Raw genomic sequence first — 115343 nt, 5'->3', positions numbered from 1 at the left:
CCGGCCCGGCACTTCTCCGGACGCGTCTTCGCCCGGGACCGGAGCCTCTGGGGGTCCTGGGTCGTCACCGGTCGGCGCCGACGGGTCTTCTGCTCCGGCGACTCCGGCTTCTTCGACGGGTACGCCACCATCGGCGCCGAGTACGGCCCGTTCGACGTCACGCTGATCCAGATCGGGGCGTACTCCGCCGCCTGGCCGAACGTGCACATGGTGCCGGAGGAGGCGGTCGCCGCACACCTGGACCTGCGGGGCGGACTGCTCATCCCGGTGCACTGGGCGACCTTCAACCTCGCCCCGCACGGCTGGGCCGATCCGGTCGACCGGCTGTGCCGGGAGGCGGCGGTCCGCGACGTCCGGCTGGCCGTACCCCGGCCCGGCGAGCGGGTGGTGGTGGACCGCCCGCCAGCGGTCGACGGATGGTGGCGATCGCTCGGCTGACTGTGCGGCTGGCCGGGTCGGCCCGAAGGTGACCGGCTGGTGGTCGGCGTTGCGGAGGGATCAGCGGGAGAGGGACGGTTCGGCGCCCTCGCCGGGCGCCACCTGGGCCGGTCCACCACCGACCGCCGCGTACACCGCCGGGCGCAGGGCGCGGAGCACGAGCCCCCAGCCGAGCCCGAACAGGGCGGTGACCGCGACGAGGCCGGGCAGCAGCCAGGCCAGGTAGCTCGGGTCGTCCGGCGCCACCAGGCTGTCGACGTCGACCACGAGCACGACCAGGACGCCGAGGAGCAGCACCGTCGCCATCCCCGGGGCGACACGCCGCTGCCAGAGGTTCACCCCTGGCTCCGGCCGGCCCCGGAAGAAGCCGACAACCGCCGCCGAGGTGAGCAGCATCAGCAGCACCAGCCCGACCGCCGCGACGCCGCTGAGCCAGGTGAAGAGGTGGAACACGGGATCCCGGTCGGCCAGGACAAAGCCGAGCACCACGCCGAGGGCCAGCACCGACTGGGTCAGCGAGCCGGCGACCGGGGCGCCGGTGCGGATCCCGGTCCGGCGCAGGTACGCCGGCAGCAGCCGTTCCCGGCCGAGCCCGAAGAGGTGCCGGGCGACTCCGTTGTGGAAGAAGAGCAGGGCGGCGAGAGCCGAGGCGGCGAAGAGGACGTACCCGAGATCCGCGACCGTGCGGTGGGCGTACTCGGCGAGGACGTCGAAGACCGCCCTCGGGCCGGCGGTCGCCGTGGCGGCCGGGGTCTGCGCCGGGCCGGTGACCACGGTCAGCCCCCAGGCCGACAGGGCATAGCAGCCTCCGGTGAAGGCGAGTGCGAGGTAACCGGCCCAGGCCACGGTACGTCGGGGGTCGTACACCTCGTCGCTGTAGAGCGGGCCGGACTCGATCCCGGTGAACGAGACGACGGCCAGGACCAGCACCCCGCCGAACCCGGCCGCGAACAGGTTGTCCGGGTCCAGGCCGGCCTGGGTGACGCTGCCCTCCGCCGGGCTGCCGAACGCGACCAGGTCGAAGACGAGGATCATCAGGCATTCCAGGACGAGCAGGGTCGCCAGCAGCACGGCGTTGAGGTCCACCCGCCGGACGCCGAGCGTGCCGACCACCGCCAGCGCGACGAGCGACCAGACCCACCACGGCTGGTCCACCCCGAGCCGGGCCGCCGAGAAGTCGGCGACGACCGCGCCGAACAACCCGTACAGGCTGATCTGGACGGCGTTGTACGCGAGCAGCGCGACAAACGAACCGGCGACCCCACCGGCCCGGCCCAGCCCGTTGGCGACGTACGTGTGGAAGGCCCCGGGACTGCCCACGAACCGGCTCATCGCCGCGTAGCCGACCATGAAGACGCCGAGCACGACGGCGAGCAGCGGATAGGCCAGCGCGGCGCCGACGTTGCCGCTGACCGCGTACATGGTGGTGACGGCACCGCCGAGCACGGTCAGTGGTGCCGAGGCGGCCACCGTGAAGAGGGCGAGCTGCGCGGCGCTTAGGCGGCCCTGACGCAGGCCTGACCCGGAAGCGGAACTGGAGGACATATGTCGACGTCTCTCGGTGCGGGGAAGCCGGTTCCGGCGCGGAACCGGTCCCGAACGGAAAACCGGAGGGTTATGGCACAAACATCCGAGAGCGTAGGGGTGATCACGGCCTGCGACAAGGGATCGACACACCCCGGTATTGGATGACGGAGGGCTGGCACGGGTTGAACGGAAAGTGCCCATGGCGTACCGTCTCGCATCGACATTGGACGCTGACCGATCCGGCAAGCCCCGCCGGCCGGCCAAGGATGACAAATGACCAGACACTCCGGCCAACCCGGCGAACGGCTGGCCGACGAACTCTTTCTCATCGCGCACGACGACTACAGCGGGAAGGCGCTTGCCTCAGCGGTGATGGTGAATTCCGCGCTGGCCGGCGCCCTCGTCGCCGAACTCCTGTTCGACGCGCGGATCACCCTCCTCCGTTCCCAGGTGTACGTCGCCGACGACCGGGCCTGGCAGGAGCCGGTGACCGACCGGGTCCTCGGGGAGATGGTGCGCCGTGGCGACGGGCATCCGGTGCGGTCGTGGCTGGAGTTCCTCGCCTCCCGGGCCCGCGACCACGTCGGCGACCGACTCGTGAGCGCGGGCGCGGTCCGCCGTAGCACCAGCCGGAGTCTCAACCTGCGGACCACGGTGCGCTGGCCCGGCCTGGACCCGAACCGGGTGGCCCGCCCCCGGGTACGGCTCGTCGCCGTGCTGGAACGTTCCGAGCAGCCGTTGGACGTACGGACCGCGACGCTGGCCGGGCTGGTCCAGGCCGCCGGGCTGATCCGGGCGCTGATCCCGACCAACCGGACCGTGGTGGCCAACCGGATCGCCGCCGCCCGTCGCCTGCTCCCGCCCGAACTCGGTGACCTGCTCGACGCGGTCGACTCCACCGTCGCGGCCGGCACCGTCTCCCTCCGTCGCTGACCACCGGTGTCCACGGTCACCGGACCCCTTTCCGCCTACGGCCCCACCTTCCCGGGCGTACGGCGACGCGTGCGGCACAATGCACGACGGAACGACCAGTGGGGAAAAGGCGGATCAGGATCGTGACAATCTCTGTACAGCCGCGCTCGGTGGACCAGCGGATCGCCGAGGAACTCGGCGTCCAGGAGCGGCAGGTGCGGGCCGCCGTCGAGCTGCTCGACGGCGGGTCGACGGTGCCGTTCATCGCCCGGTACCGCAAGGAGGTGACCGGCTCGCTGGACGACGCCCAGCTGCGCGCGCTCGAGGAGCGGCTGCGCTACCTGCGGGAGCTGGACGAGCGGCGGGCCGCGGTGCTGGAGTCGATCCGCGGCCAGGGCAAGCTGGACGAGGCGCTCGAGGCGCAGATCATGGCGGCCGACTCGAAGGCCCGGCTGGAGGACATCTACCTGCCGTACAAGCCGAAGCGGCGGACCAAGGCCCAGATCGCCCGGGAAGCGGGGCTGGAGCCGCTGGCCGAGACGCTGCTCGCCGACCCGGACCAGGATCCGCGCACGGTGGCGGCCGGCTTCGTGAACCCGGACGCCGGGGTGGCCGACCCGACGGCGGCGCTGGACGGGGCCCGGGCCATCCTGGTCGAGCGGTTCGCCGAGGACGCCGACCTGATCGGCTCGCTGCGTGAGCAGATGTGGTCGCGGGGCCGGCTGGTCGCCAGGGTACGCGACGGGCAGCAGGAGGCGGGTGCCAAGTTCGCCGACTACTTCGACTTCGCCGAGCCGTACCCGAAGCTGCCGTCGCACCGGATCCTGGCGATGTTCCGGGGTGAGAAGGAGGGCGTGCTCGAGCTGACCCTGGACCCGGAGGAGGCGCCGGCGCCGGACGACGTACCGGTCGGGCCGAGCCGCTACGAGCGGGAGATCGCCGCCCGGTTCGGGGTGGTCGACCAGGGCCGGCCGGGCGACCGGTGGTTGTCCGACACGGTGCGCTGGGCGTGGCGTACCCGGATCCTCATCCACCTCGGCGCGGACCTGCGGGTCCGGCTCTGGCAGGCGGCGGAGGACGAGGCGGTCCGGGTCTTCGCGGCGAACCTGCGGGATCTGCTGCTCGCCGCGCCGGCCGGGACCCGGCCCACCATGGGATTGGACCCTGGCCTGCGGACCGGGGTGAAGGTCGCGGTGGTCGACGACACCGGCAAGGTGCTGGCGACCGACACCATCTACCCGCACGAGCCGCGCCGGCAGTGGGACGCCTCGGTCGAGACGCTGGCCAAACTGGCCCGCGCGCACGGCGTCGAGCTGGTCGCGATCGGCAACGGCACGGCGAGCCGGGAGACCGACAAGCTCGCCGCCGACCTGATCCGCCGGCACCCGGACCTGAACCTGACGAAGGTGATGGTCTCCGAGGCCGGCGCCTCGGTCTACTCCGCCTCCGAGTACGCCTCCCAGGAGCTGCCGGGGATGGACGTCTCGCTGCGCGGCGCGGTCTCGATCGCCCGCCGGCTGCAGGACCCGCTCGCCGAACTGGTGAAGATCGACCCCCGGTCGATCGGGGTCGGGCAGTACCAGCACGACCTCTCCGAGGTGAAGCTCTCCCGCTCGCTGGACGCGGTGGTGGAGGACTGTGTGAACGGGGTCGGGGTGGACGTCAACACCGCCTCCGCGCCACTGCTGACCCGGGTCTCCGGGATCGGCGCCGGGCTGGCCGAGAACATCGTGCTGCACCGGGACGCCAACGGCCCGTTCCGCAGCCGGCAGGCGCTCAAGCAGGTCCCCCGGCTCGGTCCGAAGGCGTTCGAGCAGTGCGCCGGCTTCCTGCGGATCCCGAACGGCGACGATCCGCTGGACGCCTCAAGCGTGCACCCGGAGGCGTACCCGGTGGTCCGCCGGATCCTCGCGTCGACCGGGAGTGAGCTCGGCACGCTGATCGGGAAGACGGCGATGCTGCGCAAGCTCAAGCCCGCCGACTACGTCGACGACACGTTCGGACTGCCGACCGTCACCGACATCCTCAAGGAACTGGAAAAGCCGGGTCGGGACCCGCGTCCGGCGTTCCGGACCGCGACCTTCGCCGACGGGGTGGAGAAGATCAGCGACCTGACGCCGGGCATGCTGCTGGAGGGTGTCGTCACCAACGTGGCGGCGTTCGGCGCGTTTGTCGACGTCGGGGTGCACCAGGACGGTCTGGTGCACGTCTCGGCGATGTCCCGGACCTTCGTCAAGGACCCGCGCGACGTGGTGAAGCCCGGGGACGTGGTCCGGGTGAAGGTGCTGGACGTGGACGTACCCCGGAAGCGGATCTCGCTCACCCTGCGCCTGGAGGACGAGGCCGAGGCCGGCCAGCGTCCGTCCGGTGGCGCCGGCACCGACCGGGGCAACCAGGACCGGGGTACGCCGCGCGGCGGCGGCCAGCCCCGCCAGGGCCAGGGTCAGTCGCGTCAGGGCCAGGGCCAGTCCCGCCAGGGTCAGGGTCAGGGCCGGGGCGGTCAGCAGTCCCGGGGCGGTCGCGGCGGCCAGGGTGGCTCCGGCGGTGCGGCCAACAGCGCGATGGCCGACGCCCTGCGCCGGGCCGGCCTCGCCTGACCGAGGTTTCTTCGCACGTCGGCCGTGACACACGGCATGACGTGGACGCTCCGAGCGTTCGACACCACGTGTGACGGCCCCGCCGGACCCCGGGTCCGGCGGGGCCTCGCTGTCGCATACGTCCTTGTCCTGCGGGGTCGGGCACAGGGTGTAGGCCGGACTATTCCGTTGCGTCCACAGATCACCGCCGATATCTTGCCGCCGTGGAGATCGTTACTCGCGCCGATCGGCCCGAGCTGCACGAGATGGCGGCCGTCGTGTTCCAGGAACGCTGGCCGGAGTTCGTTTTCCACAACGACGTGCCGAAGAGGTACCTGGGCCGGGCCGAGGAGTACTTCGCGCGGTACGACATCATGGTGCTCGAGGAGGGCACGGTCGTCGCCGGCGGTTGGGGAGTGCCGATGGCCTGGGACGGCAACGTCGACGACCTGCCATCCGGCTATGACGACGCGTTGATCCGTGCGGTGGACGGCCGGGAAACCGGCGTCGAGCCCACGAGCCTGAGTTTCATGGCCGTCGCCGTGAACGCCGCACACGACCGGCGGGGCTTGGCCGGGGTCGTGCTTGAGGAGTTGGCACGACGGGCGCGCCACGACGGGCTCAGGCAGCTGGTCGCACCGCTCCGACCGACGTGGAAGCACCGCTACCCGACGGTGCCGATGGCCGAGTACGCCGGATGGACCCGCCCGGACGGGCTCTCGATCGATCCGTGGATCCGCACCCACCAGCGGATGGGAGCCCGGGTCCTCGGTCCAGCTCCGAGATCGATGGCGATCGAGGGAACCGTCGCCGAATGGGAGAGCTGGACGGACATGGTCTTTCCCGTCACCCGGGAATACGTGGTCCCCGGTGCGCTCAACCTCGTGCTCATCGACCGGGAACGGGATCGCGGCGTATACGTCGAGGAGAACCTGTGGGTTCAGCACAGCCGAGTACGGCGTCACACACCCTACGGGTCCGCCCACGCAGGCACCGTCGACAGCCGTTGAACGCGCGCTCCTTCCGCTCCACGCCGGGATCTTCTTGAATTGATGGGCGAGTATGGGCGGTGCGAGACCCGGACGAGCGGTGGAGTCGACGCTGCTGCCCCGCCCGGACGTGCGCCGGCAGTCAGCGCGAACCGGGTCGCCGGTCTCCTGCCGGGAAGCGAGAAAGGACGTCGGACCTCACATGAGACGGTTGCCCGTCCGGTCAGTGACGGTGGTCCTGGTAAGCACCGCCGCGGGCATCACCATCAATGTGGCAAGCAACAGCATGACCGGATGGTTGTCGAGCCCGTGGCTGCTCTGGCCACTGCTGGCCGCCGTCTGCGCGCTGTCCATCGGCCTTGACGTCATCCATGGCCGCCGCGCCCAGGGCGACCGGGAACCCGGCTCGCCGTACCCGACAGATCGGGTCGCGGCGCACGCCAGTCCGGCTCCGCCGCCCCGACGGTCCGACACCGTGCTGGTCGACTCGTCGGTCGACGATCACCTGCAGGTTGCCGGCGTGTGGACGCACTGCGCGGCACTCGACTTCAAGTTCGTCAACCGCGGCACGGTCTCGTCCGTCCTACACCACTTCGATGTCGAGGTGATCTCGTTCGAGCCCGACTCCACACCCGTCCTGGCCTTCTCCCACGAACGCAGCGGACCTCGTGGGCTCGGGGTCACCGTCAGCAACGTCGGCTGGGGAGCGGCGCGGGACTGTGAGGTCAGGATCACCGACCCCGTCCTGGCGCGCCTCCTTCCGTCGGAAGGCCTTGCCGCCGTCGCGGACATCGACTCCGGCGAACGCCGTGAAGTCCTGACCGTTCCGCTCGACCGGATCGATCAGGAAGAGTTCGACGAACTCACCACCAGGCGTGGTTCCCTGCGCGAGCGGGTGGTGACGGCCATGGAAGCACGTCAGCCGGCGGTCACGGACCTGGACGACTTCGGGATGCTGCTCTCCCATCACGAGAGGTGGCACGTTCAGGAGTACTTTTCCGATCTATCTCGCGGACCCGATGATGCCCGGCAGAGGTGGCACATCAGGTTCATGTCACAGATCGAAACGAGGCAACTACCGGTACGCCTCACGCTCGATGTCGCCTACCGCACCGCAACCGAGGCTCGGGTACGCCGGGAGGCGGTGGCCCTGACGCCCCTGGACCGTCCCGCCGAGGGCGAACTCTGGATCGTCGTGGACCGCTTCAGGTACGACCCCCACCAGGTCATGTTTGCTCCACTGACGCCGAGCGAAGCGGTGGTCGCCGTGCTCGATCCGGAAACGGAAACCCGCCGTGGCTACCCGATCTCGCGCACCATCCCTCCCGGCGAACCAGATCGTTTCCACGTCGTCATCACGGCCAGGCGATCCGGCACCTACACGGTCCGCGTCCGTTTCCACACCGACGCCGACCCCGTCGTCTCCCCGCCGCTCTCCGTGTACCTTCGACGCGACCGCAACCAGGGGCTACCCGAAGAACGGCTCGACGGCGCCTCGTTCGCCGTCGACGACGACCGCCTCGTCCGGTCCGCAGACAGGCTCGTGCTACGGCCACCGAAACGGCATTGACGGCCGGAAGCGCCGCACGCGATGGCGGCCCTCGGCAACTCGCCTCTGCCCGCGTGACTCCGGCGCGCCCGAACGGACGCGCTACCGGGTCGAAATGCTCTGCCAGTCGAGTTGGCGACACCCGGATCTCGACCTGTGCCCGGGCCGGGTCGGCCGGACCGTCGGGGCGTCGCCGGCACAGGGACGAGTTGCCGCCGCAGAGTGCTGATCGCCGCCGCAGAACGTTGAAGGGGCCTGCCAACAAGGGCGGGGCTTGCCAACAAAGACAAAGGCAGGAAGAACACTCTCCCTGCCACTACCAACATATATCGCACCGGGGGGCTTGCGGCAAGGCCCGGGTCGTGGCGCAGAATCGTCGGCCGAGGCCGCGACCTGCGGAAACGGGAACCGCCCAGCGCGGGAGCACGGCTACCGACGGAAATGGTGTCGTTATGAGCGAGCAGTATGTGGTGGATATCCGGCAGGTCGACGAGACGCAGATCGCGCTTGTCGGCGGCAAGGGCGCACACCTGGGCGGGCTGTCAGATGTCGACGGCGTCCAGGTGCCGGCCGGCTTCTGCGTCACGACGGACGCCTTCCGGCGGATCATGGCGGAGGCACCGTCCGTCGACGCCCAGCTCGACCGGTTGTCGCGCCTGGACCCGGACGACCGGAAGGCGATCGGCACGCTCAGTGCAGAGATCCGCCGGACCATAGAGGAGATCACCCTCCCCGACGAGCTGGCTGCGGCGATCACCGGCGCGCTCACCCGGTCCGGCGAGCGGGCCGCCTACGCCGTCCGATCCAGCGCGACGGCCGAGGACCTGCCGACGGCCTCCTTCGCCGGGCAGCAGGACACGTACCTCAACGTGGTGGGGACGGCGGCGATCCTCCACCACGTCAGCCGCTGCTGGGCGTCGCTGTTCACCGAGCGGGCGGTGACCTACCGCCAGCGGAACCGCATCGACCACCGTACGGTGTGGATGGCCGTGGTCGTACAGCGGATGGTCCTCCCGCAGGTGGCCGGCGTCCTGTTCACCGCCGACCCCGTCACGGGCAACCGGAAGGTGGCCACCGTGGAGGCCAGCTTCGGCCTCGGCGAGGCCCTGGTCTCCGGCCTGGTGAGTCCGGACGTCTACACGGTGCGCCACGGCGAGATCGTCGGCAGGACGATCGCCGCCAAACAGCGTGCCGTGCAGCCCCGACCGGACGGCGGTACGCGGGAGGTGGCGATCGACCCGGGGCGGCAGGAGCAGCCGACGCTGACGGATGTCCAGGTCGTCCGGCTCGTGCGGCTCGGCCGGCGGATCGAGGCGCACTTCGGCCGGCCGCAGGACATCGAATGGTGCCTGGTCGACGACGACTTCCAGATCGTGCAGAGCCGGCCGATCACCACGCTGTTCCCCATTCCCGCAACCGGTGACCAGGAGAACCACGTGTACGTCTCGGTCGGCCACCAGCAGATGATGACCGACCCGATGAAGCCCCTGGGGATCTCCGTGTGGCAGCTGACGGCGATGGCACCGATGCACGAGGCCGGCGGGAGGCTGTTCGTCGACGCCACCCGGGCCCTGGCCTCGCCCACGAGCCGCGCCAGCCTCCTGGACCTCGCGGGAAGATCCGATCCGTTGGTCAGGGACGCGCTGGAGACCGTGCTCGACCGCGATTTCGTCCCGTCGCTTCCGAACGCAGGTCCCGGCGGCCCGCCGGCCGGCGGCCCGCCGGCGCCGATCGACACGGATCCGGCCCTCGTCACCGACCTGATCGCGCGCAGCCAGGCGTCCATCGCCGCACTGCGCCGAGACATCGCGGCGTTGACCGGACCGGCGCTGTTCGACTTCCTGCTGGAGGCATTCGCCGAGCACAAACGGATCCTCGGTGATCCGCTGAGCATGCGGGTGATCATGGCAGGGATGGAGGCCACCTGGTGGCTCAACGACAACCTGCGGGAGTGGCTCGGCGAGAAGAACGCGGCCGACACGCTCACGCTCTCCGTCCCCGACAACATCACCTCGGAGATGGGCCTGGCGCTGCTCGACGTCGCCGACGTGATCCGCCCCCACCCCGAGGTGGTGACGTTCCTGCAGGGCGTCGAGGACGAGGGCTTCCTGGACGAGCTGCCGAAACTCGCCGGTGGGACCGAGGCACGAGACGCCATCGAGGGCTACCTGGACCGGTACGGCATGCGCTGCGTCGGCGAGATAGACATCACGAGGCCACGCTGGAGCGAACGCCCCAGCACACTCGTGCCGCTGATCCTCGACAACGTCCGGAACTTCGCACCGGGTGCCGCCGCGCGGCGCTTCGCACAGGGGCGGCAGAAGGCACACGAGAAGGAACAGGAGGTGCTCGCCCGCCTACGGGTGCTGCCGGACGGCACGCGGAAGGCCGACGAGACCAAACGGATGATCGACCGGGTCCGGACCTTCGTCGGCTACCGGGAGTACCCGAAGTACGGCATCGTCAGCCGCTACCTCGTCTACAAGCAGGCCCTGCTGGCGGAGGCCGGGCGCCTCGTACGGGCCGGCGTGCTCACCGACCCGGAAGACATCTTCTATCTCACGTTCGAGGAACTGCACGCCGCAGTACGCACGCACCAGGTGGACGACCAGCTCATCCGGCGACGTGAGGAGGCGTTCCGGTCGTACCACGCGCTCACCCCACCCCGGGTGCTCACGTCGGACGGCGAGGCGTTCGTCGGGGCGTACCGGCGGGACGACGTGCCGGCCGGAGCCCTGGTCGGGCTGCCGGTCTCCGCCGGGACGGTCGAGGGGAGGGCCCGGGTCATTCTCGACCTGGCGGCGGCCGATGTCGAGGCGGGCGACATCCTGGTCACCGCGCACACCGATCCGAGCTGGTCACCCCTGTTCGTCGCGGTCACGGCCCTGGTGACGGAGGTGGGAGGCCTGATGACCCACGGCGCGGTGATCGCCCGGGAGTACGGGCTGCCGGCCGTCGTCGGCGTGGTGGATGCCACCCGGCTGATCCGGGACGGGCAGCGGATCCGGGTGCACGGAGCCGACGGGTACGTCGAGATCCTGTCCTGACCGACCACCCGGCGCAGCACCGTGCGCGACGTCCGGCCGGAGTGGCGCTTCCGATCGGGCCCACCGGCCGGAATGTCGACTTCTGATATCTCTCTGAAACAGCACCGGCAAGCTGTGGTTTTCGGTGCGGCGACTCGGATGACGGCGGAGTCGGGTGTCGGCCGCCCGGCTGACGAGCTTGGGGAGGCCTTGATGACACGCTCGCCCTTCGGCGTCGCCCGACTGGCGCTCGGGTTGATCACCGCACTGACGCTCGTGCTGGTCGGCAGCCAGCCGGCCACGGCGGCGGGTCACCGCCCGCCGGTGCCCAGCTGGCAGCTGACAAACATTGGACAGCGGATCTGCATCCCGGCCGACCAGTCCTGGTGGACGTACTTCTGGATCACCGTCGACGGAACGTGGTCGAGGCCGCTCGAGGTCGGGGCACGGAACCTGCCGGCCGGCACCACCACGAGCCTGCCGCACGCACCGATCCCACCCGGATCGAGCGACGGTCACACCGCGATCAACCTGATCGCGATGACCCTGCCCCCGCTGCCGTTCGGGGTGTACCAGCCGGTACTGACGGCATCCGACGGGGTGTCGACGCAGCGTGTGCCGGTCACGATCACGGTGCAGGAGAGCTGGGGCTGCCGCTGAGTTCCGGCGGTACACCGGCCGTGCGCCGAGAGCTGGTGCGGATGTCGTCGTGCCCGCGACGGCCTCCGCACCAGCTTTGCCGCGAACCACACCGTGTGGTCGGTGCCGACAATCCGTACCAGGGCCCCGACGGCTGAGCGTCGGCTGAGTGCGGCTCAGCACGTCCACAGCGGACTCCGCCGAGAAATAGGGTGACAGCACGGCCGCCACCACGGGGAGTCGACATGCCGGAACGCCCTGCGCGGTATCAGCCATCGGCGGGGGCCACCCGAGACCGGCGGGCCGGGTGGTGGGCGGTGGCCTGCCTGCTGTTCGTCGCCGGTGAGGCGACCCTGCGTCTGCACTGGATCGTGGGCGGTCGGTGGGGGTACACCGCGTGCGACCGGACCGACCTGGGCGATCCTGCGGGTGGTTGCGGCGCGGACCAGGTGGACGTGCTGCCGTTCTGGTCGGGTTGGGGAGCCCTGGGCGCCGCCGCGCTCCTCGCGATGGTGACCGTGTGCGCAGTGCGGTTTCCCGGTCGCTGGACGGCCGCCGGTGGCTGGGCGGCCGCGGGTCTGCTCCTGCTCGTCGCCTTCCCGCTGCATCTGCTCTTCGAACTCCCGGCAGCACTCGCCGGACGTCCCTCGGACTGGCGTGACCTCGGCGCCCGGCTGGCGCTGGTGGCCGGCGGTGTCCTTTTCTGCGGACTCGCCAACGGGAGCGGCCCACAGCGCGGACCGCTGACTGCCGGCTACCGGCCGGTGCCGCGGTGGACCCGCCGCTGGGCGTACGTCGCCGTGTCGTTGCCGATCGCCGGCTGGGCCGTACCACACGGGCTCTGGGCGCTCGGCGTTCCGTTCGGCATCTCCGACCGCGAACTGGACGGCATCCACCGGGGCCTCTCGACGCCGACCGGCGTGGCGATCACCGTCGTTCCGCCGCTTGCCGGACTGCTCGTCCTCGGCCTGGTGCAGCAGTGGGGGCAGCAGTTCCCGCGTTGGGTGCCGGGACTACGCGGTCGCCCGGTTCCCCGGCTGCTGGCTGTGGTCCCCGACGGCCTCTCCCCCGCCGACCCACCCGACCGGACCTCATCCCGGAACGCTTCAAGTGAGGGACGACGCATCCCGCCGGGTGCGGCCCCGACCGTGCCAGCCCCACCCGGGCGGTTGCGCGCCGCCTGGTCAGCTGCCCACGCTCCGGTAGCCGGCGTCCCCCGCTGGGCGCGAATCGCCGCCTACGTCATCCCGTTCACGGTGCTGCCCTCCGCCGTCTGGCGGGTCGCGGTGATCATCTTCGACGTACCTCTCGATGGCGGTCAAGCGAACGCCGGCCAGGGCGACGTTCCGTCGTGGCTGCCCATGGAGGTGTACGTGGTCGTCCTGTCGCTCTTCTCCGAACTGCTGGCGTTCACCGCGATCGGGCTGATCGCCCGGTGGGGGGAGGTGTTCCCCCGCTGGATCCCCGGTTTACGGGGACGGAGAGTGCCGGCACTGGCCGCCGTCGTCCCCGCCGCCCTCGGCGCCGCCACGCTGACGGTCCTGTGGACCGGCAGCATCCTGGCGGTGGCTGCCGGGCGTACCGTCCAGGGCGAGAAACTTCCCGCAGGACACCTTCTGACGACGTACGACTGGCACTTCGCCGCGCTCATCACCAGCTACGCCCCGCTGCTGTTGTGGGGGCCGCTGCTGGGGGTGGTCACTGTCGCGTACTGGCAGCGCCGGCGCCGCGCCGTCACCACGCTCCGGTGACCGGCGCCGCCGGCGGCGCGGACGGGGTGGTCAAACCCGGATCGTCGGCGTGACGACTGTCGTCGGCGGCAAAGCGGGGCCGCGGAGCGGCGAAGGATCACGGACGGGGGGCCGCCGGGTCCGACGCCTCCGAGGCCTCCGGCCGGCGGGGGGCGGTCCTCGGGGACAGCACGGCCGGCATCCGGCGGGCCGGGAGGGTGGGACGACGTGCCGTCACCCGATGCCACCAGAGCCGCTGGACCAGCAGGGTGAGCACCCCGGCCAGCACGATCGCGCAGACGTTGATCAGCAGTTGGACGGCCGAGCCGACCGCCTCCTCGAACACGCCGTAGGCGAGCGCCACCGCGGCGTTCGCCGCCGCCGGCACGGTGGTGACCGAGATCAGCACGCCGACCAGCGAGCCGGACTTGTTGGAGGTGACCGCGAGCATGCCGGCCACCCCGGCAAGGAACCCGACCACCCAGGAGAGGGCGTCCGGGCGCCAGATGAAGTCGGTGATCGGGCGTTCGGCGAGCAGCATCGATTCGTTGACGAGGTCGGCGGCGGTCAGCACCCAGGTGGCGAGCACGGTCACCACCACCGCGACCAGGAAACCGACCCCCAGCGCCAGCAGCGACCGGCGGATCACCGACGGCCGCCAGCGCAGCAGCGCCACACTGAGCGCGGCGAGCGGGCCGAACTCCGGGCCGACCACCATCGCCCCGATGATCAGAATCGGCTGGTCGAGCAGCACCGCGATGCCGGCGATGATGGTCGCCAGGGTGATCAGCAGCAGGTACGTCGCGGAGAGCTGCGTCTCCTCGCCGGTCTTCTGGGCGACCTCCTCCCAGACGACGGCGTCGGTGCCGAGCCCGGGTGCCGCGTCGACGGCCCGGTCGGCGGCGGCGGAGAGGGTCACGTCGACGCCGTCGCCGACGACCGCGCCGGACCGGTGCACGCCGAGCGCCTGGAGCGCGTCGAGGACCTCGTCGGCCCCTTCCCGGGCGACATCGCAGAGGACGACGTCTCCGGGCGGCGTCCGGGCGGCGTCCGGCAGCACGATGACGTGTGTCACCGCCGCTTCGCGGGAGAGCAGGTCGAGTACGTCGGCCGACCGGTCGGTCGGCACGATGATCCGCAGGTGCAGCACGCCGTCACCCTTCGCCCGGGCCGGCCCGGCTGGGCCGTCAGGCGACGACTCTAGCCAGCTCCGTCGGGGCCGTCAGGCCACGACCCTCGCCAGCTCCGTCGGGGCCGTCAGGCCACGACCCTCGCCAGCTCCGTCGGCTCAGGGCGGAGTCAGGGCAGGCTCGGCTCCGGGGCCACCTCGGCACCCGGCTCCGTCGCCAGCTCAACCTGGGCGCTCACCTCCGCGCAGGCCCGCCGGACCGCGACGGTCTCCCGGATCCGCCGACGTACGGCCCGACGCCGACTCTCCTGGTCACCGGATCCGCCGGACATCCCGGCCATGAGCAACACTTCGAGTGCCATGGCGGCAACATTAGCCAGCGATTGTGCGGAACCGGTGAAGATTCCGTCCCCGGCCGATGTGGTCTTTGTCCGACAGCTTCTCCATGCAATTTTCATCACTTCTTCACCGCCGGACCGCTCTCATCGACACCAGCGGCAAGCAGGCAGAATGGGGAAACATGAGCGCGCGGATACTGGTCGCCGAGGACGACCCGAAACAGGCCAACCTGGTTCGGGTCTATCTCGAGCGGGAGGGCCACAGTGTGCTGGTGGTCGGCGACGGCCGGACAGCCCTGGAGCAGTGCCGGACCCGCCGGCCGGACCTCGCGATCCTCGACGTGATGATGCCGGTGATGGACGGGCTCGACGTCTGCCGGATCCTCCGGACCGAGTCCAACCTGCCGATCCTGCTGCTGACCGCGCGGACGACCGAGGACGACGTCCTCCTCGGTCTCGACATCGGCGCCGACGACTACCTCACCAAGCCGTACAGTCCGCGGGAGCTGACCGCCCGGGTACGGGCCCTGCTGCGTCGGTCGGGCGTCCTGAGCGCCGGCAACCAGGCGGTGCTGCGGGTCGGGGACCTCGAGGTCGACCCGGGCCGGTTCGAGGTACGGATCGGCGGACGCCTGATCACGCTCACCGCCAAGGAGTTCGGGATCCTGGAGGTGCTGGCCGGTGAGCCGGGCCGGGCGTTCACCCGGGCCCAGATCATCGACCGGGCCTTCGGGTTCGACCACTACGTGCTGGAGCGGACGGTCGACGCGCACGTGATGAACCTGCGCCGCAAGATCGAGGAGGATCCGGCCGAGCCCCGGTACGTCCAGACCGTCTTCGGACGCGGTTACCGGCTGGCCGAACCGCCCACCGGGCAGCAGGCCGACGGCGGTGACCCGCCCGCCGACACCGGATCGCGTCCGGCAGCCACCACGGTCACCCGGGCGGACTCCCCGGCGTGAGTTTCCGGTTCCGGGTACTCGGCCTGGTGATGCTCGTCGCGGTCAGCGCGACCGCCGTCACCGCCTGGCTGATCCTGCGCGGTGCCACCCAGCAGATCAACGAGCCGGACAGTGCCGCCTCGGCCCAGCTCGACGAGATCGCCTACCAGCTCTCCGACTACGGACTCCGCCACGGCACCTGGGAGGGTGTCAGCAACCTGGTGGTGGGGTTGGGCCGGCAGACCGGGCAGCGGATCCACCTGATCACGGAGAACGGCGAGGTGATCGTCGACACCGACCACGAGGCGAACCCGACCCGACAGGTACGCGCGATCGGTGCGGTCAACGCCCCGATCAACCCCCGACCGTCCCTGGACCTGACCGGGGTCGACCAGGGCGCGGCGGCGATCACGCTCAAGAGGATCCAGACCTACCGGGCGGACGTACGGCTCGCCGCCTGCCTGACCCGTAGAGGCGTCGACGTGGTCCTGACCCCCGCCTCGTACGGGGTCCCCGGTGTTCAGGCCGATACCGCCACCGCCGGCTCCAGTCCGATCGTCGACTCCTGCAGCGGCTACCCCCGCGAGCCGGCAGCCGCGCTCGAGGAGGACCGGCGCCGGGTCGGCGAGTGTGTGGTCGCCGTCGACACCGAGCCGGACCACGACTGCCTGGCCCAGGTCTTCGCGGACCGGATCGACGAGGTGGCACCGAAGCGGGCCCAGGTGTACGTCGGGGTCGGCGGGCGGTCGCTGGTGATCGGTCCGCTGCTCGCCGCCGCGGCCGGGGTGGCCGCCGTGACGATCATCGTGACCGCACTGCTCAGCCACCGGGTGCTCCGGCCGATCGGTACACTGACCGCCGCCTCCCAGCGGCTCGGCCGGGGCGACCTGACGAGTCGGGTGCCGGTCGACGGCAACGACGAACTGGCCACCCTGGCCCGCTCGTTCAACCGGATGGCCGACTCGCTGCAACGCGGCGAGGAGCGGCAACGCCGGTTGGTCGCGGACGTCGCGCACGAACTGCGTACGCCACTGGCAAACCTGCGCGGTTATCTCGAGGCGCTCTCCGACGGGGTGATCGACCCGGATCCCGAGCTGTTCGCCTCGCTGCACGAGGAGGCGGTCCTGCAGCAGCGGATCGTCGACGACCTGCAGGACCTGGCCCTGGCGGAGGCCGGCAGCCTGGCGTACCACCGGACCGTCGTGGACCTGGCGGAACTGTTGGAGACCTGCCGCACCGCGCACCGGGCCGGCGCCGACGCGGCCGGGGTCACCCTGACCGTGTCAGCCGGGCCGCTGCCGCCGGTGTACGTCGACCCGGACCGGATGCGGCAGGTGCTGGGCAACCTGGTCACGAACGCGCTGCGGGCCACCGGCCGGGGCGGGACCATCACCCTCGGCGCCGAACACTCCGGCGACTCGGCGGTGCTCCGGGTCGCCGACACCGGTTCGGGGATCGCGCCGGAGGCCCTTCCGCACGTCTTCGACCGGTTCTGGCGTGCGGACTCGGCCCGGGGGCGGAAGACCGGAGGCAGCGGCCTCGGTCTGGCCATCGTCCGCCAGATCGTCACCGACCACGGTGGGGTGATCCGGGTCGCCAGCGAACTGGGCGTCGGAACGACGTTCACCATCACGCTGCCGGTCGCGCCGGCCGTCCGTCGACACTGAGCCCGGGAGGCGAGCGCCGGTCGCGCCGGCGCCCGATACGTTACGTGCCGTCCGGTTGTGCGTTTAATGATCGGCGGACCCGTCCGGCACCGGCACGACCCCTTTCCGGGACGGGCCACCGCACCGGTCCGGTCTGCCGCCGCCGACCACGACGCACGACAGAGGAAGTCGCATGGTGGAGCAGTCGCCCCGGAAGTACCCGGAGCCCACGCCCGGACGACGGCGCCTGCACGAGATCGATTTGCTGCGGTTCGTCGCCGCGCTCGCCGTGGTGCTGCTGCACTACTCGTTCGCGCACGCCAGCAACGAGTCCGAGGTGGATTTCGCCCCCGAACTCGGCGCGGTGACCCGGTACGGCTACCTCGGCGTCGACCTCTTCTTCATGATCAGCGGCCTGGTCGTCTTCATGAGCCTCTGGGGACGACGTCCCAGCGCCTTCCTCATCTCGCGGATCTCCCGGCTCTATCCGGCCTACTGGGTGGCGGTCACGCTCACCGCGCTGACCGTCGTCGTACTCGGGGCCCGGGGCCGCAACGACGTCACCCTGCCGCAGTATCTGGTGAACCTGACGATGTTCCCGGCCACGATCAACGTCGAGTACGTCGAGGGCGTCTACTGGACGCTGTGGTCGGAGTGGCGGTTCTACGCCCTGCTCTTCGTCTTCGCGCTGTTCGGCCTGACGGTCCGGCGTACCCGGCTCCTCCTGTGGGGGTGGCTCACCGCCACGGTCCTGCTCGAACTGCTGCCGGTTCCGGCGGAGGCGGTCGTCGCCCTCGTCGTACAGCCGCTGTACAGCCACTACTTCATCGCCGGGATGGTGCTCCACCTCGTTCACCGGTCCGGGTGGACCCGCGAACTCGCCGTACTGTTCGGGCTCTGTCACCTGAACGCCAGCTACCAGGCCGTCCAGCTCGCACAACTGCGCAACCGGACCGAGGCGACCGGGCTCGACCCGGTGGTGGTCGTCCTGGTGGTCACGGCGATCTTCCTGGTGATGGCCCTGGTCGCGAGCGGGGCGCTGGCCCGGTGGAGCGGCCCGGCGCTGCTGCCGTTCGGTGAGATGACGTACCCGCTCTACCTCGTCCACGCCACCGTCGGCTACGCCCTGTTCAACCTCTTCACCCCCGGGGTGAACCGGTGGGTGCTGCTGGTTGGCGTCGTCGTCGGCATGTGCGCGCTCTCCTGGCTGATCAGCCGGACCGTCGAGGCCCGCCTCCAGCCGCTGCTGCGGACCGGGCTGACCCGCGCCTGGGCCGCGACACGTGGCCGTACCCGTGTCGTCCACCGCCGAACATCGACCGCCGGCCCCGCCCTGGTCCGGTCCACCCGCTCCCCGGTGGCCACGGCGACACACCCCGAACCGGGTCCCAAGCGTCACGACGATCCGCACCCGCGCCACCCGACGCGGTACTGAGCGGTCCGGAAGCCGGCCGCGAACCGTCAATCATCCCGCCCGCCGGGGCAGCCCCGACCGAGGGCCGCACCCGAAGCCGGGGCCCCAAAGTACCGGGATGCCGTCAGCGCCGGATGCCGGCCCAGTCGTGGTGCCGCCGCACGGTGGAGAGGATGAAGTCGACGACCCGACGTGAGGTGTCCGGCACCTGGTAGTCCACCGGACACGGCACCCCGGCCACCGCCACCTGCTCGACCGCGACCGCGACCGCCTCCCGTACGCCGTCGGGCTCCAACCCGGTCATGAGGATGCCGCCGGCGTCGAGCGCCTCCGGACGCTCGATCGACTCCCGCAGGGTGACCGCCGGGAAGCCGAGGATCGCGGCCTCCTCACTGATCGTCCCGCTGTCCGACAGGGTGCATCGCGCCTGCGACTGCAGACGTACGTAGTCGAAGAGGCCGAACGGCTCGTGGAAGGCGATCCCCTCCAGGGTGCCGGCGTCGACCGCGAACGCCTCCAGCCGTTTGCGGGTACGCGGATGCGTCGACACCAGCACCGGCAGCCGCCAGACGTCCCGGACCGTACGCAGGCAGTCGAGCAGCCGACCGAGCCGGGCCGGGTCGTCGACGTTCTCCTCCCGGTGGGCGCTGACCACGAAGTACCCGCCCGGCTCCAGTTCGAGCTGCCGCAGGATCGTCGAGGCGTTGATGTCCGGCCGGTAGTGGTCCAGCACCTCCCGCATCGGCGAGCCGGTGTGCAGGATCCGGCGCGGGTGCAGGCCCTCGGCGAGCAGGTTGCGCCGGGCGTGTTCGGTGTAGACGAGGTTGAAGTCGGCGACGTGGTCGACCAACCGCCGGTTGGTCTCCTCCGGCACGTTCAGGTCGAAGCACCGGTTGCCCGCCTCCATGTGGTAGACCGGCACCCGCATCCGGCGGGCCATCAGCGCGGCGATGCAGCTGTTGGTGTCGCCGAGCACCAGCAGTGCGTCCGGGCGCAGCTCGGTGATCGCCTGTTCGACGCCGGTCAGGACACCGCCGAGCACCCGGCCCAGCGACGAGGTGTCGACCCGCAGGTAGCGGTCGGGTTCCCGGAGCCGTAGTTCGGTGAAGAAGACGTCGGAGAGGGCCCGGTCCCAGTTCTGTCCGGTGTGTACGAGCAGGTGTTCCACCGTACGGTCCAACCGGTCCAGCACCCGGGACAACCGGATGATCTCCGGCCGGGTGCCGACCACCGTCATCACCCGGGTCATTCCGCCTCCTCGCTCCGCTCGGTGCCGTCATGACCGACCCCGCGCCCACCACTGACCTCGCTCCGCTCGGTCACCAGTTCCCTCCACTGCGCGTCGGTACGGCGGACTTGGTCAGCATGTCCTCGATCTGGTCGGCGCCGACCCGCAGCGACATCCGGTCCTGGTAGACCTCCTGGGCCCGCCGTCCGAGCTCGGCGCGGGTCGCCGGGGAGAGGACCGCCGCCTCGGCGAACCGGGCGGCGAGCGCCGCCGGGTCCTCCGGTGGGCAGGTCAGCCCGACCCGGGTCGACTCCACCAGCCGGGCCGCGTCGCCGCCGGCCGAGACGATGACCGGTCGGCCGCAGGCGAGCGCGGCCTGGAGTTTGGAGGGCACGGTGCCGCGCAGGCCGGGCAGGTCCCGCAGGCAGACCAGCTGGTAGTCGGCGGCGGCGTAGAGTTCGGCCATCTGCTCGGGCGCCCGCCGACCGAGGAACCGGACGTTGTCGGCGCCGAGTTGGGTGGCGAGCCGGCGGGCGTGCTCCTCCTCCGTACCGGAGCCGACCAGCACCAGGTCGATCCGGTCGCCGACGGCGGCGGCAGCCCGGACGGCGGTCTCGATCCGCTGGAACGGCCCGATGTTGCCGGCGAACATCACGGTGCAGCGGCCCCGGTGTCCGAGGGCGGCCCGGGCGGTCTCCAGCACCGGCGCCGGCCGGAACAGCCGTTCGTCGGTCCAGTTGAGCACCACCCGGACCCGGTCCGGGTCGGCGCCCCGGGCCACCACCAGTTCTGCCATCGACGGGGCGATGACGGCGATCGCGGCGGCGCCCCGGTAGAGGCCGCGCATGGTGGCGGCGAGGGTACGGTCGACGACCCGACCGACCCGACCGGTCGGGCTCATGTCCGAGGCGGTCACCGACTCCGGCCACATGTCCTGGACGTGCAGCACGATCGGGGTACGCCGGAGCAGTCGGGTCAGCGCCGCGGCGGCGAACGCGGTGGCGGGCGGGTGGTAGACGTAGACCGCGTCGACGTCGGCGAGGTGGCGCACCGAGGCGAGCGAGCTGGTGGCGGCGAAGGAGAGGAAGTTGGCGACCCGGCCGACCGCCGACGAGTCGTGGCTCGGATAGACCGGCACCCGGCGTACGGTCAGTCCACCGTCGCCGCTGGTGTCGTTCCAGCGCTGCCGGTGGCCGGGATAGATCCGCCCGCCGGGATAGTTCGGGAAGGTGGTCAGCACCCGTACCTCGTGTCCCCGGGCGGCGAGTTCCCGGGCGAGTTCGCCGGAGACGAACGCGGGCTCCGGCGGGTACCACTGGGTGACGAACCCGATCCTCATCCGCCGACCACCGCCGAGGCGGTGGGCCGCGACCCGGCCGGCAGGTTCGCCGTCTCCGGTTCCGCTGTGCTGATGCCGCCGACCCGCTCCGGGTAGGTGTCCGGTCGGGCCGGGTCGAAGAGTTCGTTGGCCCAGAAGAGGGTGAGCAGTTCGCCGTCGCCGATGTTGGTGATCCGGTGCGCCCACATCGTCGGCATGTCGACCAGCACCGGCTCGTCGCCACTGACCGTGAACCGGACCACCTCGGCGTCGCCGACCCGCCGGAGTGCGATCTCGGCCCGACCCCGCAGCACCACGAACCGTTCGACCTTCGCCAGGTGGAAGTGTTCGCCCCGGGTGACTCCCGGCCGGCTGGTGGAGACGAAGGTCTGCCCGCCACCGCCGTACGACCGGACCGTCTCGACCAGTTCCCCCCGGTGGTCGGCGTGCCGGGTCAACGGCACCGGGTAGTGCCCGGGAAAACAGTGCGACCGGTAGGTGTTGAACAGTCGTACGTCGTGTCGGCCCAGCAGTGGCGGCAGTTCACCGGACCGGTACGCGGACGCGGCGGCGCCGAGCCGTTCGGCGAGGGCGCGTACCCCGATCCGCAGGGCGGGCATGGTCGGATCCCAGGCACCGCCCTCGGGTACGCCGAGCAGCCGGGCGGCGGCGTCGAGGGCGTGCACCAGTTCCAGGTCGCGATCCTGGTGGATCTCCGGCAGTTGGCCGTCGGCGAGCAGCCGGCAGAAGGTGGCGACCACCGAGTTGTAGAACGGCCGCCCGTGCTCGCCGTACAGGTTGGGGAGCAGGACGTCCTCGAAGCGCCCGGTGACGGCGGAGGCCAGGGTGGCGGCGGCGGCCGCCTTGGAGTCGCCGTACGGGGTGCCGTTGCCGGCCTGGACCGAGTTGGCGAAGCCGACGGTCGGCGGTGGTGCCGCGCATCGGCGCAGGCCCCGGGCGAGCGCGGCGGCGACCTCGACGTTGCCGGCCGCCACGTCGGCCGGGTCGCCCCGGTTGACGCCGGCCAGGTGCAGCAGGCGGTCGCTGCCGTGGAGCGCGGCGGCGACGGCCGCCGGGTCGGCCAGGTCGGCCCGGGTCAGCCGGATCGGCTCGGGCCAGCCGAGCGCGCGGACCAGCACCCGGACGTGCCAGCCGAGGAAACCCCCGGCCCCGGTGAGCGCGACCTTCACGGCGTCAGCGCCAGCTCTCGGGCGGCCAGCTCGGCCCGGATCTCCGGCAGCGTCCGCAGTAGCTCCATGATCTCCGGTACGTCGAGCCGGGGCGCGTTGGCGGAGTTGAAGTCCTCGCCGAGCGGGATCGTCGGGTCGCCCTCGGTGACGTAGCTGGCGTAGTTCAGGTCGCGCGCGTCGATCGGAACCCGGAAGAAGTCACCGAAGTCGTCCGCCTTGGCGAGTTCCTCCCGGCTGGCCAGGGTCTCGTCGAGCTTCTCCCCGTGCCGTATGCCGATCAGGTCGAGTTTGCCGGGCACGTCGAAGAGCTGGCAGAGGGCCAGGGCCAGGTCGCCGATGGTGCAGGCGGCAGCCTTGCGGATGAAGATGTCGCCGGGTCGGGCGTGTGCGAAGGCGTGCTCCACCAGTTCGACCGACTCGGTCAGCGACATCAGGAACCGGGTCATCCCCGGGTTGGTCACGGTCGGCGCGCGACCGGCCTTGATCTGTTCGACGAAGAGCGGGATCACCGAGCCGCGCGAGTAGAGGACGTTGCCGTAGCGGACGCCGGAGACGACGGTGCGGCCGGACCGGTTGTGTCGGGCGTGCGCCTGGGCGACCTTCTCCATCAGCGCCTTGGTCAGCCCCATCGCGTTGACCGGCTGGACCGCCTTGTCGGTGCTGAGCACCACGACCGAGGCGACCCCGTTGCGCTCGGCGGCCTCGATGACGTTGGCGCTGCCCAGCACGTTGGTCCGGACCGCCTCCAGCGGGAAGAACTCGCAGGACGGCACCTGCTTGAGCGCGGCGGCGTGGAAGACGAAGTCGACGTCCCGGGTGGCCCGCAGCACGCTGTCGTAGTCCCGGACGTCACCGACGTGGTAGCGGACCCGGTCGTCGCCGAGCTGGTGCCGCATCAGGTCCTGTTTGGCCTCGTCGCGGCTGAGTACCCGTACCTCGCCGACGTTGCGGGCGAGCAGCCGACGCACCATGGTCTGTCCGAAGGACCCGGTACCGCCGGTGATCAGCACCCGGCGTCCGGCAGGCAGGATGGGCACGGGCGCTCCTGTTCGTTGGCTGGTGGACGACAGGTTCACCGGTGGACGACGGACAGACGGCGGGAACCACCGACCGCGCCCGATCCCGGCGCGGACCGACCGTGTCTTCGCACAGGTCGGCCGCGTTCTGTCTGGTGTGACATCAGCGTCAACGACAACAGGCCCGTCAGGTCACGCCTTGACCTGCTATGTGCGGCATAACTCTCTGTTCCGCTAGAAGAGTTGAAAAATCCACCAAAGCGCGACGGGGTCTGATAGAACACTCCACGTCAGGAACCGGTCACGCCTTGGAGGCACTCACGTGGACGCTGCCCCGCGTACGGCGAGCCCGCCCGTCCGCCGCTCCCCCGGGGACGTACCCGAGGCGGAGCCCGTCCGGTGAGCCGGATCCTGCTCTCGCCCCCGGACATCGGGCCGCTCGAGGAGTCGTACCTGATCCGGGCCCTGCGTTCGGGATGGGTCGCGCCGGCCGGCCCGGAACTCGACGCTTTCGAGGCCGAGATGGCGGCCCGGGTCGGCACCGCCGAGGCGGTCGCGGTGAGTTCCGGCACCGCCGCCCTGCACCTGGCGCTGCTCGCCCTCGGTGTCGGCCCCGGCCAGACGGTCCTGGTCCCCACCCTGACCTTCGTGGCCACCGCCAACGCGGTCGTCTACACCGGCGCGGAGCCGGTCTTCGTCGACTGCGACCCGGCCACCGGCAATGTCGACGTCGACCTCGTCGAGGAACTCCTGACCGAACTGCGCCGGGAGGGGCGTGCCGTCGGGGCGGTTGTCCCGGTGGACATGTTCGGCGCCTGCGTCGACTACCAGCGGCTGCTGCCGGTCTGCGCGGCGGCCGGCGTTCCGGTCGTCGAGGACGCCGCCGAGGCGCTCGGCGCGGCCCACCGGGGCCGGGCGGCGGGCTCGTTCGGCCGGGTCGGGGTCCTCTCCTTCAACGGCAACAAGATCATGACCACCTCGGGTGGCGGCATGCTGGTCACCGACGACACCGCGTTGGCCGCCCGCTGCCGCTACCTCTCCACCCAGGCCCGGCAGCCGGTCGCACACTACGAACACACCGACGTCGGCTACAACTACCGGCTCAGCAACCTGCTCGCCGCCCTCGGCCGGGCCCAGCTGCGCCGGCTGGACGGGATGATCGACCGTCGCCGCCGGCTCCGCGAACGGTACGCGAAACTCTTCGCCGCCACCCCCGGCGTGCACCTGCTCGCCGACGGCGACCCGGGCGCGAACTGCTGGCTCACCACCATCGTCGTCGACCCCGGACAGGCCGGCTGGCAGGCCGCTGAACTGGCCCGGCACCTCGCCGAGCAGGAGATCGAGACCCGGCCGGTGTGGAAGCCGATGCACCTGCAGCCGGTCTTCGCCGACGCCCGGTCCCGGCTCACCGGCGCCGCGCAGCGACTCTTCGCGGACGGGCTCAACCTGCCCAGCGGCTCCGGGCTGACCGAGGCGCAGACCACCCGGGTGATGAGCGCGGTCGCGCAGTTCCTGGAGAGCCGACGGTGACGGTCGGCCTCGCCGTCCGGGACGGCGGCCCGGAAACCACCGCGCTCGACCTGCCGTACCCGGACGTGTACTTCACCCCCGGGTACGGCGCGGCCGCCGCGGTACCGGAGCGCGGCGAGTGGCGACTCGCGCACCGCGACGGCGACATCCTGGTCCCGTACGTCGTCCGTCGACTCGACGACGGCACCTCGGACGCGGTCAGCCCGTACGGCTACTCCGGTCTGCACGTCCGGGCCGGCCGGCACGGCACGGACCTGGCCCGGTTCTGGGCCGACGCGGTCGACGCCTGGCGGGACCAGGGCCTGGTCACCCTCTTCCTGCGGTTCTCCCCACTCGACCTGACCTCGGTGCAACGCACCCACGAACTGCCCGGAGTCCGGCTGACCCGGCTCGCCGACACCATCACCGTGCCGGTGGACCGGGGTCCGGCGGCGGTCTGGGCGGCGATGGAGGGCCGGTCCCGGACCGCCGTGCGCAAGGCCCGCAACACCGGGCAGACCGTGACCCTGCGGCCCGCGACCGCCGCGGACGTCGCGCCCGGGTCGCCCTTCCGGCAGCGGTACGCGGAGACGATGGCCCGGGTCGGCGGCGCCCCCGGCTACCTCTTCCCCGACGAGTACTACCGGCGGCTGGTCGACGGGGTCGGCCCGGACCTGCACCTGGTGCAGGTCAACGACGCGGCCGGCACGGTGGTGGCCAGCGCCCTGCTGTTCCGGCACCGGCAACGGGTGCACTACCACCTCGCCGGGTCGGACCCGCGCGGCGCCCGGGACGGAGCCAACAACCTGCTGCTGTGGACGGTGCTGGAGTGGGCGGCGGAAACCGGCTGCCTGCTGGTGCACCTCGGGGGCGGGGTACGCCCCGACGACAACCTCTTCCAGTTCAAGCGCTCGTTCGGCGGCACCCGTACGCCCTTCTGGGTCGGTGCCGTCGTGGTGGATCCGGACCGCTACGCCGCCCTGACGGCCGAACGGGCCCGGGAACTCCACCGCGCTGTCGAGGACCTCGAGTCGTCGGGATTCTTCCCGGCGTACCGGATCGGAGGGGACCGCCCGTGACCGCCGTACGTGTCAAACGGCTGCTGGACGTGGTGCTGGCGAGCCTGCTGCTGCTGGTCCTCGGCCCACTGATGGGGGTCGTCGCACTGGCCATCCTGGTCACGTCCGGTCGGCCGGTGCTGTTCCAGCAGCTCCGTCCCGGCCGGTACGGTGTGCCGTTCGCGTTGACCAAGTTCCGCACCATGCGGGACCCACTGCCGGGTGAGGAGATCTGGACCACCGACGAGGTCCGCTCCACCCGGATCGGCCGGTTCCTCCGCCGGACCAGTCTCGACGAGCTGCCGGAGCTGGTGCACGTGCTGACCGGACGGATGAGCCTGGTCGGCCCCCGGCCGCTGCTGATGGAGTACCTGCCCCGGTACACCAGCCACCACGCCCGGCGGCACGAGGTACGTCCGGGTATCACCGGCCTCGCCCAGACCAGCGGCCGGCGCTCGCTCACCCTCGGCCAGCGCCTCGACCTCGACGTCCGGTACGTCGACAGCTGGTCGCTCTGGCTCGACGCCCGGATCCTGGTCCGTACCCTGGTCGAACCGTTCCGGCGCGGTGAGATCCGGGGCCAGAGCCTGCACGAGGTCGACGACGTCCAGCTGCTCACCCCGGTCCTGGAGCGGGTCGAGTGAGCACTGTGGACAACCTGACGGACGGGCCGGTCGGTGCTCCGGACAGCGCGGCCCGGACCGGAACGGCACGCGGTCGGCTCCGCTCCGGCTCCGGTCAGGCCGGTGGCCGCACCGGTCGGGGCGGCCTCGCTGCGGACCGCTGGGAGGTCGGGTCGGCGTTCCCGCTCGGGCTGCCGACCGGCGGCGGCTGGGCCGGGCCGGCGGAGGAGTTCCGACTCTACGGCTCGGGTCGGCAGGCGCTCGTCGCACTGCTGGAGGTCGGCCGCCGCGAGCACGGCTGGACCGCCGTCCACCTGCCGGAGTACTACTGCCCCGAGGTCGCCGACGACGTCGCGGCGGTGCTTCCGGTCCACCGCTACGACGCCGGGCCGGCCGGGGTCGGAAATCCACCCCGGGTCGGCGTCGACGAGGTGCTGGTCCTGGTCTCGTACTTCGGCACCCCGCCGGTCCGGCCGCCCACCCCGACCCCGGCAGCCGGTCCGACGGTGGTCGTCGACGCGACCCACGACCCGCTGGCACCCTGGCTGCCACACCTCGGCGCGGACTACGCCTTCGCCTCGCTGCGCAAGACCCTGCCGCTACCCGACGGTGGGATGCTCTGGTCCACCGTCGGCGCTCCGTTGCCGCCGCCTCCGGCACCGTCGGACGGGCAACGGCTGGCCGCCGGCACGATCCTGTCGGCGATGTGCCTCAAGACCGCGTACCTGGGCGGCGCCGGGCTGGCCAAGGAGCCGTACCTGGCCGGCTACGCCGACGGGGAACGACGGCTGCGGTCGGCCGGGGTGAGCGCCGTCTCGGACCTTTCCGCCCAGCTGCTCCACGCGCTGCCGGTCGACGAGCTACGGGTACGCCGGATCACCAACGCCGCGGTACTGGCCGACCGGCTGGCCACGCTGCCCGGGCTCACCGCGCGGGCGTACCCGTTCGGGGTGGTCCTGGAGTGCGACTCGCACCGGCGTCGGGAGGAGCTGCGCCGGGCGCTGATCGCCCGGGCCGTTTATCCGGCGGTGCTCTGGACGCTGCGTCCCGGCGAGTCCGGCACCCGGCACCTGGACTACTCCGCACGCATGCTCATGCTGCACACCGACGCCCGGTGGACCGAGCGGGACATGGCGCGGGTCGGCACGCTGGTACGTCAGGTCGTCCGGCAGGAAGCCCCGCCGGCCCGCACGACCACGGCCCCGCCGGCCCGCACCACGACGGCTCTGTTGGCGACGCCACCCGCGACACCAATCGGGACGGCCGCCCCGGTGGCCGGCACCGTGGCGGTGCCGCCGCTCCCCCGTCCGACCTCCGGGCGCCTCCGCCACCGGTCGGACGGCAACAACCTGCCACCGAAGGGTGCGCCATGCTGACCGGGCGACTCGTCGGCCTACGACCGATGCGGGCCGACGACCTGGATTTCCTGGCCGAGCTGGCCAACACCACAGCGGTCCGTACCCACGTGGTGGGGTGGGACTGGCCCGTCGCCCCCGACGCGCAACGGGAGTGGTTCCCACACGCGCTGCGGGACCCGCGCAACCGTCGGCTGACCGTGACCGAGGCGTCGACGGACCGGCCGGTCGGCCTGACCGGCCTCTGGGACGTCGACTGGCACAACCGGTCGGCCCTCACCGCCGTCAAGCTGATGCCCGGACTGGCGCCGAAGGGAGCGGGCAGCGACTCGATAAAGCTGGTCATGGCGTGGTCGTTCCACGAGGTGGGCCTGCGCCGGCTGCACAGCACCATCCTCGACTTCAACGCCGCCAGCCTCGGCGCGTACGTCCGCAAGTGCGGTTGGCGGGTCGAGGGCCGGGACCGGGAGGCCGTGTTCCGGCACGGCGCCTGGCACGACCTGGTCCGGGTCGCGGTCCTCGCCCCGGAGTTCGACGCGCTGCCCGACGCCGCCGAGTACGTCGAACGGGTCTGCGGCCCCCGCCCGACCGCGCAGCCGGCGGACCGTTCGGCGTCGGACCGCCCGGTGGCGGGCCTGCCCAGCCAGCCGGACACACCACGTCCACTGCGCCCCACCCGACTGTCGAGCGTGCCCACCCCGGCGTCCAACGGTCGACGGGAGGCCGGCCGATGACCGCCGCCGTGCACGTCGTCGCGGTGAACTACTTCGGTGCCACCGCGCTGGACGGCTACCTCCGCTCGCTGCTGGCCCAGGACTGCACCAACTGGCGGATGACGGTGGTGGACAACAGCGACGACACCCACGAGCTGACAAAACTCCACGAGGTGACCCGGGACCACCCGCGGGTGTCGGTCCGGGCCGCCCCCGGCAACCTCGGCTACTTCGGCGGCGCCCGCTGGCTGCTCGACCAGACTCCGGAGACCGCCATCTGGACGGTCGTCTCCAACGTGGACGTGCGACTGGCGGATCCGACGTTCCTCACCCGGCTGCTGACGCTGGACGGTCGTACCCCGGTGGTGGCACCGTCGGTGGTCGGCGTTCCCGCCGGCCGGGAGCAGAATCCCCACCTGACCACCCGGCCCACGGTCCGCCAGATGCGGCGGTTGCGCACCAAGCTGGCCCACCCGCTCACCGCGCAGGCCTCCCTGCTCGCCGACCGGGTACGGACCCGGGTCCGCCCCCGGAGGTCGCCCGGTACGTCGGACCGGGCGAGCCACGCCCGGCTCATCTACGCCCCGCACGGTTCGTTCATCGCCCTGCACCAGCGGTACTTCACGGCCGGTGGAAGCCTGCGCCACCGCCCCTTCCTCTTCGGTGAGGAGATCACGGTGGCCGAGCACTGCCACCGCCTAGGCCTGCCGGTGCTCTTCGAACCTGCCCTCCGGGTCACCCACGTCGAACACCAGGCGACCGGGCTGCTCCGCAGCTGGCGGGTGCTGCGGGCGCAGGTCGAGGCGGCCCGCTACTGCCACGACATCATCGCGGCGGCCGACCGGACCGGCGCCGCCGAGGGACCAGACATGGATTGGACCAGAGATGAAACAACTGCTCCGTGACGCCCGTACCGCCGCCCTGGTCCGCACCCACCAGGGGCGCGGGCCGGCGAGCGGGATCCCGCTGCCGCCCCGGCCGTTCCGGATGGGCGGCAAGCACTTCCAGGACGACCGCGACTTCGTCGCCGGCGCGCTCGCGGACACCGACCGGCTCGTCACCCTCGCCGGGCTGGACAACCGGTCGACGCTGCTCGACTGGGGTTGCGGCGCCGGACGGCTGGCCATCGGCATCGCCGAACGACTCGGTCGGATCGACCGGTACCACGGTGTCGACGTACAGCGCCATCTCATCGAGTGGGCCGGTCGGCACATCGGCCGCCGTCCCGGCTACGACTTCACCTTCGTCAACACCCGTAACGAGCGGTACAACGCCGCAGGGACCAGTGACACCCGGCTGCCGGCGGCCGACGACAGCTACGACGTGATCTACGCGTACTCGGTCTACTCGCACATGCGGACCGCCGACGTGCGGGCGTACCTCGGGGAGTTCCGGCGGACGCTGCGGCCGGACGGGCTCGCCTTCTTCACCGCGTTCGTGGAGAAGGACGTCGACCGGGAGGCGGTCGACCCGGCCGGGTACGGCCCGCTCTCCTGGTCGGGGCAACTGCACTGTGTCCGCTACGACCTGGAGTTCTTCGACTCCCTGCTCGACGAGGCCGGGCTCGCGGTCCGGGACTTCACGCACGGCACCGAGACCGACGGCCAGTCGATGTACCTGGTGGGACGGAGCGCTTGACACATCTCGCCCGTTCCGGACGGCGAACCGGCCGGAACCGCGAGGCACGTCGTGGGCCGGCCCGGACCCCGACCCTGGTACGTCGGGCCGTACTGTCGCTGACCCGGGAACGTTCCCTGGAACTGGCGATCCTGCTCGGCCCCGCCCTGCTGATCGTCACCAGCGTCCTCATCGCCCGCTGTGTCGGCCCGACCGGCCGGGGCCACCTCGTCATCCTGACCACCTGGGCGCAGGTGATGGGCTGGACGGGCGGGCTCTCCATCGACAAGGCGCTGCTGGCCCGCCGCGCCGGGGCCGGCCGCGCCACACTCTCCGACGGGGCCGCCGGCGGGCTGCCGTCCGACAGAGTCCCCGGCGGGCTGCCGTCCGACAGAGTCCCCGGCGAACCCACGGGCGGCGGTCGGCTCGTACTGGTCGGGCTCGGCACCATGCTCTCCGCCGGCGGGGTCGCCGCGGTGCTGTCGATCGCGGTCGCACACTCGCTGCTCGACGGCTGGTTGTTCCTGGTCGGAATGCCGGTCGCGGTACTCGGTACGGTCACCTTCGACGTCCGGGCCACTCTCCTGCTGCTCGCCGGACGCTGGCAGCGGTACGCGGTGCTCCGGCTCACCCAGCCCGTCGTCTACCTCTGCGGTGTGGCCGTGGTCGTTCTGCTCGCCACCTGGCGGCCGGCCCTCGCCGTCCCCGGTTTCATCGTGGCGTTCTGCGCGAGCCTGTGGCTGCCGACCCTCCTCGTCGGTGGGCTCCTCCGGCGCGGCCGCTCCGCCGTTCCCCGTCCCCGGCGGACCGCCGCGGATCGGAGCCGACCGTGGCCACTGTTCCGCTTCGCCCTGACGTACCACGTGGGCAGTGTTCTCTACCTGCTCGGCAGCCGCGTCGACCTGCTGCTGATGCCGATCTACTTCACCGCCGGCGAGATCGGCAGCTATGCCGTGGCGGCGTCGGCCGGACAACTCGTCGGTCTGCTCGGCTCGGCAAACCTGCTGCGCGGTCTCACCGGCCGGCGCCCGGCCGCCGCCGGACCCGACCGGGCCGGGCTCGCGCTCGCCCTGACCATCACCGCCGGGGTGGCGCTCAGCGTCGGCTGGCTGCTCCCACTGGCGTACGGCGGCGCGTTCGTCGGCGCCGTGCCGTTGGCCCGGATCCTCTGTCTGCGCGGTTTCCTGGTCTACCTCACCCAGGGCCTGATCGGCCGGCTGACCGCTTCGGGGCTGGCCTGGGCCAACGCCACCGTCAACCTGACCGGGGTACTGGTCTTCCTCGCCCTGTTCCCCTTCGCCACCACGTTGACCGGTTACGTACTCGCCGCCGTCACCTCCTCGGCTGCCGCGTGGTTGTACGCATGGTGGCTCAGCCGCCGGCACCGACGGCCCACGGCTGCTCCGGCCGTACCTGACGGATCCGCCGGCACCGGCCCGTACGTGTCCGCACCGGCCCGCGACGACGCACCCGCCACAAGCCACCGGACGGACCGCCCGCCGTGGCGACCCGGACCGGCGTGATCGGTGGGCCGGGCCGCCCCGGCCGGTGCCGTGATCTCACCCGGACCGACCCGCGCAGCAGAGGTGGAGAACCGACGATGGTGGAGGCACGACACGCCCACAGCGGACCTGCCCCGTTCCCGACGCTGCCGGCGCCCCTGCCGGCCGTCGGGAGTCGGGTCGGCTCCCGACGCCGGTTCGGCGGGAACCGCCTCGCATACGGGGTGGCGGCACTGGCCACCGTGGGGGTGTTCGGGCCGTACACCTCGCAGGCCGGGATCCGTACCGAGCAGATCGTGGTCTACTCGCTGCTGCTGGCCGGTCTGCTCTCCGGCCGCCGCCTACGGGTGACCGCGGTCGGTGCCCTGCTGGTGGCGCTCCTGGTCGTCGAGTTGCTGATCGCCGTCGTCGGCGGTTCCGCCCCGACCCGGGTCCTCACCAGCGTCGAGTCGGGCAGCGTCCTGGCCGGGCTGGACAATCTCCTGTTGCCGCTCGCCGCGCTGGCCCTGGCGCTGATGTTGGCGAGTTCGGGCGCTGACCTCCGGCGCCTGCTCCGGACCGTGTGCACGGTGCTGATCGTCGCGATGTGCCTCAACACGATCCTGTGCGGCATCTCCCTGCAGTACAACATCACCCCGCTGCTCGAGGTCTTCTGGGAGAACAACACGGCCGGGGAGAGCGTCGCGGCGCGGGCGGCCCAGATGGGCCGGCTCACCGGCATCTTCAACCAACCGGCCGAGGGTGGTGCGCTGTACTCGCTCGCCCTGCTCGCGGCGATCTACCGCTACCGGGACAGCAGGTTCGCCTTCGTGGTGACCACGACGCTGCTGACGATCGGCGGTATCCTCAGCGTTTCGAAGATCTTCCTGATGATCGGACTGCCGATCGCACTCTGGCAACTGGTCCGGTCGTTCGGCATCGTCGGCGCCCGGCTGTGGGCGCTCCCGTCGGCCCTGGTGCTGGTCATGGTCGCCGGCCAGTACGGCCTGCTGCCGCCCTGGATCGGCATCGACTACCTCACCCGACTGTTGCGGCCGACCGGGGGCGGATCCGACCTGGTGGGTTTCTACACCGCGGGCCGGCTCGGGGAGGCACCGACCCTGCGCTACGTGTGGGAGATCGTGCTCGACGCGTCACCGTGGTTCGGGCTCGGCGCGGGCGGGGTCGCGGCAGCCTACGACAATGGTTGGGTGGAGGCGCTGGCGATCGCCGGCCTCGTCGGGGTGCTCATCTACACCGCGGTACTCGGTTGTCTGGTCGCCGCCTGGCTCACCCGGCGGTCGGCACTGGACCGCCCCACCTCCCGCCTCGCCAGCGGTCTGATCATCGTCCTGCTCGGCGCGTCCCTCGGGCTGCCGGTCCTGACCGCGAACCGGGTGGCCACCATCGCCTGGCTCCTGATCGGCCTGCTGCTACTCACCCCCACCACCCTGCAACCCCCGACCGGCCGGGGACGCGGCGGTTCGGGGCGCACCGGCCCGACCCGGCGGGGCGGGTGAGGGTGCGGGCGCGTGGTCAGGCACGTGCTTCAGTCACGGGCGCGGACGGACTCAGTCACGGGCGGGCTCACCCACGGGTGGTAGGCGGGTTCAGTCGCGGGTGGGCGCGGAGTCGGCCTCGGCCGGGGCGGTCGGCGCCGGGATCCCGGCCGTGGGAAGCCGTAGCAGCCACCGGAAGTAGTCGTTCCGGTCGAACGCCGCCGGGTCGGCCGTGACCGGCTGGTCCAAACCGTCGAGCGCGGCGACCAGACTGTCCGGCTCCTCCGGTCGGTACGGCAGCAGCGCACCGCCGGCCACCTCACGGCTCTGCTCGCTCGCCGGCGACAACACCGGTACGCCGTACGCCCGGGCCTCGGCGAGCGGATAACCGAACGCCTCCAGGATGGACGGGTAGAACACGCCGGTCGCCGTACGCCACAGTCGACCCAGTTCGTGGTGCGCGACGATGCCGATCGGATCGAGCATCGGATGCCCGGCCAACGGGGCGGGCAGGTCGGCCGGACGCGCGGTCACCGTCACCCGGAGCCGACGCCCCGCCCGGTCCAGCGCCGCGAGCAGCGCGGCGAGCTGCGGGGTCAGGTTCTTGTACGGCCCCGGCACGACGGGGACCAGGATGAACGGATCGGCGCCGGGGATCCGGGGGCCGACCGGGGTCACCGGATGGGGGCGGACCACGATCCGATCCCGCACCCCCGGCACGTACCGGACCACCCGGTCCCCCATCGCGGCACACGGGACGACGACCAGATCCGCCCGGGACAGCAGCCGCCGGACGACCGGAATCTGCACCCGGAACGCCCGTGGCATCCGGGACAGCAGGTGCGCCTCGGCGGGGTACAGGAAGTGCAGCGCGTTGCGCAGCAGCACCGTCCGGCTCGCACCGGCGACCGCGAACGAGACGTTGTTCGGCGCCACGACCAGCGTCGCCCGCCCGGCCAGTCGCTCCCGGCGGACCAACCAGCCGGGGGTGAGCTGCTGTCGCTGACCGATGACGCGTACGGATGACCCGTCGGAGTACGGCGTCGACGTGGCGGAGTCGAGGAAGGTGTCCAGTTCGGCCCGCCAGCGGGCCGCCCCGCCGGTGGCACCACCGGCGGAGTCGACGACCACCGGGCCGGGTCCGGTCACGACGTTTCCGGTCAGTGTCACAGCCTGTCTCGCATCCGGTCGGGGCGCCCACTTCCGGTCAGGGCACCCGCTTCAACGAGGAGATAGCCGCAAACGTCACGGGCGCGGCTATCCCGCACCAAAAATGTGAAACCAACCCCTTACCCCTCTGGAAGCGGATAGATGTGGGTTACCCGCCGGATAGCACCCCGCCATCGCGGCCAGGACCGCAGCCCCGACACCAGAGCAGGAGCCGCCATGCCGCTCAGCGCAGCCGCACCCGTCGACAACTCCGACAGTCAGTCCGGCCCTCGGTGGAAGGAGCCCGGACTGGGCAACGTGACGCTGCTGGCGAGCGACTCGGCTGCCTGGACGATCGGATTCGGGGCGGGCGCGTGGACCAGGTACGAGTTCGACCTCACGGTCGGCCAACTGGTCCAGGTGCTCGCCGTGGCGCTGATCGCCGCCGTCCTGCACGAGTCGGTCGCCGCGATGGGTCGCCGGGTCCTGGGTCGGCACCCGGTGGGCAGCCTGTCGGAGCTACGGGCGCTCGCCGCGACGGTGGCGATCAGCGCCGTGGTCGTGTTCCTGGCCGTGCTCGCCCAGGCGGAGCGGCCGGTGCCGGCGAGCACCCCACTGGTCGGCTCGGCCGTCGCCCTGCTGCTGATGCTCGCCGCGCGGGCGGCGTACCGGAACCAGATCGACCGGGCGTTACGGCCCCGGACCGACTCCGCCACCCCGGTGCTGCTCTTCGGACTCGGCTCGGCCGGCCAGGGCCTGCTCCGCGCCATGGTCAGCGACCCGCAGAGCCGCTACCTCCCGGTCGGGCTGCTCGACGACGATCCCGACAAGCGGCAGTTGCGGATCGACGGGGTCCGGATGCTCGGCGGTCGGGACGACATCGCCGCCGCGGTGACCCGGACCGGCGCCACGACCGTCATCTTCTCCGTCGCCAACGCGGACGCGGAACTGATCCGCACCGTCCGGGACGCCAGCCTGGCCGCCGGCGCCGAGTTCAAGGTGCTGCCCCCGGTACGCGAACTCGTCGACCACCGGATCAGCGTCGCCGACGTACGGGACGCGGAGATCGACGACCTGCTCGGTCGCCGGCAGGTCGTCTCCGCCCTGGTCACCGCCGACTCCGCACTGACCGGCCGACGGGTCCTGGTCACCGGTGCCGGTGGCTCCATCGGCTCCGAACTCTGCCGGCAGATCCTGCGTGCGGACCCTGGCGAACTGATGATGCTCGACCGCGACGAGTCCGCCCTGCACAGCCTGCAACTCTCGCTGAGCGGGCGGGCGCTGCTCGACGGACCGGAACTGATCCTGGCCGATCTCCGCGACGCGGAGGGCATCGCCCGGACCATTCGCAACCGCCGACCGGACATCATTTTCCACGCCGCTGCACTGAAACACCTCACCCTTCTGCAGCGCCATCCGGGAGAGGCGATCAAGACGAACGTGTGGGGAACACTGTCGGTTCTGAACGCGGCTCGCGACGTCGCCAGGTTCGTGAACATCTCTACCGACAAGGCGGCCAACCCGATCAGCGTCCTGGGCTATTCGAAACGGATCACCGAACGACTGACCGCACACACCGCCGCCAACTCCCCCGGCACCTTCCTCAGCGTACGGTTCGGCAACGTGCTGAGCAGCCGGGGATCGGTGGTGACCGCGTTCCGCGCACAGATCGACGCCGGCCTGCCGATCACCGTCACCCACCCGGACGTCACCCGCTACCTGATGAGCGTGCAGGAGGCGGTGCACCTGGTGCTGCAGGCGGCGGCGATCGGCGGGGACGGCGAGGCGCTGGTGCTCGACATGGGCGAGCCGGTACGCATCGACGACCTGGCCCGACAACTCGCGGCCCAGGCGCCCGGACCGGCCCGGATCGTCTACACCGGGCTGCGCCCGGGCGAGAAGTTGCACGAGGATCTGCTGGGTACGGGCGAGATCGACGTACGCCCGCTGCACCCGTTGATCTCCCACGTGTCGGTGCCGGCGCTGAACCCGTCCGAGGTCACCACGCTGGACCCGTACGACGAGCCGGAGAAGGTCACAGAACGACTCGCCTGGCTCTGCGGTCAGCCCGACCAGGGACCGCTGCCCGCGCCGTTGGTGCCGAACAGCCGCAGCGCCCGCCCGTCGTCATCCCAGCCGACCTGACCCGCCGGCCGTCTCTGCTGCGGGTCGGGGAAAACGGCTGGTCCGGGCCGGAAGAACGGCTGGCGGGTCGGGAAGCGGACAGCCGGCTGGCGAGTCGCGGAATGCCGTAGCAGGATCCCGGAGGAATTGTCGTCCGGGCATTGTCCGTCAAGCATCATCTGCCATTGATGAAACCCGACGGTGGCGCTCGACCCAACCGAATCATCACCCCGGAGCCGCGCTCCACGATCACCGTACGACAGTCGGCAAAATGTGAGCGGGATCCGCGAACAAACGTCGACCGGTACGTCACGGAATCTGCGACGGCCCACAACCCGTTCCCGATCTGGATCCCTGGAGAGGACACGTGACCGAAAAGCTCGGCCTGGTCGGCTTCGGATACTGGGGCACCAACCTCGCCCGGAACCTCGACAAGCTCGCACAGTCCCGCTGGCACTACCTCGTGGACTCCAGCCCGGAGCGACGACACACGGCGGCCGAACGCTACCCGCAGGTGACCGCCACCGACGACCTGGACCTGGTGCTCGACGACCCCGAGGTCGTCGCCCTGGTGATCGCCACCCCGGCGCCCAGCCACGCACCGCTGGCCCGCCGGGCCCTGGCCGCCGGCAAGCACGTCTTCGTGGAAAAACCGTTGGCGATGTCGCTCGCCGACGCGGTCGCCCTGGCCGAGGCGGCCGAGCGGGCCAACCTGGTGCTGATGGTCGGACACACCTTCGAGTACGTACCGGCGGTCGAACGGATGCGCGAGTACATCCGGTCCGGTGAGATCGGGGACGTCCTCTACCTGCACTCGCAGCGGCTCAACCTGGGACGGATCCAGAGTGACCTGCACACGTTCTGGTCGATCGGCCCGCACGACGTGTCGATCGCCAACCACCTGCTCGGCACCGACCCCCGGTGGGTCGCCGCCCAGGGTGGCCGCTACCTGCACGACGGCGTCGAGGACGTCATGTTCGTCACCGTCGGCTACCCCGGGGACATCGTCGCACACATGCACGTCAGCTGGCTCGACCCGGCGAAGACCCGGCGGACCACGGTCGTCGGCACCCGTCGGATGCTCGTCTACGACGACCTGAACCCGACCGCCCGGCTCACGATCTTCGACAAGGGCGCCGACCCGGTCGACCCGGACGGCACCGGCGTGCGGCACTACCGGCTCCGCGACGAGGCGGTGCACGTACCGGTGCTCGCCACGGCGGAGCCGCTCGCGCTGGAACTCGCGCACTTCCTCGACTGTGTCCGTACCGGCGCCCGGCCGAGGACCGACGGCTGGAACGGGGCCCGGGTGGTCGCCGTACTGGAGGCTGCCGACGCCTCGCTGCGGGCCGGCGGGGCGACGGTGACCGTACCCCGGATCGAGGTGCCGTCGGACGCCCGGCCCCGCCCCGGCGGCCCGTACCCCGACCTGGCCCCCGCCGCGTCCTGACCCGCCCGGTGACCCGCCCGCCCGTTCCCGAACAGGAGCCTGCCATGCCCCGAATCCCCCTGGTCGACCTCGCCGCCTCGTACGCCCGGCACCGGGACGCGATCGACGCCGCCGTCCGGGCCGTCGTCGAGGACACCCGGTTCATCCTGGGCCGGGAGGTCGGTGAGTTCGAGTCGGCGTTCGCCGCGTTCTGCGGCACCCGGCACGCCGTCGGCGTCTCCTCCGGCACCGCCGCGATCCATCTGAGCCTCGCCGCGCTCGGCATCGGCCCCGGCGACGAGGTGGCGGTGCCGGCGCACACCTTCGTCGCCACCGCCGAACCGGTGACCTGGCTCGGGGCCCGGCCGCGTTTCGTCGAGGTCGACGCCGAGACCGGGGGCATGGACCCGGACGCGCTCAAGTCGGTCATCGACCGCGTCCGGGCCGTCGTACCGGTGCACCTGTACGGCCTGCCGGTCGACCTCAGCGCGATCGGGGCGCTCGCCACCGCGGCCGGGGTGCCGCTGGTCGAGGACGCCGCCCAGGCCCACGGCGCCGAGTTCGTCCACGACGACGGAACGGTGGTACGCGCCGGGGCCTACGGCCGGATCGGCTGCTTCTCCTTCTATCCGGGCAAGAACCTCGGGGCGTTCGGTGACGCCGGCGCGATCACCACCTCGGACCCGGCGCTCGCCGACAAGATCCGCCGCCTCTCCGACCACGGCCGCACCACGAAGTACGAACACCTGGTCGTCGGGTACGCGGCCCGGCTCGACACCCTGCAGGCGGCGGTCCTCGGGGTCAAACTGGCCACGCTGCGGGCGAACAACCAACGGCGGCGGGAACTGGCAGCGGTGTACCGGTCCCGGCTGGACGGGGTCGGTGACCTGGTCCTGCCGGCCGAACCTCCGAACCGGCGCGGCGTTCACCACCTGTTCGTGGTCCGGACCGCGCACCGGGACACGCTGCTGAGCCACCTCCACGCGGCCGGCATCGGTGCCGGCGTGCACTACCCGGTCCCGCTGCACCTGCAGCCCGCGTACGCCTCGCTCGGATACCGCCCCGGTGACCTGCCGGTGACCGAGGCGTGGGCCCGGGAATGCCTCTCCCTGCCGCTCTACCCCGAACTCACCGACGAACAGCTCGACACGGTGGTCGCTGAGGTTCGCACCTACTTCGACCGGATGTGAGGAGCGCCCGGCCGGCATCTCCGTGGCGGCGGCCTGTCGACAGTGGATTATGGCCGATCGGGCCACTGTCGAGGCATCAGCGAAGTGTCGCGGCTCAGCTACAATGAGCGGCGCTGATGTTCCACAACACCTGCGGGGAGGGGTTGGGATGAGCCCGGTCGATCCAGGGGGCACGGCGGCTGCGATGGGCGCGGTTATCGGCGCCCAGATGGGCGCCGCCGCCGGTGTCGCGGCCGCGGCACTGTTCCAGCAGATCAGCGTCAACATCGACGGCCTGGCCAAGGCCGCCAAGGTGATGCGCGAGGAGCTGCAGGAGGGCTACCGCACCCAGCTACCTCCGGTCTACGAGGCGGCGTCGACCGGTTCGACGATCGGTCTCGGCATCCCCGGCCCTGACTGGGAGAGTCTCCGGCAGAACTACCACGTCTGCATCGAGAAGACCTGCCAGGCGTTGGACAATCTGGACCTCGGAACGCTCCGGCTGGCACAGGCGGCGGAGCGCATCGCCAAGAGTTACCGCGACGCGGACGAGTTGTCACAGGCGAAGGTCAGCGACGTGAACAACGTCCTCGTCTCGCCCGAGCAGCAGCAACCGACGTCGCCCCAGCCAAGCCCGTCGCCCCAACCGAGCACGGGGAGGTACGTCTGATGCCGCCCGGTCCCTTCAACGTCGTACAACTCTGGCAGATGGTCACCGGTGCTCGCCAGGAGCTCCAACCCAGTCGCACGCAGGTCGACGCGTGGCAGCGGGCGTCCAGCATGCTTGACCAGCACTCGGCGGCGCTTCTCGACTGTCGGCGCCAGCTCGCCGAGATCTGGCCGCCCGAAACCAACGCCGCCGCCGCCGCGTACATGGCCGAGCTGGACCGCCTCATCGACGCCGCACAGCAGACGTCGTCAGCATCGGCGAACAACGCGAGGCACATCAACTACGTCGCGGACGGCATCGAGCAGACCGAAACTACGCTCAAGCCGATCTACGAGGAGTACGTCAACAACCAGCAGAAGCTCGCCGACTATCAGCGCCAGGTGGAGCAGGCGGGCAACATCGGCGGAACAATCGGCCAGGCGTACGGCGGGGTCGGTGGCCGGCTGCTGGGCGACTGGGCGGGCGAGAACATCTACGGCGCGGTGACCACACCGCCGGTCGAGGACGGCCGGCAGGAAGAACTCAACCGCCAGGCCCGCGCGGTGATGGCTCGACTCGACACAACCGCGCGCGACAGCGGCAACCGCGTGCAACCACCACCGGAATATGTTCCACCAGAGATCCGCGAAGCCGGGGGTGGCGACGAGTTCGGCGAGGAGTCCGAGGAGCGGCCCGTTCGTCCGCCGGTGATCCCACCTCCTCGGCACCGCCTTGACCGGGACGTGGTGGAATCCCGGCCCGGATTCATCGACGGGCACCTTCCCGAGTCGGGGCCGGTCAGAACGCTACCGGACTCCGAGCTGCCGGGTTATGACATGGATGGTCCCGGGCTGTCGAGCGTGGTTCCTCCGACGCCCACCGTGCCACCGCCGACACCGATTCCTCCCCCGCCTCCGGGCAGCCCGTTGCCCCCACCGGTCGGACCCGGTCCCGGGCTGGGTACTCCGGGTCTCATCCCGGGCGTCTCGCCGCTCAGCGGCGGCGGCAAGATCCCTTCCGTCTCGGGGCCCGGTGCCGGGCGGGTCGGGCCGCTGGGCGCTGCCAATATCGGCGGAGGCGGAGGCGGCGTACCCCCGGGCGGCGTGATCGGTGGGCGGCCGGGCGGAGGCGTCGGCGGCGTGCCGATCGGTGGCGGCGGTATGCCGATGGGCGGCGGGGCCGCCCCCAGGGGCAATCCGGCCGGCGGTGCACCTCGGGCCAATCCGGTCGGCGGCGTGATCGGGCCCTCCGGAGGGTCGGCCGGCGGTCGCGGGGCTGGCGGCGGAGCGGCCGGGGGCCGTGGTGCCGGCATGGCCGGTGGTCCGGGTGGTCGACGGGGTCAGCAGGGCTCCGATGACCGCGACTCCCAACACTGGGACCCGGACAACCCGTGGGCCGTTGAGGAGGGTGTCGCGCCCTCGATCGAGCCGAACCGCAGCGTCAGCCGGCACGACCCTGGAACCGGGGTCCTCGGGCAGGACCGGTGACGTTGAAAGGCTCGCGCTGGTGCGCGGCAGTAGTGAGTGGGGTGCTCGCGGCGATGCTGGGGGCGCCCCTGCCGGCAATGGCGGACGAGGCACGGGATCGCCAGTGGCATCTACGTGCGTTGAAAATCAACGAGGTACACCAGATCAGTCGTGGTGCCGGGGTAACGGTGGCGGTGGTGGACACCGGTGTGAACGCCGAACACCGTGACCTGACCGGTAACGTACTGCCTGGCCTGGACCTGACCGGGGAAGATACCCAGGGTCTGCGGGACACCCAGGGTCACGGCACCGCCATGGCCGGCCTCATCGCCGCACACGGGCACGGGCCAGGCAATACGGATGGCGCCCTCGGCATCGCCCCCCAAGCCAAGATTCTGCCCATCCGAAACGCGCAGGCCAAGGTCAGCAGGGGAGGCAACCTGCATACCGCGATCAACGAGGCGGTGGCACGCGGGGCAAAAGTGGTTTCTCTCTCTGTGAGCGGCGGAACCACCACCGCCCTGAAGGAAGCGGTCGAGCGCGCACTGGCCGCCGATGTTGTCCTCGTGGCGGCGTCGGGCAACACCACAGACGCCGATCGCATCATCTACCCCGCCCGATACCCCGGAGTCCTGGCGGTCGGCGCCCTCGGTCGGGATGGCCGACTGGACCCGATCACGGTGACCGGCGCCGAGATGGGGATCACCGCGCCAGGGGCGGACATCGCCTCCACCAGCCGGTCTGGGATCTATCTGACCAGCACCGGTACGAGCAATGCCACGGCGATCGTGGCGGGGGCGGCGGCGCTGGTCCGGTCGAAGTTCCCGGACCTGTCTGCGACCGAGGTGGTGCACCGGCTCACCGCGACCGCCGACGACAAGGGCGCCCCCGGCCGTGACCCGGAGTACGGCTACGGCTCGCTCAACCTGGTCAAGGCGCTCACCGCCGACGTCCAGCCCGCCCCGGCCGAGCCCACGCCGAGCGCCGCACCGCCCACCTCCCAGGTACCCTCCGAGCCCGCCGCCGCGCCCCTGCCCGACGGCGGCACCGGCGTCACGCTCAGCCCGCTCGCGTACGTCCTCGGCGGGCTCTGTCTGCTGGTGGTCCTGGTCGGCGTCGGCCTGGTCGTCTGGCTCGTCGCCCGGTCCCGTCGGCGACGCGGCCCACCACCCGTACCGGCCGGCTATCCGCCGCCCGGTGGTGGCGGCCCGGTGGGCTATCCGGCGCCCAGCTATCCACCAACATCCGGCTATCCCCCGCCCGGGTACGGTCCACCCGGCCAGGCCGGTCCGCCCACCCACCCCGGCCCGCCCTACCAGGGCAGGTAGGAACTGGGCAGGCGTCGCCTGACCCCTTCGGTGCCGTCGGAACCGGGACGACGTACCGTCGCAGGCGTGGCGGAAGACGGAGCCGGCAGTTGGGCGGAACAGCGACGTCGCGCGGTGGCCGCCCACGCCGCCGCCGACGAACGCCGCCGGGCTGCGGAGACCGACGAGGCCCGGCAGCATGTCGCGGCGTTCGTCCGGGAGGCGCAGGAGCGTGGCCTGCGCCCGACCCGGCTGACCGCCGTCGCCTACAACGGGCAGACCCGCTACCGCACCCCGATCCTCGGCTGGTACCTCGACTCCGCTCGGGTCCACGCGATCGACGTCGCCGGAAACTTCTACCTGCTCACCGTGCCGGCCAGCCTGCGGGCGCGGCTGACCGGGGTGTCACCACCACCGCAACCGCCAAAGCTGGTCATCGGTGAGGGTGGGCCGGACGGGCATTCGATCCCGCTGACCACCCTGCTCCGGCAGCGGTTGGACGCCGGGGACAGCTGGTCCTGATCCGCCTGGCTCTGCACCCCCGGGGCCACCGGCCCGTCAGGCTCCCTTGAGCACCTCGGTGACCAGCGCCTGCGCCTCCTCCTGCAGCCTGCCCAGGTGGTCCGGTCCCCGGAACGACTCGGCGTAGATCTTGTAGACGTCCTCGGTGCCGGACGGGCGGGCGGCGAACCAGCCGGACTCGGTGCTGACCTTCAGGCCGCCGATCGACGCCCCGTTACCCGGTGCGGTGGTCAGGGTCGCGGTGATCGGCTCCCCGGCCAGTTCGGTCGCGGTGACCTGCTCCGGGGACAGCCGCCCGAGCACCGCCTTCTCCTCGCGGCTCGCCGGGGCGTCGATCCGGGCGTACGCCGGCTCGCCGAACCGGGCCACCAGGTCGGCGTAGTGCTCACTCGGCGACCGGTCGGTGACCGCGATGATCTCGGCGGCCAGCAGGCTGAGCAGTATGCCGTCCTTGTCGGTGGTCCAGGGCCGGCCGTCGCGGGCCAGGAAGGAGGCGCCGGCGCTCTCCTCGCCGCCGAAGCCGACCGAACCGTCGAGCAACCCCGGTACGAACCACTTGAAGCCGACCGGTACCTCGAGCAGGGTACGTGCCAGGTCGACCGCGACCCGGTCGATCATCGAGGACGACACCAGCGTCTTGCCGATCGCCGCCTCGGCGCCCCACTGCGGCCGGTTGCGGAACAGGTACGAGATCGCGACCGCCAGGTAGTGGTTGGGGTTCATCAGCCCGCCGTCCGGAGTCACGATGCCGTGCCGGTCGGCGTCCGCGTCGTTGCCGGTGGCGACCTGGTAGTCGGCCCGCCGCTCGATGAGCGACGCCATCGCGTGCGGGGACGAGCAGTCCATCCGGATCTTGCCGTCCCAGTCCAGGGTCATGAACCGCCAGGTCGGGTCGACCAGCGGATTCACCACGCTCAGGTTGAGCCCGTGCCGGTCCGCGATCTCGCCCCAGTAGGCCACGCTGGCCCCGCCGAGCGGGTCCGCGCCGATCCGCACCCCGGCTCCCCGGATCGCCTCGATGTCGAGTGCGGCCGGGAGGTCGTCGACGTAGCTGGCGAGGAAGTCGTACGGCCTGGTGGTCTCGGCGGCCCGGGCCCGGGCGTAGGGGATGCGGCGGACGCCACGGAGTCCGTCGGCCAACAGGGCGTTCGCCCGGTCCTGGATCCACCTGGTCACATCGGTGTCGGCCGGGCCGCCGTGCGTCGGGTTGTACTTGAAGCCGCCGTCGGTGGGCGGATTGTGCGACGGGGTGATGACAACCCCGTCGGCGAGGCCGGTGCTCCGGCCGCTGTTGTGGCTCAGGATGGCGTGTGACAGGGCAGGGGTCGGGGTGTAGCCGTCCCGGCTGTCGACCAGCACGGTCACCTCGTTGGCGGCCAGCACCTCGAGCGCGCTCACCGCGGCCGGCTCGGAGAGCGCGTGGGTGTCCCGGCCCAGGAACAGCGGGCCGTCGATCCGGTTCTCCCGCCGGTAGTCACAGGTCGCCTGGGTGATGGCGAGGATGTGGTCCTCGTTGAAGGCGCCCCGCAGGCTCGATCCCCGGTGGCCCGAGGTACCGAACGCGACCTGCTGCCCGGGATCCGCCGGGTCCGGGTGCTCGGCGTAGTAGGCGGTGACGAGCCGCGCTACGTCGACCAGGTCCTCGGGTTGGGCGGGCTGGCCGGCACGGGCGTGGACCGACATCAGAACTCTCCTCATTTCCGCTGTGGGTGGACGTGTCGCCCACCGGCCGACCGAGCCCGCGCATCGTCGCACCCGCCGGACCGGGCGGCGCGCAGGCGGTCGTACCCGCGTGTCGCCCGGAGCGCCGGTGCGGCCGGTGACGACCGGTCAGGGCTCGATGCGCTGGCCCTTGCCGATCACCACGATGCCACGGTCGGAGACCGTGAAACGCTCACGGTCCCGTTCCAGGTCCACGCCGATCTCCGCGCCCTCCGGCACCACCACGTTCTTGTCGAGGATGGCGTTACGGACCACGGCGTGCCGTCCGATCTCCACCCCCTCCATCAGTACCGAGCCTTGCACGTTGGCCCACGAGTGCACCCGGACATTCGGCGAGACGACGGAGTTCTCCACCAGGGACCCGGAGATCACCACGCCGGGGGAGATCATCGAGTCGACGGCCCGTCCGACCCGCTCCCCCAGCCCGTGTACGAACTTCGCCGGCGGCCACGGCGGATGGTCGGTGTAGATCGGCCAGTCGTAGTTGTAGAGGTTGAAGACCGGGTGGATGGCGATCAGGTCCATGTGCGCCTCGTAGAACGAGTCGAGGGTCCCGACGTCGCGCCAGTAGCCGCGGTCCCGGTCGGTGCTGCCCGGCACCTCGTTGTCGCGGAAGTCGTACACGTTGGCCTCGCCCCGCTCGACAAGCATCGGGATGATGTTGCCGCCCATGTCGTGCTTGCTCGTCTTGTCGGCCGCGTCGCGCTCGACCGCCTCGCAGAGCACCTTGGTGGTGAAGACGTAGTTGCCCATCGAGGCGTAGATCTGGTCCGGGTCGTCCGGCAGGCCCCGCGCGTCGGTGGGCTTCTCCCGGAAGGCACGGATCCGTCGGCCGTCCTCACCCACCTCGATCACGCCGAACTGGTCGGCGGTGGAGAGGGGTTGGCGGATGCCGGCGACGGTGACGCCCGCACCGGAGTTGACGTGGTCGGCCATCATCTGCCGCGGATCCATCCGGTAGATGTGGTCGGCACCGAAAACGATCACGTAGTCCGGCTGCTCGTCGTTGATCAGGTTGAAGCTCTGGTAGATGGCGTCCGCCGAGCCCGCGAACCACCACGGGCCACGTCGTTGCTGCGCCGGCACCGGCGTGACGTAGTTGCCGAGCAGGTTCGACATCCGCCAGGTCTTGGTGACGTGCCGGTCGAGCGAGTGCGACTTGTACTGCGTCAGTACGACGATCTTGAGGAAGCCACCGTTGGCCAGGTTGGACAGGACAAAGTCGATCATGCGGTACATGCCGCCGAACGGAACGGCCGGCTTGGCCCGGTCCGCGGTGAGCGGGAGGAGACGCTTGCCCTCTCCCCCGGCCAGGACAATCGCGAGGACCTTGGCTGACATGCCACGACGGTAACGGAGCCGGCAGGACTCCGCACAGGGCTCGTCCCGTTCGTCCTGCCAAGATCGGTATCGTCCTCTTCCCGCCGCGCCGGCGACGACCAGCGCGGGCCTGGGTGGCGTCGGTTCACCGGTCCAGGGAGCGGGCGGCGGCGTCCGCGACGGCGTCGGCCAGCACCGTCAACTGCCGGGACTCGAGCCGCCACTGCTGCCAGTACAGCGGCACGTCCAGCACGGCGTCCGGATCGACAGGTACGACCGTTCCGGCGGCCTCGTAGCGGGCGCTCTGCTGACGCGGCAGCATGCCCCAGCCGAGGCCCAGGCGGACCGCCTCGGCGAAGTCACCGGAGAACGGCAGGTAACTGCGGGGCGGGTCCAGACTCCGACGGGTCCGCCGACGCAGATACCGGTGCTGGAGATCATCCTTGCGGTCGAAGACGAGCACCGGCGCCCGGGACAGGTTCTCGGCCGTCGGCCCGTCCGGGAACCAGGTCCGGACGAACTCGGGGCTGGCCATCGGCCGGTACCGCATCCGCCCGAGCGGGCGTACCGCACAACCCTGGACCGGCCGGGAGTCGGAGGTGACCGCCGCCATCACCGTGCCACGGCGGAGCAGTTCCACCGAGTGGTCCTGGTCCTCCCGGTGGACGTCGACGCAGATCCGCTGCCGGGCCGCCACCGCCAGCGCCGGCAGCACCCAGGTGTTCAGCGAGTCGCCGTTGACCACCACCGGAATCCTGGTGAATCCCTCCCGATCGGCGGCGGACGGGGCACCCAACTGGTCCAGAACGTCGGTCTCCAGCAAGGCGACCTGCCGGGCCAGTCGCAGGACCAGCTCGCCGGAGGCGGTGGCACGCGCCGGCTTTCCCCGTTCGACGAGCACCCGACCGACCGTGGTCTCCAGCGCCTTCATCCGTTGGCTGACCGCCGAGGCGGTGACGTGCAACTGCCGGGCGGCAGCCTCGAACGAACCGTGGTCGACCACCGCCACGAAGGTACGGAGTTGCTCGAACTGGAGGTCCACGTTAAGCGATCCTAATGTTGGTTAAGAATCATTAGCTGGAGCCGGGACCTTCGCCTCTCTAGGGTCGGCCCGTGACCGCTACCGCCCCACTGGCGCTGCCCGCCACCGCCCTCCCCGCCGACACGCTGCCCGTCCTGCTCGCCGGCTTCGGCGTCGGGCTCTCCCTGATCGTGGCGATCGGCGCCCAGAACGCCTTCGTGCTCCGCCAGGGCATCCGGGCCCAGCACGTGCTGCCGGTCGTCGCCATCTGCGCCGCCTCGGACGCGGCACTGATCCTGGCCGGGATCACCGGCGTCGGCGCGGTCGTCGACCGGGCACCGGTGGCGCTCACCGTCGTACGGTGGGCCGGTGCCGCCTTCCTGATCGGCTACGGCCTGCTCGCGGCCCGCCGCGCGTTCGGCGCACAGACCCTGAGCGCCGGCGCCGAGGGCGGCGGCGGCTCGTTGCGTACGGCGGTGCTCACCGTACTGGCGATGACCTGGCTCAACCCCCACGTCTACCTCGACACCGTGCTCCTGCTCGGCTCGCTCGCCAACACCCACCCGGCCGGTGGCCGCTGGTGGTTCGGCGCCGGAGCGGCCCTGGCCAGCGTGCTCTGGTTCACCGCCCTCGGGTACGGCGCGCGGCTGCTCGGCCGGGTCTTCGCCCGCCCGCTGGCCTGGCGTCTGCTCGACACCCTGATCGCGATCACGATGATCACCATCGGCGTCAGCCTGATCACCGGTTAACCTCCGCCGAGCCGATCGGAATGGCCGGCCCGGTCGACAACGACAACGCCAACGGGCCGAGCCCGCCGACGTCGGCGCGCCGAGCCAAGGTGCGCGAATCTGACGATCGCCACCCGGGGGCGGGAGCGGCATTTCTGGGTCGGCGAGGCGACACCAAGGGTGCCCGTTCGGATGAAGGAGGCCGCAGAAACAACCACTATAGTCGTATCGATCAATACTGGGGCACTCCCGACCTCGGACCGGCACGGTGTTCATACCACAGGTAAAGGTCGATACTGTGAGCTTGGGCCGAACATCCCGCCAGCGGCAGTCCGACGGAGCGGTCACCGCCGATCTCCGCAGGTCGGACGATCTCGAGGCGAGACTGCGCCGTTTCCGCACTCGCGAGCTGGCTAATCGGCGCCACCCCTCGATCGCGCGGATATCCGTGGACACCGCCTCCCGCGTCGTGCCGCTGCTCGGCGGCTACGCCGGGACGATCTCGTTTGCGTTTCCCCACAATCTGCCCGCGATAATGGTCTTCGCGATAGCCACCGTCTCGCTGCTCGGTTCCTGGTTCCACGACTCGGTGCACCGGAGCGTCCGACTACCGGCCGGCGTCGACTTCCTACTAGCCCGACTCGGGGCGAGCCCGGTCGGCTTCAGCCCGAGATGGTGGGCCTACAAACATGTCCGGCTCCACCACCGGTACCCCGGAAACCCGGAGTTCGATCCGGACATCCAGTTCGGCCGCCTGGGCCGGGTCTCGTCCGCGCAGGGATGGCAACCCCTGCACCTGACCCAGCACGTGCACATGTGGCTCCTGCTCCCGTTCTCGACGCTGAACATGCTGAAGCCGGCCGAGCCCCGTCTCGTCCGCCGCTACAACCACCTTCCCGGAATCACGATCACAGTCCCCGGTTGGGTCTTCCTCCTCGACAAGTACGTCGGGGCCCTGGTCGTCTGGCTTCCGGTCTTCCTGACGCAGTCACTGCGCGGCGCCACGGCGACCTTCCTGGTCTTCCACCTGTGCGCCGGCACCCTCGTCTCCTTCGTGACCCAGGTCCAGCACAACACCGCGCTGTCCGACGACAGCGACGACTACTCGGCCCGATGGCCACTGTGCGATCAGGTGCTCCGGACCACCGACGTGGGTCGGCGACAGGGCGTCTGGTGGTGGCTCTGTGGTGGCGTGAACTTCCACATCGCCCACCATCTCGCACCGAGCCTCACGTTCCTGGAACTCCCGGCGGTGACGGCACGGCTGCGGGCCGACCTCCGCGAGATCGGCCTCGACCTACCGGTGCACCGCGACATGATCACGGCTGTCCGTTCGCACGCGTCGCTGGTCCGCAGCCTCGCCCGCCGTCCCTGCGACAACTCTCCGCACTCACCCGGTCACCCGGCCAGATAGCCGAAGGATGCACGGTGCAAACCATTCCGAGACAGACGGAACGCAGCGAGCCGGCGCCCATTCCGGACCTGAAACCGTTCGTCGTCGACCCGCTGATCCTAAACAGGCTGGACGGCGCCGCGGTCGGTACCCTGACGGTCGCCGTCGTCATCGCGGCACTCACCGCGCTGGCGGCAATCTGGTCGGCGGCCGCGTCCGGCCTGTTCCTACGGTCAAAAGACGCGGACACCCTGTGGAACGATGTCTGGCTTTTCGCCCTCCGTAACGAGTCCGACAGTGCGGACCTGGCGGTTCCGTACCTGCGCGACTATCCGTCGATCATCCTGACCTTCACCATCGCCGCCTCGGTACCCCTGGTATACGCCCTGTACCGGGGCGCCGCGAGTTTGCACTCCGAGATGGAGGCGTCCGGCTGCGTCAAGTACGACGAGGCAGGTCGGCGAAAGCTCACCGAAGCGGTGGAAGCGGTGAATATCCGGTTGCGCCGGTGGGGAAAGTTCTCACCGCTCGCCTTCATGGTCGCCCTCGCCTTTACCACCCTGACGAACCTGTCACTCCAGTCCGGACTCTTCGGTTTCCTCGCGCCCGACCTGTACGACAACTGGTGGGCGAGCCTCCAACCGCTGCGTCCCGGCGGCATCGTGTGGGCGCTCTTCGGCGCGGTCGGGATCTACATGGTCTACGCGGAGGCGGTGGTCGGGCTCACCTATGTCTCGTTCTTGAAAAGACTCCAGAACGACTACCAGTTCCGGGCCAACATGCTGAACCCGGACGGCTTCTTCGGCTGGCTACGGCTCCGCCAACTGATCACGAACATGCAGGCGGGAGCGCTGTGCACCCTGTTGAGCGCCTGGGCACTGTCGTTCTTCCTGGAACCCGCGACCGGGACCATCGCGACCGTCCTGCTCCTTTCCGTGTTCATCGGCGTCGTCGGCTATGTCTTCTTTGCCGTCAACATAAACTTCCGTCGTCAGGTTCGGCGCGACAAGGAGGCCCAGACCCGGAAGGTGGCGGAGGAGATCACCGCGAACGCCGATCGGAAGGACACCGAGGGCCTCCTGCTGCTCCTGGTTTCCTACCAGCGCCTGGAATACATTGCCAAGATCCCTTCCACACCGATCCGACAAAGATGGCTGATCGCCGGCGCCCTCTCGATTCTCGGCCCCATCTCCGCGATCTCCGTCCAGGTGGTCAAATACTTTTCACCATGACGACCACGGGTCGATCATCCGTTTAGGAGCCCAAATGATCTCCGTTGTGATCCAGGGCGGCGCGATGCGCTCGATCTACTGCCTGGGCGCGGTCCGCGCGGTCGTCGAGGGCGGCTTCGCCGCCCAGGTGCGGACCATCCACACCGCCAGCGCCGGCTGCGTGTCCGGAGCGGTACTCGCCACCCACGTGGGCGGAGCCGGCGACCGGACGGTCACCGAGGCGGTGCACCTCTTCCTCGACAGCCTCGGCGGCGACCGGTTCATCAACCTCTGGCGCCTCCGGAAGGTCGTCGATGTGGATCTCCTCGCCGAGACCATCGACACGATCACCTCGTTGTCCGCCAGGACACTCGCCGACCGGGAGCTCACCTTCGAGGTCGGCCTGACCGACGCCCATGACGGCTCGGCGCGATACGTCGACCTCGCGCAGAGCAGTTCGGACCAGGAGCTCTACCGTGCCCTGCGGGCGACGATGGCGATCCCGCTGCTCTATCCCAGGAAGGTGATGATCGACGGTAGGCGCTACATCGACGGCGGCATCAGCGATCCGCTGCCGGTACTCCGGGCGATGCGGCGGAACCCGACGGCGGTCATCGCGATCTCCAGCGTGGCCAAGCCCTACCTCGGCCGGGAGCTGGAAACCCCTCGCGAGTCGCTCGTGGTCAGGCTCCTGCCCAACCTGTCGTCATCGGTCAAACATCTCCTGCTTGCCCGGAATCCGCTCGGTGCCGCGACCGAAGAGCTGACCGAGTGGGGATCGGCCGCCGGCATCAAGGTCATCCGAATCGCACCTGCTGACCAGGCTCTGCTCGGGCACCGGCTGGAGACCGACCGGGACAGGCTGCTCAGGCTGGAAGAGATGGGTTATCAGGACGGCCAGCGCGCCCTCGCTGCATCGGCGGAAGCCGCGGAATCGCCACAGCCGTCCACCTGACCAGGCGGCGGACTGCCGGCGCCGCTAGCCGGGCGGATCGACGACGGCTGCACTAGGGTGCCGGCTGTGAGCGATTTCCTCCCCGGCGACCGACGACTCCGGGTGGACCTGTTGACCCGGGAGTACCCCCCGGACGTGTACGGCGGGGCGGGGGTACACGTCGAGTACCTGGCCCGGGAACTGCGCTCCCGGGCCGACACCCGGGTGCACTGCTTCGGCGCGCCGCGTCAGCCGCCGTACGACGAGCCGGGCGTGACCGCGTACCCGGATCCGCCGGAACTGGCCGGGGCGAACGCCGCGTTGCGGACCATGGGCGTGGACCTGGCCATGGCCGACGGCTGTGCCGGCACCGACGTGGTGCACAGCCACACCTGGTACGCGAACCTCGCCGGCCACGTGGCGAAACTGCTGCACGGCGTGCCGCACGTCGTGACGGTGCACAGCCTGGAGCCGCTGCGGCCGTGGAAGGCCGAACAGCTCGGTGGCGGCTACGCCCTCTCGTCCTGGTGCGAACGGACCGCGCTGGAGGCCGCCGACGCGGTGATCGCGGTCTCCGCCGGGATGATGCGGGACCTGCTCGCCGCCTACCCGTCGGTCTCCCCCGAGCGGGTCCGGGTAGTCCACAACGGCATCGACACCCACCAGTACGCCCCGGATCCCGGCACCGAGGTGCTGGACCGGCTCGGCATCGACCCGGACCGGCCGAGCGTGACGTACGTCGGGCGGATCACCCGGCAGAAGGGGCTGCCGTACCTGCTCCGGGCGGCGCGCCACCTGCCGGCGGAGGCCCAGCTGGTGCTGCTGGCCGGGGCGCCGGACACGGTCGAGATCGCCGCCGAGGTCGAATCGCTGGTCACCGAGCTGCGGGCCAGCCGTGAGGGAGTCGTCTGGGTCGCCGAGATGCTGCCGAAGCCCGAGGTGATCCAGATCCTCACCCACAGCACGGTCTTCGTCTGCCCGTCGATCTACGAGCCGATGGGCATCGTCAACCTGGAGGCGATGGCCTGCGAGACCGCCGTGGTGGCGACCGCGACCGGCGGCATCCCCGAGGTCGTCGCGGACGGCTCGACCGGGCTGCTGGTGCCGATCACCCAGGCCAACGACGGCACCGGCACACCGCTGGACCCGGAACGGTTCGTCGCCGACCTCGCCACGGCAATCAACGGGCTGCTCGCCGACCCGGCCCGGACAGTCGAGCTGGGCCGGGCCGGGCGGCGACGGGCGGTCGAACACTTCTCCTGGGACTCGATCGCCCAGCGGACGCTGGCGGTCTACCGCTCCGCCATCGGCGCCCGCTGACGACCTCGGTCCGGCCGCAGAACAGGCAGCCCCATTAGAGGCGTTGGCCGGGCCGGCGTTCGGAGTCGGGCCGCGCTGCGTCGTTCCACATCACCACGGTCGCGCCGACCGGCGCGAAGCCGATGGGCGTGAGGCCGTACCGTTGCCGTCTTGTGCACAGATCTCGGCGGCCCGCACTCCGTGACAACGGTGCTCGCCGCCGCTGCCGGAAGGGCTGTCCCATGAAGTATCTGATGCTGGTCTATGGCAACGAGGAAATCTGGAACACGCTCGCACCGGCCGACCTCGCCGTGCTCATCAGTGAGGTGGACGTGTTCAACGATGCGTTGGCCGAGTCCGGGGAGTTGGTCAGCGCGGAAGGCTTGGTACCGCAGGCCAGATCGGTCCGGATGGCACATGGCGGTCCGGTCGTCACGGACGGGCCGTACCTGGAGGCGAAGGAGTACGTGGGCTCCTTCTTCGTGGTGGATGTCGACGTCGACCAGCGGGCGCTGGACATCGCCCAGTCCTATCCAGGGCTGCGCTACGGTGGCAGCGTCGAGGTGTGGCCGTTCATGCCGGGCGGCTGGGTTCGGCGTTGAGGGTCGACGCGTCGGTCGAGGGACTGCTGCGGACACTCGCCGCCCCGGTGCTCGGTGCGCTCGTACGCCGCTACGGCGACTTCTACCGGTGTGAGGACGCGGTACAGGAGGCGTTGATCTCCGCCGTCGGCACGTGGCCACGCACGGGCGTCCCAGCGCAGCCGCTGGGGTGGCTGAAGACGGTCGCCGCGCGTCGCTACCTGGATCAACTGCGCACTGACACTGCCCGGGAACGTCGGGAGCGTGCCGTTCTGCACGCCACCCCGCGCGATGCGCTGGTCGCCCCGCCGCCGGACCTGGAGCCGGTGCGCGACGACCTGCTTGAGCTGTTGTTCCTGTGCTGCCATCCGGCCCTGGCCCCGTCGGCACAGGTGGCACTGACCCTACGGGCGGTCGGCGGACTGAGCACGGCCGAGATCGCCGCGGCCTTCCTCGTGCCGGAGAAGACGATGGGCCAGCGGATTTCACGGGCGAAACAGCGGCTGCGGGACGCCGATGCCCGATTCGAGCTGCCGCCGCAGCCCGAGCGGGGGCCCCGGCTCCAGGCCGTGTTGCACGTGTTGTACCTGCTGTTCAACGAGGGCTACAGCGCCAGTTCCGGGCCGGTGCTGCAGCGGACCGATCTGACCCGGCAGGCCTTGTGGCTGGCGCGTCGGCTACATGACCGGCTGCCGAATTCCGGCGAAACCGTAGGACTGCTGGCGCTGATGGTGTTGACCGAGGCGCGCAGCGCGACGCGCACCGGACCCGGCGGCAGCCTCGTGCCGCTCAGTGAGCAAGACCGGTCGCGGTGGGACCAAGCCGCGATCACGGAAGGCATCGCCCTGGTCACCCGCAGTCTCGCCATGCGGCCTCTCGGCCCGTACCAGATACAGGCGGCCATCGCGGCCGTACACACCGAGGCACCATCGACCGAGGCCACGGACTGGCCCCAGATTCTCGGGCTGTACCAGGTCCTCGATCGACTGGCGCCCAGTCCCGTCGCCACGCTCAACCGGGCGGTCGCCTTGGCGAAGGTGCGGGGCCCGGAGGCTGGGCTGGCGCTGCTCGGCGAGTTGGAGTCCGGGCCACTGGCCGGTAATCACCGACTGCTGGCGGTCCGGGCACACCTGCTTGAGCACGCCGGGGAACGGGTCGACGCGGCCGCGGCGTACCGGGAGGCCGCACGCCTGGCTGGAAGCCGGGCCGAGCAGCGGTTTCTCGTGCAGCAGGCGGTCCGCTGCACCGAGTGAGCCGGTTCGTCGCGGCACGCGTGTAGAAATCAACCTTGCCGCTCCGATCTCTAGGTGAGCAGCCCGAACCAAGGGCGCGAGAGAGCGGAGCGAGGACGATGACCAAGGTAACAGCGCAGATGTCGCTTTCACTTGACGGGTACTACGCCGGCCCTCAGGACAGCGGCGACGGCGCCTGGATGGAATCAGCAGAGGCCGCCGGGTTCTTCCGGGTCACCCGTTGGGCGACCGAGGCGATGGCCTGGCGGGAGCGGTTGGGCTTCGCCGGCGGCGAGCAGGACACGAACTCGGAGATCCTGGCCGAGACGTTCGAGGCGGCCGGCGCATACGTCATGGGCAGGCGGATGGCCGACGGCGGTGAGGCGCCGTGGGGCGAGGAACCCCCGTTCCGCGCGCCGGTCTTCGTCGTGACGCACCGTCCCCGCGAGACCCTGGTACGCAAGGGTGGAACGAGCTTCACGTACGTCACCGACGGTGTCGCCAGCGCGGTCGAGCAGGCACGTGCGGTGGCGAATGGCAAGAACGTCGCCGTCGCCGGCGGTGGCAGCCTGCTGCGACAGGTACTCGAAGCCGGCCTGCTGGACGAGCTGGAGATCCACATCGCCCCGGTGGTACTCGGCGCGGGGATGCGCCTGCTCGACGGCGGCCTCGACCTCGGCGACTTCGAGGCGATCGAGCTCGCACCCACCAGGGTCGTGCACTCGCCGCAGGTCACGCACATCCGGTACACCGTCAACGGGCGCGGCCCCCTCGTGCTCGACGACCGCGGGAGCGGCGGCGGTCCGACCGAAACCGCATCCTCTCCCGCCGCCTGAACCAGCGCCGCGATCGCACCCGGGCGCCGAACCCGGTGCCCGGGTGCCCCAAACAGCGCCCGTCGGCGCGGCGCAGTCCCAGCGTCATTCGGAACCACAGGCTGAAGCTCTCGGTCGAGCCGCGAGGCACAGCGGTCAGGCAGTCGAGGCTGGTCGCGAACGCCACGTCGCCGTCCGTGGTGATCTCCAACCGGGTGACCTCACGGCGTGGCGGCGCCTCGAAGGTGGCCATCCAGGCCTCCAGCGAGGCCGGGTTCCGACCGTCGCCGGGCTGGCGCAGCGCACTTCCACCGCGCGGCCGTCGATCTTTGCCAGTAGGTTGGGGAGGGTGACCGGACGGATTCCGATCGAGGACGTGACGCCGAGCGTGGCCTGTGGTCGCTATCCGGCGAAGGCGGTGGTTGGTGAGCTGGTCCCGGTGGGCGCCACGGCGTACCGGGAGGGGCACGCGGCGATGGGCTGCCAGGTGGCCTGGTGGGGGCCGGACGGCGAGCCGCGGCCGGTGGTGCGGATGCGGCCCGGCACGGACGACCGGTGGTACGCGACGATCAGCCCGGACGTGGTCGGTGAGTGGACGTTCCGGGTGCAGGCGTTCGAGGACCCGTACCTGACCTGGCGGGACGCGGTGGTGAAGAAGGTCGGCGCCGGGCAGGGGCCGGCCGAGCTGGCCAACGACCTGGCCGAGGGCGCCGACCTGCTGGTGGTCGCGGCGACCGCGATGCCGGCCGACGCCCAACAGCGGGTACGCACCGCCGTGACGGCGCTGCGGGACGAGGAGCTGGCGCTGGCCGACCGGGTTTCCCCCGCCCTGGAGCTGGCCGAGCTGCTCTGGGCGTACCCGGTTCGAGCCCTGCTCACCGACGGGCCGGACCGGACGATCTGGACCGACCGGCAGCGGGCCCTCTTCTCCGCCTGGTACGAGTTCTTCCCCCGCTCTGAGGGGGCGGTGCTGGCCGCCGACGGGGAGCCGGCGAAACACGGCACCTTCGCCACCGCCACCGCCCGGCTGCCCGGGGTCGCCGCGATGGGATTCGACGTGCTGTACCTGCCGCCGATCCACCCGATCGGCCGGGTCAACCGCAAGGGCCGGAACAACATCCTGACCGCCGGACCGGACGACGTCGGGTCGCCGTGGGCGATCGGCGCAGCCGAGGGCGGGCACGACGCGATCCACCCCGAGCTGGGTACGCCGGAGGACTTCCGGCGGTTTGTCGTCGCCGCCCGCGAGCACGGGCTGGAGGTGGCGATGGACCTGGCACTGCAGGCGGCGCCGGACCACCCCTGGGTCACCGAGCACCCGGAGTGGTTCACCGCCCGGGCCGACGGCTCGATCGCGTACGCGGAGAACCCGCCGAAGAAGTACCAGGACATCTACCCGCTCAACTTCGACAACGATCCGGAGGGGATCCGGGCCGAGATCCTCCGGGTGGTGCTGCACTGGGTCGACCAGGGGGTACGGATTTTCCGGGTGGACAACCCGCACACCAAGCCGTTCGACTTCTGGCACTGGCTGATCTGGCAGGTCAAGCGACAGGAGCCGGACGTGCTGTTCCTGGCCGAGGCGTTCACCCGGCCGGCGGTGATGCACGGGTTGGGAAAGATCGGCTTCACCCAGTCGTACACGTACTTCACCTGGCGGACCAGCCCGACGGAACTGCGGGAGTACTGCACCGAACTGGTTGACGCCGCCGACCACATGCGGCCGAACTTCTGGCCGAACACCCCGGACATCCTGCCCGAGCACCTGCAGCACGGCGGCCCGCCGATGTTCAAGATCCGGGCGGTGCTGGCCGCCCTGCTCTCCCCGAGCTGGGGCATGTACGCCGGCTTCGAACTCTTCGAGCACGTGGCCCGGCCCGGCGCCGAGGAGTACGTCGACAACGAGAAGTTCGAGCTGAAGCCCCGGGACTGGGCGGCCGCCGAGGCCGAGGGCCGGTCACTGGCCCCGTTCATCACCCGGCTGAACCAGATCCGGCGGGCCAACCCGGCCCTGTACTGGCTGCGTAACCTGCGGTTCCACGAGATCGACAACCCGGCACTGCTCTGCTGGTCGAAGCGGGACGAGCGGACCGGCAACACCGTCCTGGTGGTCTGCTCCGTCGACCCGGGTCAGGTGCAGTGGGGAAACACGGTGCTGGACATGCCGGCGCTCGGCTTCGACTGGCACGAGCGGTTCGCCGTGCACGACGAACTGACCGGTGCGCACTACGACTGGGGGCAGCACAACGCGGTACGACTCGACCCGTACCTGCAGCCCGCCCACGTCTTCACGGTGCACCGGTACGGCGCCCCGCTGCCGTCCCGGGCCGGGGTCTGGGATGCTGACCCGGCCGCCGGATCGGAAGGTGTGGGATGGACGAGCTGATCGCCGGTACGACGCACGACCCGCACGCCGTGCTCGGCGCACATCCGGACGGCGGCCGGACGGTGATCCGTACCCTGCGCCGGGGGGCGGGCGAGGTGCGGCTGGTCGTGGGCGCCGACGCGTACCCGATGCGTCGGGTGCACCCGGCGGGGGTCTTCGAGGCGACGGTGCCCGGGACGGTGCTCGACTACCGGCTGGTGGTGGACGGTGGTGAGCCGCGCGACGACCCATACCGGTATCCGCCGACCCTGGGTGAACTCGACCTGCACCTGATCGCCGAGGGCCGGCACGAGCGGCTCTGGGAGGCACTCGGCGCCCGGCCGGCGGAGACCGGCCAACCGGACGACAGTGCCGGGGTGGCGTTCGCGGTCTGGGCGCCGAACGCCCGGGGGGTGCGGCTGGTCGGCGACTTCACCGGCTGGGACGCGCACGAGGGCTGGCCGATGCGTTCGCTGGGCCGCAGCGGGGTCTGGGAGATCTTCGTGCCGGAGGCGGCACCGGGACACCGGTACAAGTACCGGATCCTCGGCGCCGACGGGGTCTGGCGGGACAAGGCGGATCCGCTGGCCCGACGTACCGAGGTGCCGCCGGCGACCGCCTCGGTGGTGCCCGGGTCGTCCCGGTACGTGTGGTCCGACGGCGACTGGCTGACCCACCGGGCCGGTCGGGCGCCACACCAGGAGCCGATGAGCGTCTACGAGGTGCACCTCGGTTCGTGGCGTCCCGGGCTGTCCTATCGGGAGCTGGCCGAGCAGCTCACCGCGTACGTCGTCGACCTGGGCTTCACCCACGTGGAGTTCCTGCCGGTGATGGAGCATCCGTTCGGCGGCTCCTGGGGCTACCAGGTGACCGGCTACTACGCGCCGACGGCCCGGTTCGGCGACCCGGACGACTTCCGCCATCTGGTGGACCGGCTGCACTCCGCCGGGATCGGGGTGCTGCTGGACTGGGTGCCGGCGCACTTCCCCCGCGACGAGTGGGCGTTGGCCCGGTTCGACGGCACGCCGCTCTACGAACATCCCGACCCGCGTCGCGGCGAGCACCCGGACTGGGGCACGTACGTCTTCGACTACGGTCGGCCCGAGGTGCGCAACTTCCTGGTGGCGAACGCGCTCTACTGGTGTGACGAGTTCCATGTGGACGGTCTGCGGGTGGACGCGGTCGCCTCGATGCTCTACCTCGACTATTCCCGCTCCGACGGGCAGTGGGCGCCGAACCAGCACGGCGGCCGGGAGAACCTGGAGGCGATCGCGCTGCTCCAGGAGGTGAACGCGACCGTCTACCGGCACCATCCGGGGGTGGTGATGGTTGCCGAGGAGTCGACCGCCTGGCCGGGGGTGACCCGGCCCACCGACTCCGGCGGGCTCGGCTTCGGCTTCAAGTGGAACATGGGCTGGATGCACGACACGCTGACCTATGTCGGCAAGGATCCGGTCTACCGCCAGCACCACCACAACGAGCTGACCTTCTCCCTGGTGTACGCCTGGAGCGAGAACTACGTGCTGCCGATCAGCCACGACGAGGTGGTGCACGGCAAGGGGTCGCTGCTCGGCAGGATGCCCGGCGACCAGTGGCGGAAACTGGCCGGGGTACGGGCGCTGCTGGCGTACATGTGGGCGCACCCGGGCAAGCAACTGCTCTTCATGGGCGCCGAACTCGGCGACGACCGGGAGTGGAGCGAGAGCCGCGGACTGGATTGGCGGCTGCTCGACGACCCGGGCCGGGCCGGGCTCCACCGTCTGCTCCGCGACCTCAACCGCGGCTACCGGGACACCCCGGCGCTCTGGTCCCAGGACACCGTCCCGGCCGGGTTCCGCTGGATCGTCTCGGACGACTCCTCGAACAACACCGTGGCCTTCGTCCGGATCGCCACCGACGGCTCGCCGTTGGTCTGCGTGGCGAACTTCGCTGCGCTGCCGCACGAGGGCTACCGGATCGGGTTGCCGCTGGCCGGCCGCTGGGCCGAGGTGCTGAACACCGACGCGGACCACTACGGCGGGTCCGGGGTCGGCAACCTGGGGGCGGTGCTCGCCGAGGACCTGCCCTGGCACGGGCTGCCCGCCTCGGTGGCGTTGCGGGTGCCGCCGCTCGGCGTACTCTGGCTGCGTCCGGACTGATCCTGGGATCGGGCCTGCTGCTCAGCCGCCCACTGCGCCGTGCCGGCGGCGGTTGCCCCAGTCGATCAGGGGCTGGAGCGCCCGCATCAACTCCAAGCCCTCCTCGGCGAGGGAGTAGTGGATCTGCACCGGCATGCTCGGCACCACGGTGCGGACGATCAGCCCGTCCGCCTCGAGTTCCTTGAGCCGCTGGGCGAGCAGGCGGTCGGAGATTCCGTCCACCATCGCCCGGTATTCGGTGAATCGTCGGGCTCCGCGCAGGCCGGCCAGCAGGATCGCTCCGGACCAGCGGCGTCCGACCAGTTCCAGCGCGTCCTGGAAGCTCTGGCAGCCGCGGTCGTCGATGTGCGGGAACCGGGCGGTCGGGCCCTTCGGGGTACGTTCTCGGGTCGTAGTCACTAATCAATAGTAAGCAGCTAATCCTGGGTTTGCCAGCCTGGCCGTCGGGCGCGACGGTTGGGCCATGACCGACTACGGACAACAACTGCGCTTCGGCCTCAGCCTCGACCCGTCGGTCGAGCAGGCCCCCCGGACCGGACGGTTGGCCAGGGCCGCCGCCGACGGCGGCCTGGAGTACCTCGCGGTACAGGACCATCCCTACCAACCGGGCTACCTGGAAACCTGGACGCTGATCAGTCACCTGGCCGCCCGAACGGACCGGATCTCGTTCCTCAGCGACGTCGCCGACCTGCAACTGCGTCCACCGACGATGTTGGCCAAGGCCGCCGCGTCACTGAACGCGCTCACCGGCGGCCGGATCACCCTCGGCGTCGGCGGCGGCGCGTTCGCCGACGCGATCGCCGGGATGGGCGGGGTACGCCGCTCCGGTGGCGAGATGGTGGCGTACACCGAGGAGGCGCTGCAGATCCTCCGGCGGGCCCTCGCCGGCGGCCCGGTCGTCTTCCCCGGCCGGCAGCACCAGATCGAGGGGTACACCGCCGGACCGGTACCCACGGCACCGACCCCGATCTGGCTCGGCAGCCAACGCCGCCGAATGCTCGAGGTCACCGGACGGCACAGCGACGGCTGGATCTCCCCGCTCAACATCTACGTGCCACCGGACGAGGTGCCGCAGCGACAGCGGATCATCGACGACGCCGCCCGCTCCGCCGGCCGCGATCCGGGCGAGGTACGCCGGATCTACAACGTGATCGGCGCGATCGGCGAGTACCGGGGTGGCCAGGGACTGGTCGGCCCCGCCGGACTCTGGATCGACACCCTCACCCGCTGGTCGGTCGAGCTCGGCTTCGACACCTTCGTCTTCTGGCCGATGACCGCCCACGAGCAGCAGCTGGACGTTTTCGCCGGCACGGTCGTACCGGCGGTGCGGCAGGCGGTCGACGAGATCCGGGGGCGGCGATGACGGCGCTCGACCGGCTGCCGGACGCGCTCCGGGGCAAACTCGTGGTACCCGGGGACAGTCGGTATCCGACACTCCGCTCGACGTACACCAAAACCTTCAGCCCGGCGGCGGTGCTGCTGCCGGCCAGCACCGCCGAGGTGGTCGCCGCGCTCCGGTACGCCCGCGAGCAGGCCGGCCCGATCTCGGTACGCAGCGGCGGGCACGGCCTGCACGGCCACTCCTCCAACAACGGCGGGGTGGTGATCGACCTGTCGGCGCTGAACCGGGTCGAGGTGCTCGACCGGCGGACCCGGCTGGTCCGGGTCGGGCCGGGTGCCCGCTGGGCCCGGGTGGCGCAGGCGCTCGCCCCGCACGGGCTGGCGATCAGTTCCGGCGACCACGGCAACGTCGGGGTCGGCGGTATCGCCACCGGCGGCGGCGTCGGCTGGCTCGTCCGGCAGTACGGTCTCACCATCGACCACGTCCGCGCGGTCGAGGTGGTGCTCGCCGACGGCACCGTCGTCCGGGCCGACGCCGACCACGAACCGGACCTGTTCTGGGCCGTCCGGGGCGCCGGCGGCGGGGTCGGCATCGTCACCGCGTTCGAGATCGAGGCGATGGAACTCGATCGGATCGGCGTGGCCCAGGTTGTCGTCGAGGCCGGCCGGGACGGACTGGCGCTGCGGCAGTGGGCCGACTACCTGGCCGAGGCGCCCCGGGAACTCAGCACCGCCGTCTCGCTGCTGCCGTACGGGCGGGGGACGGCGCTGTCCATCGTGGCGGTGGTCGCCAGCGGGCATCCACGTCGGCTGCGGGAGGCGGTCCGGCCGTTGACCGAGATCGGCACCGGGCTGCTGGACCAGAGCAGCCAGGTGGTCCCGTACCCGGCCCTGGTCTCCACGGCACACCTGCACGCGAACGTCGGACAGCAGCCCGCCGAGACCACCAACGGACTACTCGCCGGGATGTCCCACGAGGACGCGGCGGCGCTGGTCGCGACCGCCTCCGGCCCGGACCGGGCGCTGGTGCAGCTCCGGTCGGTCGGCGGGGCGGTCAACGACGTACCGGCGGAGGCCACCGCGTACCCGCACCGACACCAGCGGACCCTGGTGGTCGCCTCGACGTTCCCGCCCCGGGCCGGGGCCGGACTCGACCGCGCCTGGCGCCGGCTGGCCGACCGGGTCGACGGCGCGTACGTCAACTTCGAGAGCCGGCCCAGCCGGGCGAGCTTCGACCGGAGCTATCCCGGGGCGACCGGCCGCCGGGTGACCGACCTCTGGCGGCGGTACGACCCGGACGCCGTCTTCCGCCCGCCCCACCTGCGGTGACCCGAGCGGCGACCGTCCCTGGTGGACGCCCGGGTCACCGGCGGCGGCCCGGGACACCTCGACCGGCCAACCCCGGCACGGCCTGACCGGGCGCACCGGTGGACATCGACCGATCGCCGGGTTTCGGCGGGCCTCCGGTCCGGTACCTTGCTCGCCATGACCGTGCTGCGAGATCTTGTTGCCGCGCTCGCCACCGGCCGGGTGGAGGTTGTCGACCTCACCGCCCCGCTCTCGGCGCAGACGCCGATCCTGACCCTGCCGGAGCCGTTCGGCCAGACCGTGCCGTTCGCCCTGCACGAGATCAGCCGGTACGACGACCGCGGCCCGGCCTGGTACTGGAACAACATCTCCACCGGTGAGCACACCGGCACCCACTTCGACGCGCCGGTGCACTGGGTCTCCGGGCGGCACGGCGACGACGTGTCGCAGGTACCGACCGGTCGGCTGATCGCCCCGGCGGTGGTGCTCGACCACACCGCCGAGGCGGCCGCCGACCCCGACTTCCTGCTGGAGATCGCGCACGTGAAGGCGTGGGAGGCGGAGCACGGTCGGCTGCCGGCCGGCGGCTGGCTGCTCTACCGGACCGGCTGGGACGTGTACGGCGACGACGCCGCCCGGTACGCCAACGCCGGCCGTACCCCGGGGATCTCGGTGGAGTGTGCGAGGTGGCTGGCCGAGGAGACGTCGGTCCTCGGGGTCGGGGTGGAGACGGTCGGCACCGACGCCGGCGCCGCGCACTCGTTCGACCCGCCGTTCCCGTGCCACTCGTTCCTGCTCGGTGCCGACAAGTACGGGCTCACCCAGCTGCGTAACCTCGACACCCTGCCGCCGACCGGCGCGGTGGTGATCGCCGGCCCGCTGCCGATCGTGGGCGGCTCCGGCAGCCCGTGCCGGGTGCTCGCCCTGGTCGAGCGGTAGTGGCGGACGCCAGCCGGGCGGGCATGCCGGTCGCCGAGGTGGTCGGCCGGGTGCTGGCCGCCCTCGGGGTGCGGCACGTCTTCGGGGTGGTCGGCAGCGGCAACTTCCACGTGACGAACGCGCTGGTGGCGGCCGGTGCGCGGTTCGTCGCGGCGGCACACGAGGGCGGCGCGGCGAGCATGGCGGACGGCTACGCCCGTACCTCGGGTCAGGTCGGGGTGCTCTCGGTGCACCAGGGACCGGGGTTGACCAACGCGCTGACCGGGATCACCGAGGCGGCGAAGAGCGGTACGCCGCTGCTGGTGCTGGCCCCGGAGGCGACTTCGCCCCGGTCCAACTTCCACCTCGACCTGCCGGGGCTGGCGGCCGCGCTCGGCGCCGACGTCCACCGGGTACGCCCCGAGCACGTCGTCGTGGACGTCAGCGCGGCGTACCGGACAGCGGCCGACGGGGCGACGGTGCTGCTGCGGTTGCCGCTGGACGTCCAGGCGGTCGAGGTGCCAGCCTCGCACGGGACGGTCGAGGTGCCGGCCCGGCACAGCAGGGTCGAGGTCCAGCCGAGGCCGGTCCCCGACGTCGAGGCCCTGGTCACCGCGTTGGCGAAGGCTCGACGGCCGGTTTTCGTCGCGGGACGGGGTGCCCGGGGCGCCCGGGACCAGTTGGTCCGGCTGGCCGACGAGTGCGACGCGCTGCTGGCGGTGTCGGCGGCGGCGAAGGGACTGTTCGCCGGTGATCCGTGGTATCTGGACGTCTCCGGCGGTTTCGCCACCCCGCTGGCCGCGGAACTGATCGCCGACGCGGATCTGGTTGTCGCCTGGGGCAGCAGCCTGAACATGTGGACCACCCGGCACGGCCGGCTGATCTCCCCGTCGGCGACCGTGGTCCAGGTCGACCGGTCACCCGTCCAGCCCGACCATCCCCGGGTCGACGCGTACGTCAGCGGCGACGTCGGCCGGATCGCCCGGTACGCGCTGCGCTGGCTGGAGAAGGAGCCGGGTCTGGAGCGGCCGGCCCGTACCCAGCGGACTCCGGAGCTGCGGCGACGGATCGCCGAACAGGGCCGCTGGCGGGACGTGCCCTATCCGGACAGCGGCGTCGACGGGCGGATCGACCCGAGGACGTTGACCATCGGCCTGGACGACCTGCTGCCGGCGGAGCGGACCGTGGCGGTCGACTCCGGGAACTTCATGGGCTATCCGTCGATGTTCCTGTCGGTGCCGGACGTCACCGGGTTCTGTTTCACCCAGGCGTTCCAGTCGATCGGGTTGGGGTTGGCCAGCGGGCTCGGCGCGGCGGTGGCCCGGCCGGACCGGCTCACCGTCGCGGCACTCGGCGACGGCGGTTTCCTGATGTCGGCGGCCGAGCTGGTCACCGCCGTCCGGCTGGCCCTGCCGCTGCTGGTCGTGGTCTACGACGACGCGGCGTACGGCGCCGAGGTGCACCACTTCGGACCGGACGGGCACCCGCTGGAGCTGGTCCGCTTCCCCGACACCGACCTTGCCGCGATCGCCCGGGGCTACGGTTGCGCCGCGCTGACCGTCCGGGACGTCGACGACCTCGCCCCGGTACGGGACTGGCTCGCCGGGCCTCGGAGTCAGCCGCTGGTATTGGACGCGAAGATCACCAGCGAGCGTGGTGCGTGGTGGCTGGAGGAGGCGTTCCGGGGCCACTGACCGGGCGGATCCTCAACAGACCGCTGGCCGGGCACGCGGCCGCGCCGTGGCGCCCGGCCGAGACGCGAACCCTGCGGTCAGCCCATCGTCTTCTGGCCGTCCAGGGCCTCCCGGATGATGTCGGCGTGCCCGGCGTGCTGCGCGGTCTCGGCGATGATGTGCAGCAGCACCCGTCGGGCCGACCAGGTGGCGCCGGGCTCGAACCAGGGCGCCTCCGGCAGCGGGTGGGCGGCGTCCAGGTCGGGCAGGGTCCGGACCAGCTCGTCGGTACGGGCGGCCACCGTCTCGTACTCCGCGAGGTAACCGGCGAGGGTCTCCCCCGGCACCATCGTGAAGTCGTTCGCGTGCTGCTCGTAGGTGGCGGGGTCGTTCCAGGCCGGCATCACGGACGGTCCGTCGACGATGAAGTTCGCCCACTCGCGCTCGGTCGCGGCCACATGTTTGATCAGCCCACCGAGGCAGAGCGCGCTGACGGTGGTCCGCTGGGCCGCCTGCTCGTCGGTGATCCCCTGCACGGTGTGGCGGAGGAAGAACCGGTGCCTGGCCAGTGACTCCAGCAGGTCGGCCCGCTCGCCGGTGACGGTGCTCTGCTCGCTGACGGTGCTCTGCTCGCTTACCGTGGTCTCGGCGCTGCTCATGATGGTGTCCCTTTCGACGTACGGTCACGTCGACCGTACCGATGGCCACCGACACTTCCGCCCGTCACGCGTCGGAGCGAACCTGCGAGGCCGCTGACAGGGCTGAGGACGAGGGCCCACCCCGGCATCCGCCGGCCGGGCGCGAGGTTGCCCGTGGTCACGGGCCGAGGATCCTGCCGAGCATCTCGATGAGCTGCTCGGCCGCCGCCGCCGTGTCGTAGTCGGGGTCACGGAGTCGTTCGGCCACGATCGCGTCGACACCCCCGCCGACGATGATCGCCGTCGTGCGTACGTCGGTGTCACCACTGCCTCCGCGCGCGGGTCGGGCCGCGTCGATGAGTTCGGCCAGCGGGCGGCCGGATCGTGCTCGACGTCGTCGTGGACCATCGCCTCGATGACCATGCGGGTGTGCCGGGGGTGCTCCCGCAGATGTCCCACCATCGACCTGACGTACGCGGCGGGCCGGTCAGCAACGTCGGCGGCGTCGACCGCACGAGCGACGTCGCCCACGAGCGCGGAGAGGACGTGCTCGTGGGCAGCGCACACGACGGCGGCTTTCGCGGGGAAGTGGTACAGCACGGCCGCCTTCGTGATGCCGGCGCGTTCGGCGATGGCGGCCAGCGACGCTCCGGCGTAGCCCCGCTCAGCGACGATCGTCTCCGCCCGCCATCACGTCGGATACGGATCTCCTTGAGCGTGATCGGGCTCGTCGCCCTCGTCGTTGTCTTCGGGATGCGTAAGCCCGCTCCCATCGGACACTGGGACAACGCCGACGGACAGGACCGCTTCCTCCGGGCTCACCGGACGGCCTTCGCCGTCCTGCCCACCCCGGCGGAGACCATCGACGTACGCACCGACTTCGGCTTCGTACGTGTCTACCGCTTCGCCAGCGCCGGTGCCGGCACCACAGGCGGCGGGAACCTTCCGCTGCTGCTGCTACCGGGACGCGCCTCGGCGACGCCGGTCTGGGCCGACAACGTGCCCGAGTTACTGAGAATCGGCAACGTCTACACCGTCGGCCTGTCCATCGGCGGCTGGACCGCGGTCAACCTCGCCCTGCACCGACCGGACCACATCGCGTCGATGACCGTCGTCGACCCGGTGTACGTCTTCGCCGACATGCCGCTCGGCACCATCGTGCGCTCGATCCCGGCCGCTCTGCCGTGGCTGCCGGGCTCCTGGCGGGACAGCTTCAACTCCTACACCGCCGGCGGCGTGCCGGTCGGCGACGAGCCGGTCGCCGACATGATCGAAGCGGGCATGCAGCACTACAGGCTTCGGCTGCCGCAGCCGACCAGGATCAGCAAGAAACGACTCGGGCGGCTCGACCTGCCGGTTCTTGCGATCATCGCCGGAAAATCGGTCATGCGCGACCCGCAGGCGGCCGTCGAGACCGCGCGACGGGCCTGGACCTCGCGGTGTGTCCGACCAAAAGCCTGCTCCGTGGAACCGGCGGACTGACCGGTGCCCCGGCGGCCACTCATGAACGGTCCTCCGCCAGCAGGACGACCCCGTCGAGGTAACGGCGGTAGGCGCCGCGCAGGCGTACCCGGTCACCAACGACCTCGCAGCCGACCGTGCCGCCCCGGGCGGAGAGCTGCCGGGCGGTCAGCCGGTCCCGACCCAACCGGTCCGCCCAGTACGGCGCCAACTGGCTGTGCGCCGAACCGGTCACCGGATCCTCGAAGAGCCCGGCGGCGGCGCCGAACCAGCGGGAGACGAAGTCGACCCCGTCGGTGTCGCCGGGGGCGGTGACCACGATTCCGCGTACCGGAAGGTCCCGCAGGCCGGTGAAATCCGGGACCACCGCACGGACCTGGGCCGCGTCCGCCAGCACGTAGACCAGGTCGGTGTCCACCAGCCGTACCTCGGGCTCGACGCCGAGCGCGGCGGTGGCGGCGGCGGAGGTCGGGTCGTCCGCCGGCACCGGCCGGAGTCGGCCGGCCGGGAAGTCCAGCTCCAGCCGGCCGTCGTCGCTGCGGGTCACCGGCAGCCAGCCGCTGCGGGTCCAGAAGTGCAGCCGTTCGGCGTCGGTGTGCAGGTCGTCGAAGAGCTGGGCGGCGGCGGCCAGGGTGGCGTGGCCGCAGAGGTCGACCTCGGTCACCGGGGTGAACCAACGCAGGTGGTAGCCGGGTTCCCCGTCCGGCGGCGAGCCGGCCTCCGGCGGCAGGTCGGCGACGTGGAAGGCGGTCTCGGAGAGGTTGTTCTCGGCCGCGATCGCCTGCAGCACCGGGTCGGGCAACCACCGCGGCAGTGGCATCACCGCCGCCGGGTTGCCCTCGAACAGCCGGTCCGCGAAGGCGTCGATCTGGATCAGACGGAGGCGCACCGGACCTGTCTACCAGGGAGGTCACCGCGTCCCCCGGCCGGGATCCGGCCGAGGGGATCAGGCCAGCTCGGCCTCCCGGAGCAGCCGCCAGAGTCCCGCCCCGTCCGGGGCGCAGAACCACCGCTCGCCGAGCAGCCCGGCGGCCGGGCTGCTGCCGTCGACGCTGTCCGCCGGAGCCGGGAAACCACCGGCCAGCACCGCCTGGGTCGGGGAGAGCCGGCGGATCAGCACGCCGGCGACGCTGTCCGGGTACTTGGCCGCGAAGTCGGCGTAGATCTCCTGGTCGTGCTGGCCGTCGTCGCCGACCAGCAGCCACCGGATCGCCGGGAACTCCTCGGCCAGCCGGGCCAGGGTGGCCCGCTTGTGCTCCCGTCCGCTGCGGAACCAGCGGTCGGCGGTCGGCCCCCAGTTGGTCAACAGGATCGGTCCGGCCGGGTAGAGGTGCCGGGACAGGAACCGGGTCAGGGTCGGCGCGACGTTCCAGGCACCGGTGGAGAGGTAGAGCACCGGAGCGCCGGGGTGCGCGTTCACCAGCCGCTCGAAGAGCACCGCCATCCCGGGCACCGCCATCCGGGCGTGCTCGTCGAGCACAAACGTGTTCCAGGCGGCGAGCAACGGGCGGGGCAGGGCGGTGACCATGACCGTGTCGTCGATGTCGGAGATGATGCCAAGGCGCAGCTCCGGGTCGACGATCCGGACCGGGGCGTCGACCGGGTCGGCACCGGGACTACACAGCCGTACGCTCTGCCAGCCGGGTGCCAGGTCAGCCTCGACAACAAGGTCGATGAAGCCGCTGCGGTCCGCCCGGGCCTCGTGCCGGCGGCCACCCGCCTCGATCACCACGGGGGCGTGCTGCACCGGCAGGGTGGCGAAGCTGCGCCAGCCGCGTACCTTCTCGGGGCGGCGGCGGGGCCGGCGGCGCAGCCGGGTCAGCAGCACCCGGCCCAGGACCCGGATCCAGCCCGGGGCGCCGTACCCGGCGTACGGGACGATCGTGACGTCCCAGCCGCCCTGGCCCAGCCGGCGCTCGATGAACTGGTGCACCGCGTCCTCGATGCGGGCCGCCCGGTGCAGCCGGGGCGCGGGCGCCTGACCGGCGGGTTTGACTTCCCCCCCACGACTGAAGCCGGGGGATTCCCGTGGTTGAGGCGCGTTCACGCCGCTAACCCCTCGGGTGGTTGACGCTTCGCAGACCGCCTATCGGCGAGGTCTCCGCGTCGTGTCACCGCCAGCCCGGCGGCGAGAATGTTCCTGGCCGCGTTCACGTCGGCATGTGCCTGGTGCCCGCAGGCAACGCACCGGAAGACCGCTTGGCTCTCGCGGGACTTGGGTGCAAACTGCCGGCAGGCGTGGCAGGTCTGCGACGTGTAGGCGGGGTTGACCTTTACGACGGTCGCTCCGTGGTAACGCGCCGCGTGTTCGAGGGCGGCCAGGAAACCGCCCCAGCCTTTGCTGAGGATGGCCCGGTTCAGCCCGGCCTTGGCCCGGACGTTGTGACCCGGCTGCTCGGTGGTGCCCTTGGCGCTGGCTGTCATGTTCTTGACCCGCAGGTCCTCGACAATGACAAGGCCGTGCTCGCGGACCAGCCGCACCGCAGTCTGCGCGGCGAAATCGGCCCGGCGTGCCCGGATGCGGGCCTGCAGTCGGCCGAGCTGGGCGCGCACGGCGTCGCGGCGCTGAGACCGCCGGTTACGGCCGTGGATTCGCAACGATCGGGCCATACGCTGCTGCAACCGGCGGATTCGGCGTAGCTCGCCCGGGTTGGCGAACTCGCGTTCGTACAGGTCGCCGTCGGAGGTGGCAACCGCGACGGTGACGCCCCGGTCGACGCCGACCGGCGGATTTCCGTTCGGCTCCACCCGCGCCACGCCATCCTCGACGCAGAACGAGATGTACCAGCGCCCCCCATCGCGGCTAACAGTGGCGTTGCGGATGGTGCCGCCCAGCGGCCGGGTCCAGCGAAACCGGACGGGGCCGAACTTCGGCAAGCAAACCTGACCCCATCGGCGGTTCAGCCGGCACACGGCGATCTGGTTGGGGTCGGGAAACCGGAACGACGGTGCGGTACGCGTCTTGGATCGCCACCGTACCTTCCACGTCCCGTGCGTGCGGCACGCCCTGTCCAGATCACGCAGGGCCTGTTGGAGCGTGTGTGACGGGGCATCGGCCAGCCACGTGCAGTCCGGGTCCTTCTTCGCCTCCGCCATCTGACGGGCCTGCTCGACGTAGTTAATCCACGCCCCGCGCCGTCGGTATTCGCGGCGCTGCTCCAGTGCGGTGTTCCACACTGCCCGACAGGCCGCGCCCACCTGCTCGGCGTAGACGGCCTGCCCGGGTGTGAACGCCAGCAGGTAGCGGCGGCCGGTCAGCATTCAGCGGCCCTTCTGTTGCTCAACGTACCGCTTGACCGCCGCCAAGGGATCCCCACCCGTGGTCGCCACGAAGTACGAGTTGGTCCACAACGTCGGCAGCCGCGAGCGAAGCGACGGAAATTCCTCGCGCAGCACCCGCGACGTGCGGCCTTTGATGGCCTTGACCAACCTGTGGATGCCATACTGCGGATCGACCTCGAGCAGCAGATGGACATGGTCAGGCATGACCTCCAGCGCGACCAGCCACGCGCCCTTCTCCTCCACGACCTCATGGACGAGTTGCTTGAGCCGTTCCTCGATCCGGCCGCCAAGCACCTGCCGCCGGTACTTCGGGCACCACACCACGTGAAAGGCACACTGGAAGACAACGTTGCTGCTCGACCGCATGGTGACGGACACCCGGGCAGCATACAGCGCTGGGCTATCTATCGTTCGCACTGGTTCGATGTGCTAACCCCACGGCTGAAGCCGGGGCTCTGCGCGATCTGCATTCCGCTCAGCGACACCATGACACCCTGCCACAGACCCGCCAGCCGGGCCATGACAGATCCACTACCGGGTCCATGAAAGATCAAAAACTCTGGGCCGCACCACCACCTGCGTCGATCCGTGGCCTCGGGGCGTTGCGACTGTGGAAGACTCCGAGACGGGACGACGACGGGGGCGTTGGTCGTGTCGGTGGCGGTGCCGCGCGGAGGTCGGCTGGTCCGGTCACTCGACCGGCCGGGCGCGGTGGCGCTCGTGCTCGGCACGCTCGGGGTCGGCTACCGGCTGGCGCTGATCCTGCTCACCGTGCCGGGGTCGAACAGCGACGAGGCGACGTTCGGCCTGGTCGCGATGCACATCGCCGAGGGCCGGTCGTTTCCGGTGTACCTCTACGGCCAGCACTACATGGGGACCGTGGAGAGCTTCCTCGCCGCGCCGTTGTTTGTCCTCTTCACTCCAAGCTGGACACTGCTGCGGCTGCCGCTGATCGTGCTCTACGCGCTCTTCCTCTTTCTGATCCACCGACTCACCCGGCGACTCTACTCCCCCTGGCTGGCCACCTTCACCGTCGGACTGCTCGCACTCGGCTCGGAACGCGTGATCCGGGACCAGATCACCGCGGTCGGCGGGCGCCCCGAGATCAAACCGGCGGTCCTCGCCCTGCTGCTGATCGCCCTCGCCCTCGGTGAACGCCGTCTCCGACCCCGGTGGTGGGCGTTCGGCCTCTTCGGGCTGCTCGCCGGGCTCTGTGTCTGGGACGACTGGCTGGTGCTGCCGTACCTGATCGCCGCGTTCGGGCTGCTGGTCGTCGGCTGCTGGCGGGCCCTGCTCGGCTGGGGCGGACCGCTGCTGCTGGTCGGGTTCCTGCTCGGGGTCGCCCCGCTGATCGTGGACAACCTGACCGCGCCGGCCGGACAGGACTCGATCTCGGTACTCCGGCAGGTCAGTGAGGGCACGACGGTGGTCACCACCGCCGGCCAGCGGCTGCACGGGGCGATCCTGGTCGGTCTCCCGCTGGCCACCGGACTCTGCCCGCCGGAACGCTGCCAGCCCTGGCAGATGTGGTGGGGCGGCCTCTACCCGGCACTGCTGCTCGTCGCGCTGGTCCTCGCGGTCGTCGGGCTGGTCCGGGCCGTCAGGTCGGCCGGCGGGCCGACCGCGGAACCGTCCGCGCCGAAGGACGCCGGGCCGTCGGGCCGGACCCCCGGTCCGTCGACCGCGGCGGTCGAGCCGGGCAGCCAGGCCGGACGGGCGGCGACCCGGATCCGGTACGTCGGCCAGCTCGCTCTCCTCGTCGGCGCCGCGCTCGCCCTGGCCGCGTACGCCCGCAGCGCGTCCGCCGCGACCGCCCCGCTGGCCAGCGCCCGGTACCTGTCGATCCTGCAGATCTCCCTTCCGGCGGTGCTCTGGCCGCTGTGGCTGGTCGCCCGCTGGGCCGGACGGGGCGCGGCGGGACCCGCCGCGCGGCTGGCCGGGATGCTCGCCGCGACCGTGCTGACCCTGCTGACCGCGCTGGTCGCGGGTGGCACGGCGCAGCTGGTCGGTGAGATCGGCACGATCCGGGCCGAGGAACGGCAGGCCCGGATGCTCGCCGACACCCTGCGCCGGGCCGACCTCACCCGGGTGTACGGCGAGTACTGGACCTGCAACCGGCTGGTGTTCATCGCCCGGGAACAGGTGGTCTGTGCGGTGGTCGGCGACACCCTGCGGCCGGGGCAGAACCGCTACCGGCCGTACGCCGCCGAGGTGGGGGCGGCGGACCGTCCGGCGTTCGTCCTCGCCGCCGGTGGTCCGGCCGAGGCCGAACTGCACCGGCTGCTGCGGCGTACCGGGGCGACCGCGACCGTGCAGCAGGTCGGCCAGCACCGGATCTACCGGCCGGACCGCACCGTCCGACCTCCCGAATGAGCCGTCGGCCATTGCCCGGTCATCTCCCGGCCACCGGTCCGACATCATTCCGCCGCCCGCCCGTTGCTGGCCTGAGCAGCAAAAAGGCCACCCCGGCCGGCTAGACTCCCGGGCGGACCGCGAGCCCTGTCGCGGACCGGCGGGGCGCCGCCCGGTCAGCTGTTTCCCGGCCCGCGCCCTGACCGCCTCGGGCCCCTCTTCGCACCCCGGGCACCTCCTGCGAACCGGTGAATTGAGCGATGAACGAAAACTCCTCCCTGCCCGACACCGTTGTTGTGCACCCCTCGGCCGAGGTCGACGAGGGTGCCCGGATCGGTGCCGGCACCAGAATCTGGCACCTCGCCCACATCCGGTCCACGGCCCGGATCGGCGCGGACTGCGTGATCGGCCGGAACGTCTACGTGGACGCGAACGCGGTGGTCGGCGACCTGGTGAAGATCCAGAACAACGTCTCGGTCTACCAGGGGGTGACCATCGAGGACGAGGTTTTTGTCGGCCCCTGCGCGGTCTTCACCAACGACCTGCGCCCCCGGGCGCAGAACCCGGACTGGGAGATCACCCCGACCGTGGTCCGGCGCGGCGCCTCGATCGGGGCGAACGCCACCATCGTCTGCGGGGTCGAGATCGGCGCGTACGCGATGGTGGCCGCCGGCTCGGTGGTCACCCGGGACGTGGCGCCGTACCAGCTGGTCGCCGGGAACCCGGCACGACCGAAGGGCTGGGTGAACGCCCGGGGTGAGGTGGTCTCCCGGGACCCGGAGCGCCCGCCGGCGCCGGCCGCCAAGGCGGAGGCGCACTGAACGTCGCAGTGACCGTCGGGTAGCAACGAACGAGCCCTGGCCGATCTGGGTCGGCCAGGGCTCGTCGGGTACCAGCGGGGTCGAGCCGGGTACCGGGTGGGAAAGTCTCCGCCTCACCCGCCAGTCTGACGGCGGGTGGCGGCCCGGTCAGCCGCCGATGACCAGCCGGCGTACCTCGGACCAGCGGGCCGGGTCGGTCACCCGCCGGCCGTCGACCAGCACCCGCACCGTCGGCAGGTCGGTCGCGCCGAGGGTCCGGTACTCGGCGTGGTCGGCCTGGATCACCGCCGCCGTCACCGGCTCGCCGTCGTACGCGGGCAGTCCGAGCGCGGTCAGCTCCCCAGCGGTGTACATCGGGTCCGAGACGTACGGCTTCGCGCCCCGGCGCCGTAGTGCGTCCACCGTCGGGAAGACCCCGGAGAACGCGGTCTCCTTGACCCCGCCCCGGTACGCCGCACCGAGCACCAGCACCTCGACACCGGTCAGGTCACCGACCGCGGCGCCGAGCAGGTCGACGGCGTACTCCGGCATCGCCGCGTTCGCCTCCCGGGCGGCCCGGACGACGGTGGCCGACGGGTCGTTCCAGAGGTACATCCGGGGGTAGATCGGGATGCAGTGTCCGCCGACCGCGATACCCGGCGAGTGGATGTGGCTGTACGGCTGGGTGTTGCAGGCCTCGATGACCTTGATGACGTCCACCCCGACGGTGTCGGCGTACCGGGCGAACTGGTTCGCCAGCCCGATGTTGACGTCCCGGTACGTCGTCTCGGCGAGTTTCGCCAGCTCGGACGCCTCGGCCGAGCCGAGGTCCCAGACCCCGTTGGGCCGGGGCAGGTCGGCGCGCTCGTCGAAGTCGAGTACCGCCTCGTAGAACTCGACGCCGTGCCGGGCCGAGGCCTCGTCCACCCCGCCGACCAGCTTCGGGTAGCGGCGCAGGTCGGCGAAGACCCGGCCGGTCAGCACCCGCTCCGGACTGAAGACCAGGGAGAAGTCGCGGCCGACGGTGAGTCCGGAGCCCTCCTGGAGCATCGGTGCCCACCGGCTGCGGGTGGTGCCGACCGGCAGCGTGGTCTCGTAGCTGACCAGGGTGCCGGGCTTGAGTCCGGCGGCGATGGCCCGGGTCGCGTCGTCCATCCAGCCGAAGTCCGGCACCCCGTCGGCGTCGACGAAGAGCGGCACCACCACGACCACGGCCTCGGCCTCGGCGACCGCCGCGGTGGTGTCGGTGGTCGCGACCAGCCGGCCGGCGGTCACCGCCTCCTTGAGCTTGACGTCCAGGTCGGCTTCACCGGGGAACGGTACGGCACCGTCGTTGACCAGCTGTACCACCCGCTCGGACACGTCGGCACCCACCACGGAGTGCCCCTTGTCGGCGAACTGCACCGCGAGTGGCAGGCCGATCTTTCCAAGGGCGACGACGCAAATCTTCATGGCGCCATGCTGCTGCCTACGGTCGCCTCCGCCGTAACCGTTGGATGACGCGTCGGGGGGTAACAGGTGTAATCGCGATGACGAACTGGCCGCGGTGACTCACCGTCGGGGTGACCAGGAAGAACCGGGCCCCCTGCCGGACCACCAGCCGGGAGACCGGCGGACGGATCGGTGCCCGCAGCGGCGCCGACCCGACGGCACCGAAGGCGGTCAACTGGGACCGTACCGCGTGCAGCCGCCCGGCGGCCGGCACGCCGTCGAGCAGCAGGCCCAACCGGAACTGGGCCCGCAGGGTGGTGCCGCCCTTGTCCCGGTTCGTCTCCAGGGTGGTCCCGGTGATCTCGCCAGCGGTCAGCCCGATCGGACCGGAGGTGAGCGGGATCAGATCCCGCCGGGGGGTCCGGGCGATGATCGTCAGCGCCCGTTCACCGTCCGGGCAGGTGTCCCAGGTGGCGACGATCGCCTCCAGCCGGGCGAGCCAGTCCGGCGCCGCCTCGGAGACGTCGAACCACTCGTCCGGCATGTTCAGTCGGGGGTCGCGGAAGCCGGGGTAGCCGGCGTACCAGCGGGTGCCGTCGATGATCGTCGGCGGTACGCCCTGTTCGGCGTCCTGCCGGATGACCGCGAGCACGTCCTCGACGCTGCCGCGCTGGGCGGTGGAGATCCGCAGCCGCGCCTCGATCTCCAACTGCGCCCGGATGTGGTCGGTGAGGTAGCGCTCGGCCAGGGCGCGGACCCCGGCCACCACCTCCTCCTGCACCGGCTGGTCGAGGTCGAGGAAGTCGTCCTCCAACAGCCGGGCGATCTCCCAGCTGAAGTGCCGCAGCAGGACGGCGTCGCGTTCCTTGCCAGGCTCGATCAGCCCGGCCACGACGGCGACGATCCGCTCGATGCTGCGCAGCCGGTCCAGGTGCCCGGCCCGGTAGGTGGCGTTGCCGGCGCCCACCCGGCGTGCCGCGTAGTAGAACTCGTAGTCCGCCAGCACCGAGACCCGTGCCGCCCGCAGGCACGCCTCGAGCGTGAAGGGCTGGTCGGCGGCGACCGGCAGGTCGGGGAAACGCAGGTGGTAGCGCTCGACAAGGGTGCGCCGGAACAGTTTGGTGTTCGACAGCGACCAGGGCAGCGCCGAGTCGAACAGTCCGATCTGGACCTCGTTGCCAGCGAAGACGCTCTGGTCGATGCTCCGGCCGCCGATCCCGACCACCCGGCCCAACACCACGTCCGAGCCGTACGCGTCGGCTGCGGTGACCAGGCGTTCCAGCGCCTCCCGACCGAGGTAGTCGTCGGCGCCGACAAAAAAGACGTAACGGCCGCTGGCCCGTTCCAGGCCACGGTTGCTCGGCGCGCCCAGACCGCCGGAGTACGGCTGGTGGACGACCTTCACGGTCTCCGGGTACAGCCGGGCGAACCGGTCCAGTTCCCGACCGCTGGCATCGGTGGACCCGTCGTCCACCGCGATGATCTCCATCCGGTGCCGACCGATGCTCTGGCGCACCAGGGAGTTGAGGCACCTGGTGAGGTAGGGCATGGTGTTGTGCACCGCCACCACCACGCTGACGTCGGGAACGCTCACGCCACGATCCCCGCCACGTCACGCAGAGGTCTCATCGGTGCTACGCCCACGACAGTGGGCCGACCGGCTCAGCCTCGTACCCGTCCATGATCCGTGTCGCTGCCTCTCCCACCGGGCCACTCCAGAGAACCTCGGCGAGTGTACGGCAACCGGAAGCGGGTGTCCTGGTCGGTTCGTCGCCCTTCACGCCTGTCTGACGGTATCGGTCGGTCGGGGTCGGCGGCCCCTCGCCGGGTCGCTCGACATCGCCGGACGTTAACGGTCGCGTGCTAGGTTCCGACCCCGCCGGTCGGCGCCGCCGACGCGTCGCCACCCCTTCGTGCCCCGGCCCCGGACAGCCACCCGGATAGGACGGACGTGGAAACCACCCTCTCTGAACAGCAGCCTCATCGTGCCCCGGCCGCCGGACCGGCCGCCGGGACAGCGCCACCGCTTGTCGCCCGGTGCCGGTCGGCGCTGCTGCGGGCCTGGCCGGCGCTGGCGGCGTACCTGACGGTTCGGCTGCTCGGAGTCAGCGTGCTGGTGGCCTGGGCGCTGGCCACCGACCGCGACCCGGTGCGGGCCCTGGCGCACGCCGACTCCGACTGGTACCTCCGGCTCGCCGAGCACGGCTACACCGGGCCGTACCACCCGAAGGACCTGGCCTTCTTCCCGCTGTACCCCGGCCTGGTCGCGCTGCTCGAACCCGTCTCGCCGTTCGGCTTCCCCGGCACCGGCGTGGTGGTCGGCTGGCTCGGTGCGCTCGCGGCGGCCTGGGCGCTCTTCGCGGTCGGCGACCACCTGTACGGGCGTCGGGCCGGCATCCTGCTGGCCGTGCTCTGGGGCTGCCTGCCGCACGCCGTCATCCAGTCGATGGCGTACACCGAGGGGCTGTTCACCGCGCTCTGCGGCTGGGCGCTGTACGCGCTGCTGACCCGGCGCTGGCTCGTGGCCGGCGGACTGACCGTGCTCGCCGGGCTGACCCGGCCGACCGCGACCGCGCTGATCGGGGTGGTCGGGCTGGCGGCGCTGATCGCGCTGGTCCGCCGCCGGGACGGCTGGCGCCCCCTGGCGGCGCTCCTGGTGGCACCGCTGGGTTGGCTGGGCTACCTGCTCTGGGTCGCCACCGAGACCGGGCGCCTGGACGGCTGGTTCCACATCCAGAACACCCTCTGGACGATGTCGTACGACGGCGGCGGCTACACGTTGGAGACCGGCTACCGGTACCTGAGCCGCCCGTCGGAGCTGGAGCTGGACAACCTGGCCTTCTACGTGGTCGGCGTGGTGCTGATCGCCGCCGTCGTTCTGCTCGCGTGCAGCCTCTGGCAGCGCCAGCCCTGGCAGTTGTGGCTGTTCAGCGGCGTGCTGCTGGCCACCACGATCGGCGCGGACGGCTATTTCCACTCCAAGGCGCGGTTCCTGCTGCCCGCCTTCGCGCTCCTGCTGCCGCCGGCGGCCGCGCTCGCCCGGGCCAACCGGTTCGTGGCCTGGCTCGCGGTTGGTGTCCTGTTGGTGATGTCCGCCGGTTTCGGCGGGTATCTCATGTTGATCTGGCGTTGGTCGCCGTAGCACGGATAGCGCTGACCGGCCACAGGACGCGGTGAACTCCACCGTTGCCGGCGGTGGGGGGCTGTGGCAAACTCGACGCGCTTGACGGCACGGGGCTTCGGCGCACGGCGAGCCGAGCCAGCGACTGCAACATTACGCCAGGGTGAACATTACACCAACACCAGGGAGCCGCGCCACAATGATCCTTGCTTCTCTGCCTGCCCGCGTGCCGGCGACCGGAGCTCGGCGATGAGGCTCGCACGCGCGGCAGCCCGTTCGGTCCGGCAGCGGGCCGCCCAGTCGGCCCGAGTCGGGCTGCGACTGACCGCCTCCCCGCAGGTCGTCCGGTCCCGGGTGGGGTCCGGGCTGTGGACGGCGGTACTGGCGGCGCCGGGACTTCCCGAGCGGACCCGCAGCGAACTCGCCGGCCAGCTCCAGACCAGCCTGCTGCGCGCCGGCCGGTCGGCGCAGGCGGTTCGCGCCGCCCGGGTCGCGCTGTCCCGGGTCCACGACCGTCGGCTCCGCGCCGACCTGCTGCTGCGGCAGGCCACCGCCGAACTCGAGAACGGCACGCCCCCCAGCCTGCCGGCGGCGGTCGCCGCCGAACTGGCCGTCGCCGACGGACTACTCGCCGCGGGCGACGCCCGCCGGGCGACCGCCTCGATACTGGCCGTCCAGCGGCTGCTGTTCAACCGACGGTTGCACTTCGACCGGATGTCGTCGCCGCTGGCCGCCGACGCGGGACGCTTCCTCGCCCAGTGGCACGACAGCGCTGCGGTCCAGGCACTGTCCGCACCCCGGGGCCGCACCGGCGTACCCGGACCGGTTCCGACCGACCGGCCGCTGCGGCTACTGATCGCCACGTACGGCAACCACGGCTTCCTGAAGACCCTCCGGCGCCACTTCGACGCGCGTCCCGACGTCGAACTCCGGTTCCTGGACCCGGGCGAGGACGGCGGAGAACACGTTCCGCTGCTCAACGACACCCGCTCGATGGTCGAGCACATCCTGCGTGGCAGGTCGACGTACGGCGACCGGGTCCGGAAGTGGCTCACCCCGCACGTCGAATGGGCCGACGTCGTCTTCGTCGATTGGGTCGCCCCGCTAGCCGTCCTGTTCACCCTGGTCGATCCCGGGTCAACCCGGATCGTGACCCGGCTGCACAGCTTCGAGGCGTTCGCCCTCTGGCCCCACCTGATGGACTTCACCCGGGTGGACGACGTCGTCTTCGTCTCCGACCACCTACGCGACCTCGCACTCGCCGCCGTACCCGGATTCACCTCTGGCGGATGCCGGCTGCACGTACTGAGCAATTCGATGGACCTGCGGTCGTTCCGGCGGCCAAAACGGCCGGACGCCCGCTTCACCCTCGCGGTGGTGGGCGTCAAGGCGATCGCCAAGGACCCCGGCTGGGCGGTGCGGGTGCTCCGCCACCTGCGCGGACACGACGAGCGGTACCGGTTGCTCTTCTTCGGCACCGAGGTCCGGGCGGAGACGAACCCGGACACCCGCCGGTTCTGGGCGGATCTACGGGCCGAGATCGGCGACCTCGAGGCGACCGGCGCCGTAGTCCGGATGGGCCAGCACGACGACGTCCCGGAGGCGCTTCGCGACGTCGGGGTCATCGTCAGCAGCTCGGTCCGGGAAGGCGCCCCCTGCGCGCTGATCGAGGGCGCGGCCAGCGGCGCGGTACCAGTGGTCCGGGACTGGCCGTTCTTCGCCGGCAAGCCGGCGAGCGCCCGCACCCTCTTCCCGGAGGACTGGGTGGTCGACACCCCGGAGGAAGCGGCTGAACGGATCCGCGTGGCCACCGCCACCGAGGAGAGCTGGCGGTCGATCCGCGAGGCGGCGGCGGACCACGCCATCGCCAACTGGGACTGGGAGGTCGTGAAGCCCGGCTTCGACGAGCTGATCCTTGGCACGGCGGGCGAAAGCGGTACCGCAGTCGCGACAGCGGGCGGTAAGCCGGACGCGCGCTAGGCGCGGCCGGTACCAGCGTGGGCGTACGGGACCGGACCGGTCTGCTCGACAGCAGCGGTCCGACCCGGCGATGAGGAGGAGAGGACCAATGGTCGCGACGGGGACGGAGGCGCCGACGGCGCCGGCCCGGATCGTGATGCTCGTCGACAACGGGGTCAACGGCGACTCGCGGGTGCAGAAGACCGCGCGGTCGGCGGCCGACGCCGGCTGGGACGTCGTCCTGCTCGGCCGCTCGCAGACCGGCCAACCGGCGAGCTGGCGTCTGGGCGAGGCGCAGGTCCAGCTCCTGCGTATGCCCAGCCCGCTGCGCCAGCGCCGGCACGAGTACCGGCGGCACTGGCTCGTCGCGCCGTTCGCGTACCCGCCGACCGGGATCGCCGCGCACCGGGCCCAGGCGGTCCGAGCCTGGCAGGCGGACCTGGCGGTACGGCGGGCACTGCTGGCCGGCGGCTCCGGTGGGCCGCTGCGGCGGGCCGGGCTGCGGGTGCGGGAACTCGCTGCCAAGGTCGTCAAGAAGTGGGTCTCGTTCCGCTACTGGCAACTCACCACCTCGCAACGGCTGCGCAACTCGCTGCGCAGCCCCTGGGACCGGGCCTACACCCTGTTCTGGCGAAAGGTACTCGGGGTACGGGCGTGGCGGCGGCTCGAACCACAACTGTGGGACTTCGAGCTGGCCTACGGCGAGACCGTCGACGCCCTGGCGCCCGACATCATCTACGCCAACGACTTCCGGATGCTCGGCGTGGGCGCCCGGGCGAAGATCCGGGCCCGGGCCCGGGGCCGGGACATCAAGCTCATCTGGGACGTGCACGAGTACCTGCCCGGAGTGAAGCCCCGCGCCAACCACCACCGGTGGATGCCGGCCAACCACGCCCACGAGCGCGAGTACGCACCGCACGTCGACGCGGTGATCACCGTGTCGGAGCGGCTGGCCGAACTGCTGCGGCGGGACTACTCCCTGCCGGAGCTGCCGTCCGTCGTGCTCAACACACCGAACGCCGCCGACGTCTCGGCACCGCTCGACGAGAGCACCGCGGACATCCGCACGGCCTGCGGGCTGGGCCCGGAGACGCCGCTCGTCGTCTACAGCGGCGCGGCGGCGGCCCAGCGCGGCATGGGGGTGATGGTGGAGGCGATGCCGCAGCTGCCCGGGGTGCACGTCGCGTTCGTGGTCAACGACCCACACGGCCCGTACCTGACCGGCCTGGTCAACCGGGCGAAGGAGCTGGGCGCGGCGGACCGGCTGCACGTGCTGCCGTACGTCGCGCACAACCAGGTGGTCCGGTTCCTCTCCACGGCGACGGCCGGGGTCATCCCGATCCACCACTGGCTCAACCACGAGATCCAGCTGATTACCAAGTTCTTCGAGTACTCGCACGCGCGGCTGCCGATCGTGGTCAGTGACGTCGAGACGATGGCCGCGACGACCCGGGAGAACGGTCAGGGCGAGGTCTTCCGGGTCGACGACGTCCAGGAGTACGTCCGGGCGGTGCGAGCGATCGTCGCCGATCCGGAGCGGTACCGGGCGGCGTACCGGTCCATCGATCTCGCGGCGTGGACCTGGGAGGCGCAGGCGGTGGTCCAGGACCGGCTGTACCGCCGGTTGGCGCCGCCGCACCGGCTGCCGGCGGGCCCGGTCGGGGCCCCGGCCATCGACCAACCGGACGTCACGGTGCTGGTCGGGCAGTGACCCGCCCCTACGTCCCCCGGTACCACAGACCACAGCTCTAGGGATGGAAAATGACTGATGCGGTGATTCTCGGGCTTGGCTACGTGGGCCTCCCGCTGGCCCGGGAGGCGGTCCGGTCCGGGGCGTCCGTGCTCGGTTTCGACGTCGACAACCGGGTCGTCGACGGGCTGAACGCCGGACGTTCCCACGTCGACGACCTCTCCGACGGCGACATCGCCACGATGCTCAGCGGCGGGTTCCGGGCCACCTCGGACGAGACCGAGATCGCCTCGGCGCGGGCCGCGATCATCTGCGTGCCCACCCCGCTCGGCGACGACCACGGACCGGACCTGACCGCGGTCCGCTCCGCCGCACACACCGTGGCACGCAACCTGCGGCCCGGCATGCTGGTGGTCCTGGAGTCCACGACGTACCCCGGGACCACCGACGAGGTGGTCCGGCCGATCCTGGAGGCCGGCGGGCTCACCGCCGGCGTCGATTTCCACCTGGCCTTCTCCCCCGAGCGCATCGACCCGGGCAACCAGACGTACGGCCCGCACAACACCCCGAAGGTGGTCGGCGGACACACCCCGGCCTGCGCCGAACGGGCCGCCGAGCTCTACGGCCGGTTCGTCGATACGATCGTGCGGACCCGGGGGACCCGGGAGGCGGAGACCGCGAAGCTGCTGGAGAACACCTACCGGCACGTCAACATCGCCCTGGTCAACGAGATGGCCCGGTTCTGTCACGAGCTCGACATCGACCTGTGGGACGTGATCAGAGCGGCGAGCAGCAAGCCCTTCGGCTTCCAGGCCTTCTACCCGGGCCCGGGCGTCGGCGGGCACTGCATCCCGATCGACCCGAACTACCTGAGCCACAACGTCCGGGTGAAGCTGGGCTACCCGTTCCGGTTCGTGGAGCTGGCCCAGGAGATCAACGCCACGATGCCGAACTACGTCGCCCGGCGGGCCCAGAACATCCTCAACGACGCGGGCCTGGCCACCAACGGCGCGCGCGTCGTGCTGCTCGGCGTGACCTACAAGCCGGACATCGCCGACCAGCGCGAGTCGCCGGCCGTCCCGCTGGCCCGGCTGCTCGCCGGCCTCGGCGCCAAGCTCAGCTACCACGACCCGTACGTGCACGACTGGCGGGCGCCCGGAATCGACGTCCAGCGGGTGGACGACCCCGACGCCGCCGCCGCCGAGGCGGACCTGGCCATCCTGGTGCAGAACCACCGCGCCTACGATGCCGAGCACCTGGCGGGCGTGGCCAAGCGGTTCTTCGACACCCGTGGCGTGACGACCGGCGACAACTCGTACCGCCTCTGACCCAACGCGACGTGGCCGCTCCGCCGGTACGGCGTCGGGGCGGCCACGTCGACTTTCCCGGCAGACAAGAGATCGGCGACGAATCCCCTCATGCGAGATCGGCGACAGTGATGAACAGTGGACCTGGTTCCCCGCCGGCAACGACACCCGGGACAGCAGGGTTCGCCCGGCCCGTCGGGCGGGATCCGTCCCGCCCACACCTCGTCTACCTGGCGATCGGGTTCCCACCGGCTGCGAAGAGCTCCACCTACCGGCTGTTGGAGACCGCCAACCAGTTCTGTGCCGTCGGCTGGGACGTCACGGTGGTCACCCTCGTGGCCGCCGCCTGGGAGCGGGAGTACGGGCTGGACCACAGCCTCACCGCCCGGGTCGATCCACGGGTCCGGGTCGTCGAACTTCCGCTGGCCCGCGAGGACCTGGAGACGGACATCCGGGCCTTTCCCGAATCCCGCGCCATCGATCCCCGACGGTGGCTCAGGGAGCTGAGGGAACGCTCCACCCGGCTGTTCCCGGAGCGGATCTTCGGCGCCTGGCGCCCGGCCATCGAGGAGGCGGTGCTCCGGATCCACCGAGAGCGTCCGGTCGACCTGCTGGTCTCCACGTCCACGCCGTACGTGACCCTGACCGGGGCGTGGCGGCTGTGGGAGGAGGCCCGGGTCCCGTACGTGGTCGACTTCCGCGACGGCTGGTCCCTCGACGTGATCAACGGCGGTGAGGCGTTCCCGAAGACCTCGGTCGCCGGCCAGTGGGAGGCGAAGGTCTTCGGCCAGGCCATCTCACTCTGGTTCGTCAACGACCCCATCGCCGGGTTCTACCGGGAGCGCTATCCGGAGCTGGCCGACCGGATCCGGACCGTCCGCAACGGCTACGACCCGGAGAGCGTACCCGCCCAGGTCCGTCGGCCCGGACCGGACGATCCGCTGACCTTCGGCTACCTCGGTGCTCTCAACCTCCCGATCGCCCTGCTCGAGGCGGTGCTGGACGGTTGGCGGACCGCCCGCCGCGAGGACCCGCTCCTCGCCCGCGCCACCTTCGAGGTCCGTGGGCACATCGGTGCCGGGTACGCCCGGGGCGACAACCTGCACATGGAGCTGCTGAAGAAGGCCGCCCCGGACGGGGTGGTCAGCGGCGGGCCGGTGCCGAAGGCCGAGGTCGCCGAGACGTACGGGCGCTGGGACGCGCTCGTGCTGATGGTGACCGGGGGGCGGTTCATGACCTCGGGCAAGGTCTACGAGCTCGCCGCGTCCGGGCTGCCGGTGGTGTCGGCGCACGAGGCCGAGCACGACGCCTCGACGGTGCTGTCCAGCTATCCGCTCTGGACCGGAGCGGTCGGCCTGGAACCCGAACGGCTCGCCGCCGCGTTCCGGGACGCCGCCCGGATCGCGCTCACCGCGACGGACGCCGACCGGGCCAAGGCCCGGGCCAGCGCCGAGCAGTTCGCCCGCGGCGCCCAGTTGGCGCCCGCGGTCCGGCACGTGACCGGCCTGGTCCGCCCGGCGCTGCTGGCGGCCAACCCCGCCCGGTCCCACACCCCGCCACACGAGGGATAACCCATGGTCAACGTGCTCATCCTGGCCGGTGCCGCGCCGCCCCGGCCGGCCGTCCTGCTCGAGGCCCTGGAAGAATTCCGGGAACGCGGTGCGATCGTGCACCTCGGCTGCTACTTTCCGCTGAACCGGCTGCCGGCGCTGGACGGGCTGGCCGAGGCGTACGCCCTGCCGACCTCGGCACCACGCGGGGGTCTGCGCCGCCCGGTGCTGCGTGCCGAACCGACCCGGCGGATGTGGCTCAACGTCCGCAGCGATCCCTGGTTGCGCCGCCGTGCACAGGAGGCGGACATCCTGGTGGCCCTCGACTGGCAGGCGGTCTACCTGGTCTGGCGGTTGGCGCAGCGCCACCCCGAACCGGACGCCGTCTACGGTCTCGCGCCGTCCCTGACCGCCGTCGAGAAGCGGCTCGGCGACAGCCGGCCGGTGTCGGCGCCCACCCGTGGACGTACCGTCTCCCCGCTCGGGCTGCTGGTGGCCGACGCCCGGCGCAACACCCAGGACCTGGCCCGGACGGTGGTGGAGGGCGCCACCGGCCGGAAGGTGATGCGGGTCCGGGCCGCCCGTCAGGTCTGGACCGCGGCCCTGGGGATGCCGGGCATACCGGACAGCCCCCGGGCCCGGCTCGCCCAACGGGTCCAGGAGAGCATGAAGAAGGCCGGACACGGGGCCAGCGCCGCCGGGGTGGCCACCGCCGCCACCCGCCACCTGCAAAACCCCGGCGTCCGGGCGAAGCTGCTCACTCCGCTGGTCGACGCCGAACTGGCCGCCGGGCGCCGGCCCGAACACCTGGAGACGGTGGTGGCCGGCGAACTGGCCACCGCCGACGCGCTCTACCGGGCCAAGGACCTCACCAACGCGATCGCGGCGACGGGTCGGGTACTGGACCGGATCTTCAACCGGGCGCTGCACATCGACACGCTCTCCTCACCCATCGCCGAGGACCCGGCGGGCTACCTCGGTCCGTACCACAACAGTGCGGTCGGACGGGCGCTCGCCGCACCCCGGGGCCGGTCCGGGACGGCCGGACCGCCGCCGACCGACCGTCCACTCCGGCTGCTCGTCGCCACCGGCCTCAACGACCACTTCGTCGACCCGATCCGCCGGCACTACGAGACCGTGCCGGAGGTGGAGGTCCGCCGCCTCGACCTGACCGAGGAGCCGCTCCGGACCTTCCTCACCAACGCCCGGGCCCGACTGGTCGCGGACGGTCTCGCCGGTGGTTCCCGGTACACCGCCCAGGCGAACGAGATCTTCGGCCCGCACCTGGCGTGGGCCGACACCATCCTGGTGGACTGGTGCGCGGCCCCCGCCGCCATGCTCACCCTCGCCGACCCCGGAAACACCCGGGTGATCGTGCGGCTGCACCGCTTCGAGGCGTTCTCCGTCTGGCCGCACCTGATCGACTTCTCCCGGGTCGACGACCTGGTCTTCGTCTCCGAGCACATGCGCGAACTGACCATGGCGGCCGTACCCCGGTTGTCCGGCCCCGACGCGCCCCGGACCCACGTCCTGGCCAACGCGATGAGCCTGCGGAACTACGTCGCCCCGAAGGACGCCGGGGCCCGGTTCACCGTCGGTGTCCTCGGCATCGGCGCGGTGGCGAAGGACCCCCGCTGGGCGATCGAGGTGCTGCGGTTGCTCCGTGCGCACGATCCGCGCTACCGGCTGCTGCTGATCGGCTCCGACATCAAACCCGAGGTCAGCCCGGCCGCCCGACGGTACCGGGAGGCGTACGAGCGGGACCTCGTCGAGCTGGAGTCCACCGGCGCGGTACGTCGGCTCGGCCAGACCCGGGACGTGGCCGGGGCGCTCACCCAGGTCGGCGTCATCCTCAGCAGTTCGGTCAGCGAGGGCGCCCCGTACGCCGTGGTGGAGGGGACCGCCAGTGCCGCCGTGCCGGTGGTGCGGAACTGGCCGTTCTACTCCGGTGGGCGGCACGGCGCGGACACCCTCTATCCGGCGGACTGGGTGGTGGACACCCCGGAGCAGGCGGCCGCGCGGATCCTGGCGGTGACCGAGACCGAACGCATCTGGCAGGACGCCGGTCGGGAGGCGGCGGCGTACGTCTTCGCGCACTGGGACTGGAGTGTGGTCCAGCGGGACTTCGACCGACTGCTGCTCGGCGGACCCTCGGGCGCACGTCCAGCAGCGGCACCCCGCTGGGGCGGGCAGTGAACTGAACGGTCGCCGTCCCGACCGGTGACGAACCGGAGGGCCGCCCGACGCGCGGTCAGTACGCGCCGGGCGGCCCCCGAAGTACCGGACAGCCGCCCGGCACCGGAATCTCAGACGGTTTCCGCCACCCGCGGCCGGCCCTCGGCACCGGCGTCGGCCCAGGTCGAATCCGTCCGGGTCGGGCGGGTACGGCCGGTCAGGGTGCGGTAGACGTCGTCGAGCACCCTGGCCTGCGCCTCCCAGGTCCAGTTCACCAGCAGGTCCGGTCGGTCGTAGGCGGCACGGTACCGGTCCGGGTCGGCCAGCACGGCCCGTACCGCACGGACGTAGTCCGCCCGGTCCTGCGCCCGGAAGACCTCGCCCTGGCCGGTGGACCGGGTGGTGTCGGCCATCGTCCGGACGTCGCTGACCACGATCGGCAGCCGGGCGTGCGAGTACTCCAGGTACTTGGTGATCAGCGCCAGTTCGTGGTTGGGCTTGTGGTGGATCGGGATGACGCCCGCGTCCGCCGCCGACAGGAACGCCGGCACCTGCCAGTACCGGACGTAGGGCAACACATGTACCCGGTCGCCGACACCGAGTTCCACGGCGCGGGCCCGGAGCTGGTCGGACGCCTCGTTGGCGCTGCCCGAGGTCAGCGTCACCAGCGCGACGTGCACCCCGGGCAGGTCCGGCAGCGACTCGACCATGATGTCGACCCCACGGCTGGCGTTGACCGCCCCGCTGTAGACCAGCAGCGGGGTCTCCGGGCCGATCCCACAGAGGCCACGCAGGTCCGGAGTGGCCAGGTCCGCCTCGTCGGCCGGCGGTGGACCGACCACCGGCGCGTTCAGCACCACGTACGGCCGCGCCGGCAGCCGGTGGGTCTGCTGGAGCAGCTCGGCGAGGGTGTCGGAGACGGTCACCACCGCGTCGGCGTGCCGGATGTACTCCTCGACGTGCGCGACCTGGGCGGGCAGCCAACGTACGTTGTCCTCCCGCCCGCTGACGCCGGCGACGAACTCGTGGGCGTCCCAGACCAGGCGGGTCGGCCGCCCCTGGGCCCGGGCCCGCAGCACCGCCCGGGCCCCCACCCCGATCATCCGGAAGTCGTGGGCGTGGATCAGATCCGGCTTCAGCTCGTCGATGACGTTGCGGAACGCCAGCTCGTAGTCCCAGAGCCCACGGTCCAGCCGGCGCCAACTGCGGCTGCCGAGCAGCTTGCGCCAGAAGGCGACGGAGAGCCGGGTCAGCAGGGTGTTCGGATCCTGCTGGTTGCGTTGCAGCCGGTGCAGCTCCCCGGCCCGGAACCGCACCCAGCGGGCGAGCGCCTTGGCGGTGAGCCGGGCCGGCAGTTGGAGGGTGCCACCGAACATCGCCGGCAACCGCCCGCCGCCGGTCGCCCGGGCGACCTCCCACGCCGTCCGCCGCTCGTGCATGGCGGCCTGCCACGCCCGGACCTTCTGGATCCGGTAGGCCGCGTGAAAGCCGGGCGGATACGCCAGCGGGCGGCGCAGCGACCGCTGGAACACGGTCGGATGCCGCCCCAGGCCGCGGCCCACCGGCAGCAGTTTCACCCGTGCCTCGCCGATCTGCCACTGGTCGGTTTCGGACTGGCCGCCGAGGACTCCGAGCAGGACGACGTCCCAGCCCGCCTCGGCCGCCGACCGGGCCGTCTTCTGCACCCGCGAGTCGCCGTGCACGCCGTTGTCGACGAGCATGACGACCCGCCCACGTCCGGTGGCCCGGGCGCTGTGGTCGGAGGTCATTCTTCCCAGCCATTCCCTCGTGTCGTGGGTGTGCCGGCTACCCCGGGGCGAGGAGCACGGACGAACCGCTCCGGGCCCGTCGGACCGGACCGGTCGCCGACTCCGGGGCGGGCGCCGGTCACCCCGGCTCTCCCCGGGACGCGTGACCGGTCCGGGCGGGTCCTAGAGCGTGACGGTGCTGCCGTCGCGGGCGGACCGCAGCGTCGAGGCGGCGACCCGGACGGTACGCAGGCCCTGGCGCAGGGTCACGATATCGCTCTCCTTGCCCTCGACCGCGTCCCGGAACCGCTCGTGCTCGACGAGCAGCGGTTCACGCTTGGGGATGGCGTACCGGACCATGTCGCCCTCGGCGACACCCCGGAACGCCCGCAGCGCCTCCCACTCGGTGTCGATCGCCCCGTTGGCGTAGAAGGTGAGGTCGGCGGTGAGCGTGTCGGCGACAAAACATCCCCGCGCGCCGGTGATCACCGTGGACCGCTCCTTCAGCGGGCTCAGCCAGTTGACCAGGTGGTTGACCATCGTGCCGTCGGCGAGCTGACCGACCGCCGCCACCATGTCCTCGTGCGCCCGTCCGCTGCGGGACACGGTCCGGGCCGAGACGGCGACGTACTCCTGTCCGGTGACCCAGGCGGTCAGGTCGATGTCGTGGGTGGCGAGGTCCATCACCACACCGACGTCGGCGATCCGGTGCGGGTACGGCCCCTGCCGCCGGGTCACCACCTGGTAGACGTCGCCGAGTTCGCCCGCCTCCAGTCGGGTCCGCAGGCTCTGCAGCGCCGGGTTGTACCGCTCGATGTGCCCGACCCCGGCAACCAGTCCGGCCGACTCGAACGCCTCCACCAGCCGGGTCGCCGCCTCGTCCGACGGGGCGAGCGGCTTCTCGATCAGCGCGCAGACCCCCGCCGCGGCCAACTCCAGACCGACCTGTTCGTGCAGCGCGGTCGGGCAGGCGACCACCGCGTAGTCGGGCTTCAGTGCGATCAGCTCCGCCACCGTACGCAGGACCGGTGCCCGCAGGGTGCCGGTCGTGTCGCCGGCCGGGTCGACCACGCCGACCAGTTCCACACCGTCCAGATTGGACAGGATTCGGGCGTGGTTGCGGCCCATCGCACCCAGGCCGATCAGCCCGGCACGCAGCCGTGGGGCCGCCGCGCTCACCGGGTCACCGCCACCGCGTTCACGGCCTCGACGATGCGCTCCAGCTCGGCCGGGGTCAGCGACGGGTGGATCGGCAGCGACAGCACCTCGCGGGCGGCCCGCTCGGTCTCCGGCAGCTCCCACGGGCCCGGCTGGCCGTCCTCGCCCAGGTACGGCTTCAGCCGGTGGATCGGGGTGGGGTAGTAGACCGCGCTGCCCACCCCCCGGGCGAGCAGTTCCTGCTGGACCGCGTCCCGGTCCCCGGGGACCCGGACGGTGTACTGGTGGTAGACGTGCCGGGCCGCGTCCGCCACCGGCGGGGTGACCACACCGGCGAGCCGGGCGTCGAGGAACTTCGCGTTCGCCCGCCGCTGCTCGGTCCACTCCGGCAACTGGCGCAGCTGTACCCGGCCGATCGCCGCCGCCACGTCGGTCATCCGCATGTTCGCCCCGACGATCTCGTTGGCGTACCGCTGTTCCATGCCCTGGTTGCGCAGCAGCCGCAGGGTACGGGCGAACGCCGGGTCGGCGGTGCTGATCATGCCGCCTTCCAGGGCGTGCATGTTCTTCGTGGGGTAGAAGCTGAAGGTGCCGGCGTTCCCGAAGGCGCCGACGGGCTGACCGCCCAGCGCGGCACCGTGTGCCTGGCAGGCGTCCTCAACGACGGCGAGGCCGTGCCGCTGCGCGATCGGCATCAGCCGGTCCATCGCTGCCGGGTGACCGTAGAGGTGCACCGGCATGATCGCCACGGTACGGGCGGTGATGGCCGCGCTGACCGCGTCCGGGTCGAGGTTGAAGCTGTGGGGTTCGATGTCGGCGAAGACCGGTTCGGCACCGACCAGCCGGACCGCGTTGGCGGTCGCCGCGAAGGTGAACGCCGGCACCACGACCTCGTCACCGGGGCCGATCCCCAACGCCATCAGGGTCAGCTGCAGAGCGGAGGTGCCCGAGTTGACCGCGACGCAGTGCCGACCGGCCACCAGCTCGGAGAACTCCTCCTCGAACGCCGCCACCTCCGGGCCCTGCACCACCCGGCCACTGCGGAGCACCCGTACGGCAGCCTCGATCTCCGCGTCTCCGATGACTGGTTTGGCAGGCGGAATCAGGTCTGCGTTCGGCCCGGCCATGGGCATTCCTCCGTTGCTGAGGGGTCGCGTTGGGGATGCGACGCTAGCCCGGGCAGGTTGACAGTGGGTGCGTCTTGGCCGAACAAGCGGTGCTGGGAAGGTGACCACCGCCGGACGTTCAGGTGACCGGGCCGGTGGCGGCGAGGACAGCGGGACGGCGCCGACCCGATGGCACGGCGGTGCCTCCGGGGCAATGCGGCGGGACGAGAGTCGGGCGGCCGGGCGGCCGGGTCAGCGCGGCAGGGCGACGTCGACGATCTCGTCGACCGGCACGGCCGGGACGGTGCCGGGTGCCGGGACGGCGAGCGCGGTCGCGATGCTGGTGGCCATCCACGGCAGGTGACCGTCCGGGAGCGGGGTGCGGGCGACCGCGAGCCGCCAGTAGAGCGGGCCGACGATCAGGTCGATCGCGGTGTCCGGGTCGATGCCGGGCGGTAGCTCGCCCCGGTCGACCGCGCGACCGATCAGCAGGGCGCCGACGTCGCGCTGGTTCACCCGCAGCGACTCCTGCAGAGTCGCCGCGATCTGCGGGTTGCGGGCCGCCTCGGCGAGCAGATCGGGAATGATCTGCGAGGCCAGCGGGTGCCTGAGGGCGCGGGCCACGATCCGCAGCAGGATTTCGAGGTCTCCGCTTAGGGTGCCGGTGTCCGGTAAGGGTAGGCTCTGCCCCGCAACGCGCGAGACGATCTCCAGCACCATCTCCAGCTTCGAGTTCCACCGTCGATAGATCGCGGTCTTGCCGACCCCGGCCCGACGCGCGACGGCCTCTATCGACAGCCTTCCGTAGCCGACCGCGGCGAGTTCCTGCATCACGGCACGGCGGATGGCGTCGGTGATCTCCCCTCGGAGCACCGCCGCTCCCGCTGGAGCACGCCGGTTGTCGGTCGTCACGTGGGCCAATATAGCGCGGCGACGGTACGGTTGCGTCCCGACGTACGATGGACTACGTTGCCACGGAGCGATGACCGACCGACGTGCCACGGCTCCCCCCGGCCACGCGGTTGTCGGGTCGCGCGCATCTTCAAGCCCGAACAGATCGGAGCGCCTTGCTATGGCCACCACGGCGGTAGCCGACCCCGATTCAGGACTGACCGGCGCCCAACTCGCCGCCCGGTACGGTCTCGCCCCGGCCGGCGCGAGACCCACCCTCGGCGTTTACATCCGGCAGCTCTGGTCCTACCGGCACTTCATCTCGGCCTACGCCAACGCCAAGCTGGCAGCCTCGTTCAGCAACGCCCGGCTCGGCCGACTGTGGCAGGTGCTGACCCCGCTGACCAATGCCGCGGTCTACTACCTGATCTTCGGTGTCATCCTCGGTACCAGCGGGGACATCGAGAACTTCATCGCCTATCTCTGCACCGGGCTCTTCGTCTTCACCTTCACCCAGTCGGTGGTCAGCGGCGGGGTCCAGGCGATCAGCGGCAACCTGGGGCTGATCCGGGCCCTGCACTTCCCCCGGGCCAGTTTGCCGATCGCGGTCACCCTGACCCAGTTCCAGCACCTGCTCGCGTCGATCGTGGTGCTGGCCGGCATTGTGCTGATCGACGGCGAGCCGCTCACCCTCGAGTGGCTGCTGATCATCCCGGCAATCCTGCTCCAGGCGATCTTCAACGCCGGGCTCGCGATGGCGCTGGCCCGGCTCGGCTCGAAGGCGACCGATCTGAAGCAGGTCGTTCCGTTCGTGATGCGAACCTGGATGTACGCCTCCGGCGTGCTCTACAGCGTGCAGAACTTCGAGGCCCACCTGCCGGGCTGGGCGGCCCAACTGGTGCACCTGAACCCCCTGCTGGTCTACATCGAGCTGATGCGGCACGCGATGATGGAGTCGTCCCCGGTGACCACCTCGGCGACCCAGTCCTGGCTGCTCGGCCTGGGCTGGGCGGTGCTGGCCGGCATCCTCGGGTTCGTCTACTTCTGGCGCGGTGAGAAGGAGTACGGACGTGGCTGAGCTGAGCACCGCCGGCACCAGTGCCTCGGCGACCACCGCCGTCGACGGGTCCCGGATCCCCACCGTGATCGTCGACGACGTGCACATCGTCTACCGGGTACACAAGGGCGCCACCGCCGGTACCAACAGCCCGGTCGCCGCACTGCGGCGGATGCTGATCGGCGCCAAGGCGCCGACGGTCCGCGAGGTGCACGCGGTCAAGGGGGTCAGCTTCACCGCGTACCGGGGTGAGGCGATCGGCCTGCTCGGCAGCAACGGCTCCGGCAAGTCGACCCTGCTGCGGGCGATCGCCGGGCTGCTGCCGACCAACCAGGGCGCAATCTACGCCCAGGGGCAGCCGTCGCTGCTCGGCGTGAACGCGGCGCTGATGAACGACCTCTCCGGGGAACGCAACGTCGCGCTCGGCTGTCTGGCGATGGGGATGTCCCCGGCGCAGGTCCGCCAGTACGCTCCCGAGATCATCAAGTTCTCCGGGATCAACGACCGGGGTGACTTCAGCTCGCTGCCGATGCGGACGTACTCCTCCGGCATGGCGGCCCGGCTGCGGTTCTCCATCGCGGCGGCGAAGAAGCACGACGTACTCCTGATCGACGAGGCGCTCGCCACCGGTGACGCCCGGTTCCGGCGTCGCAGCGAGCAGCGGGTCCGGGAGCTGCGGGCCGAGGCCGGCACGGTCTTCCTGGTGAGCCACGCCATCGCCTCGATCCGGGACACCTGCGAGCGGTCGATCTGGTTGGAGTCCGGGCTGATCCGGGCGGACGGCCCGACCGACGAGGTCGTCGCCGAGTACGAGAAGTTCATGAACCGGTCGTAGTGCCGGCGGGAAGCGGACACGGGCGTCGTCGGGGACCGGCGGCGCCCGTGCCATGATCTGGCCCGTGACGACCATCCGAGCCAGCCACGACCGGGACGAACTCGCCGCGCTGCTGGGCCGCGATCCCCACCTGCACGCGTACGAACTCGGCGACCTCGACGACTTCTACTGGCCGTACACCACCTGGTACCGGTACGGCGAGCAGGTGGCGCTGCTCTACCACGGCGGTGGCGAGCCCACCCTGCTGGCGTTGGACCACTCCCCCGAGGATCTGGCCGAACTGTTGACCGCGGTGGTCCCGCTCCTGCCCCGTACCTTCTACGCCCACCTGTCGCCGGGCGGGGAGGCGGTGCTGGCGGAGCACTTCACGACGCGGGCGTACGGGCCACACCTGAAGATGGCGCTCACCGACCCCGGCCGGCTGGACCGGGTCGCCCCGGCCGGCGAACTGCTGACCACCGCCGACCTGCCGGAGATGACGGCGCTCTACCGGGCCGCGTACCCGGGCAACTGGTTCGACGAGCGGATGGTCCAGACCGGCCAGTACGTCGGCATCCGGCGCGACGGCGAGCTGCTGGCGGTGGCCGGGGTGCACGTCTGGTCACCGGTGTACAAGGTCAGCGCGCTGGGCAACGTGACCACCCATCCGGCGGCCCGGGGACAGGGCCTGGCCACCTCGGCGGTGGCCGCGCTCTGCCGGCGGCTGCTCGACACGGTCCGCTGGGTGACCCTGAACGTCCGGGCGGACAACACCGCCGCGATCGCCCTCTACCGACGTCTCGGTTTCACCCCGGTCGCCGAGTACGGCGAGTTTCGGTTCGGCCCGACGCAGGCCTGACCACCATGATGTGACCACCCGACCGGCCGGACCGCCAACCGGCCGGACCACCGACCAGCCGGGCCGGCGGACGCCGGGTACCAACCCGGCCGGCGGCCCCGGAAAGCCGACACCCCGCCCGGTGGATGTTCACCGGGCGGGGTGTCGCCGGCGGCGGGGAGGGATGCCACGCCGGCGGGCGGGATATCGGCGGTCCGGGGGCTCAGGCGGAGTAACCCCGGGTGGCGATCCAGTTCGCCAGGTTGATGGTGGTCATCCAGTAGGTGCTGTCCGAGCCGGGGATCGCCGGGTCAGCGATCTTGACGGTACGACCGTTGTCGCGGTAGCCGACCACGGTCAGGTAGTGCCCGCCTGGGTAGCTGTGCCCCATGCCGGCCGTGTCGACGGCCGACCCGGCGATGTTCGCCACCACCGCGTACCCGTTGCTGACCGCGTGCACGACGTCGGCCTGCAGCTGGTCCATCTGGGCGGGCGTCGCGGACTGGCCGGAGATCGCCGTGGTCCGGTAGAAGTCGGTCCCGATGACGCTGTTCAGGACCCGGGTGGTGTCCTCGGCCGAGTTCGTGCCGCTGGTCGTGGTGCCCAGCCGGCTCGCCACGGTGTCCTGGCTCGGCGACAGGTCGCGGGCGGTCAGGGCGATCCGGGTGGCGGCCGGGCCGCAGTAGTAGTAGGTCGTCTGGGCCTGGAAGTTGTAGTCCAGCGTCTTCGCCGCCGGCGCCGCGGGTGGCTCCGCCTTGACCGCCTTCTTCGCCTCGCCGGTCGGGCTCGCACCACCGGTCGCCGACGTGCTCGGGCTCGCCGTGTCGCCGCCGGCCGGAGTCGCCTGGTCCGTGGTGGCCGGGGTGATCGGCTGGACCGCCGCGCCGGCCTGACCACCGGCCGGGACGGAGCCGAGTTCCGCGACGGCGACGGTGGCGGCTCCGGTCGGGGCCGGCGCGTCCTGGGACGCGAGGACGACACCGCTGGTCGCGGCGGCGGCGAGGACCGCCGCCGTGGCGAGCGCGAACCGGTTCCGTCGACCGGACACGGCGGTTCGGAGTCGCTGGTTTATGGCGTGCTTCACAATTATCCTCCAGGGGGAAATGCGCATCGTCACCCATTCGGAAATGAATGGCGGTACGACGTTTCCGTCCGCTGTCGAGAATGCGACGCTATGCCGCGCGGACGGCGCGGAAATCATTCATCCATTGATTCGACACGGCATGGGCCGGCGCGGACGCGGAGGAAATGGCCGACCGGCACCGGAGGGACCGGCTCGGTTCCTGTTCGGGCCGGCAGGGCCGGGCCGATGTTCCGCGCAGCCGCCCGCGTCGGGGCGCTACCGGATCAGGAACCGTCGAGGCTCGGCGCCGGAACTACCGCCCCGGCCGGCTGAAGCGGGTCGGAGGCGCGGACCCGGGGTCCGGACGCGGTGCGGTACGGAAACTGGGGGGACGGGCCACGGCCCGGGTGGTGCGGCACGAACACGTACTCCTTCCTGCGCCGCCTACCGGGTTAGCTGACGGATTCGGGCGGGAAGGCCGCCCTACCGCGGGCCATGGCTCGCGGATTCACCCCAGATAACTGTGGGTCCCCGGCTCGTTCTGAACGACTCGGCGGGTCTGCTCCGGTGTCACCCGATGGCGACTTGACGGCCGGACCAGACGGGCCGACACTACTGGCCGCTCTCCGCCATTGCCAAGCCCTCCCAGCTGGCAAAACAGTGACCAGGACCGCGATTTGGCCGGGCCGGGACCGCCTCAGCGGAGGGCCGGGCGGTCGGCGGGATAAAGCAGCATGATCATGTACGGGTACGGTATGACGGAAATAGCCCGGTTAGCGGGTGCCCAGACGCCCGCAGGTCGGTGCGCCAGGTCGGTCGGTGGCACAGGGACCCCAGGAGGCACAGGTCGATGACAACGGTGCACGAAGCGACGTACGACCTGCTCCGGTCCCTCGGCCTGACAACGGTCTTCGGCAACCCCGGATCGACGGAGGAACCGTTCCTGAAGAACTTCCCCGCCGACTTCCGCTACGTACTGGCCCTGCAGGAGGCGTCGGCGGTGGCGATGGCGGACGGCTACGCGCAGGCGAGCGGACGGCCCGTCCACGTCAACCTGCACACCGCGCCCGGCACCGGAAACGGAATGGGGAGCCTCGTCACCGCCTGGCACAACCGGACACCGATGATCGTCACCGCCGGACAACAGACCCGTACGATGAATCTGTTCGAGCCGATGCTGACGAATGTGCGGCCGACACAATTACCGGAACCGTACGTGAAATGGAGTCACGAGCCGCTGCGCGCGCAGGACGTACCGGAGGCGTTCATGCGGGCACACGCCACCGCCGTACAACCGCCGGCCGGGCCGGTCTACCTCTCCCTGCCGCTCGACGACTGGGACGAGCCCGCCGACGGTGTCCCGGTGGCCCGCCGGGTGAGCACCCGGGTGGCACCCGATCCGGCGATGCTCGACCGGTTCGCCGAGGTGTTGGCGCAGTCCCGGAACCCGATGCTGGTGATCGGCCCCGGCATCGACCGGGCCGGCGGCTGGGCCGAGGCGGTCGCGCTCGCCGAACAGATGCGGGCGCCGGTCTGGCAGCCGCCGTTCGCCGACCGGGTCGGCTTTCCGCAGGACCACCCGCAGTTCCAGGGACTGCTGCCGCCGGCGATCGGCCCGCTCGCCGAGAAGCTGGTCGGACACGACTGTGTGCTGGTGGTCGGCGCGGCGGTCTTCCGCTACTACCCGTACGTCCCCGGCGAGTACGGCTACCTCCCGCCCGGCACCCGGCTGCTGCACGTCACCGACGATCCGGACGAGGCCGCCCGGGCGCCGGTCGGGGACAGCCTCGTCGGTGACGTGGCACTCGCCTGCGCCGGACTGATCGCCCGACTGCCGGCGACGGACCGGCCGCTACCCACCCCGAAATCCGCCCCGCCGACCGTCGAACCCGGCCGGCCGCTCGCCCCGGAGGCCCTGTTCGCCACCCTCGCCGCCGAGTGGCCGGCCGACGGCGTGCTGGTCCCGGAGACGCCGTCCAACCTCAGCGCCCTACACCGGCAGCTGCCCATCACCCGACCCGGCTCGTACTTCAAGATGGCCAGCGGTGGTCTCGGCTTCGCACTGCCGGCGGCGGTCGGCATCGCGCTCGCCCAGCGGGACACCGACCGGCACCGGCCGGTGGTCGCGGTGATCGGCGACGGCTCGTTCCAGTACTCGCCGCAGGCCCTCTGGACCGCCGCCCAGCAGCGGCTGCCGGTGGTCTTCGTGGTGCCGGTCAACCAGCAGTACGGCGTGCTGAAGGCGTTCGCCCGGCTGGAGGAGACACCCGGGGTGCCCGGCCTGGACCTGCCCGGCCTGGACATCCCGAGCATCGCCCGCGGCTACGGCTGCACCGCCCACCAGGTGGAGTCCCTGGACGACTTCCGGGCGGCGTTCCGGGGCGCACTCGGCGGGGACGGTCCCACCGTGCTGACCGTCCCGATCACCGCGGACGTCGCGCCCCTGTTGTGAGCCCTGTGGTGAGGAGGAGCCCACTCAGCCCGACATCACCCGCTGGTGCAGTGCGGTCACCACGGCACGGGCCGAGACGAACGAGCCGTGCTGCCAGGCCACCTCGTGACTGAGCCAGTCGCCGGCGAAATAGCACCGACCCGCCGGCTTCAGCAGCAGGCCGTACCCGGGCGAGGAGTACCGGGGCGAGGTCCAGGCCGCCTCCAGGTAGCGGGTCCGGTCCCAGGCGTGGGAGTACGAGGTGGCCAACTCGGTCCGGTACTTCTCGCCGTGGATCTTCACGCCCTGGGCGACCGCCCGCTCCTCCCGCTGGGCCGGGGTCAGCGCGCTGTACGCCCGGGCGTTCGCGCCGGTGTTGTAGTACCCGACGATCAGGCCCCGGGGTGCGTGGAAGCCGTGCGACGGATACCAGATGTGCGCGAGGTCGAGGTCGGTCTCGGTGATCCCGCCGTAGATCCGCTGGTCCAACTCCCACCAGCGGCTCCGGTACTCCAGACCGATCTTCCCGGCGGCGGTGACCGGGAACTCGGCGAGTGCCGAGGTGACGTCGGCGCCGAGGTTGTGCGGCACCCGGGCCATCAGGTGCGGCGGCAGCGTCGCGACGCAGTAGTCGGCGGTCACCCTGCGGTCCCGGCCGCCCTGCCGGTATGTCACCTCGACCGTGCCGCCCCGGTCGGTCACCCCGGTCACCTCGGCGCCGAGCTTGATCCGATGTGTGCCGACCGCCCTGCCCAGCGCCTTCGGGATCTGGTCCATGCCGCCGACCGGCTGGAACATGAGCATGGCCTGGTCGTAGCCGAACTCGAAGGAGAAGTACCGGCCGACGTTGCTGGCGAAGACGTCCGCGAGCGGCGGCGGCGCGCCGAGCGGTACGCCGGTGTCGACGCCCGCGCCGGGATAGCTGAGATAACCCCGCCGGCTACCACCGGTGTACGCGTAACCGCTGGTCCGACCGCCGATCGCGCCGTAGCTCTGCAGGAACGACAGCAGCCGCTCCTTGTCGGTGGCGGTCAGCCGGTCGTCCAACGCCCCCTGGTCGGTCGCCTTCGCCAGCAGCTCCGAGACGTAGCCGTAGACGTCGGCCTTGGCGGTACGGTAGCGGACCGGCGCGGTCATCCCGGCCGACTCGTTGTAGATCCAGGCGTCCGCGTTCGCGTTGGTGAAAACCTCGACCGGCACCCCGAGTTCCCGGCAGTAGTCCATGGTGACCATCCACTGCGCGATCCGGCCCGGTCCGGCGTTGAAGTAGACACCGTCGGAGAACCTCGCCCGCTGGCTGCGCCCGTCGAGGTCGGTCTCGACGTCGCCGCCCCGGATCGTCAGGTTCCGGCCACCGGCCCGGGCCCGCGCCTCCAGCACGGTGCAGTCGTACCCGGCCTTGCCCAGCTCGTACGCGACGGCGAGCCCGGCGACACCACCGCCGAGGATCACCACCCGGGAGCTGGAGCGGCCGGTCAGGGAGAAGTCGGCGCGACTCGGTGCCCGGAACGGCGGTGTCGCCGAGCTCGCGGTCGGAGCGAGCCCGAGGGCGCCCATCGTGGCGAGCATCGCGCCCGCGCCGCCGCTGACCCCGACCGCACGTAGGAAGCCCCGCCGGCTGACGGTGGACTGGTCGTACTGACTCATGCCGCCCCCTTCGAAGATCCGTGGGAGGCTGAGTCTGTTAGCGATCTGTTACGGCAGTCAAACAGAGAATATTGCCGATTCATTTCACGTCACCGCCGGATCCTCGGGTCCGACGTCCGGGCTGATGTCCGGGCTGATGTCCGGGCGTTCCAGCGCCCACCGCCGGCCCGACGGGTGCCCGGGGTACCGTGCAGCCATGTCCGCTACCGCAGCCGTCGACGCCCTGACCTCGACCGGAGTCCCGCACCGGGTGGTCCGGCACGAACCGGTACGCAGCCTCGCCGAGGCCGCCGAGGCGATCGGCGTCGCCGTGCCGGACGTGGTGAAAACCATCGTCGTACGCCGGGGCGAGGGCGACTTCGTGTTCGTCCTGGTGCCCGGGGACCGGGTGATCTCCTGGCCGAAACTGCGCGGGCTGCTCGGGGTCAACCGGCTCTCGCTACCGGACGCGGCGGAGGCGAAGGCGGTGACCGGCTACGAGCGGGGCACCATCACCCCGTTCGGCGCCACCACGAGCTGGCCGGTCGTCGCCGACGAACGGATCCTGGGCCGGAGCATCAGCCTGGGCGCAGGTGCGCACGGCGTGGCGGCCGTCCTGGACGCCGACGAGGCGGTCCGGGCCCTGGCCGCCACCGTCGCCGACATCACCGACCCGGACCGTCCCCGCTGACCCCGCACAGATGTGGGGAGGGGGCCCTTCCGCACCGCCGGCTGCCGCCCGGACGACAGGAAGGGCCCTTCCTCACAGGCGGGTGAGCAGGGTGTCGGTCACCGTCCGAGTGTCGGCGGTACCACCGAGATCGCGGGTACGGGTGGCCGGGTCGAGGAGACTGGCCTCGATCGCGGTGACGATCTGGCTGGCGGCCGCCGGATGGCCCAGGTGGTCGAGCATCATCGCCGCCGACCAGACCGCGCCGAGCGGGTTCGCGACTCCCCGCCCGGCGATGTCCGGCGCCGAACCGTGCACCGGCTCGAACATGGACGGAAAGGTGCCGGTCGGGTCCAGGTTGGCCGACGGGGCGATGCCGATGCTGCCGGCCACCGCCGCCGCCAGGTCACTGAGGATGTCGCCGAACAGGTTGGAGCCGACGATCACGTCGAACCGCTCCGGCTCGAGCACCAGCTTGGCGGCGAGCGCGTCGATGTGCTCGGCGTCCCAGCGTACGTCCGGATGACCGGCCGCCCGCTCGGCGACGACCTCGTCCCAGAACGGCATGGTGTGCACGATCCCGTTGGACTTCGTCGCCGAGGTGACGTACGACCGACGGGTCCGGGCCAGGTCGAAGGCGTAGTCGACGATCCGGGTCACCCCGGAGCGGGTGAAGATCGCCTCCTGCACCGCCTGTTCCTCCGGGAAGCCCCGGCCGAACCGTCCGCCGACCTCGCTGTACTCCCCCTCGACGTTCTCCCGGACCACCACCAGGTCGACCTCGCCCGGTCGGGCGCCCCGGACCGGGCTCGGCACACCCTCGAAGACCCGGATCGGGCGCAGGTTGACGTACTGCCGGAAGGTGCGGCGGATCGGGATGAGCAGTCCCCAGAGCGAGACGTGGTCCGGCACACCGGGCCAACCGACGGCGCCGAGCAGGATCGCGTCCGCGTCCCGGAGCCGGTCGAGGCCGTCGGTCGGCATCATCGACCCCTGGCTGAGGTAGCGCCGACAGGACCAGTCGTACTCGGTGTAGTCGAGCCGGATGCCATGCCGGTTGGCGACCGCGGCCAGGACCTGGCGGGCGGCGGCGACCACCTCGACCCCGATGCCGTCGCCGGGGACGACCGCGATCCGGTGGCGGCCGCCGGGGCCCTGCGCACCGGCCCGCGACGTCGCGCCCTCCCCAGCCGTCGGGCCAGCCGTGGCCGTCGCGCCATCCATGGCCGCCATCAGCCACCCAACCCGACGACGGCGACCATCACCGGCAGGAGCAGCAGGATCAGGATGGCGCCCAGGATGTCGAAGGAGAAGCCGGAGCGGATCATCTTGGTGATCGGGACCACGCCGGAGCCGTAGACCACCGCGTTCTGCGGGGTCGAGACCGGGAGCATGAACCCGAACGAGGCCGCGAAGGTCGCCGCCAGCGCGGGAACGAACGGGTTGATCCCGGCCGCGACGGCGACCGGGATGATGATCGGTACGACCACCGCGGCGGCCGCCGTGTTGCTGGTCGTCTCCGAGATGACGATCGCCAGCAGCACGGCGAACGCGGTGATCGCGAAGACGCTGGTAAGCCCGAGCAGGTCGGCGCTGCCGTCGCCGATCGTCCTGGCCAGCCCGCTGTCCTCGAGCAGCGACCCGAAGATGATGCCGGTGCCGAAGAGCAGGATCGTGCCCCAGTCGATCCGGGCGGCGTCGCTCCAGTTCAGGGTGTACTGCCGGGCACTCCAGTCGGTGGGGAGCAGGAAGAGCAGGGAGGCGCCGAGCACCGCCACGATCCCCTCGTTGAGCCGGGCACTGATCCAGTCGTACTGGGTGGAGTCGCTGCCGAAGACCAGCGCGACCACACCCGGGGTGATCCAGAGCACCACGGTCACGGTGAACGCGACCAGGGTGTTGCGTTCGGCCCGGGACAGCGGACCGAGCTTGGCCCGCTCGCTGGCGACGTACTCGGCGACGCCCTCGATCCGCCGGATCTCCGGCTTGTTGAGCAGCAGCAGCACGGTGGCGAGCGCGACGAACATCAGCGCGCAGATCGGGAACGCCATGACCATCCACTCGGCGAACGAGATCCGGGTCCCGGTCGCCTCGGCGATCAGGTCCCGGCCGATCAGGTTCGGTGGGGTGCCGACCGGGGTCAGCAGGCCACCGACGCTGGCCCCGTACGCCAGCATCAGCATCAGCGCGATGCCGACCCGCAGCCGGGTCGGGTCGAAGTCGGCGGTGGCGATGCCCCGTTCCTGCATCAGCTTCGCGATCACGGTGAGGATGCCGAGCGCGGTCGGCAGCAGCATCGCCACGGTGGCGGTGTTGGAAACGAAGGCGGAGAGCGCGCAGGTGATCAGTCCGAAGGTGATGATGACCCGGCCGGTGGTCCGGCCGACACCGGGCAGCGAGAGCATCCGGAACGCGAACCGGCGGGCCAGCCCGTGCTTGAGCATCGCCTGGGCGAGGATGAAGGCGCCGATGAAGGTGAAGACCGTGGACGACCCGAACGGCGCGAGCACCTCGCCGGCCGGCGCCACGGCGAGGATCACGATCGCGGCGACCCCGAGCAGGCCGCCGACCGGGATCGGCACCGGCTCGGTGACCCAGAGCACGATGACGCCGAGCAGGATCCCGGCCAGGGTCTGCTGGTTGCCGGGCAGGTCGAGCGGCAGGGCCAGGAAGACGATCGAGACCAGCGGGGCGAGCCAGAGTCCGACCGTTCGTCGCCCGCGTTCGAACCGTTCCTCGGCCGGGGAGAGCCGCTGTTCCCCGAGACTGCGGTAGGTGCTGCCGCCGAGTAGGGCCTTCTCCACATCGGTTCTGGCCGGAGTGCCGCCGGTGTCGCTGGTGATGGCCACGACAACCTCCATCGGGTTCACTGTGCCGGGACGGGCGCCGCAGTGACGCAGCTAACAGTGACTTCACCAGCCCCGATGCTCGACGGTCCAAGACGAGATCACGACAACCCTTATAGGCGCTGCCTATCTGTGCTCGTCAGCGAGGTGTGTCTGCCGACGGTCCGCGCCGGTCCGCCGGCTACCCACGTCGGTCGGTCGGTCCGACGCAGGCGCAGGTGAGGAAGGCGTCGGCGGCCGGGGTGAGCGGCGCCCGGCGGGTCACGAACGCGACCTCCAGGTACGCCGCCGGCTCCAGGTCCAGCACCAGGGCCCCGGACCGCCGGGCCAGCCGCGACCAGGAGTCGGCGACCACGGCCAGCCCCACCCCGCCGAGCACCAGCGGCAGAAACGCCTCCCGGTTCTCCGACTCCACCGCGACGACCACGTCGACCCCGGCGGACCGGATCTCCTCCACCAGGTCACGCATCCCGGTCCCGGACTCGCCGACGATCAACCGGCGGCCGGCGAGCTGCTCGTGGTGGACCGGCAGGTCCGGCGGGAACGGACCGTCGGCCGGGGTCAGCAGGACCAGCCGGTGCCGGCCGGCCGGATAGGTCGCCAGGTGCTCGGTGGCGAGCCGCTCCCGGCTGGCCAGCAGACCGACCTCGGCAAAACCGGTCCGGACCATCTCCAGCACGGTGTGCGCCCGGGGCGCCGACCGGATCCGCACCGAGACTCCCGGATAGCGGGCGGTGAACCGTCGTACCACGGTGGAGAGCGGCTCGACGGTGGCCGAGGGCATCGCGGCGATCTCCACCCGGCCCGACCGCAGGTCCTGCACCGACGCCACCGTCGCCCGGGCCAGTTCCAACCCGCGTACGACCTGCCGGGCCGGTTCGATCAACGCCCGACCGGCTCCGGTGAGCACCACCCGCCGGCCGATCCGGTGGAACAGTTCACTTCCCAGGTCCCGCTCCAGGGCCCGGATCGCCTGGGACAGCGACGGCTGGGCCACGAACATCGCCTTGGCCGCCCGGCTGATCCCGCCGTGATCGACGACGGCGAGAAAGTACTCCAGCTGTCGTGCGTCCACCGCGCCCACCAATTCGCACCGGCCGTCGGGTTACGCCCGAAGTGTGCCAGTGCCCCGGCCGCTCCCGTGGCCCCCACTCCGACCCGGTCGGCAGCCGGTCACTCCGGAGCGCCCGACGTCCCGCCCGCCGGGGGCCGGCCGGAAACCAACGGCTCAGGCGGGGACGGTGAGGGTGACCCGGACGATCTCTCCCGGCTCCGATCCGGCCTGCCCGAGCAGGCCACCGTCCGGTCCCCAGATCGCCGACCCGCCGGCCGCCGGGTCGAAGCCGCCACCGGTGCCGCCGGCGAAACTCGCGGTGGCGACCCACACCCGGTGGTCGCCGACCACCCGCCGGGCCCGCTCCGCCGGCACGTGGGCGTCCCGGGCGTGGTCGAGGACGGCCGCGACGTAGACATCCATGCCGAGCGCGGCGGTGGCCGCGTCGTGCCCGGCGAACCGGGTGTCGCGGCAGATCGCCAGGCCCAGCCGCCAACCGTCCACGTCGAGTACCACGGGCCCGTCGCCCGGGCTGAACCGCGCCTCGGACTCGTGCACGTGCACCTTCCGGTACACCACCCGGGCGCCGCCGCCGTCGACGGCCAGCATCCCGATGTGCTCACGACCCGACTCACCCCGGACCGGGGCGCCGACCAGCGCGGTCGTCCCGGTCACGGCGCAGGCCCCGACCAGCGGCGCCAACCGTGGGTCGTCGGCGTCGACCGGGGCCGCGTCCAACTCGTACCCGGTCAGCGACAGTTCGGGGAATACCACCACCCGGGCGGCTGCGGCCCGGACCGCGTCGGCGTGCGCGGCCACGTTCGCGACCACGTCGTACGTCGTGGTCGGCGGTTGGGCCACGGCGATGACCAGCGGCCAGCGCGGCACGGTTCCTCCCTCGGGGTGGCGGGACGGGTCAGTCCCGTTCGATCAGGTGGCCGACCAGGTCCGGGCCGAAGACGGCGGCACCCGAACCGTCCCGGCGCTGGTCGACGTCGGGCAGCTTCACCGGCTCGCCTCGCTTCGACGAGCCGACCGGACGCGGGCCGATCCAGGCGACGACCAGCCGGGACTCCCCCTTGAGGAAGCGCTGCGCGCGGACCCCGCCAGTGGCCCGCCCCTTCGCCGGGTAGAGCGCGAACGGGGTGACCTTCACACCGCTGCCGGTGGAGGTGACCACCATCGCCTCACCGTGGTCGTCGCCGTCGGTACGGATCGCGCCGAAGAAGACCACCTGGGCGTCGGTGCCGAGGGTGATCCCGGCCATCCCGCCGCCCTTGAGCCCCTGGGGGCGGACCAGCTTGGCCGGGAACCGCAGCAGCGAGGCGTCCGAGGAGACGAAGGCGAGGGTCTCGGTGCCGTCGACCAGCCAGGTCGCCCCGACCACCTCGTCGCCGTCCCGCAGCCCGATCACCTCGAACTCGTCGGAGCGGACCGGCCACTCCGGGGCGCAGACCTTCACCACACCCTGCCGGGTGCCGAGCGCCAGGCCGGGCGAGCCGGTCCCCCGGTCGCCGAGTGGCGCCAGGCCGACCACCTGCTCCCCCGGCTCCAACGGCACCAGCTCGGCGGTGGACATGCCGCCGCTGAGCGACACCGTGCCGGACTGTTCCGGCAGCACCGGCAGCGGCAGCACGTCGGTCTTGAACGCCCGTCCCGCGCTGGTGACCAGCAGCACCTGACCCCGCGCGGTGGCCTGGACGACCGCCCGGACCGCGTCGTGCTTGGTCCGCCCGTTGCGTCGGCGTCCCTCGGCGCTCTCCTCCGACTCGGCGGCGGTCCGGGCGACCAGCCCGGTCGCGGAGAGGATCACCTGGCACGGGTCGTCGGCGACCTCCAGCGGACCGGCCGGCGCCGAGGCGGCCAGCACCTCCTTCAGGTCGCCGTCGATCAGCGTGGTGCGGCGGGACCGGCCGAACTCCTCGCCGACCACGGCGAGCTCGTCCGAGACCACCTTCCGGAGCACCCGGTCGTCCTCCAGGATCTCGGTCAGCGCGGCGATCTCCTCGCGCAGCCGCTCCCGCTCGACCTCCAGCTCGATCCGGTCGAACTTGGTGAGCCGGCGCAGCGGGGTGTCCAGGATGTAACCGGCCTGGATCTCGGAGAGCCCGAACTGGTTCATCAGGGCTTCCTTGGCGGCCTGGGCGTTCTCGCTGGCCCGGATCAGCCGGACCACCTCGTCGATGTCGAGCAGTGCCATCAGCAGGCCGTCAACCAGGTGCAGCCGGTCCTGGCGCTTGGTACGCCGGAACGTCGTCCGCCGGGTCACCACGTCGTACCGGTGGGCGAGGAAGACCTCCAGCAGCCGCTTGAGCCCGAGGGTCTGCGGCTGGCCGTCCACCAGGACCAGGTTGTTGACCCCGAACGACTGCTCCATCGGGGTGAGCCGGTAGAGGTCGGCGAGCAGCGCCTGCGGGTTGACCCCGACCTTGCACTCGATGACCAGCCGGGTGCCGTTCTCCCGGTCGGTGAGGTCCTTGACGTCGGCGATGCCCTGCAGCCGGGCCGGCTGCCGCTGGCCCTTGCGCGGCCCGGAGGTGATCAGCTTGCCGCGCACCTCGTCGGTGATCGCCTCGATGATCTTCTCGGCGCCCACCCCGTACGGCAGCTCGACAACGGTGATCGCCTGCCGGCCCCGGCTCCCCTCCAGCAGCCCGATCTCGACCCGGGCCCGCATCCGGACCACGCCCCGGCCGGTCTCGTACGCCTTGCGCACCTCGTCCAGGCCGAGCAGCTGGCCACCGGTCGGCAGGTCCGGACCGGGCACGAACTCCATCAGCCTGTCGAGATCGGCGTCCGGGTGGTCGATCAGCCACCGGGCCGCCGCCACCACCTCGGCGAGATTGTGCGGGATCATGTTGGTCGCCATCCCGACCGCGATCCCCGAGGTGCCGTTGACCAGCAGGTTCGGGAAGGCGGCCGGCAGCACGGCCGGCTCGGTCAGCGAGCCGTCGTAGTTGGGCCGGAAGTCGACGGTCCCCTCGCCCAGCTCACCGACGAGCAGCATCGCCTCCCGCGACATCCGCGCCTCGGTGTTGTGGTTGATGAAGGCGCCGGCCAGGAAGGAATGGTCTTCGGACTCCACCCGGACGGAGTACACCTCGGCCGGCTCGGCCGGAACAGCCTCGGCGACCGTCTCGAAGCGGTACCCGGAATCCATGATCGGCAGAATCGTGGCGAGGACCTCCGGGTCCTTCACCCGGTCGATGATCCGCAGCCGTTCCGTCTCCCACCGCTCCATCCGGTCGAAGTTGTGGACGGTGAGCCACTTCCGCCCGCTCCCCCGGCGGTCGAACTCGAGCGCACCACGCACGTAGTCGGCGACGAAGGGGGCGTGGTCGCGCGAGAGGCGGTGCGGGCGCAGCGGTGCGTGACGCAGCAGCTTCTGCAGCACCGCCTGCTTGGTGCGGAGGAAACCGACCCGTTGCGCATACGCCTTGATGTTACGGAGGCCGGAGATCACCAGACGGTGTTCGATCGAGCCACTGGGTCGGGTGTACTGGCGCCGGCAGGCGACCACCCCGAACTCGGCCAGCAGCTCCTGGAGTTCCCGGCCCAGCCGCTCGCTGTAGGTCGTGTACTGGATGGTGAAGCTGTCGTTGGCGACCCGCACGCCGCCGTCGCCCTCGAAGATCGCCATGAGGAAGGCGCGTTTGACACCCCAGCCGCCCGACCAGACGAACTCCGGAACGAACTTCTCGCGCGCCTGGTGCCCGATCAGCTCCGCCAGCGGACTGGCCCGGAACGCGTCCATCCCCCCGGAGAACTCCTGGACGTCCAACTCCAGGATGCGCTTCCGGTCGCGCCGGGTGTGCCGGTCCGATACGTAGCGGGCGCCCCCGACGACCTCGTCGTACGCGTGCAGAACCTCAGAGAAGAAGTGTTCGTCGGTGTTGTTGAAGCCTGCCCGGTTGTCGCTCGCCCAGCCCTCGGAGACCCAGGCGCCAGCCAGTACCCCGAGGTTGTACTCCCGGGCCGTCGGCACGACCTCGGACCACGCGTTGCGGGCGATGCAGACCACCGTCCCCGGCTGGACCTCGTCAAGCCGCCGCCACTGGAACAGCGGTACGCCCATCGGGTTCTCCAGGCAGAGCACCAAATGGTTCTCGCTGCCCCGCAACGAATATCCGGAAGTCGTGGTGATCTGGATGGTCGGGTGTACGCCGGAGTTGAAGACCCGGTTGACCCGGACCGACTTGCCGTCCTTGTCCAGAACCTCAAAGTCAACGTCCCGCTCCGCATCGGCGGGCAGGCCGACCAGGTCTCCGATGCGGGGACTGGAGCCGTCGGCGAGACGAATCCGGGTCTCCCCCACGACGCAGTAACGCGCGGCGGCCGGTCCGTCGTCCGGGGAGCCAAAGTTTCCATGTCCGTCGATGAGTGGGGCGTTCAGCGAGAAGTCCTGGGCGAGCCGGACCATCGCGTCGTAGATCGCGGTGTCGCCGTGCGGGTGGTAGCGACCCATCACGTCACCGACCACCCGGGCCGACTTGACGTGCGACCGGTCCGGGCGGTGGCCCTGCTCGCTCATCGAGAAGAGGATCCGCCGGTGCACCGGCTTCAGGCCGTCCCGGGCGTCCGGCAACGCACGGGAGTGGATCACCGAGAAGGCGTACTCCAGGTAGGAGTCCTCGACCTCGGTGGCCAGCGGGTTGTCGACGATCCGCGCCCCCGCCCGGTCGAAGGCGGAGAGGTCGACCTTCGACCGGTTGCCCGTACGGCGTGCCATGACTTCGTGCTCGCTTCCCTCGCCTGTCGCCGGTGACACCGGCGCCGTCACGTCCCTGTTGACCCGTCCGCCGGGATCAGGCGTCGATCGCCTCCCGGTCGACCCGGTTCGCCGACTCGATCAGCCAGTTCTTCCGGGGCTCGACCTTCTCGCCCATCAGCAGCTCGAGGACCTCCTCGGCGGCCTCCGCGTCGTCCAGCGTGATCCGCCGGACCGCTCGGGTGGCCGGGTTCATGGTGGTCTCCCAGAGCTCGTCGGCGTCCATCTCGCCGAGACCCTTGAACCGGGGCACCGGGGTGACCACCTGTTTGCCGGCCTGCTCCAGCCGGGCGATGGTGCCGAGCATCTCGGCCTGGGTGTAGGTGTAGACGGTCTCCGGGTTCTTGCCCCTGGTCACGATCTTGTGCAGTGGCGGCACCGCCGCGTACAGCCGCCCGGCCTCGATCACCGGCCGCATGTACTTGGCGAAGAGGGTGATCAGCAGGGTCCGGATGTGCGAGCCGTCGACATCGGCGTCCGCCATGATCAGGATCCGGCCGTAGCGCAGCGAGGCCAGGTCGAAGGTACGCCCCGAGCCGGCCCCGAGGACCTGGACGATCGCCGAGCACTCGGCGTTGTCCAGCACCTGCTGCAGGTTCGCCTTCTGCACGTTGAGGATCTTGCCCCGGATCGGCAGCAGCGCCTGGTACTCCGAGGTACGGGCCAGCCGCGCGGTACCGAGCGCGCTGTCCCCCTCGACGATGAAGAGTTCGCTGCGCTCGACGCCGGTGGAGCGGCAGTCGACCAGCTTCGGCGGCATCGACGCGCCCTCCAGGGCGGTCTTGCGCCGGGCGGCGTCCTTCTGCTGCTTCTGGGTCAGCCGGACCCGGGACGCGTCGACGATCTTCTGCAGTACGGTCCGCGCCTCGGACTTGGTCTTCCGGTCCTCCAGCCAGGCCTTGATGTGCTGCTCCACCAGGGTCTGCACGACCTTGGTGACCGGCGCGGTGGAGAGTTCGTCCTTGGTCTGCGAGGTGAACTGCGGTTCCGGGATCCGGACGTGCACGACGGCGGTGAGCCCCTCCAGCACGTCGTCCAGGACCGGCGGGTCCTCCTTCGGCCGGAGCAGGCCGCGGGCGTTGCGGATCGCCTCGGTCAGTGCGCGTACCGCGCCGCGCTCGAAGCCCTTGCGGTGGGTACCGCCGTGCACGTTGCGGATGGTGTTGGTGAAGCACTCCACGGTGCGGTCGTAGCCGGTGCCCCAGCGGAAGGCGATCTCGATCTCGGCCCGCCGCTCGACGTTGCTGCGCATCACGCCGTTGGAGTCGGCGGCGTTCTCCCGGTAGGTGCCCGTGCCGGTGACCAGCAGCGTGCCGGAGACCGGCTTGTCGCCGGCCGGGGCGAGGAAGTCGACCATGTCGGCCAGGCCGTTCGGGAAGTGGAACGTCTCCGCGCTTATCGACCCGCCGGTCGCGTCGCGCAGCACGTACGTCACCCCGGGCACCAGGAACGCGGTGTGCCGCAGTTTGGTCCGGACCGCCTCGACGTCCAGGGCGGCGCCGTTCTCGAAGTAGCGGGCGTCGTGCCAGTAGCGCACCGAGGTGCCGGTCGACTCGCCCCGCTTGAGTTTGCCGGCCAGCCGCAGCCCGGGGTGCGGGGTGAACGTCGCGGTTGGTCCGGCGCCGTCGAAGGTCCCCGGGGTGCCGTGCTGGAACGACATCTGGTGGGTCTTGCCGTCCCGGCGTACGGTCACGTCGAACCGCCGGGAGAGGGCGTTGACCGCCGAGGCGCCGACGCCGTGCAGGCCGCCGGAGGTCTTGTAGCCGGAGCCGCCGAACTTGCCGCCGGCGTGCAGCCGGGTCAGCACCAGCTCGACCCCGGAGAGCCCGGACTTGGCGTGCACGTCGGTCGGGATGCCCCGGCCGTCGTCGTCGACCTGCACCGAACCGTCGGCGTGCAGGGTGACCTCGACCCGGGTGGCGTGACCGGCGACACCCTCGTCGGTGGCGTTGTCCAGGATCTCGTTCAGCAGGTGACCCACGCCACGGCTGTCGGTCGACCCGATGTACATGCCGGGCCGCTTCCGGACCGCGTCCAGACCCTCCAGGTGGGTGAGGTCGTCGGCCCCGTACAGAATTTCAGGCTGTGCAGTCAACGAGCTGAACTCCCAGGATGTGCCGGTGGTGTGTCGCGGGTCGGCGCCACTGGCGGTCGGGCGCCGGGCCCCACGCCGGTAGCGAGCGTACCCACTCCGGTGATCAGCTTCCGGGAGCCTCCGGCCGGACCGGTCCGCGTGGCGAGCAACATCACCCGATTCTGCTGGCCGGGTATGACAGGAGTGCCGGCGGTGACCGGGGACGCCGGCTGTGAACCCGGGTGCGGATGGGACCAGCGGTACGGCACGATGTCCGCCATGTCGTCGCAAGGATCGTTCGGTCCGCCCCAGCTGCCGGTCGGCACCCAGGTCGTGCTGCGCGAGACCGGCGCCGACCTGACCGGCGTACGGGTGCAGCGCGGCGCCACCGGCCGGGTCGTCGGCTACGACGCGGCTGCCGACGACTACCTGGTCGACCTCACCGACGGCCGGCGGCTGCGCAGCCCGCGCGGGCGGCTGGCGCTGCGCAAGGCGTACCAGCAGCAGGTGGCGGTCGGTGCGGACCAGCCGGCGCTGGACGGGCCGGAGCTGGTGGCCCGGCACACGATCTACGCGGCGGTGGTCGGCTCCCGCGCCTTCGGGCTGGCGACCGAGGAGTCCGACACCGACCTGCGCGGTGTCTACGCCGCCCCGGCGTCGGCGTTCTGGTCGCTGGTCAAACCGCCGCCGCACGTCGACGGCCCGGAGCCGGAGCAGTTCTCCTGGGAGGTCGAACGCTTCTGCGAGCTGGCGTTGAAAGCCAACCCGAACCTGCTGGAGGTGCTGCACTCCGGCGACGTACGGGTGCTCACCCCGGTCGGTGAGGAGTTGCTGGAGCTGCGGCCGGCCTTCCTGTCCCAGCTGGTCTTCCAGACCTACTCCGGGTACGTGCTCAGCCAGTTCAGGAAGCTGGAGGCCGACCTGCGACAGCACGGCCAGCCCCGGTGGAAACACGTCATGCACCTGCTCCGGCTGTTGCTGAACGGCCGGGACCTGCTGCGGCACGGCCGGCTGGTCCTCGACGTCGGCGAGCACCGCGACCGGCTGCTGGCGGTCCGGCGGGGCGAACTGGGCTGGCCGGAGGTGGAGTCCTGGCGGCTGACCCTGCACGCCGGGCTCGACGACGCGCTGCGGGACACCGTGTTGCCGGCCGGGCCGGACACGACCCGGGTCGACGCCTGGCTCCGTTCGGTCCGGGCCCGCAGCGCCCGACAGACCCTGCTGTCCGGCGGGACCGGAGCGGACGGGGAGGCGTGGTGAACGGCGGCGCGGCCCCGGACCTGACCCGGCTCGACCCGGCGGAGCTGGGTGGTGTGGTCGCGGAGCAGCCGTACCCGCTGCTCTTCGCCACCGTCTCCGGCGCCCACCTGTACGGCTTCCCGTCCCGGGACTCCGACGTCGACCTGCGCGGCGCCCACCTGCTGCCGGCGGCCGAGGTGGTCGGGTTGCGGCAGGGCCCGGCCACCCTGGACCGCACCTGGATCCGGGACGGGGTGGAGATCGACCTGGTCACCCACGACGTGGCGAAGTTCGTCCAGCTGCTGCTGCGCCGCAACGGGTACGTCCTGGAGCAGCTGCTCTCCCCGCTGGTCGTGGTCACCGGGGTGGTGCACGCCGAACTCATCGCGCTGGCTCCCGGCTGTCTGACCCGCCACCACGCGCACCACTACCGGGGCTTCGCCCGCACCCAGCAGCGGTTGTACGCCGGCAGCGGCGAACTGAAGCCGCTGCTGTACACGTTCCGGACCCTGCTCACCGGCATCCACCTGATGCGCACCGGTGAGCTGCTGGCCCACCTGCCGACCCTGGTCGACCGGGTGCCCGGGGCGCCGGCGTACCTCGGGGCGCTGGTCGCGGCCAAGGCGGCCGGCGAGCACCGCCGGCTGGCGGAGCTGCCGGACGCCCCGGCGGCGGAGCGGCTCGACGCCGACCTGGCGGCGCTGCACGAGACGCTGGACCGGGCGCAGCGGGACTCCCGGCTGCCCGAGCAGCCGGACGCCGCGGCCGCCCTGCACGACCTGCTGGTCCGGGTCAGGCTGGCGACGGTACCCGGTACGTCTCCACCAGCTTGTCCATGATCGCGTCGAGCCGGGCGTCGACCCGCTGCCGGGTCGGGTCGGCGTCGTACCAGGCGACGATCTCCCGGGCGCCCTGGCTGAACGGCACGGTCGCCACGAAGTCCGGGACCAGCCGGCGCAGCTTGGTGTTGTCGAAGACCATCGAGTGAGTCTTGTCGCCGAGCAGCCCGGCGCCCCAGTCGGCGTCGTGCGCCGCGATGGCGGCCGACGGCACGTGCACGATCCGGGCCGTGGTGCCGGCGGCGGCGGCCAGCGCCTCGGCGATCTGGTTCCAGGTCAGCGCCTCGTCGGAGGTGATGTGGAAGACGTCGCCGACCGCGGCCGGGTGGCCGAGCAGCGGGACCAGTCCCTTGGCGAAGTCGGTGTGGTGGGTGAGGGTCCAGAGCGAGGTGCCGTCGCCGTGCACCACGATCTCCCTGCCCCGCCGCATCCGGTCCAGCACCGTCCAGCCGCCGTCGAACGGCACCAGGGTCCGGTCGTAGGTGTGCGAGGGGCGGATGATGGTGGCCGGGAAGTTCTCCTCCCGGTACGCCTCGACCAGCAGCTCCTCGCAGGCGATCTTGTCGCGGGAGTAGCGCCAGAACGGGTTGCGCAGCGGTGTCGACTCGACGATCGGCAGCCGGGACGGCGGGGTCTGGTACGCCGACGCCGAGCTGATGAAGACGTACTGTCCGGTCCGGCCCCGGAACAGGTCCATGCTGGTCCGGACGTGTTCCGGGGTGAAGGCGATCCAGTCGACCACGGCGTCGAACTCGAGGTCGCCGAGCGCGGCGCGGACCGATTCCGGGTCCCGGATGTCGGCCCGGAGCACGGTCGCGCCGGCCGGCAGCGGACGCTTGTCGGCGGTGCCGCCCCGGTTGAGGACGTACAGGTCGAAGCCACGCTCGACGGCGAGCTGGGAACAGGCGGAGCTGATGATCCCGGTGCCGCCGATGAACAGAATCTTGCGGGGGTTGATGGCACTACCTCCTGCTCATCGCGATCTTCCTCGAAGGGCTGCCAGTATGGCCCGATCCCGGACCGGTCACAACGCCACCCGGGGTTGACGTTCGCACTACCGTCGATGTTCTCCACCACGGCCGCGGTCACCGATGCGGAGGCGATGTGTACCGGGACTTCTACACCACGCTCGCCCAGGTCCTCCCCGTCCTGTTGCTGGCCCTGATCTGGGACTCCCGCTACCTGGACCAGGTACGCCGCCAGCAGCGCCCGTCGCGTCGGGTCGACCCGGCGGGCGGCTACTTCTGGACCAAGCCCCGGGTACGGGCGTACTCGCTGACCATCGCCTCGGTCATCGTGGTCGAGTTGGCGGTCGTGGTCTTCGTCCTGGCGGGGGCCCTGCCCGACTCGACGGTGCTCCGGACGGTCCTGGTCGCGGGGCTGGTGCTGTCCCTGGGCACCCTGTTGTTCCGGGTGGCGGTGGACGTGGTCGACGCCACCCGGCCCGAACCGCCGCCACCGGCGGCAGCGGCTCCGGAGCCGGCGGCACCGCCGGCACGGACGGCCGTGGACGAGGCGGCGGGCACGTCAGCGGTCACCGACGACGCCACGGTCAACCGGCCCGGGTAACATCGCCGGACCGAACCGCCCCTTTCCGCGTCTGTCGAGGATGTCATGCAGCTCCGTCCGTTCCCGGTCGACCTCGCCGCCACCGTGGCCGCCTGGGCCACCTCGCCGAAGGAGGCCGCCATGTGGTGCGGGCACACCGACGGCCCGGTGCCCGCCGAGAAGGTCGCCGGGTGGGCGGTCGGGGACGACGTACAGACGTTCGGGCTGTACGACGGGGACGACCTCGTCGCGTACGGCGAGTTGTGGTCGGACAAGGAGGAGGCGGAGTCGGAACTCGCCCGCCTGATCGTCGACCCCCGTCGCCGGGGGCAGGGCGTCGGCCAGCGCCTGGTGGCGGAGCTGACCGCCCGGTCGACGTACCCGAGCGTCCTGCTGCGGGTCCACCCCGACAACCACGCCGCGCTGCGCTGCTACGCGGCCGCCCGGTTCACCCGGGTCAGCCCGGAGCAGGAGGCGGAGTGGAACGCCCCGCAGCCGGTGCCGTACATCTGGCTGGTCCGCACCCTGAGCT

General features: G+C 71.4%; 89 protein-coding genes, 2 pseudogenes and 1 riboswitch (1 of these 92 running past the window's edge). Of the genes and pseudogenes, 59 read left to right on the top strand and 32 right to left on the bottom strand.

Annotation, left to right across the window (positions count from 1 at the left end; all coding sequences use genetic code 11):
* Positions 1–438, top strand: the 3' end of a protein-coding gene (locus ABGB05_RS13860; protein ID WP_347653676.1) for an MBL fold metallo-hydrolase. It extends 801 nt beyond the left edge of the window; the window shows 438 of its 1239 coding nt (coding positions 802–1239); the start codon falls outside the window, past its left edge; its stop codon occupies positions 436–438.
* Between the two features lie 60 nt (positions 439–498).
* Here the strand turns inward: ABGB05_RS13860 and ABGB05_RS13855 are convergent, their stop codons facing one another.
* Complete coding sequence (locus ABGB05_RS13855; protein WP_347653675.1) at positions 499–1983, bottom strand: APC family permease; 1485 nt, start codon at positions 1981–1983, stop codon at positions 499–501.
* A 255-nt stretch (positions 1984–2238) separates the two neighbouring features.
* Here ABGB05_RS13855 and ABGB05_RS13850 point away from each other — a divergent pair, with 255 nt between their 5' ends.
* From ABGB05_RS13850 to ABGB05_RS13820, 7 genes are all read left to right on the top strand, one after another.
* A complete protein-coding gene (locus ABGB05_RS13850; RefSeq protein WP_347653674.1) occupies positions 2239–2898 on the top strand; it encodes a GPP34 family phosphoprotein in 660 nt (219 codons plus the stop codon).
* A gap of 98 nt (positions 2899–2996) precedes the next feature.
* Positions 2997–5474 (top strand): Tex family protein, encoded by a 2478-nt coding sequence (locus tag ABGB05_RS13845; RefSeq protein ID WP_347653673.1) that lies wholly within the window; start codon positions 2997–2999, stop codon positions 5472–5474.
* Positions 5475–5677: 203 nt separating this feature from the next.
* On the top strand, positions 5678–6463 hold the full coding sequence (locus ABGB05_RS13840) for a hypothetical protein (protein ID WP_347653672.1): 786 nt from the start codon (positions 5678–5680) through the stop codon (positions 6461–6463).
* 205 nt (positions 6464–6668) lie between these two features.
* The gene (locus ABGB05_RS13835) at positions 6669–8012 is read left to right on the top strand and encodes a hypothetical protein (RefSeq protein ID WP_347653671.1); all 1344 of its coding nucleotides are present in this window, start codon (positions 6669–6671) and stop codon (positions 8010–8012) included.
* 431 nt (positions 8013–8443) lie between these two features.
* On the top strand, positions 8444–11038 hold the full coding sequence (gene rph, locus ABGB05_RS13830) for a rifamycin-inactivating phosphotransferase (RefSeq protein ID WP_347653670.1): 2595 nt from the start codon (positions 8444–8446) through the stop codon (positions 11036–11038).
* Positions 11039–11230: 192 nt separating this feature from the next.
* Positions 11231–11677: a DUF5980 family protein gene (locus ABGB05_RS13825; RefSeq protein ID WP_347653669.1), complete on the top strand. Its 447-nt coding sequence runs from the start codon at positions 11231–11233 to the stop codon at positions 11675–11677.
* Positions 11678–11901: 224 nt separating this feature from the next.
* A complete protein-coding gene (locus tag ABGB05_RS13820; RefSeq protein WP_347653668.1) occupies positions 11902–13407 on the top strand; it encodes a hypothetical protein in 1506 nt (501 codons plus the stop codon).
* Positions 13408–13504: 97 nt separating this feature from the next.
* Here the strand turns inward: ABGB05_RS13820 and ABGB05_RS13815 are convergent, their stop codons facing one another.
* Positions 13505–14536 (bottom strand): DUF389 domain-containing protein, encoded by a 1032-nt coding sequence (locus tag ABGB05_RS13815; RefSeq protein ID WP_347653667.1) that lies wholly within the window; start codon positions 14534–14536, stop codon positions 13505–13507.
* Positions 14537–14685: 149 nt separating this feature from the next.
* Positions 14686–14877: a hypothetical protein gene (locus ABGB05_RS13810; RefSeq protein ID WP_347653666.1), complete on the bottom strand. Its 192-nt coding sequence runs from the start codon at positions 14875–14877 to the stop codon at positions 14686–14688.
* A 158-nt stretch (positions 14878–15035) separates the two neighbouring features.
* Between ABGB05_RS13810 and ABGB05_RS13805 the strand changes: the two genes are divergently transcribed.
* From ABGB05_RS13805 to ABGB05_RS13795, 3 genes are all read left to right on the top strand, one after another.
* Positions 15036–15815, top strand: a complete 780-nt coding sequence (locus ABGB05_RS13805; protein ID WP_347653665.1) for a response regulator transcription factor — start codon at positions 15036–15038, stop codon at positions 15813–15815.
* The gene (locus ABGB05_RS13800; RefSeq protein WP_347653664.1) at positions 15812–17461 is read left to right on the top strand and encodes an ATP-binding protein; all 1650 of its coding nucleotides are present in this window, start codon (positions 15812–15814) and stop codon (positions 17459–17461) included. Before ABGB05_RS13805 ends, ABGB05_RS13800 begins: the two co-directional genes overlap by 4 nt.
* A gap of 172 nt (positions 17462–17633) precedes the next feature.
* Positions 17634–18875: an acyltransferase gene (locus ABGB05_RS13795; RefSeq protein WP_347653663.1), complete on the top strand. Its 1242-nt coding sequence runs from the start codon at positions 17634–17636 to the stop codon at positions 18873–18875.
* A gap of 103 nt (positions 18876–18978) precedes the next feature.
* Here the strand turns inward: ABGB05_RS13795 and wecB are convergent, their stop codons facing one another.
* The 4 genes from wecB to ABGB05_RS13775 form a co-directional block, all read right to left on the bottom strand.
* Positions 18979–20103 (bottom strand): UDP-N-acetylglucosamine 2-epimerase (non-hydrolyzing), encoded by a 1125-nt coding sequence (gene wecB / locus ABGB05_RS13790; protein ID WP_347653662.1) that lies wholly within the window; start codon positions 20101–20103, stop codon positions 18979–18981.
* A 70-nt stretch (positions 20104–20173) separates the two neighbouring features.
* On the bottom strand, positions 20174–21421 hold the full coding sequence (locus ABGB05_RS13785; RefSeq protein WP_347653661.1) for a glycosyltransferase family 4 protein: 1248 nt from the start codon (positions 21419–21421) through the stop codon (positions 20174–20176).
* Positions 21418–22590 carry a capsular biosynthesis protein gene (locus tag ABGB05_RS13780; RefSeq protein ID WP_347653660.1) on the bottom strand — a complete coding sequence of 391 codons (1173 nt, stop codon included), beginning with the start codon at positions 22588–22590 and terminating at the stop codon, positions 21418–21420. The genes ABGB05_RS13785 and ABGB05_RS13780 overlap by 4 nt, the downstream gene beginning before the upstream one ends.
* On the bottom strand, positions 22587–23627 hold the full coding sequence (locus ABGB05_RS13775; RefSeq protein WP_347653659.1) for a polysaccharide biosynthesis protein: 1041 nt from the start codon (positions 23625–23627) through the stop codon (positions 22587–22589). Before ABGB05_RS13775 ends, ABGB05_RS13780 begins: the two co-directional genes overlap by 4 nt.
* Before the next feature lie 387 nt (positions 23628–24014).
* Between ABGB05_RS13775 and ABGB05_RS13770 the strand changes: the two genes are divergently transcribed.
* From ABGB05_RS13770 to ABGB05_RS13730, 9 genes are all read left to right on the top strand, one after another.
* On the top strand, positions 24015–25136 hold the full coding sequence (locus tag ABGB05_RS13770; protein WP_347653751.1) for an aminotransferase class I/II-fold pyridoxal phosphate-dependent enzyme: 1122 nt from the start codon (positions 24015–24017) through the stop codon (positions 25134–25136).
* Complete coding sequence (locus ABGB05_RS13765; RefSeq protein WP_347653658.1) at positions 25133–26194, top strand: GNAT family N-acetyltransferase; 1062 nt, start codon at positions 25133–25135, stop codon at positions 26192–26194. Before ABGB05_RS13770 ends, ABGB05_RS13765 begins: the two co-directional genes overlap by 4 nt.
* Complete coding sequence (locus ABGB05_RS13760; protein WP_347653657.1) at positions 26191–26817, top strand: sugar transferase; 627 nt, start codon at positions 26191–26193, stop codon at positions 26815–26817. The genes ABGB05_RS13765 and ABGB05_RS13760 overlap by 4 nt, the downstream gene beginning before the upstream one ends.
* The gene (locus ABGB05_RS13755) at positions 26814–28172 is read left to right on the top strand and encodes a hypothetical protein (RefSeq protein WP_347653656.1); all 1359 of its coding nucleotides are present in this window, start codon (positions 26814–26816) and stop codon (positions 28170–28172) included. Before ABGB05_RS13760 ends, ABGB05_RS13755 begins: the two co-directional genes overlap by 4 nt.
* Entirely contained in the window at positions 28166–28885 is a 720-nt protein-coding gene (locus tag ABGB05_RS13750; RefSeq protein ID WP_347653655.1) for a GNAT family protein, read from the top strand. The genes ABGB05_RS13755 and ABGB05_RS13750 overlap by 7 nt, the downstream gene beginning before the upstream one ends.
* Positions 28882–29769, top strand: a complete 888-nt coding sequence (locus ABGB05_RS13745) for a glycosyltransferase (protein WP_347653654.1) — start codon at positions 28882–28884, stop codon at positions 29767–29769. The genes ABGB05_RS13750 and ABGB05_RS13745 overlap by 4 nt, the downstream gene beginning before the upstream one ends.
* Positions 29750–30502, top strand: a complete 753-nt coding sequence (locus tag ABGB05_RS13740) for a class I SAM-dependent methyltransferase (RefSeq protein ID WP_347653653.1) — start codon at positions 29750–29752, stop codon at positions 30500–30502. Before ABGB05_RS13745 ends, ABGB05_RS13740 begins: the two co-directional genes overlap by 20 nt.
* A complete protein-coding gene (locus ABGB05_RS13735; protein ID WP_347653652.1) occupies positions 30499–32004 on the top strand; it encodes a hypothetical protein in 1506 nt (501 codons plus the stop codon). The genes ABGB05_RS13740 and ABGB05_RS13735 overlap by 4 nt, the downstream gene beginning before the upstream one ends.
* A gap of 77 nt (positions 32005–32081) precedes the next feature.
* Positions 32082–33482: a hypothetical protein gene (locus ABGB05_RS13730; RefSeq protein ID WP_347653651.1), complete on the top strand. Its 1401-nt coding sequence runs from the start codon at positions 32082–32084 to the stop codon at positions 33480–33482.
* A 90-nt stretch (positions 33483–33572) separates the two neighbouring features.
* Here the strand turns inward: ABGB05_RS13730 and ABGB05_RS13725 are convergent, their stop codons facing one another.
* Entirely contained in the window at positions 33573–34610 is a 1038-nt protein-coding gene (locus ABGB05_RS13725; RefSeq protein WP_347653650.1) for a hypothetical protein, read from the bottom strand.
* Between the two features lie 237 nt (positions 34611–34847).
* On the opposite strand from ABGB05_RS13725, the gene ABGB05_RS13720 reads away from it, so the two are divergent.
* The 7 genes from ABGB05_RS13720 (at position 34848) to ABGB05_RS13690 (ending at position 43276) form a co-directional block, all read left to right on the top strand.
* Positions 34848–36755: a polysaccharide biosynthesis protein gene (locus ABGB05_RS13720; RefSeq protein WP_347653649.1), complete on the top strand. Its 1908-nt coding sequence runs from the start codon at positions 34848–34850 to the stop codon at positions 36753–36755.
* 346 nt (positions 36756–37101) lie between these two features.
* Positions 37102–38184: a Gfo/Idh/MocA family oxidoreductase gene (locus ABGB05_RS13715; RefSeq protein WP_347653648.1), complete on the top strand. Its 1083-nt coding sequence runs from the start codon at positions 37102–37104 to the stop codon at positions 38182–38184.
* 44 nt (positions 38185–38228) lie between these two features.
* Complete coding sequence (locus ABGB05_RS13710; protein WP_347653647.1) at positions 38229–39353, top strand: DegT/DnrJ/EryC1/StrS family aminotransferase; 1125 nt, start codon at positions 38229–38231, stop codon at positions 39351–39353.
* Between the two features lie 148 nt (positions 39354–39501).
* Positions 39502–40002, top strand: a complete 501-nt coding sequence (locus ABGB05_RS13705; RefSeq protein ID WP_347653646.1) for a hypothetical protein — start codon at positions 39502–39504, stop codon at positions 40000–40002.
* Complete coding sequence (locus ABGB05_RS13700) at positions 40002–41468, top strand: hypothetical protein (RefSeq protein WP_347653645.1); 1467 nt, start codon at positions 40002–40004, stop codon at positions 41466–41468. The genes ABGB05_RS13705 and ABGB05_RS13700 overlap by 1 nt, the downstream gene beginning before the upstream one ends.
* Before the next feature lie 53 nt (positions 41469–41521).
* Positions 41522–42775 carry a type VII secretion-associated serine protease mycosin gene (gene mycP, locus ABGB05_RS13695; protein WP_347653750.1) on the top strand — a complete coding sequence of 418 codons (1254 nt, stop codon included), beginning with the start codon at positions 41522–41524 and terminating at the stop codon, positions 42773–42775.
* Positions 42776–42841: 66 nt separating this feature from the next.
* The gene (locus ABGB05_RS13690; RefSeq protein WP_347653644.1) at positions 42842–43276 is read left to right on the top strand and encodes a hypothetical protein; all 435 of its coding nucleotides are present in this window, start codon (positions 42842–42844) and stop codon (positions 43274–43276) included.
* Between the two features lie 36 nt (positions 43277–43312).
* Here the strand turns inward: ABGB05_RS13690 and pgm are convergent, their stop codons facing one another.
* From pgm to ABGB05_RS13675, 3 genes and pseudogenes are all read right to left on the bottom strand, one after another.
* Complete coding sequence (pgm, locus tag ABGB05_RS13685; RefSeq protein ID WP_347653643.1) at positions 43313–44959, bottom strand: phosphoglucomutase (alpha-D-glucose-1,6-bisphosphate-dependent); 1647 nt, start codon at positions 44957–44959, stop codon at positions 43313–43315.
* Between the two features lie 147 nt (positions 44960–45106).
* Positions 45107–46342 (bottom strand): annotated as a pseudogene (glgC, locus tag ABGB05_RS13680) (glucose-1-phosphate adenylyltransferase); the annotation flags it as partial.
* Between the two features lie 121 nt (positions 46343–46463).
* Positions 46464–47360 (bottom strand): LysR family transcriptional regulator ArgP, encoded by an 897-nt coding sequence (locus ABGB05_RS13675; protein WP_347653642.1) that lies wholly within the window; start codon positions 47358–47360, stop codon positions 46464–46466.
* Positions 47361–47485: 125 nt separating this feature from the next.
* On the opposite strand from ABGB05_RS13675, the gene ABGB05_RS13670 reads away from it, so the two are divergent.
* From ABGB05_RS13670 to glgB, 10 genes are all read left to right on the top strand, one after another.
* On the top strand, positions 47486–48088 hold the full coding sequence (locus tag ABGB05_RS13670; RefSeq protein ID WP_347653749.1) for a LysE/ArgO family amino acid transporter: 603 nt from the start codon (positions 47486–47488) through the stop codon (positions 48086–48088).
* Positions 48089–48515: 427 nt separating this feature from the next.
* Positions 48516–49481: a fatty acid desaturase gene (locus ABGB05_RS13665; protein ID WP_347653641.1), complete on the top strand. Its 966-nt coding sequence runs from the start codon at positions 48516–48518 to the stop codon at positions 49479–49481.
* A 14-nt stretch (positions 49482–49495) separates the two neighbouring features.
* A complete protein-coding gene (locus tag ABGB05_RS13660) occupies positions 49496–50692 on the top strand; it encodes a hypothetical protein (protein WP_347653640.1) in 1197 nt (398 codons plus the stop codon).
* A 34-nt stretch (positions 50693–50726) separates the two neighbouring features.
* Complete coding sequence (locus ABGB05_RS13655; RefSeq protein ID WP_347653639.1) at positions 50727–51626, top strand: patatin-like phospholipase family protein; 900 nt, start codon at positions 50727–50729, stop codon at positions 51624–51626.
* Positions 51627–51692: 66 nt separating this feature from the next.
* The gene (gene glgA / locus ABGB05_RS13650) at positions 51693–52925 is read left to right on the top strand and encodes a glycogen synthase (protein WP_347653638.1); all 1233 of its coding nucleotides are present in this window, start codon (positions 51693–51695) and stop codon (positions 52923–52925) included.
* A gap of 221 nt (positions 52926–53146) precedes the next feature.
* The gene (locus tag ABGB05_RS13645; RefSeq protein WP_347653637.1) at positions 53147–53506 is read left to right on the top strand and encodes a YciI family protein; all 360 of its coding nucleotides are present in this window, start codon (positions 53147–53149) and stop codon (positions 53504–53506) included.
* Positions 53470–54738 carry a DUF6596 domain-containing protein gene (locus tag ABGB05_RS13640; protein ID WP_347653636.1) on the top strand — a complete coding sequence of 423 codons (1269 nt, stop codon included), beginning with the start codon at positions 53470–53472 and terminating at the stop codon, positions 54736–54738. The genes ABGB05_RS13645 and ABGB05_RS13640 overlap by 37 nt, the downstream gene beginning before the upstream one ends.
* Positions 54739–54836: 98 nt before the next feature.
* Positions 54837–55553, top strand: coding sequence for a dihydrofolate reductase family protein (locus tag ABGB05_RS13635; RefSeq protein ID WP_347653635.1), 717 nt, complete (start codon positions 54837–54839; stop codon positions 55551–55553).
* A 328-nt stretch (positions 55554–55881) separates the two neighbouring features.
* Positions 55882–57918 (top strand): alpha-1,4-glucan--maltose-1-phosphate maltosyltransferase, encoded by a 2037-nt coding sequence (locus tag ABGB05_RS13630; RefSeq protein ID WP_347653634.1) that lies wholly within the window; start codon positions 55882–55884, stop codon positions 57916–57918.
* Positions 57906–60035 (top strand): 1,4-alpha-glucan branching protein GlgB, encoded by a 2130-nt coding sequence (glgB, locus tag ABGB05_RS13625; RefSeq protein ID WP_347653633.1) that lies wholly within the window; start codon positions 57906–57908, stop codon positions 60033–60035. The genes ABGB05_RS13630 and glgB overlap by 13 nt, the downstream gene beginning before the upstream one ends.
* A gap of 21 nt (positions 60036–60056) precedes the next feature.
* Here glgB and ABGB05_RS13620 read toward each other — a convergent pair whose 3' ends face one another.
* Positions 60057–60434, bottom strand: a complete 378-nt coding sequence (locus ABGB05_RS13620; protein ID WP_347653632.1) for a helix-turn-helix domain-containing protein — start codon at positions 60432–60434, stop codon at positions 60057–60059.
* A gap of 64 nt (positions 60435–60498) precedes the next feature.
* Here ABGB05_RS13620 and ABGB05_RS13615 point away from each other — a divergent pair, with 64 nt between their 5' ends.
* The 4 genes from ABGB05_RS13615 (at position 60499) to ABGB05_RS13600 (ending at position 65296) form a co-directional block, all read left to right on the top strand.
* Positions 60499–61398 carry an LLM class flavin-dependent oxidoreductase gene (locus tag ABGB05_RS13615; protein WP_347653631.1) on the top strand — a complete coding sequence of 300 codons (900 nt, stop codon included), beginning with the start codon at positions 60499–60501 and terminating at the stop codon, positions 61396–61398.
* Entirely contained in the window at positions 61395–62705 is a 1311-nt protein-coding gene (locus tag ABGB05_RS13610; RefSeq protein ID WP_347653630.1) for an FAD-dependent oxidoreductase, read from the top strand. Before ABGB05_RS13615 ends, ABGB05_RS13610 begins: the two co-directional genes overlap by 4 nt.
* 156 nt (positions 62706–62861) lie before the next feature.
* Positions 62862–63623, top strand: a complete 762-nt coding sequence (locus ABGB05_RS13605) for a cyclase family protein (protein ID WP_347653629.1) — start codon at positions 62862–62864, stop codon at positions 63621–63623.
* Complete coding sequence (locus tag ABGB05_RS13600) at positions 63623–65296, top strand: thiamine pyrophosphate-binding protein (RefSeq protein WP_347653628.1); 1674 nt, start codon at positions 63623–63625, stop codon at positions 65294–65296. The genes ABGB05_RS13605 and ABGB05_RS13600 overlap by 1 nt, the downstream gene beginning before the upstream one ends.
* 77 nt (positions 65297–65373) lie before the next feature.
* Here ABGB05_RS13600 and ABGB05_RS13595 read toward each other — a convergent pair whose 3' ends face one another.
* Positions 65374–65934: a DinB family protein gene (locus ABGB05_RS13595; RefSeq protein ID WP_347653627.1), complete on the bottom strand. Its 561-nt coding sequence runs from the start codon at positions 65932–65934 to the stop codon at positions 65374–65376.
* A 363-nt stretch (positions 65935–66297) separates the two neighbouring features.
* Between ABGB05_RS13595 and ABGB05_RS13590 the strand changes: the two genes are divergently transcribed.
* On the top strand, positions 66298–67395 hold the full coding sequence (locus ABGB05_RS13590) for a hypothetical protein (protein WP_347653626.1): 1098 nt from the start codon (positions 66298–66300) through the stop codon (positions 67393–67395).
* Positions 67396–67414: 19 nt separating this feature from the next.
* On the opposite strand, the gene ABGB05_RS13585 is transcribed toward ABGB05_RS13590, so the two are convergent.
* Genes ABGB05_RS13585 through tnpA form a run of 4 tightly spaced genes read right to left on the bottom strand, consistent with a single transcriptional unit; the run spans position 67415 to position 71034 of the window.
* The gene (locus ABGB05_RS13585) at positions 67415–68263 is read right to left on the bottom strand and encodes a PhzF family phenazine biosynthesis protein (protein WP_347653625.1); all 849 of its coding nucleotides are present in this window, start codon (positions 68261–68263) and stop codon (positions 67415–67417) included.
* 57 nt (positions 68264–68320) lie between these two features.
* Positions 68321–69421, bottom strand: coding sequence for a phosphatase domain-containing protein (locus ABGB05_RS13580; protein WP_347653624.1), 1101 nt, complete (start codon positions 69419–69421; stop codon positions 68321–68323).
* Positions 69418–70635: a transposase gene (locus tag ABGB05_RS13575; protein WP_347653623.1), complete on the bottom strand. Its 1218-nt coding sequence runs from the start codon at positions 70633–70635 to the stop codon at positions 69418–69420. Before ABGB05_RS13575 ends, ABGB05_RS13580 begins: the two co-directional genes overlap by 4 nt.
* Positions 70636–71034: an IS200/IS605 family transposase gene (gene tnpA / locus ABGB05_RS13570; protein ID WP_347653622.1), complete on the bottom strand. Its 399-nt coding sequence runs from the start codon at positions 71032–71034 to the stop codon at positions 70636–70638. It abuts the gene before it with no gap.
* Positions 71035–71307: 273 nt separating this feature from the next.
* Between tnpA and ABGB05_RS13565 the strand changes: the two genes are divergently transcribed.
* Both ABGB05_RS13565 and ABGB05_RS13560 read left to right on the top strand, forming a co-directional pair.
* Complete coding sequence (locus ABGB05_RS13565) at positions 71308–73029, top strand: hypothetical protein (protein ID WP_347653748.1); 1722 nt, start codon at positions 71308–71310, stop codon at positions 73027–73029.
* 239 nt (positions 73030–73268) lie between these two features.
* The gene (locus ABGB05_RS13560) at positions 73269–73829 is read left to right on the top strand and encodes an acyltransferase (protein WP_347653621.1); all 561 of its coding nucleotides are present in this window, start codon (positions 73269–73271) and stop codon (positions 73827–73829) included.
* 147 nt (positions 73830–73976) lie between these two features.
* Here ABGB05_RS13560 and ABGB05_RS13555 read toward each other — a convergent pair whose 3' ends face one another.
* Both ABGB05_RS13555 and ABGB05_RS13550 read right to left on the bottom strand, forming a co-directional pair.
* Positions 73977–75260, bottom strand: a complete 1284-nt coding sequence (locus tag ABGB05_RS13555; protein ID WP_347653620.1) for a nucleotide sugar dehydrogenase — start codon at positions 75258–75260, stop codon at positions 73977–73979.
* Between the two features lie 16 nt (positions 75261–75276).
* Positions 75277–76833: a glycosyltransferase family 2 protein gene (locus tag ABGB05_RS13550; protein ID WP_347653619.1), complete on the bottom strand. Its 1557-nt coding sequence runs from the start codon at positions 76831–76833 to the stop codon at positions 75277–75279.
* Between the two features lie 357 nt (positions 76834–77190).
* Between ABGB05_RS13550 and ABGB05_RS13545 the strand changes: the two genes are divergently transcribed.
* From ABGB05_RS13545 to ABGB05_RS13520, 6 genes are all read left to right on the top strand, one after another.
* On the top strand, positions 77191–78381 hold the full coding sequence (locus ABGB05_RS13545) for a hypothetical protein (RefSeq protein ID WP_347653618.1): 1191 nt from the start codon (positions 77191–77193) through the stop codon (positions 78379–78381).
* A 228-nt stretch (positions 78382–78609) separates the two neighbouring features.
* On the top strand, positions 78610–80340 hold the full coding sequence (locus tag ABGB05_RS13540) for a glycosyltransferase (protein WP_347653617.1): 1731 nt from the start codon (positions 78610–78612) through the stop codon (positions 80338–80340).
* Between the two features lie 136 nt (positions 80341–80476).
* The gene (locus tag ABGB05_RS13535; RefSeq protein WP_347653747.1) at positions 80477–82030 is read left to right on the top strand and encodes a glycosyltransferase; all 1554 of its coding nucleotides are present in this window, start codon (positions 80477–80479) and stop codon (positions 82028–82030) included.
* 50 nt (positions 82031–82080) lie between these two features.
* The gene (locus ABGB05_RS13530; RefSeq protein WP_347653616.1) at positions 82081–83337 is read left to right on the top strand and encodes a nucleotide sugar dehydrogenase; all 1257 of its coding nucleotides are present in this window, start codon (positions 82081–82083) and stop codon (positions 83335–83337) included.
* Between the two features lie 110 nt (positions 83338–83447).
* Positions 83448–84887, top strand: a complete 1440-nt coding sequence (locus tag ABGB05_RS13525; RefSeq protein WP_347653615.1) for a glycosyl transferase — start codon at positions 83448–83450, stop codon at positions 84885–84887.
* Positions 84888–84890: 3 nt separating this feature from the next.
* Positions 84891–87062: a glycosyltransferase family 1 protein gene (locus tag ABGB05_RS13520; RefSeq protein WP_347653614.1), complete on the top strand. Its 2172-nt coding sequence runs from the start codon at positions 84891–84893 to the stop codon at positions 87060–87062.
* A gap of 110 nt (positions 87063–87172) precedes the next feature.
* On the opposite strand, the gene ABGB05_RS13515 is transcribed toward ABGB05_RS13520, so the two are convergent.
* From ABGB05_RS13515 to ABGB05_RS13500, 4 genes are all read right to left on the bottom strand, one after another.
* The gene (locus tag ABGB05_RS13515) at positions 87173–88810 is read right to left on the bottom strand and encodes a glycosyltransferase family 4 protein (RefSeq protein ID WP_347653613.1); all 1638 of its coding nucleotides are present in this window, start codon (positions 88808–88810) and stop codon (positions 87173–87175) included.
* A gap of 162 nt (positions 88811–88972) precedes the next feature.
* The gene (locus ABGB05_RS13510) at positions 88973–89968 is read right to left on the bottom strand and encodes a Gfo/Idh/MocA family oxidoreductase (RefSeq protein ID WP_347653612.1); all 996 of its coding nucleotides are present in this window, start codon (positions 89966–89968) and stop codon (positions 88973–88975) included.
* The gene (locus tag ABGB05_RS13505) at positions 89965–91074 is read right to left on the bottom strand and encodes a DegT/DnrJ/EryC1/StrS family aminotransferase (protein ID WP_347653611.1); all 1110 of its coding nucleotides are present in this window, start codon (positions 91072–91074) and stop codon (positions 89965–89967) included. Before ABGB05_RS13505 ends, ABGB05_RS13510 begins: the two co-directional genes overlap by 4 nt.
* Before the next feature lie 231 nt (positions 91075–91305).
* A complete protein-coding gene (locus ABGB05_RS13500) occupies positions 91306–91965 on the bottom strand; it encodes a TetR/AcrR family transcriptional regulator (protein ID WP_347653610.1) in 660 nt (219 codons plus the stop codon).
* Between the two features lie 160 nt (positions 91966–92125).
* Between ABGB05_RS13500 and ABGB05_RS13495 the strand changes: the two genes are divergently transcribed.
* The 3 genes from ABGB05_RS13495 to ABGB05_RS13485 all read left to right on the top strand — a co-directional run bounded on the left by ABGB05_RS13495 (position 92126) and on the right by ABGB05_RS13485 (position 94674).
* Entirely contained in the window at positions 92126–93022 is an 897-nt protein-coding gene (locus tag ABGB05_RS13495) for an ABC transporter permease (protein ID WP_347653609.1), read from the top strand.
* 1 nt (position 93023) lies between these two features.
* Entirely contained in the window at positions 93024–93836 is an 813-nt protein-coding gene (locus ABGB05_RS13490) for an ABC transporter ATP-binding protein (RefSeq protein WP_347653746.1), read from the top strand.
* Positions 93837–93900: 64 nt separating this feature from the next.
* Complete coding sequence (locus ABGB05_RS13485) at positions 93901–94674, top strand: GNAT family N-acetyltransferase (RefSeq protein ID WP_347653608.1); 774 nt, start codon at positions 93901–93903, stop codon at positions 94672–94674.
* 202 nt (positions 94675–94876) lie between these two features.
* Here ABGB05_RS13485 and ABGB05_RS13480 read toward each other — a convergent pair whose 3' ends face one another.
* Positions 94877–95737: a C39 family peptidase gene (locus ABGB05_RS13480; RefSeq protein WP_347653607.1), complete on the bottom strand. Its 861-nt coding sequence runs from the start codon at positions 95735–95737 to the stop codon at positions 94877–94879.
* A gap of 405 nt (positions 95738–96142) precedes the next feature.
* Positions 96143–96282: riboswitch (cyclic di-AMP (ydaO/yuaA leader) on the bottom strand.
* 284 nt (positions 96283–96566) lie between these two features.
* Between ABGB05_RS13480 and mdlC the strand changes: the two genes are divergently transcribed.
* Positions 96567–98168 carry a benzoylformate decarboxylase gene (mdlC, locus tag ABGB05_RS13475; protein ID WP_347653606.1) on the top strand — a complete coding sequence of 534 codons (1602 nt, stop codon included), beginning with the start codon at positions 96567–96569 and terminating at the stop codon, positions 98166–98168.
* A gap of 24 nt (positions 98169–98192) precedes the next feature.
* Here mdlC and ABGB05_RS13470 read toward each other — a convergent pair whose 3' ends face one another.
* Positions 98193–99794: an FAD-dependent oxidoreductase gene (locus ABGB05_RS13470; protein WP_347653605.1), complete on the bottom strand. Its 1602-nt coding sequence runs from the start codon at positions 99792–99794 to the stop codon at positions 98193–98195.
* Positions 99795–99990: 196 nt separating this feature from the next.
* Here ABGB05_RS13470 and ABGB05_RS13465 point away from each other — a divergent pair, with 196 nt between their 5' ends.
* The gene (locus tag ABGB05_RS13465) at positions 99991–100464 is read left to right on the top strand and encodes a YbaK/EbsC family protein (protein WP_347653604.1); all 474 of its coding nucleotides are present in this window, start codon (positions 99991–99993) and stop codon (positions 100462–100464) included.
* A 72-nt stretch (positions 100465–100536) separates the two neighbouring features.
* Here the strand turns inward: ABGB05_RS13465 and ABGB05_RS13460 are convergent, their stop codons facing one another.
* The 6 genes and pseudogenes from ABGB05_RS13460 to ABGB05_RS13435 form a co-directional block, all read right to left on the bottom strand.
* Positions 100537–101676, bottom strand: coding sequence for a tartrate dehydrogenase (locus ABGB05_RS13460; RefSeq protein WP_347653603.1), 1140 nt, complete (start codon positions 101674–101676; stop codon positions 100537–100539).
* Positions 101676–103304, bottom strand: coding sequence for a DASS family sodium-coupled anion symporter (locus ABGB05_RS13455; protein ID WP_347653602.1), 1629 nt, complete (start codon positions 103302–103304; stop codon positions 101676–101678). Before ABGB05_RS13455 ends, ABGB05_RS13460 begins: the two co-directional genes overlap by 1 nt.
* A 166-nt stretch (positions 103305–103470) precedes the next feature.
* On the bottom strand, positions 103471–104364 hold the full coding sequence (locus ABGB05_RS13450; protein WP_347653601.1) for a LysR family transcriptional regulator: 894 nt from the start codon (positions 104362–104364) through the stop codon (positions 103471–103473).
* A gap of 153 nt (positions 104365–104517) precedes the next feature.
* Positions 104518–105231 carry a carbon-nitrogen hydrolase family protein gene (locus tag ABGB05_RS13445; protein WP_347653600.1) on the bottom strand — a complete coding sequence of 238 codons (714 nt, stop codon included), beginning with the start codon at positions 105229–105231 and terminating at the stop codon, positions 104518–104520.
* 28 nt (positions 105232–105259) lie between these two features.
* Positions 105260–108982, bottom strand: a pseudogene (locus ABGB05_RS13440) (DNA gyrase subunit A); the annotation flags it as partial.
* 166 nt (positions 108983–109148) lie between these two features.
* Entirely contained in the window at positions 109149–111206 is a 2058-nt protein-coding gene (locus ABGB05_RS13435; protein WP_347653599.1) for a DNA topoisomerase IV subunit B, read from the bottom strand.
* 258 nt (positions 111207–111464) lie between these two features.
* On the opposite strand from ABGB05_RS13435, the gene ABGB05_RS13430 reads away from it, so the two are divergent.
* Positions 111465–112445: a nucleotidyltransferase domain-containing protein gene (locus ABGB05_RS13430; protein WP_347653598.1), complete on the top strand. Its 981-nt coding sequence runs from the start codon at positions 111465–111467 to the stop codon at positions 112443–112445.
* A 20-nt stretch (positions 112446–112465) separates the two neighbouring features.
* On the top strand, positions 112466–113263 hold the full coding sequence (locus ABGB05_RS13425) for a nucleotidyltransferase domain-containing protein (RefSeq protein WP_347653745.1): 798 nt from the start codon (positions 112466–112468) through the stop codon (positions 113261–113263).
* Here ABGB05_RS13425 and ABGB05_RS13420 read toward each other — a convergent pair.
* On the bottom strand, positions 113217–114197 hold the full coding sequence (locus ABGB05_RS13420; RefSeq protein WP_347653744.1) for an NAD-dependent epimerase/dehydratase family protein: 981 nt from the start codon (positions 114195–114197) through the stop codon (positions 113217–113219). The two genes, ABGB05_RS13425 and ABGB05_RS13420, sit on opposite strands and share 47 nt — an antisense overlap.
* A gap of 170 nt (positions 114198–114367) precedes the next feature.
* Between ABGB05_RS13420 and ABGB05_RS13415 the strand changes: the two genes are divergently transcribed.
* The gene (locus tag ABGB05_RS13415) at positions 114368–114832 is read left to right on the top strand and encodes a hypothetical protein (protein WP_347653597.1); all 465 of its coding nucleotides are present in this window, start codon (positions 114368–114370) and stop codon (positions 114830–114832) included.
* 45 nt (positions 114833–114877) lie between these two features.
* Positions 114878–115343: GNAT family N-acetyltransferase (locus ABGB05_RS13410; protein WP_347653596.1), on the top strand; the 466-nt coding region annotated here is incomplete at its 3' end.

The organism is Plantactinospora sp. B5E13 (genome assembly GCF_039871775.1).
GTDB lineage: Bacteria > Actinomycetota > Actinomycetes > Mycobacteriales > Micromonosporaceae > Plantactinospora.
Note: the sequence above shows the minus strand (reverse complement) of the source record. Positions and strands in the feature narration are given on the sequence as shown.

What these genes read in the sequence shown, in the direction of transcription:
- ABGB05_RS13720 (WP_347653649.1), top strand. Translation starts at nt 34,848, where the DNA reads ATGCCGCTCAGCGCAGCCGCACCCGTCGACAACTCCGACAGTCAGTCC.
- ABGB05_RS13595 (WP_347653627.1), bottom strand. Translation starts at nt 65,934, where the DNA reads ATGAGCAGCGCCGAGACCACGGTAAGCGAGCAGAGCACCGTCAGCGAG.
- ABGB05_RS13560 (WP_347653621.1), top strand. Translation starts at nt 73,269, where the DNA reads ATGAACGAAAACTCCTCCCTGCCCGACACCGTTGTTGTGCACCCCTCG.
- ABGB05_RS13525 (WP_347653615.1), top strand. Translation starts at nt 83,448, where the DNA reads ATGAACAGTGGACCTGGTTCCCCGCCGGCAACGACACCCGGGACAGCA.
- ABGB05_RS13795 (WP_347653663.1), top strand. Translation starts at nt 17,634, where the DNA reads ATGGTGGAGCAGTCGCCCCGGAAGTACCCGGAGCCCACGCCCGGACGA.
- ABGB05_RS13635 (WP_347653635.1), top strand. Translation starts at nt 54,837, where the DNA reads ATGACCAAGGTAACAGCGCAGATGTCGCTTTCACTTGACGGGTACTAC.
- ABGB05_RS13805 (WP_347653665.1), top strand. Translation starts at nt 15,036, where the DNA reads ATGAGCGCGCGGATACTGGTCGCCGAGGACGACCCGAAACAGGCCAAC.
- ABGB05_RS13615 (WP_347653631.1), top strand. Translation starts at nt 60,499, where the DNA reads ATGACCGACTACGGACAACAACTGCGCTTCGGCCTCAGCCTCGACCCG.
- glgB (WP_347653633.1), top strand. Translation starts at nt 57,906, where the DNA reads ATGGACGAGCTGATCGCCGGTACGACGCACGACCCGCACGCCGTGCTC.
- ABGB05_RS13745 (WP_347653654.1), top strand. Translation starts at nt 28,882, where the DNA reads ATGACCGCCGCCGTGCACGTCGTCGCGGTGAACTACTTCGGTGCCACC.
- ABGB05_RS13470 (WP_347653605.1), bottom strand. Translation starts at nt 99,794, where the DNA reads ATGAGTCAGTACGACCAGTCCACCGTCAGCCGGCGGGGCTTCCTACGT.
- ABGB05_RS13705 (WP_347653646.1), top strand. Translation starts at nt 39,502, where the DNA reads ATGAGCCCGGTCGATCCAGGGGGCACGGCGGCTGCGATGGGCGCGGTT.
- ABGB05_RS13455 (WP_347653602.1), bottom strand. Translation starts at nt 103,304, where the DNA reads ATGGAGGTTGTCGTGGCCATCACCAGCGACACCGGCGGCACTCCGGCC.
- ABGB05_RS13495 (WP_347653609.1), top strand. Translation starts at nt 92,126, where the DNA reads ATGGCCACCACGGCGGTAGCCGACCCCGATTCAGGACTGACCGGCGCC.
- wecB (WP_347653662.1), bottom strand. Translation starts at nt 20,103, where the DNA reads ATGACCCGGGTGATGACGGTGGTCGGCACCCGGCCGGAGATCATCCGG.
- pgm (WP_347653643.1), bottom strand. Translation starts at nt 44,959, where the DNA reads ATGTCGGTCCACGCCCGTGCCGGCCAGCCCGCCCAACCCGAGGACCTG.
- ABGB05_RS13575 (WP_347653623.1), bottom strand. Translation starts at nt 70,635, where the DNA reads ATGCTGACCGGCCGCCGCTACCTGCTGGCGTTCACACCCGGGCAGGCC.
- ABGB05_RS13750 (WP_347653655.1), top strand. Translation starts at nt 28,166, where the DNA reads ATGCTGACCGGGCGACTCGTCGGCCTACGACCGATGCGGGCCGACGAC.
- ABGB05_RS13855 (WP_347653675.1), bottom strand. Translation starts at nt 1,983, where the DNA reads ATGTCCTCCAGTTCCGCTTCCGGGTCAGGCCTGCGTCAGGGCCGCCTA.
- ABGB05_RS13535 (WP_347653747.1), top strand. Translation starts at nt 80,477, where the DNA reads ATGCTCGTCGACAACGGGGTCAACGGCGACTCGCGGGTGCAGAAGACC.
- mycP (WP_347653750.1), top strand. Translation starts at nt 41,522, where the DNA reads ATGCTGGGGGCGCCCCTGCCGGCAATGGCGGACGAGGCACGGGATCGC.
- ABGB05_RS13460 (WP_347653603.1), bottom strand. Translation starts at nt 101,676, where the DNA reads ATGGCGGCCATGGATGGCGCGACGGCCACGGCTGGCCCGACGGCTGGG.
- ABGB05_RS13505 (WP_347653611.1), bottom strand. Translation starts at nt 91,074, where the DNA reads ATGGCCGGGCCGAACGCAGACCTGATTCCGCCTGCCAAACCAGTCATC.
- ABGB05_RS13465 (WP_347653604.1), top strand. Translation starts at nt 99,991, where the DNA reads ATGTCCGCTACCGCAGCCGTCGACGCCCTGACCTCGACCGGAGTCCCG.
- ABGB05_RS13530 (WP_347653616.1), top strand. Translation starts at nt 82,081, where the DNA reads ATGACTGATGCGGTGATTCTCGGGCTTGGCTACGTGGGCCTCCCGCTG.
- ABGB05_RS13785 (WP_347653661.1), bottom strand. Translation starts at nt 21,421, where the DNA reads ATGAGGATCGGGTTCGTCACCCAGTGGTACCCGCCGGAGCCCGCGTTC.
- ABGB05_RS13740 (WP_347653653.1), top strand. Translation starts at nt 29,750, where the DNA reads ATGAAACAACTGCTCCGTGACGCCCGTACCGCCGCCCTGGTCCGCACC.
- ABGB05_RS13710 (WP_347653647.1), top strand. Translation starts at nt 38,229, where the DNA reads ATGCCCCGAATCCCCCTGGTCGACCTCGCCGCCTCGTACGCCCGGCAC.
- ABGB05_RS13430 (WP_347653598.1), top strand. Translation starts at nt 111,465, where the DNA reads ATGTCGTCGCAAGGATCGTTCGGTCCGCCCCAGCTGCCGGTCGGCACC.
- ABGB05_RS13605 (WP_347653629.1), top strand. Translation starts at nt 62,862, where the DNA reads ATGACCGTGCTGCGAGATCTTGTTGCCGCGCTCGCCACCGGCCGGGTG.
- ABGB05_RS13810 (WP_347653666.1), bottom strand. Translation starts at nt 14,877, where the DNA reads ATGGCACTCGAAGTGTTGCTCATGGCCGGGATGTCCGGCGGATCCGGT.
- ABGB05_RS13540 (WP_347653617.1), top strand. Translation starts at nt 78,610, where the DNA reads ATGAGGCTCGCACGCGCGGCAGCCCGTTCGGTCCGGCAGCGGGCCGCC.
- ABGB05_RS13850 (WP_347653674.1), top strand. Translation starts at nt 2,239, where the DNA reads ATGACCAGACACTCCGGCCAACCCGGCGAACGGCTGGCCGACGAACTC.
- rph (WP_347653670.1), top strand. Translation starts at nt 8,444, where the DNA reads ATGAGCGAGCAGTATGTGGTGGATATCCGGCAGGTCGACGAGACGCAG.
- ABGB05_RS13645 (WP_347653637.1), top strand. Translation starts at nt 53,147, where the DNA reads ATGAAGTATCTGATGCTGGTCTATGGCAACGAGGAAATCTGGAACACG.
- ABGB05_RS13700 (WP_347653645.1), top strand. Translation starts at nt 40,002, where the DNA reads ATGCCGCCCGGTCCCTTCAACGTCGTACAACTCTGGCAGATGGTCACC.
- ABGB05_RS13655 (WP_347653639.1), top strand. Translation starts at nt 50,727, where the DNA reads ATGATCTCCGTTGTGATCCAGGGCGGCGCGATGCGCTCGATCTACTGC.
- ABGB05_RS13520 (WP_347653614.1), top strand. Translation starts at nt 84,891, where the DNA reads ATGGTCAACGTGCTCATCCTGGCCGGTGCCGCGCCGCCCCGGCCGGCC.
- ABGB05_RS13555 (WP_347653620.1), bottom strand. Translation starts at nt 75,260, where the DNA reads ATGAAGATTTGCGTCGTCGCCCTTGGAAAGATCGGCCTGCCACTCGCG.
- ABGB05_RS13730 (WP_347653651.1), top strand. Translation starts at nt 32,082, where the DNA reads ATGGTGGAGGCACGACACGCCCACAGCGGACCTGCCCCGTTCCCGACG.
- ABGB05_RS13820 (WP_347653668.1), top strand. Translation starts at nt 11,902, where the DNA reads ATGCCGGAACGCCCTGCGCGGTATCAGCCATCGGCGGGGGCCACCCGA.
- mdlC (WP_347653606.1), top strand. Translation starts at nt 96,567, where the DNA reads ATGACAACGGTGCACGAAGCGACGTACGACCTGCTCCGGTCCCTCGGC.
- ABGB05_RS13515 (WP_347653613.1), bottom strand. Translation starts at nt 88,810, where the DNA reads ATGACCTCCGACCACAGCGCCCGGGCCACCGGACGTGGGCGGGTCGTC.
- ABGB05_RS13610 (WP_347653630.1), top strand. Translation starts at nt 61,395, where the DNA reads ATGACGGCGCTCGACCGGCTGCCGGACGCGCTCCGGGGCAAACTCGTG.
- ABGB05_RS13825 (WP_347653669.1), top strand. Translation starts at nt 11,231, where the DNA reads ATGACACGCTCGCCCTTCGGCGTCGCCCGACTGGCGCTCGGGTTGATC.